A 115,343-nucleotide genomic window follows, 5' to 3' on the forward strand; every position below is an offset into this window, starting at 1 on the left:
CGCTTCAAATGACCGACGTCAAACTGTCGAAGTCCTCAGATCGATCCCCGAACGACCCTATTTCCGCACCCTGTTAACGCTGATTTCCGTCGCACCCAACTGGGCGTCATTCAAATGCCTGTTCCGGTCCTTCGTGCTGCTGTGTCGCCGCCTCGACCGCATCGGGGGGACATACACCAGACCAATGCTTGCTGGAATAAGCGCCTGAGCGACACGCCGCCGGCAATGCTGCCGTTGTGCGGAACATTGGAGCGGTAAGTGCTGTTTTCACGATCAGGAGATGATCATGAAAGTAGACTTTGACACTGCTTGGGGCGGTACGCGCCCCAGCTTCTTTTCGGGCCAGTTACACAGTCACGTCATGAGCGAGACCGACCGCCTGACAGACGTCATCCTCTGCCCCCCACATTATCTGGCGCCAGTCGCCTGTTGCGCTGTCACTCGACACAGCATCAAGCAGGGTTTTGCCACCTGTACAACAGAGGCGCTTGCCCAGCATGAAGCACTTGCCGCCCTGCTCGAGGAGGAAGGCGTTCGTTGTCACATGCTCCGGCCGGCTTCCGACCTACCCGATATGTGCTTCACGCGCGACGTCGGCGTTGCAACACCCTTCGGCTTGTTTGCTCTCAGTCCAGCCCTCGGACACCGCCGCCGCGAGGTCGACGCACTGCTCGCCGCCTGCAGAACGTGGGACATGCCTGTCACCCGGATCGAGCAAGGCACCATAGAGGGGGGTGACATCTGCATAGCACGCGATGGCCTCCTGCTTATCGGAATGTCAGGCGAACGCAGTTCCGCCGCTGGCGCCGAGGAATTTGCCGCCCCCTTCCGCGCGGCAGGCTGGGAGGTAATCCTTTGCCCGTTCCATGCCGACCACCTCCACCTCGACACGATCTTCTGTATGCTTGCTCAAGATGAGGCGATCGGCTGCATCGAGCTTCTTGACCCAGCGTTTTTAGATGCCGTTAGGGCGCACGGTATCAGAATCCTGCCTGCCCCTGCTCAGTCAGCTTTCAAACTCGGCTGCAACATCCTTGCGCTGGGAGATCGCCGGATCATCGCCAGTGCGCAGGATGACATCGTCGCTGAGATATTGCGAGTGGCGGGATATCGGGTGAGAACGGCCGACATTTCGCAGTTCGCGGCATGTGGCGGAGGCGTACATTGCCTAACCCAGCCAGTCAGACGTGTAGCTGCTTAAGCTTACCTGCCGGGTCTCGACTTCGAGCCGATAGCGGCCTTGGCAGGGTCAAAGCCCCGGCACATCCAGCAGTTTCGCCTCGTCCCTGATGCGCGCCGCCTGCGGGGGATTGGCCGCTATGGCGTTCTTTACCGCCGCGCTCGCCTGTGCAGCCTGACCCAGCGTCATGCGGCTGCGGATCAGCATGATCCATCCATCGACATTGGCCGGATTGGCTTTCAGCTTGCCCACAAGGCTGCTGACCATCCCCTCGACCATCTGGTCCTGCTGCCCCTTGGGCAAGGCGGCGGCAGCCTGCATCTGCTCGCGGGTCGGTCCGGGGATAGCAGCCGTGGCGACGGAGGGTAGGGCTGGGTGCGGCGCTGCCGGTTTAATCGCTCCAAGCCGGCCCGCGACATCGACCTTGTGGATACGGCCGACCTGCTCGATGGTTCGGCGCAGGTCCTGCTCCCAGGGCGCACCGCTAGGCGTGTCCTTCAAAAGCGCTAACCAGTCGTCGATAGCGCCCTTGTGATCGCCTTTCAGGTCCCGGCGAACCGCCAGGAAATAGCGAGCGCGGGGTTCCTTTGCGTCGATCGCAATGGCCTTTTCGAATGCGCTGGCGGCATCGGCAGGCATGGGATCGGTCTTGCTGCCCATCACCAGCGCTTCGCCTAGGGAAGACCAGAAAGTCGCATTGCCGGGCACCAGCGCCGTCGCGCGTTTATACGCTCGCGCCGAATCTGCATAGCGGCTGGCTTCGAAATAGGCCCAGCCCAATGTCTGCCATCCTTCGGCATCATTCGGATTCGCCCCGACGCGATTTTGCAGGTCCTGGATCAAGGCGGCCGGGTCTTGAGTGGCGGCAGTAGAGGCCGATGGAAGGGCTGGCGACGGTGCAACGGGAGGCGCTTCGGAATTGTGCGTCACCCCGTACGCGATCGACAGCAACGCTATTGCGGCTGCCCCGATCAGCAACATCCGTCCCGCGCCACCAGGCGTTTTTGCAACTTCGGCCATCTAAATCCCCTCCCGCATGCAACTGTAGTCTAGCGCGACGCGAAGGAAATGGTAGAGTGCCGCCACGGTTCGCACCCGTATGATGCTCAACGGTTGGGGGAAAAGGCCGGGGCATCGGCAGATTCGTTGGGGGTTTAACGGTGAGTGAGCGCGTGCGTATCGCGATTGTCGGTTCGGGACCGGCCGGGCTGAGCGCGGCCGCGCGTGCTGCAGGCCTAGGGCTTTCGCACGTCCTTCTCGAAAAAACCGATCACCTTTCCGATACCATCTACAGATATCAGAAGGGCAAGCATGTGATGGCGACGCCCAGCCAGCTCGTGCTCCGATCCGACTTCGACTTCGACGCGGGCAAGCGCGAGAAGATCCTGGGCACCTGGAACGATCAGGCGGCGGGGCAGGGGATCAACGTCGCCTATAAAAGCGAAGTCAAGGCTATCGAGGGAACCGGGGAGCCCATCCCCGACAGCGTGCAGAAGATTGTCGTGCGCGCCCGCGATGGCAGCAGCGAAACGCGCGAGAAACAGCGCCACGCGCCGCCCTACAAGATCACCCTGACCAACGGGAACGAGATCATCGCCGACGCCGTGATCATGGCGATCGGCACGCAAGGCAATCCCAACCTGATGCGCTGCCCCGGTGGCGATCTGCCGCATGTCCAGTATCAGCTGGACGACCCGGCGGAATATAATGACGAGTATATCTTTGTCATCGGCGGCGGCGACGCTGGGATCGAGAACGCTCTCGGTCTGGCCGCGGACGAGGCGCAGGGCAATATCGTCAGTCTCATCAATCGCGGGGCGGAATTCTCGACGGCGAAGGGCGCGAACGTGCAGGCGCTGATGGCGGCGGGGTCTGCAGGCCGCGTCAACATCCTGACCGAAAGCACCACATCCAAGGTGGAACCCGGCTTCATCACCGTGGACACGCGCGACGGCGAAGTACGCCTGCCCTGCGACCGCATCATCGCCCGGATGGGCTCCGCACCGCCGCGCAGCTTCGTCGAGGAATGCGGGATCGAATTTACAAGCGGAGATCGGCTGGCCTTCCCGAAGCTCTCCCCAGTGTTCGAGACGACAGCGCCCGGCATCTTCGTCATCGGCGCGCTGGCGGGCTATCCGCTGATCAAACATTGCATGAACCAGGGCCATGACGTGGTCGAGTTCATCAATGGCAACACGACCCTGAAGCCCGCCGACGAGCCGATCCTTGCCGCCAAGTTCAAGGAACTGCCCGGCAAGCGCAGCGTGGACGAGTGGCTGGAACTGCTCCGCTCCAATGTCTCCATCCTGGAAGGCATGTCGCCGCTGCAGATGCGCGAATTTATGTTGGACAGCGAAGCGCGCGCTTATCGCAAGGGCGAAGCGATCTTCGAGAAGAACGATCCGGGATCATCGCTGTTCGCAGTTGCAGAAGGGTCTGCGCTGGTGGAGGTAAGTTCTTCGGTCAGCGTGCCCATCGAAACGGGCTCCATCTTCGGCGAAGTCGGGTTGATCTCCGGGCGGCGCAGGGGCGCGACTGTCTGCGCAGGCGAGGACTCGATCATGGTCGAGGTATCGCGCACGGCGGCGCTCAAGTTGATGTCCTCCGTGCCAGCCGCCAAGCGCGCCGTGACGCGCATATCCACCGAGCGGCAATTGCTCCAGATGTTCGGCGCGGGACTGACGCCTGCCGATCTGGTCGAAGTGCTCGACACCGCCGAGATCATGACGGTCAAGGCGGGCGAGTTCATCATCCGCGAGGGTGAGGAAGGCGACGACATCTTCGTGATCCGCGTCGGATCGATGATCGTGGAGAAGGTCGTCGGCGGCAAGCCCGTGTTCCTCTCCTACCTGCCCGCGGGCAGCTATGTGGGCGAGATGGCGCTGATCTCCGGCGGCCCGCGCACCGCCAGCGTCAAGGCGACGGTCAAGTCCGAAGTCATCCGGCTGAAGGGCGAAGCCTTCCGCAAGCTGATGGAGGCCAAGCCCGCGCTGCTGGAACGCGCCCGCCGCGACATGGCTGCACGCCAGGACATCAATGCGTTTGTAGAGAGCCGCAAGGACAGCTTTTCCACGGTGGTCGACATGTATTCGCAGACGGCGAAGTTCCTGGTCGACAACGGCATCGGCGAAGCGACCGACGTGCTGCTGATCGACGAGCATCTGTGCGTAGGCTGCGACAATTGTGAGAAAGCCTGCGCGGACAGCCACGAAGGCCTGTCCAGGCTCGACCGCGAGGCGGGCAAGACCTACGCCCATCTGCATGTGCCAACCAGTTGCCGTCATTGCGAGCATCCGCACTGCATGGCCGACTGTCCACCCAATGCCATCCATCGCGGGCCTGACGGCGAAGTGTTCATCGACGACACCTGCATCGGCTGCGGCAATTGCCAGCGCAATTGCCCCTACGGCGTGATCCGCATGGACAGCGTGCCGCCCAAGAAGCCGGGCCTGCTTAGCTGGATGTTGTTCGGTGCGGGACCCGGACCGGGCGAGCCCTCCAAGAAATGGCGCTACAAAAATGCCGAACCTGGCGTCGAAAAGCCCAAAAAGGCGATCAAGTGTGACATGTGTTCAGGGATCGAGGGCGGCCCCGCCTGCGTCCGCGCCTGCCCGACAGGTGCGGCGATCCGCGTATCTCCGGAGGATTTCCTGAGCGTCGCGCGCCTCGAACGCGTTACGGGGGACGTGCGCTGATATGGCTACCCGCGCCGCTCCTACTCGCCGCATCAAGGGCGACGTTCGCCACGAAGGCTTTCTGAAACATGCCGGTTTCCGCTGGCTGAAGATTGCCACGGTTCTGTGTCTGGTGGTGATCGCCAGCTATCTGATGATCGACATCACGCCGCGCCATAATGGCGGAAGCTGGTATGGTTACACGCTCGGCACTATCGGTGTCCTGCTGATCCTGTGGCTGACGGCGCTCGGCCTGCGCAAGCGGGCGATGACGACCGGACGCTGGTCGCTGAAGGCCTGGACCTCGGCGCACGTCTATCTCGGCCTCAGCCTTATCATCATCGGCACGCTGCACACCGGGTTTCAACTCGGCTGGAACGTCCACACGCTGGCCTGGGCGTTGATGATGCTTGTGATCCTCTCCGGGATGTTCGGGGTCGGCGTCTACGCCGGCATTCCCGCAGCGATGAGCGACAATCGCGACGAGATGACGCAAGTGCAGATGCTCGACGCATTGCGCGCCATCGACCGCCAGCTCCATGACGCCGCCCAGCCGCTGCCGCACGATCAGGCGTCGGCGGTACAGGCGTCGCTGGATCAAGACCCGTTCAGCGGCGGCCTGCTGCGGCGCCTGACCGGCAATTATCCGAACTGCGGCACGGCACGCGCGCAGGCGACACTGCGCCAGTGGACCGGCGCAAAGCCCGACACCGGCGACGACCCGCTGGAGCGCATCGACGCGCTGCTGGAGCGCAAGCAGGCAACGCTCGCCCGCCTGCGCAAGCATTTGCGGCTAAAGGCCATGCTGGAAATCTGGCTCTACGTTCATGTGCCCGCGACCTTTGCGCTGCTGGCTGCGCTGACGGCGCACATCGTCAGCGTCTTCTTCTACTGGTGATCGCATGACATTCCTCATCCGCCAGATCAGCCATACCGCAGATGGCCGCGAAATCGTCCGCCAGTCGACTTTGCCAAAGCCGCACCTGTCGATCGGTCGCGCTGCCGAAAACGACATTCATCTACAGGACCTTTCGGTCGTGCCCGATCATGCCCGGATCGAGCAGATCGACGCCCGCCGCATCACTGTGCGCTCCACTGGCACATTGGGGTTCGACGTCGACGGGCGCACCGTCACTCGCGTCGATATCGACACGGTAGAAGGCGCGGAGCTGCGGTTCGGCGGCCATCGGATCACCGTTTCACATGGCGAGGCGGATGGGATCGTTCTGTCCGTTCAGCGCGTGGACGCCCTGTCCGATGCGCTGGAAGAAAAGGACGAAGCGCGCGTCTTCTCGCTCACCGGATTGCTGCCGGGGCGCAGGGGCATGGCGTGGGCGCTGGTCCTCTCGATCCTCATCGGCTTTCTTGCCGTGCCGATATTCAGCTATGCCACGCGCCCGGCGCAGGACACACGGAACATCTACGCTGTCCGCGGTGAACGGCAGGCGCAGATGAAGCAGGCGAGCCTCACGAAGCAGGATGATGTGACGGGCGATGCCGCCTGGTCGCCGGGTCCGCTCAGCCAGACTCATCACGCGCTGGAAGGCAAATGCGAAAGCTGCCACGTCAAGGCGTTCGTATCGGTGCAGGACAGCGCCTGCCAGACCTGCCACAACCCTGCGCAAGTGCATGAACATGCCCCCGCCGCCCGGATCGCCATGGCGCGCGCAGCACCCGGCATGGGCGGTCGCATCCTCTCCAGTTTTGCCTCGGCATTCGGCAAGCCGGGCGATGGAGCCTGCGTCGACTGTCACACGGAGCATGAGGGCGCGGGACCGATGCAGCAGACGGCCCAGCAATTCTGCACCGATTGCCATGGCAGCATGAACGAGCGGCTCAAGGACACGAAGCTGGGCAATGCCGGTGATTTCGGGACCAGCCATCCCCAGTTCCAGCCCGCTGTCATGACTGTCGCGCCCTCGCTTGGATTGAAACTGCCGCGCTTCGACCGCGTTTCGCTGGACGCAAAGCCTGTGGAGAACAACGGCCTTAAATTCCCGCACGACATCCACTTGAGCCGGGCTGGCGGCGTTGCGCGCATGGCCCGAACGTTGAAGGGGCAGAAGCCCTATGGCGATGCGCTGGCCTGCGCCGATTGTCATCGCCCGACTGCGGACGGCGTGCGCTTCCTGCCCGTCGACATGGAAACCGACTGCCAGTCTTGCCATAGCCTCGGTTTCGAGAGCATCGGTGGAACGGTTCGCACGCTGCGCCATGGCGAACCGGCGCAAGTTATTGCGGACTTGCGCGCCTTCTATCGCTCGACGGGTCCGGCGCGTCCCATTGCGCTCGGCAGCACGGCGCGGCGCTTGCCCGGAGACTATGCGGCCGCAAAGGTGGGCGCGTCCTATCTCCGTGCCGCGGCCGCGCGTCCCGGCAATGCGGAGGCGGCGATCCGCGCTGTCTTCTCTAGGGGCGGGGCCTGCTACGACTGCCACGTCATCGCCCCACCGGGCGCGGGCGGCAAAGCGAACTGGCAGATCACACCAGTGCATCAGCCGATGCGCTATATGGCGAACGGCTGGTTCGATCATGCCGCCCACAAAATCGAAAGCTGCGAAAGCTGCCACGCCGCACCGAAGTCGTCCAAGGCCAGCGATCTTCTGCTGCCCGGTATCTCCAGTTGTCGCGACTGCCATGGTGGCGAGCAGGCGAAGGCGGACGTACCTTCCGGCTGTGCTCTATGTCACAGCTATCATGTGGGCGATGGTGCACCATGGGTGCCGGCCAATGCGATCAGGGACAAGACCGTTGCCAAAGTCATAGCGCTTTCCGGCGCTCGGGTGACGGGTTCAGCGGACGAGACATTGGGCGAAACGAAACGAAACCGATAGCCAAAGGGGGGCGCACGTCCGATGCTGATCGCACAGATCACGGACATTCATCTTGGGTTCGAACCGGATAATCCGGCCGAATTCAACCGGAAGCGCCTGGATCAGGTGCTCCGGCATCTTATCGACGGGCCTAATCGTCCCGACGTGCTGCTGGCTACTGGCGACCTTGTGGATCGCGGTGACGTGGACAGCTATCGGCGCCTTGCCAACGCGCTCAGCGCTTGCCCTTTTCCGGTTTTCCTCTGCCTGGGAAACCATGATGATCGCACTCATTTCACGCAGCAGTTCCCGCATATTCCGGTCGACGATGGCTTCATCCAATATGTCGTGCCGCTCGATGGCTTACGTCTGATCGTCATCGATACGCTGGAGCCGGGACGCCACGGCGGCGCATTCTGTGCTGCGCGGGCGCAGTGGTTAAGTGCCAGGCTGCAAGAGGATCGCGATACGCCGACGATCATCGTCATGCATCATCCCCCGGTCGAGGTCGGCATCGAATGGATGAACACGCATCCGGACGAGCCATGGGTGGCGCGCTTTGCAGAGACTATTGCAGGGCATGGCCAGGTGCAGGCGCTGATCTGCGGCCATTTGCACCGCGCCATCGTTGCGCCGTGGAAAGGCACAACAATCGCGATTTGCCCGTCTACTGCTCCACAGGTGTCCCTGGATCTTTCTCCCATAGATCCCGACAAGCCCGATAATCGCCCGATGATCATTGCTGACCCGCCAGCCTATGCCCTGCATCGCTGGACACGTCACGGCCTCGTCAGTCACTTCGACACCGCCGACGAACATGTCATGCTCGCGAAATTCGACCAGAATTTGCAGCCTTTGGTGCGGGCGCTGGTGAGTGAACGCCCGACCTGAAAAGCAGAGGCAAATGTCCACCCGTTTTCTGCTGCACTTGATCGAGTTTAAAGCGTTACCGTAACAAGCCGCTACAGCGTCCATATTGGAGCGTAATGTATGCGACGGATGAATGAGCGGTTTGTTGAAAGGTTGCCGCTTGCCGGTGTGCATCCGGCGATTGCTTATGGAGCGACTGTCGGCCTCTGTGTGATCGCGTTGGCGCTGCGGCTGCTCGCCGACGGTGCGCTCCCGACGGGCTATCCCTATGTCAGCTTTTTTCCCGCCGTCGTTGTCGCCGCTTTCCTCTTCGGCCGCGGCCCGGCGATACTTGCCGGCTTTATCTGCTGGGGCATGGCCTGGTATTTCTTCATCGGGCCGCAGTCCGACCACAGCCTGACGCCCGCCGTTCTTGTCGCGCTGTTTTTCTACCTGACAGTGGTGAGCATCAACATCGCACTCACCCACTGGATGCAGGTCGCGAATCACAAGCTGGCTGCCGAACGCGCGCGGGGGGCTGCGTTGGCGGAGCATCGCGAGATGCTGTTCCGCGAACTGCAGCACCGAGTATCGAACAACCTGCAGGTTGCGGCCGCCTTAATAGCATTGCAGCGTCGCAACATCGATCATGACGGCGCGCGCAAGGCACTGGACGAGGCCTCGCACAGGCTGGCGCTAATCGGCAAGATCAGCCGCGCGCTGTACGACCCTAGCGGGCAGCGGCTGTCCGTCCAATCTTTCGTGGAGACACTGGCGAAGGATGTTCTGGATGCGAACGGCCGGACGGATGTGCGCGTCGACATCGTCATCGACGATGGGGCGCAGATCGAGCCGGACGCTGCGATTCCTTTCGCGCTCATCATGGCCGAAACGATAGCCAACGCGCTGGAGCATGGCTTTGCCGATCGCGCAGGAGGGTTGATTCGCGTGGTCCTGAAGAGCGAAGGCGGATTGCATCTTGAGATCGTCGACGATGGCTGCGGCCTTCCCGATGGATTTGAATTGCAGCAGAGCGGGAGCCTGGGCCTTCGCATCGCTTCCACACTGGCGAAGCAACTGGGCGGTACGTTCAATCTCATGCCCGGCGACGGCGGCGGGGTCCGGGCATCGCTGAGAGTGCCTGCACTAGCCTGACGTCGGCCACGCATGAAGATCCTGCCGATACCGGCAATCTGCTGCTTGGCGGCGCGTCCCTCCTCGGCTATGACCCGTCGCCTATGCACAAACATTCGATAAAGTTCGCGCTGGCGATTGCCGCTGTTGCCACGCTCGGCGCCTGTTCCACGTCCAAGAACAAGGCCGACACCCAATATGTCGCGCGCGATGTGTCGACGCTGTACAATGCGGGCAAGTACCGGCTGGACCGGGGCCAATTCAAACTCGCGGCCGCATTGTTCGATGAAGTCGAGCGTCAGCATCCTTATTCGCCATGGGCACGCCGCGCGCAGCTGATGGCGGCGTTCAGCTATTACATGAACACCGATTATAATGAGGCGATCCAAGGCGCGCAGCGGTTCCTGTCGATCCATCCGGGCAACAAGGATGCGCCCTACGCCTATTACCTGATCTCGCTCTGCTATTATGAGCAGATCGCCGACGTGACCCGCGACCAGAAGATCACCCAGCAGGCGCTCGACGCGCTGGGCGAACTGGTTCGCCGCTACCCTGGCACGCGTTATGCCGCCGATGCCCGGCTTAAGGTCGATCTGGTCAATGATCACCTCGCGGGTAAGGAAATGGAGATCGGTCGCTTCCATCAGCGGCGGGGCCAATGGCTTGCGGCGACGCTGCGCTTCCGCTCCGTGGTGGACAAGTACCAGACCACGACTCACGCGCCCGAAGCGCTGGAGCGTCTGGTTGAAAGCTATCTCTCGCTGGGCCTCCCGGAAGAAGCGAAGAAGGCTGCGGCAGTGCTCGGCACCAACTATCCGGGCTCGAAATGGTATGAGCGCTCCTACAAGCTCATTCAGGAGCATCCGCCCAAAACGGCGTGATGCGCGTCCTGTTCCCCTTTCGTATCTAAGGGGCTAAAGCCGTTACGTGCTGACCAACCTGTCCATCCGCAATGTCGTGTTGATCGAGGCGCTGGATCTGGCCTTCGGGCCGGGGCTCGGTGTGCTGACCGGCGAAACGGGGGCAGGCAAGTCGATCCTGCTCGATTCGCTGGGGCTGGCGCTGGGCGCGCGTGCCGACAGCGGGCTGGTGCGGCAGGGCGAGGCGCAGGCGAGCGTCACCGCAACCTTCGAGGAGCCGAATGCTCGTCATCCGATCCGCGCGGCTTTGGCGGAAAACGACCTCGACCTAGAACCCGGCGAACCGATCATCATCCGCCGCACGTTGAAGGCGGACGGGGGCAGCCGCGCCTTCATCAACGATCAGCCCTGCTCCGCCGCATTGCTGCGGGAAGTCGGATCGTCGTTGGTCGAGATCCACGGCCAGCATGATGACCGCGGCCTGCTCAATCCGCGTGGACATCGGGCGCTGCTCGATGCCTTCGGGCGCTGCGACACGGCGCTGGTTTCGGCCGCGCATGGCGCATGGCGCGCTGCGGAGGCCGCTTTGGCGCAGGCACGCGCAGAAGTGGAAAGCGCCGCGCGAGATCGCGAATATCTGGAGCATGCCGTCGCGCAACTTGCGGCCTTCGCGCCGGAACCGGGGGAGGAAGCGCTGCTCGCCGAGGACAGGGCGACCATGCAGAAGGGGGCCCGCCTGACCGAGGATCTGGTCGCCGTGGCGGAGTTCCTTGATGGATCCGAGGGCGGCCTGGCGCGGCTTCGCCAAGCGGCGCGGCGGCTCGACCGGATCGCTTCGGAGCATCCTTTGCTGACCGAAGCCCTGGCCGCGCTCGACCGTGCGGTAATCGAGGCAAGCGAAGCGGAGGACAGCCTCACCGCCGCCAATGATGCCCTGAGCTTCGATCCCGCTCGTCTCGACGGCATCGAAACCCGATTGTTCGAGATGCGGGCACTGGCGCGCAAGCATCAGGTGCAGCCTGACGATCTTGCGAATTTGCGGGCCGAAATGGACGCCAAGCTTCAGCGGATCGACGCTGGCGAGGAAGGCTTGGCGGCGCTGCAAGCGGACCTCGCCGCCAAGGCAACCGCCTATCGCCAAGCCGCGCAGAACCTAACTGCACAGCGCATGGCGGCGGCAATGCGGCTGGACGCGGCCGTCGCGGCGGAACTCGCGCCGTTGAAGCTGGATGCAGCCCGCTTTCGCACGTCCGTTGCGCCACTGGACGAGGCGCAATGGGGGCCGCAGGGGGCGGACCGAGTGGAATTCGAAATCTCCACGAACCCCGGAGCGCCGTTCGCGCCGCTGGTGAAGATCGCGTCCGGTGGAGAATTGTCCCGCTTCATCCTCGCCATGAAAGTCGCGCTGGCGCAGGAGGGAGGGGCTGACACGATGATCTTCGACGAGATCGACCGGGGTGTCGGCGGCGCGGTGGCCAGCGCCATCGGCGACCGCCTTGCCCGGCTGGCGCATGGCAGCCAGTTGCTCGTCGTAACGCACTCGCCGCAAGTTGCCGCCCGTGGCGCGATTCATATGCTAATCGCCAAATCGAGCGAAGGCACGGTAACCCGCACCGGCGTCCACGCCCTGACCGAAGCCGAACGCCGCGAGGAAATCGCGCGTATGCTCTCCGGCGCGGAGATCACGCAGGAAGCGCGCGCGCAGGCCGGGCGGCTGCTGGAGCAAGTGTGATGGGCGATTCTTCCATTCTCACCGAAGCCGAAGCCGCCAATCGCCTGATGCGGCTGGCGAAGCTGATCGCCCATCATAATGCGCGCTACCACGGCGAGGATGCGCCGGAGATCAGCGATGCGGATTATGACGCGCTGGTGCGGGAGAATAATGCGCTGGAGGCGGCCTTTCCGCATCTGGTCCGCGCAGACAGTCCCAATGCCCAGGTCGGCGCTTCGGTAGAGGCGTCGCCACTCGCCAAGATCGCGCATGAAAAGCGGATGATGAGCCTCGACAATGCTTTTGCAGATGCGGAAGTGGAGGAGTTCGTTGCACGTGTACGGCGTTATCTGGCGCTTGCATCGGATGCGCCGGTCGCGATGACGGCGGAGGACAAGATCGACGGGCTGTCGCTTTCGATCCGCTATGAGCATCGCGTTCTGAAGCAGGCGGCGACTCGCGGCGACGGGCAGGTGGGCGAAGATGTCACCGCGAACGTGCGCCACATCTCCGACATTCCACAGTCGCTGCCGGATGATGCGCCCGATCTTTTCGAAGTGCGTGGCGAAGTCTACATGGCGAAGGCGGACTTCGTGGCGCTGAACGCCCGCCTGATGGTGGCGGGGCAGGCGACGGCCGAGGGTAGGGGCGAAGTCTTCGACTCTGAAAGCGTGCGGCAGTTCGCCAACCCCCGCAACGCTGCCGCCGGTTCGCTGCGACAGAAGGAGGCCAGCGTCACCGCCAGCCGCCCGCTGCGTTTCCTCGCGCATGGCTGGGGCGCATATAGTGCCTTGCCTGCCAACACGCAGATGGGCGTCATGCAGACGATCGGGCGCTGGGGGTTTCCGCTTTCGGAGCATCTGCGCCAATTCGAGACCGCCACCGAATTACTGGCGCATTATCGCGTGATAGAGACGCTGCGGGCGGACATGCCCTACGATATCGACGGCGTCGTCTATAAGGTCGACCGGCTCGATTGGCAGGAGCGGCTGGGCTTCGTAGCGAAAGCGCCGCGGTGGGCCATCGCGCATAAATTTCCTGCCGAACGGGCGCAGACGGACCTGATCTCCATCGATATCCAGGTCGGACGCACCGGCAAGCTGACGCCCGTCGGACGTCTCACCCCAGTGACCGTCGGCGGCGTGGTCGTATCCAATGTCACGCTGCATAATCGGGACGAGATCGCTCGGCTGGGCGTGCGGCCTGGCGATCGGGTCGTCGTGCAGCGCGCCGGGGACGTAATCCCGCAGGTTGTGGAGAACCTCACGCGTGACGAACCGCGCGCCCCTTTCGCCTTCCCCGATCATTGCCCGGCCTGCGGATCGGAAGCGGTGGCGGAGGAAGGCGAGGTGGATGTGCGCTGTACTGCAGGGCTCATCTGTCCCGCACAGCGCATCGAGCGACTGCGGCATTTCGTTTCGCGCGTGGCTCTGGACATCGACGGGCTGGGCGAAAAGACGATCCGTGAGTTCTTCGATCTGGGCTGGCTGGAAAGCCCCGCCGATATTTTCCGCCTGAAGGCGCATCGGGCAGAATTGTTGGGCCGGGAGGGATGGAAGGAAAAGTCGGTCGACAATCTCCTGGCGGCGATCGAGGCGCGGCGGCAACCCGATGCTGCGCGGCTGCTGTTTGCGCTGGGCATCCGGCACATAGGCGGAGTGACGGCCCGGGACCTGATGAAGGCCTTTGCGTCTCTACCCGTGTTGCGCGATACGGCGGAAAAAGCGCGTGCGGGCGATACGGATGCGCTGGCCGACCTCAACGGCATCGACGGCGTAGGCCCCGCCGTTGTCGAAGCTCTGGGGGATTTCTTCCATGAAGCACATAATCGCGAGGTGTGGGACGACCTGCTCAGCGAAGTCGCGCCGCCGCCCTATGTCGTGGAAACTCGCGAGAGCAGCGTCTCGGGCCAGACCATCGTCTTCACCGGTAAGCTGGAGACGATGAGCCGCGACGAAGCCAAGGCGCAAGCTGAAGCGCTGGGCGCCAAGGCAGCGGGATCGGTGAGCGCAAAGACCGACCTGATCGTAGCGGGACCGGGTGCCGGATCGAAACTCAAGAAAGCGGCGGAATTAGGTATCCGCGTCATCGACGAGGCGGAATGGGCGGAGATCGTCCGGGGCAGGTAAAATGGCCTTAGAACCAGCGCATGACGCTCCAGCTAAGCGGCGTCCAGAGCCCGATCCGTACCCCGATGCCGCGCAGCTTGCCGCCGGTCCATTCATTGCAAGTGCGTAGCGCGCTGTAGCGCCCGCGACCCGGATAGAAGGCATCATCGGCGCCGTAGCCAGGGATAGCCGGACCGGGGGCGAAGTCGGCATCGATTGCTTTCGTCAGTGCGCGATATTGTGCCGGGCTCAGAACGAGGTGCCGCAGGTCCGGGCCGTTCCACACCCGTTGCAGATGATCGACATGCATCAGCGTCGTATTGCTGCCGGCTGCGGCGCGCAGCACGACCAGCGGATCGACTTTGTCCCATGTGGGCGTGTTCAGATAGAAGTTCCGCTCGCCCCAGCCGAACAGCAGCCACGGCGCAGCATGCCTCGGGTCGGCCAGGTCACTGGCCGGAACGCGGCTCCGCCAGTCATGGAGCGGGTGGACCGCGGGCATTACCAGCCCGGTATGGACACCATTAGTATAGACGTAGATCGTCACACCATCGATCGCTGGAGGAAGCCCGGAGTTGGCCGGGATAACCGATCCACCGATGATGCAAAACCCGAACAGCACCGGTAGCATCAGGACCCAGGCAAGGCACCGTGCGGTCTTTCGGCTATGCCAGCGCGACGTCCTCACTCGTCACCAGCTGCCATAGCCAGGGGCTTCCCCGTTGCGATCACCTGCCCAGCGGCGCGGGCGACGCCAACCTATGGTCGGGCGCTTGCGCAGACGCAGAGTGGGCCACTGCCCCGTGTCGATCCGATCGGCAAGGCGCACACCTTGCGCGCGATAGGCGGCAATCACGCGCTCTGCCTGACTGTCCAGCAGTCCCGCGAGGATCAGCGTGCCCCCATCCTCCAGCACAGCCGTCAGCGAGGGCGCGAGTTCGATCAGCGGCCCGGCGAGGATGTTGGCTATCACCAGGTCATAAGGCGCGCGGCGCATGATGCCGGGATGATCGACGCCCGCCGCTGCAAACAGGGTGAGTTCGCCCAGACCCGTCCCCAGTGGCACGCCATTCGTGACGGCATTCTCCGCCGTCACTTCGACCGAAACGGGGTCGATGTCCGATGCCGTCGCATAGGCACGTGGCCAAAGATGCATCGCCGCAAACGCGAGCAATCCCGTACCCGTCCCGATATCGGCGATATTGCCGAAGCGGTGCCCCACGCCCCGAGTTCGGTCCAGCATCGCGAGGCAACCCGATGTTGTCTCATGCTGGCCAGTGCCGAATGCGCGCCCGGCCCCGATTAAATAGTCCTTGTAGCCCGCAGGCACCGTATCCTCGGGCGTATTCCGCACGAAGAAGCGCCCGGCGATAACCGGCTCCAGCCCCTGTTGACTGATCGTGACCCAGTCCTCCGCCTCCAGTTTTTCAAGCGCGGGCTTCTTGCCTCGGGCGCTGGGGATCAGTGTCTGTACCAGTTTCACCAGCGCGGCATTGGGCTTGCCTTCGAAATAGGCGTCGAGTTGCCATTGCTCGGGATCGTCCTCGACTGCCTCGCTCGTCATCAGCACCGGGGGGCTGTCCAGCATGGCAAAGGCGGCCACATCCCCCTCCAGTGCCTCGGCCTCTCCGCGCGTACAGGGCAAGGTCAGCTTCCAGCTATCGGACATAGCTCGCTCCGTTCGCGTCCAGAATGGCACCAGTCATCGACGGCGGCGCGTCCATGACTAGGAACTTGACGACGGCGGCGATCTCTTCGGGCTCGGCGACCTTGCCCAGCGGGATGTCGGCGAGCAGTTCGTCACCACCCCGATTGGAGAGATAGTCTTCCGCCATGCCTGTCATCGTGAAGCCGGGACAGACGGCAAAGGCATAGATGCCCTGCGCCGCGTAGGCGCGCGCGATGGTCTTGGTCATTGCGACCATGCCCGCCTTCGACGCGGCATAGTGCCAGTGCTCCGGGCTGTCGCCGCGATACGCTGCGCGGCTGGCGACATTGACGATCCGGCCTCCCGACTTCCGATCCTGCCAGTGGAGCACGGCCTTGCGGCAGAGCACGGCGGACGCTTCCAGATTGACGGTCATCGTCCGCTGCCAGGCGGAGAGCCACTCGGCGTCAGCGCCGTCCAGCGGAGCCGCGTCGAAAATACCGGCATTGTTGATCAGGATATCGATGCGTCCGCCCAGCGCATCCAGCGCAAGGTCCCACAAGATGCCTGCTCCGTCAGGCGTACCAAGATCGGAATCTCGGCTGCTGGCTGCGAACAGGCGGATGTTGCCGGACTGCAGGGCATCGACGCACGCGGCCCCGATGCCACGGCTTGCGCCCGTGAGGAGGATGTTGAGTGACATTCGTGCCGGTTAGCCCACCGGCACGATTAGGGAAAGCGCGTTACGTCAGGCGGCGCGGCTGCTCATTTCGGCCGATGCTTCGCGAAGCGAGGTCAATTTGCCTTCGACGCTCATGAAGCCGCGTTCCAGTTGATCAATTTCAGATGCCACCACTTCGGTGTCCTGCCGGATTGCGGATATGGTCGCGGACATCGAATCAGCAGCAAGTGCGGTTTCGTCGACGGCGGCGGTGATCATCGTCACCGTCTGGGCCTGCGCGTCCATGGCGCTGCGGATGCGTTCGGCGGACATCTGCACCTCATCCACCGTTTCGCGGATGCGCTGGTTGGTTTCGACGGACTGGCGCGTCGATGCCTGAATGGAGTTGATTTTGTTCGCGATGTCGTCGGTCGCCCGCGCTGTCTGGTTGGCAAGGCTCTTCACTTCCTGCGCGACGACGGCGAAGCCCCGACCGGCGTCACCTGCGCGCGCCGCTTCGATTGTCGCGTTGAGCGCCAGCAGGTTGGTTTGACCGGCAATGTCGCGGATCAGCCCGAGAATGGACTCGATCGACTGCGCGTTTTCGGAAAGTGTCGTGGACATCGTCACTGCGTCGCCCGCTTGCGCATAAGCGCGCTGAGCCACTTCGGCAGCGCCCTCCACTTCGGCGCGCGCATCTTCGATCGCGCGGATCAGACCGGCGGAGGTTTGCGCCGCTTCCCGCATCGCAAGTGCAGACTGTTCGGCGGCGGCAGCAACTTCGGATGCCTTGCCCAGCATACCGCGTGTCGCAGCGGAGGCATCCTTGGCTTGTTCGCGCAGACCTTCGCCCAGTTGCGAGGCGCTGTCGATCTCTCCAGCGATCCGCTGTTCGAATATCGCTGTTGTCTCCTGACGCTCCGCTTCGCGCTTACCGGCGACATCATTTGCAGATACCGTGCAAATCAGCTCAGATTCGATCATCGATATTCGTAGCATGGACAGGTGCAGGTACCTGTCCTTCGCCGGATCTTGAACTGCGGCTTCAATCTGACCATGCACTACTTGATTAGAGACAGAAACCGCCGCCAGAAGCGTTCGCGCAGGAATGCCATGTTTATGCGCTTCCCGAACGCAGGATCGCAACGAATCCGCCCAATGCTCGGAACCGAAGTTTGCCAGCTTCTCGCGCATGTATCTCGAAACCTCGTCACGCAATGCGTGCAGGACATCCGGCGCCAGGCGTGAACCAAGGGATGCCTTGCTTACATAGATATCGAAGAATGTCTGGGCCGCGGCCTCACCCTTATCGGGAAGAAGCGCGAAAATCTCGGCTGCGTGACGGACCAGCGTCCCTTCAGCGTCGAATTCGCGCAGCCGCTCTTGCACGGAAACATCTGCCTCTATCTGCAACGTCATGAACTTATGCCTCTCGCAATCTAATCAGCTTCGCGCCTCTCAGTCCGGCATAGCGACTCTTGGTTAACCATCTCTTATGCGGCCACGATAAAATGGGCGTCTGCGCCCCTGCGACGTTGTTCAATCCGCCCGCCAGAAGTTTTACGATCAAAGCGCTGCTGCATTTGCACAGTGTAGGGGTGCGCGCTAAAGGGGCTGGGAATCACGCTTATCCAGGGGAGCGCAGACCGCATGGCGCAAACGCGAACAAGGCCACTTTCGCCGCATCTGACTATCTGGAAATGGGGTCCGCACATGGCCCTGTCGATCCTGCAGCGCGCCACCGGGGACGGCATGGCGACAGCGGGCGTTCTGGGGGTCGTCTGGTGGCTCATCGCCGCCGCCTCCGGCCCTGCGGCTTATGAGACGTTCATGCACCATGCCACATCCTGGTATGGTTATGTCGTGATGATCGGTCTGACGCTGTTCTTCTTCCAGCACCTGTTTTCCGGCCTGCGCTATTTCGTGCTGGATATCGGCGCGGGTTACGAATTGAAGACCAACAAGAGCTGGGCGATGGTCGTGCCGGTGGCGGCTATCGCCGTGACCGCGGCTATCTGGCTCAGCATATTGGCGGGGAAGCTCTGATGGGTAGTGGAACGGAAATCGGTCGCGTTCGCGGCCTCGGCAGCGCTCGTTCGGGCACGAAGCACTGGATTCATCACCGCATAACTGCGGTCAGCAACCTGTTTCTCGTGCTGTGGATGATCTTCAGCCTGCTGCACCTGCCGGCGCTTGATTATCTCTCGGTCACGACCTGGCTCGCAAAGATCTGGGTAGCGGTGCCGATGATGCTGATGCTCGTCAGCGTCTTCACGCATCTGCGGCTCGGCCTGCAAATCCTCGTCGAGGATTATGTTCATGACGAGGGCCTGAAGTTCGCAACGCTCATGTTCCTCAATTTCTACGCCATTGCTGGCGCGGCGGCAGGCATTTTCGCTGTCGCCAAGATCGCCTTCACCGGAGCTGCATCCTGATGTCGACCGAAGCCTACAAGATCATCGACCACACCTATGACGCCGTTGTCGTGGGTGCGGGTGGCTCCGGTCTGCGCGCGACCATGGGTATCGCGGAAACCGGCCTCAAGACGGCCTGCATCACCAAGGTTTTCCCGACGCGCAGCCACACGGTCGCAGCGCAGGGCGGCATCGCGGCCAGCCTCGGCAACAACACGCCGGATCACTGGACCTGGCACATGTACGATACCGTCAAAGGATCGGACTGGCTCGGCGATCAGGACGCCATCGAATATATGGTGCGCGAAGCACCCGCCGCCGTCTACGAACTGGAGCACGCAGGTGTACCGTTCAGCCGCAATGCGGAAGGCACCATCTATCAGCGCCCCTTCGGCGGTCACATGCAGAACATGGGCGCCGGCCCGCCAGTGCAGCGCACTTGCGCCGCCGCCGACCGCACCGGCCACGCGATGCTGCACGCGCTTTACCAGCAGTCGCTGAAATATGATGCGGACTTCTACGTCGAATATTTCGCCATCGACCTGATCATGGAAAATGGCGCCAATGGTCCTGAGTGCCGCGGTGTCATAGCGATCTGCATGGAAGACGGTTCGATCCATCGCTTCCGCGCGCACAATGTCGTGCTGGCGACCGGCGGATATGGCCGCTGCTACTTCTCCGCGACATCAGCGCATACCTGCACCGGCGACGGCGGCGGCATGGTGCTGCGTGCAGGGCTCCCGTTGCAGGACATGGAGTTCGTGCAGTTCCACCCGACCGGCATCTATGGCGCAGGCGTGCTCATCACCGAGGGCGCGCGCGGCGAAGGCGGATATCTCACGAACGCGTCGGGCGAGCGGTTCATGGAGCGCTATGCGCCCTCGGCCAAGGACCTCGCTTCGCGCGACGTCGTGTCGCGGTCCATGGCCATGGAAATTCGCGAAGGTCGTGGAGTCGGCAAGGAAGCCGACCACATCTTCCTCCACCTCGACCATATCGATCCGAAGATCCTGGCCGAACGCCTGCCCGGTATCACCGAAACCGGCAAGGTCTTCGCCAATGTCGATCTGACGCGCCAGCCGCTGCCGGTTGTGCCGACGGTCCACTATAATATGGGCGGCATCCCCTGTAACTATCATGGCGAAGTCGTGACGCTGAAGGATGGCAATCCCGATGCCGTCGTGCCCGGCCTGTTTGCGGTCGGCGAAGCGGCCTGCGTGTCGGTCCATGGCGCGAACCGCCTTGGCTCCAACTCGCTGATCGATCTTGTCGTGTTCGGCCGCGCGACCGGCCACCGCATCGCGGAAATCACGAAGCCGGGCAGCTCGCACAAGGCGCTTCCCGCCGACAGTGCGGATCTGGCCCTCTCGCGGCTCGACTATTTCCGCAACGCGAAGGGCAGCACGCCCACCGCGAAGATCCGCCTCGAAATGCAGCGCACCATGCAGAAGCATGCCGCCGTGTTCCGCGACGACGCGCTGATGACCGAAGGCGTCGCCAAGCTCCAGAACGTCTACAAGAGCATGGAAGACGTGCAGGTCACTGACCGCTCGCTGATCTGGAACACGGACCTTATCGAGACGCTCGAACTGGACAATCTGATCAGTCAGGCAAGCTGCACCATCGAAGGCGCGCTCAATCGCAAGGAAAGCCGCGGCGCGCACATGCACGAGGATTTCCCGAACCGTGACGACGCCAACTGGATGAAGCACACCATCTCCTGGTTCGATGGCTGGGGCGGCAAGGGCGGGAAGGTCACGCTCGATACGCGGCCCGTGCACGAATATACACTCACCGACGAAGTAGAATATATCAAGCCGAAGGCGCGCGTTTACTAAACGGCGCTGGTGCGAATCGGAGGCGCGAGCGGCTCAGTCGCTCGCGCCTTTTCCGTGCCCGGACTTCAGCTATTCACGATGCGGCAGAGATACTCTTCCAGCCGCTGCACGCCCTCCGGTGCGACCCTTAGCCCCATCTTCGTTCGCCGCCAGAGGATATCCTCCACCGTTCGCGCCCACTCAGCCCGCACCAGATAATGGACCTCCGCCTCACTGAGCCCACAACCGAAATCTTCGCCCAATGAGCCCGCCTGCTGAGCGTCCCCCAACCACTCAAAAGCGCAGGTGCCGTAGGTGGAGAAGATGCGGCTGGCATTATCAGCAGACAAAAACGGATACCGCTCCGCCACCCGACGCGCCAGTGCATCCCGGTCCGCCAAGGGGAAATCACCTCCCGGCAATGCCGCGCCCGCCGTCCAGCTCTCGCCGCGCAGCACCGGCATCAAAGGCGCGAGCTTCTCCATCGCCTCTTCGGCCAGGCGGCGGTAGGTCGTGATCTTGCCGCCGAAGATCGACAGCAGCGGCGGCGCGCCATCCGCTGCATCCAGCTTCAGCACATAATCCCGCGTCGCTTCCTGCGCCGGGCTCGCGCCATCATCAACCAGAGGCCGGACGCCGCTATAGGTCCAGACTACGTCCGCAGGCGTGATCGGCTTGGCAAAATACTCGCTTGCCGCGGCGCAGAGATAGGCAATCTCCTCTTCGCTGGCTTTTGGAGCGACATCGGCGCTGTCATGGTCCCGGTCGGTCGTGCCGATCAGCGTCAGGTCACGCTCATAGGGGATCGCGAAGATGATGCGCCCGTCCGCGTTCTGGAAAATGTAGCTGCGGTCGTGATCGAACAGGCGCTTCGTCACGATATGGCTGCCGCGCACCAGACTGATGTTTGCGAGGCGCGGCGTATGGGTGCGGTCGATCATCTGAACGACCCAGGGGCCGCCTGCATTCACCAGCGCACGCGCCTTGAAGCTGCCCGTGCTGCCGTCGCTCTCGCGCGTCTCGATATGCCAAAGTTCGCCCACCCGCCGAGCGCCGGTCACTTCGCAACGCGTGCGGATTTCCGCGCCCCGCGCCGCCGCATCCCGCGCGTTCAGAACGACGAGCCGCGCGTCGTCCACCCAGCAATCGGAATATTCGAACCCATGGGAATAGCCCGGCTTCAGCGGCCTGCCCGCCGGGTCGCTTCGCAAGTCGATGGTGCGCGTAGCGGGCAGCAACTTCCGCCCGCCAATATGATCGTAGAGGAACAGGCCCAGCCGTAGCAGCCAGCGCGGCCGCAAGCCCGGATGGTGTGGCAGCACGAAACGCATGGGCCAGGCGATATGCGGCGCGATCTTCAGCAGCCGCTCCCGCTCCATCAGCGATTCGCGCACCAGCTTGAACTCATAATGTTCGAGGTAGCGGAGCCCGCCATGGATCAGCTTGGTCGAGGCAGACGATGTCCCGGACGCCAGGTCGTCACGCTCCAGCAGCAGCACGGACGCGCCTCGTCCCGCTGCGTCGCGCGCTATGCCGGTTCCGTTGATGCCCCCGCCAATGACGCACAAATCATGGATCATCGGTGCGGTCACAGGATAAGCGCCGCGCCCAGCGAAAGCGCGAAAGCCACCAATGTCGCGGCGATCACCGGTGCAAAGCTGCGCCAGCCCTGCGTAAGCAAGACAGCCATCTGCGATTTCATAGCCGTCGCCGTTACCGAGACCAGCAGCAGCGCCTTGGACAGTGAGTGCGATGCATCTACCAACTGCGCAGGCAGGGGGAGGGCGGTATTCAGGCCCACCAGCACCAGAAAGCCGAGCACGAACCAAGGCATCTGCATCCGCCGTGCCACCCCGTCCGCTGCCATGCCCTGATTGCGCAGCACCAGCGCGACGATGGCAAGGACCGGAGCCAGCAGCGTGACGCGCGTCAGCTTGACGATGGTGGCGACTTCGCCCGCACCGCGCGAGAAAGAGAAGCCGCCGCCGATCGCCTGCGCGACGTCGTGGATCGACGCGCCGATCAGGAAGCCCGCCTGCCGGTCGGTAAGCCCCAGATATTCGGCGATGGGAGGATAAAAGGACATGGCCAGTGCGCTGGCGACCGAGATGCCGACCAGCACGATGGTGAAACGCGCCTGATCGATGCGTTTCTCGCCGATCAGGCTCCAAAGAGCGAGCGCCGCCGAGGCTCCGCAAATCGCCGTGGCCCCGCCCGCGAGCAGGCCGAACATCACGTCCTGTTTGAAAAGTCGCGCCACTAGGATGCCGGTGAGCAGGACCATTGCCATGATCCCTACCAGCGCTGCGAACGCGGGAATGCCCAGCGAGCCGATCTGCGCGAAGGTGATCTGCATGCCTACCAATACGATGCCGACCCGTAGCAGCGTGTGCGAAGCGAAAGTGAGGCCGGGGACAAGCTTCGGCTCGGCGCTGACGAAGCTTAGCGAAAGGCCGATCAGCAGGCCCATCAACACCAGCGGCGCGCCATAATGATCGCTTAACCATGCAGCAGCGAGAGATGCGACGACAGCCATGGCCATGCCGGGGACACGTTCCTGCCAACGGCGCTGCGGCTGCGGCGTGTCCATCAGCAAGTCGCCGTACAGATCGGCGGCCATCACTGGCTTTCTGTCTTGCGCTGTCATACCCATCGTGCCTATAGTTGCCACTGGCCCTCTGCAACCGAAAAAGCGATGCAGGCAAGCATCGACGCAGGTGCGGCCAGCCAAGGGAGAGGCAATGACGAAGGACGACGCGCTTGCCGACGAAGAGACCGTCTCCAGCGGGCAAGTGGCTACCGGTGCGGCGCTTCGATACGGCCTGATCGCACTCATTTTCTTTGCGACCGCGCTCAATTACGTCGACCGGCAGGTGCTGGCGCTGCTGAAGCCGATGCTGGAAAGCGAATTCGGCTGGTCCGATCAGCAATTCGCGCATCTTGGCTCATCCTTTCAGATTTCTGCTGCCATTGCATTGCTAGGGGTAGGCTGGTTCGTTGACCGCTTCGGCGTGCGTTTCGCTTATGGAGCGGCGGTCGCGATATGGAGCCTCGCTGGCATGGGCCACGCCATCGCCATGACCGTGCAGCAGTTCGTCGCTGCCCGCGTGACGCTTGCCGTAGCGGAGTCCATCAATACGCCCGCGGCCATCAAGGCCGCCGCGACATACCTGCCGATGCGGGAGCGTTCGCTAGGAATCGGACTCATCAACACCGCCCCCAATATCGGCGCGATTCTTACGCCCTTGCTGATCCCGCCGTTTGCGCTGGCATTCGGCTGGCGCGCGGCGTTCCTCGTCACCGGGGGGCTGGGCTTCGTCTGGCTCGCCTTCTGGATCATCGGCACACGCAAGCTGGCGCCGGTCCGCACGTTCCAGTCCGCAAGCGCGATCAAGGGCGTGCGCTGGGGCGAACTTCTTACAGACCGCCGGACCTGGGCGGTCATCGGCGCCAAGGCGTTCACCGACCTTGTCTGGTGGTTCATGCTGTTCTGGATGCCCGACTTCTTCGCCCGCCAGTTCGGCATGTCGCAAGGGGCGTTGGGATATCCGGTTGCTCTGATCTACGTCCTTGCCGCCCTGGGCGCGATCAGCAGCGGCGCATTGTTTCCGATCCTGCTGTCCCGTGGATTTACCGTGAACCGCGCGCGTAAGCTCTCGATGTTCCTCTTCGCCCTGATGATCCTGCCCGCTCCTCTGGCCTTGCAGGCGGGCAGCCCCTGGGTCGCGGCCCTGCTGATCGGCATGGCGCTGTTCGCGCATCAGGGATTCTCGACGAACATCTTCGGCATGACGGCCGATGTGGTGCCGACCAGTCGCGTCGCCAGCGTCATCGCTCTGGGCGCGATAGCCGGGAACCTCAGCGGAACGGCCATGATCGAATTTGCCGGCTGGTCACTCAGTTCCGGGGCCGGATACTGGCCGATGTTTGCAATTTGTGCGGCGGCTTATCTCGTTGCTTTAGGCTGGATTCAGCTGCTCCTGCCACGACTGGTGCCTGCGGCCTCGTAACGCTGCGGGAACAATTCTGCCTGCTCAAGCGTCCTATCCTCCAGCAGCCACCCTTGGCCGCATCTTGGGAGTTGGATCATGGGCATCATCATTCTTATCATTGTCGGCGGAATTATTGGTTGGCTTGCCAGCATGGTCATGCGGACGGACGGTCAGCAGGGCGTGTTCCTGAATATCATCGTCGGCATCGTCGGCGCTGTTCTTGCAGGCTTCCTCGTGTCGCCGCTACTGGGCATCGCACCGATCACCAGCGGCAGCTATGATATCGCGTCGCTGCTGGTATCGTTCGTGGGCGCAGTCATCCTGCTGGCGATCGTGAACCTCGTACGCCGCGGTTCGGTTCGGTAAACACCTGCGCAAATTTATCGGAAAGGGCGGCCATCGTGCCGCCCTTTTTCGTTTAGTGGAGCAGATGGTTGACCGCAACTCCAGTAAGGATCGCGCACGTGCCGGCAGACATGCCGCACAGCACGTAGCCAATGTGACGCAGTACCGGAGGATGGGGCCGCTTCGCTGCGCGATTACGTCCGGCCGAAGACAGGACGAAGCTGGCGAGGACGCCATACGTCAGGGCAGCAAACTCGATCATGGTGACTCCGTGGATTTCCGCTAGCTGTAAACTACACTGAAAACCCTAAAGCAATCTCACCACGAGCGGCAGTTGCGACGAAGCGTTCCAAAATAATGCTGCACTGCGGAACTTTTTTGTAACCCCTTAGCGAGCGCAAAAAAGCTGGCGACCCGTGCAGTGGTCGCCAGCCCTCTCACCGACCCGACAGCATCGCCGGTGAACCGTTTGACTCATTTTTCGCTGCCGAAGTTCACGCGTGCAGTGAGCCCGAAATAGCGGTCCGCTTCGCGCGGAATGATGTAGCGATACGAGCCGCCCGGCCCGCCTGATACGATCGAAGAGGCGAAGCTCTGGTCGAACAGGTTCTTGACCTGCGCGCGCAGGCTCCAGCCATTGTCCGCGGCGACCAGCCCGGCACTCACATCGACGATGCCATAGCCCTTCACGGTGGTAGCAGCACGGGTTGCGGCGATGGGGCTCAGCTCATAAAGCTGGCTCGATTGATAGCTGCCCTGTGCGCCCAGTTCGATGTCGGCAAAGCCCCCAGTCTCGATCTTGTAGGTAGCGCCCAGCGAGCCCTTCCATTTGGGCGCATTGGACAGTCGCGTGCCGTTTGGAACGCGCTGTGTGGCATCGGCGCCGGGCGGCAGGCGAAAGCTATCGATCTTCGCATCGGTGTAAGCGAGACCGCCGTTTAAGCTGAAAGCACGCGAGGGCTGATAGAGCAGGTCGATCTCTACGCCGCGCGTGGACACGCTACCCGCATTCGTCAGCCGGGTTACGCGTTCCCCGGCCACGACGTCGGGGTTGTTGGCCTGATAGTTCTTATACTTCGCGTAGAAGCCGGCGATGTTCAGGATCAGCGTGTTGTCCAGCAACTGGTTCTTCAGGCCGACCTCGTACGCATTCACCGTTTCTGGTGCGATGACCCCGGCGCCCGATGTGCCAAGGTTGAAGAACAGATTATATGCTGGCCCCTTATAGCCGCGCGTGTAGCTGGCATAGCTCATGATCCTGTCGGTGAGGTCGAACTGGACCGCGGCCTTGCCCGACCAGTTGTCGTTCACCGTCTTCAGATTCAGTGGGATGCCGTTCGATACGCCCGGCACGAACCGCCCCGTAACCGGGTCGACAAGTCCGTTATTATATACGCCGGCGTCGAAGCTCGGGTTGATCCCTCCAGCAGCGGCAGCGCCGACATTGGAGCGGCGGATCAGATTGCCCTCAAGCTGATCCGTCGTGTAGCGGATGCCGCCGATAAGGCGCAGCCGATCCGACACATTGAGCGTCACCTGACCGAAGGCGGCCATGTTGGTAAAGATCGAGCCGTAATCCGTGGTGCCGGTTACTGAGCGGGCCGTCGATACTCCGGGCGCGGTCGAACAGGGGATGAGACCCGGCGCCGCCGCAGGAAGAGTAGAGGCTGTGCAGATGATCGAATCCCGCGTGAACTGCCGCTGCGACTCCGCGCGGGAATAATAAAGGCCCGCGACATATTCGAAGAAGCCGCCCGTCGGCGAGGACAAGCGCAATTCCTGGCTGAAGGTCTTGGATGTCTGAGGGCCGATGTCATGGAGCTGGTTGAGCCCGACATAGGGACGGTCGAGGAAATCGCCGTCGCGGATCTCGGTGTTGTCCCACTTGCGATAGGCCGTGATCGACGTGATGGTCTGCCCGCCCAGTTCGGCGTCGAGCTGCATCGAAACGCCCCAGCTTTCCTCCTTCGTCTGGGTGAGGAGGTTCTGGTTCACGCGGCGCGTATCGTCGCCGCGGATGTTGGTGCCCGCCAGTGCTGCGGCCGCCGCATTGGTAGGTATGGTGCCGATGACTTCCGCACAGCAATCGTCGTTCGCCTTGCGCCAGTCGCCGCGCAGGATGAGCGTCACGGCGTCGGACAGATCGGCTTCGATGACGCCGCGCACGCCGTAATGCTTGTAGCCGTTGACCTTGCGGCCCAAGGCGACGTTGCGGAGATTGCCGTCATATTCGCTGTAGAAGCCCGTCACGCGCGACCGGATATTCTCCCCCAGCGGCAGGTTCAAAGTGGCGCGGGCGCGATATTCCTGCGCGCTGTAATAGCTGGCTTCCGCACTGCCGCCGAACGTGTCTTCCGGCAGCTTCGTGACCATGCTGACGACGCCGGCCGACGCGTTCTTGCCGAACAGCGTGCCTTGCGGGCCACGTAGTACTTCGATGCGGTCGATGTCGACCAGATCACCAAAGCCTTCGCCCGCGCGGCTCAGTACGACTCCGTCGATCACGGCCGCGACCGAGGGCTCGGCGGCGATGGAGAAGTTGATGGTGCCGACGCCGCGCAGGAACAGCGCCTGGTTGAGGCTGGTGCCGCCCTTGCGGAAATTCAGGCTCGGCACGAGATATTGCGCGTTTTCAAGGTTCACGCCGCCCTGCGACGCAATCGCCGCGCCGCTCACGACCGATACCGACAGCGGCACGTTCTGGAGATTCTCCTCGCGCTTCTGGGCCGTGACGACAATATCGATGCCGCTGCTTTCCTCTGCAGCAGCAGGGGCGGCGGCACGATCCTGAGCAGATGCGGGGTGGCAATCGCCAGGGCGCTGACGCCTGCCAGCGCTGTCATAAAGCCGGAGCGGGAAAGCGCGTAGCGATTGCAGCAGGTCATGGGATCCTCCCTGAAGTACCGTGATTTATGGCCAACCCTGCCTTAATCCGAGGGTTTGGAATGGTGATAAGGGCCGAAGCGATGAATTGTCAATCTTGAACGGCAGTAATGCTTGTGGCATTGTCCATCGCTGTCATAAATATGTGACAGCCCGCTCCCGGATCGGGATGCGGCACCAGAGAGGACCTATGGCCGCAGCAGCGCCCACACTGAAGGTAACGGAAGACGGCTTCGCGCTCTGGCTGGGCGATCGCCTGCTGGCGACTCACAGCGCCGCCTTCCCGATGGTCGCGGTCGGGCGTGGCAATGCGGATGTGGAGATGTTTCGCGGCAACTTCCGTCTTTTCGATACCGTGGCGGAGCGGATACCGCTTACCCATGCCCGTCTCGTGCAACGATCTGACTCCGGCGATGCCTGGCAGATGGAAATGGCGAAGGGGGAGGGGCTTCCGGCCACCCTTTTGCTGACGGTTTGCCCGGACGGGCTGTTCCTGAAGGCGCACGACAGGACGATCAATCGCTGCTGGCTGACCTTCCATGCCGAACCCGAAGAAAGGATCTACGGGCTGGGCGAGCAGATGTCCTACCTCGATCTGCGCGGCCGTGTTTTCCCGATCTGGACATCGGAGCCGGGTGTCGGCCGCGACAAAAGCACGGCTTTCACGCAGGCCATGGATGCGCAGGGGAATGCCGGCGGCGATTACTGGACTACCAATTACCCGCAGCCCACCATGTTGTCGTCTCGTCGCCACGCCCTGCATGTCGACACGAACGCCTATTGCGCCTTCGATTTCACCGGCGAGGGCAGCTTCACGGTGGAATGCTGGGAAATCCCCGCGCGCGTCGAACTCTTCGAGGCCGCGACCATGGCCGATCTGGTCTCCGCCCTGTCGCTACGTTTTGGCCGCCAGCCGATACTGCCTGAATGGGCGACGAATGGCGCGATCGTCGGGCTGAAGCAGGGACAGGAGAGCTTTGCCAGACTGGAGAGGATGATCGACGCGGGCGTGCCGGTCAGCGGCCTCTGGTGCGAGGATTGGGTGGGGCTGCGCATCACCAGCTTTGGCAAGCGCCTGTTCTGGGACTGGAAATGGAACCGCGAACGCTATCCCGATCTCGACCGTCGCATAGCGCACCTCGCAGAAAAAGGCGTCCGCTTCCTCGGTTATGTGAACCCTTATCTCGCGATCGACGGCGCCCTGTATCAGGAGGCGCTGGCGGCGGGCTATCTTGCGCGGCGACAGGATAGCGACGCACCCTATCACGTGGATTTCGGAGAGTTCGACGCCGCCATCGTCGACTTCACCAATCCAGACGCCTCCGAATGGTTCGCCGACCGCGTCATCGGGCAGGAGATGCTCGACTTCGGGCTCTCCGGCTGGATGGCGGACTTTGGCGAATATCTGCCGACCGATGTGCGGCTGTTCGACGGCAGCGACCCAATGCTCGCCCATAATGCATGGCCGACTCTCTGGGCCAAGGTGAATGCCCGTGCCCTCGAACTCCGAGGCAAGACCGGCGAGGCGGTGTTCTTCATGCGGGCAGGCGGCACGGACGTCGGCAAATATTGCCCATTGCTCTGGGCGGGGGATCAGTCGGTCGATTTCACGCGGCATGACGGCATCGGCACTGTGATTACCGCCGCGTTGTCGGCGGGGTTGGTCGGCAATGCCTACAGCCACAGCGACATCGGCGGCTACACAAGTCTGCTCGGCAATGTCCGCACCACCGAACTGCTGATGCGATGGAGCGAACTCGCCGCTTTCACGCCGGTCATGCGAACGCACGAGGGCAATCGCCCGGACGAAAACCTGCAGGTGGACTCCACAGCCGAACTTCTCGCCCATTTCGCCGCGATGACGCAGCTTCACGCCGACCTCGCGCCCTATACCCGCGCGCTGTGCGTCGAAGCGCGTGACAAGGGCCTCCCCTTGCAACGCCCGCTGTTCCTGCATCATGAGGAGGATATGGACAGCGACATTCTGCAAACCCATTATCTCTATGGCAGCGACCTGCTGGTGGCCCCGGTGGTAGCGGAGGGCGCAACCCGTTGGCGCTGCTATCTGCCATCCGGCGCGACATGGGTACATTTGTGGACAGGTATCCCGAGCGATTGCGGCTATGCGGAAGTCGAAGCGCCCTTCGGTCGGCCGCCCGTCTTCTACCGCGCCGACAGCCGCCACGCGCCTCTCTTCGCAGACATCGCCGCCCGTCATGTCGAGCGCTGCCGGACGCTGCTCGCATGAACGCCCGCGCCACCATCCACGACGTCGCACAAGCCGCGGGCGTATCGGTCAAGACCGTCTCCCGCGTCCTCAACAAGGAGCGCTATGTGAGGGACGACACGCGGCAGAAAGTCGAGGAAGCGGTCCGTGCCCTCCGCTTCAGCCCCAGCATCGCCGCTCGCGCCCTTGCCGGCCGCAAGTCCGGGCAGATCGCGCTCCTCTACGACAATCACAGCCCTTATTACATTCATCAGATCCAGCAGGGCATCTGGGAAGCCTGCCGCGAAGAGGGCGTGCGCCTGCTCGCCCAGCCCGTCGATATCGCCTCGCCCGACGTGGCCCGCGAAGTTGGCGGCCTGATCGACGAAACCCATATCGACGGCATCATCCTCTCTTCGCCGGTGACGGATTGCGCCGCGGTGCTGGAGGAACTGGAACGCCGCGCAATCCCCTTCGTCCGGATTTCACCCGGCACCAACCACGGGGTCACCTCTTCCGTATTCATCGACGACGTGCAGGCGGCGGACGATATGACCACTTACCTGATCAACAACGGCCATCGCCGCATCGGCTTCATCATCGGCCACAGCAATCACATGGCGAGCAACGAGCGGCTGTTCGGGTATCGCCGCGCGCTCGACCGCGCTGGCATAGAATATGAGCCCGCCATCGTCCTGCCGGGCGAGTTCGACTTTGCGAGCGGCGTGAAGGCGGCCGAGATTCTGTTAGGCATGCCGGACCGCCCCACCGCCATCTTCGCGAGCAACGACGACATGGCGGCGGGCGTGCTCGCGCTGGCGCACAAGCAGGGCATTGCAGTGCCCGACCAGCTATCTGTCGCAGGCTTCGACGATACCGTCCTCGCCCAGGTCGTCTACCCGCCACTCACCACCGTGCGCCAGCCGACCCGCACGCTGGGACATACCGGCACGCGGCTCCTCTTTACCATGGGCGCGGGCGCGGAGCATCGCCGCCTGCCGCACGAACTCATCGAGCGTCAATCGACGCGCGCCATCTCCCCAAAGGATGTTTCATGACCACGCAGGCTTTCCTCGCTCCTCCGCCCCGATCCCGCCCCCTCGGCAAGACCGGATTGACGGTCAGCGGCCTCTCCTGGGGCATGTGGCGCTTCAAGGGCAATGACGTCGCCGCCGCCCGCGCGCTGGTGGACGCTGCACTTGAGTCCGGCATCACTTTGTTCGACACGGCCGACATATATGGCCCCGACAATGGCGAGGCCTTCGGCGCATCCGAGGCGCTGCTCGGCAAGGTGTTCGCTGCGGACAGGAGCTTGCGCCGCAAGATGGTGCTCGCGACCAAGGGCGGCATCGTCATCGGCACGCCCTATGACAGCAGCGCCGCCTATCTTTCTTCTGCCATCGACGCGTCGCTTTCCCGCCTCGGCGTCGATCATGTCGACCTGTGGCAGATCCACCGGCCCGACATACTGACGCATCCGCAGGAGATCGCCCGCACGTTGGAAGACGCACATAAATCGGGCAAGATCGGCGCGATCGGCGTCTCCAACTTCACGCCTGCGCAGATCGAAACGCTGGCCCATTTCCTGACCGTTCCGATTGCCAGCACCCAGCCGGAATATTCCGCCCTGACGCTCGGGCCCCTCGTCGCGGGTAAACTGGATCAGGCGATGCGGATGGACATGGCGGTACTGGCCTGGTCGCCGCTGGGCGGCGGGCGCATTGCCGATCCCCGCAGCGAGCGAGAGCGCGCCGTCGCGGCCACCCTCAAGAAGGTCGCCGACCAATATGGCGTCTCCGTCACCGCCGCCGCCTTCAGCTGGATCATGGCGCATCCGTCTCGCCCGATCCCGATCGTCGGATCGCAGACGCCCGCGCGGATCCGCGAATCCGCCGACGCCTATAAGGTCCAGTGGACGCGTGCCGACTGGTACGCCGTGCTGACCGCATCGAGAGAGGAACCCCTTCCATGAGCAAGCCCTGCGAAGTCAGCTGGTTTTCCGCCCTGTGCGACGATGATTACGAGTTCCTCGGCAAACCCGATCCCAAGCTCGCCTCAAGCTGGGAGCACTGCCGCGACATCGTGCTGCAGGCGGAGAGCGGCGGGTTCGACAACATCCTGCTGCCGTCCGGCTATCAGCTCGGCATCGACACCACGATCTTCGCAGGCGCCATCGCGCCGATGCTCAAGACCATCCGCCTGCTGATGGCGGTGCGCATCGGCGAAGACTGGCCGCCGCAACTGGCCCGCCGCATCGCCACGCTGGACCGCATCCTTGGCGGGCGGCTGACCGTCAACATCATCTCCTCCGACTTGCCGGGCGACACGCTGGAGAGCAATCGGCGCTATGCCCGGACGCTTGAAGTCATGCAGATCCTGAAGACGATGCTGAACGGCGAGCATCTCGATCATCAGGGCGAGTTCTACAAGCTGGACCTCGACCCGCCCAAGATAACGACTGTGTCCGGCAAATGCCCGCCACTCTATTTCGGCGGCCTCAGCCCCGCAGCGCGCGATGCCGCTGCGCAGGGGTGCGACGTCTATCTGATGTGGCCCGACACGATGGACAAGGTGCGCGAGATCATCGCCGACATGACGGCCCGCGCCGCCAGCCACGGCCGCACCCTGAAATTCGGCTATCGCGCCCATGTGATCGTCCGCGAGACCGAAGCCGAAGCCCGCACCGCCGCAACGCGCCTGCTCTCGAAGCTGGACGATGAGACTGGTGCCGCCATTCGCGCCAAGTCGCTCGACAGCCAGTCCGTCGGCGTCACCCGTCAGGCCGAACTGCGCGCGGCGGCGGGCGAGGAAGGCTATGTCGAGGATAATCTGTGGACCGGCGTAGGCCGTGCCCGCTCGGGCTGCGGCGCGGCGATAGTCGGCGATCCCGATCAGGTGCTGGCGAAACTGCGCGCCTATCAGGCAGAAGGGATCGAGGCCTTCATCCTCTCGGGCTACCCCCATGCCGCCGAAGCCGACTTGTTCGCGCGTCATGTCTTGCCCAAGCTGGAGCATGGGCCGCTGCTGTTGGGGGAATAAACCCCTCCGGTCGCCCTGAGCGAAGTCGAAGGGCCAAGCTGAACGAAGTGAAGGTGCTTCGCCTACGCTCAGCAGAACCCTTCGACTACGCTCAGGGCGAACGGTAGGGGGTATGTGCAAGACGAGAGGATAGCCAAAAATGACCCAGCCCATCCTCGTCATCGACGAAGGCACCACCTCCACCCGCGCAATGCTGTTCGCGCCGGACGGAGCCTGCCTCGGCACCGCGCAGCGCCCCCTGACTCAGCATTACCCCGCACCGGGCCGTGTCGAGCATGACGCCAACGAGATATGGTCCCTGACCCTCGAATGCGCACGCGAGATGGTGGCGCAGGCTGGCGGAGCGGATCGCATCGCCTGCATCGGCATCACCAACCAGCGTGAGACTGTGGTCTTCTGGGACCGCCGCACCGGCGAAGCCGTCGCCCCCGCCATCGTCTGGCAGGACCGGCGGACCGCGGAGACCTGCCACGAACTGATCGTCGCGGGTCACGAACCAGTGGTGCAGGCGCGTACCGGCCTGCTGCTCGATCCCTATTTTTCGGGCAGCAAGATGGGCTGGGCGCTGGACCAGTGGCCACAGCTGGAGGAACTGGGCGACTACCTCGCGGTCGGCACCGTCGAAAGCTATCTCGTCTATCGCCTGACCGGCGGGCTCCACATCACTGACGCCACCAATGCCTCTCGCACCGCGCTGATGGCGATAGAGCAGGGCGGCTGGGACGCAGACTTGCTCGACCTGTTCGGCGTACCCGCCACGCTGCTGCCCGAAATCACCGATTGCGCAGGCCGGTTCGGCACCACGCAGGCTGACTTGTTCGGAGCGCCGATACCGATCACCGGCCTCGCCGGAGACCAGCAGTCCGCCTCCATCGGCCAGGCCTGTCTGTCCCCCGGCCAGACCAAGGCGACTTACGGCACCGGCGCATTCATCCTGACGCATTGCGGCACGGACATGCCCCGCTCGAAACATCGCCTGCTCGGCACCATCGCGTCGCAGATCGGCGGGCAGCGCTGTTTCGCGCTCGAAGGGTCGGTGTTCGTCGCGGGCAGCGTCGTCAAATGGCTCCGCGACGAACTCGGCATCATCGACAATGCCGAACAGACCGCCGCACTCGCGGCATCGGTACCCGACAATGGTGGCGTCAGCTTCGTGCCTGCGCTCTCTGGCCTTGGCGCGCCCTACTGGCGGCCCGATGCGCGCGGCGCGATCACTGGCCTCAGCTTCTCGACTGGCCGTGCCCACATCGTTCGCGCCGCGCTGGAGGCCGTCACGCATCAGTCGCTCGACCTGAAGGCGACCTTCGCCGCTGACGGTGCGGTGTGGGCCGACTTGCGGATCGACGGCGGCATGGTCAGCAACGATTGGCTGGCGCAGGACCTTGCCGACATGCTCGACCTGTGCGTCGAACGGCCGCATGTCATCGAAACGACCGCTTTGGGCGCGGCAATGCTGGCGGGGGTAGGGGCGGGCCTGTTCCCGGACCTTATGGCCGCCTCTGCCATGCGCCAAGGCGCCAGAGCCTTTCATCCCCGGTCCAATCCCGTCGCCTCTGCGCGCTGCCGCGCCTGGGAAGTCGCGGTGTCTGCTGTGCTGCAAGCCTCGGAAGCGCGTGGGTGATGCCTCATCCACAGCTATTTATTTTCGCTGCGTTCCTATCCCCTTGCCTTTTCAAAAGCCTAGGAAAATCCACGCGTCGCGGCTGCTGGTGAGCAAGTCCAGCGACGAAGCGAATCGCGGCAGCGACGGGCCGAGTTCCTGAATCCGCATTTACCCTCTTGCGTCCACGCAGGACTGTGGCACTATCCCTTGTGTAAGGACAACGGGGGTTGCCCAATAGATTGTGGTTGGCTCGCCGGCATGTTCCGGCGGATAGGAGGATTTTTGCCTCTGTCGGTCGTAAAATCTGGGTTCCGGGGTCCTTCTTTCGAAGCTGGTCATGCTATGAGGGGCACTTGTCCCAATGAAGCCTTGACCGAATCGAACGGAACAGGAACATTCGGAGGCTACGGCAATGGACTTCAGGGAAAGTCAGGAAACAGGTGCAAGCGACGTGGCTACGATAATGGATGAAGTGCTCGATGCCGTGGCGGCCCAGTCGGCGCCCAAAGCGGCGGCTACGGAGAAGCCCGACGCGCTGTCCTCGCACACGGTGCAGGCGCGGCGTTTCGACGTGAAGACAGATAATTCGCGCGATGCCCTGCTGACCGAGTTCGGCAAGGATACCCTGCGCGACCGTTACCTGCTGCCCGGCGAATCCTATCAGGATCTGTTCGCGCGCGTTGCGGCCGCTTATGCCGACGATCAGGATCATGCCCAGCGCGTCTATGACTATATCTCGCGTCTGTGGTTCATGCCCGCAACGCCCGTGCTGTCCAATGGCGGCACCGGTCGCGGCCTGCCGATCTCCTGCTATCTCAATTCGGTGGATGACAGCCTGGAGGGCATCGTCAACACCTGGAACGAGAATGTCTGGCTCGCTTCGCGCGGCGGCGGCATCGGCACCTATTGGGGCAGTGTGCGTGGCATTGGTGAGCCGGTTGGCCTCAATGGCAAGACCAGCGGCATCATTCCCTTCGTCCGCGTCATGGATTCGCTCACGCTCGCAATCAGCCAGGGTTCACTCCGCCGTGGCTCGGCCGCCTGCTATCTCGACGTCTCGCACCCGGAGATCGAGGAGTTCCTCGAAATCCGCAAGGCGTCCGGCGACTTCAACCGCAAGGCGCTGAACCTCCACCACGGCGTGCTGCTGACCGACGAGTTCATGGAAGCCGTGCGCGACGGCACCGAATTCCACTTGCGCAGCCCGAAGGATCAGTCGGTGCGTGCCACCGTCGACGCGCGCTCGCTGTTCCAGAAGCTGGTGGAAACCCGGCTTGCGACCGGCGAACCCTATATCATCTTCGCCGATCAGGTGAACCGCTCGATGCCCAAGCATCACCGCGATCTTGGCCTCAAGGTTTCCACCTCGAACCTCTGCTCCGAAATCACGTTGCCCACGGGTCGCGACCATCTGGGTAATGACCGGACTGCGGTCTGCTGCCTGTCCTCCATGAACCTGGAAACCTGGGATCAGTGGAACGGCGACAAGGCCTTCGTCGAGGACATCATGCGCTTCCTCGACAATGTGCTGCAGGACTATATCGACCGCGCCCCACCCGAAATGGCCCGCGCCAAGTACAGCGCCGGCCGCGAGCGTTCGGTCGGCCTCGGCGTCATGGGCTTCCACAGCTTCCTGCAGGCACGCAACATCCCGTTCGAAGGCGCGATGGCGAAGTCGTGGAATCTGCGCATCTTCAAGCAGATCAAGGGCCAGGTCGACGAAGCGTCGATGCAGCTTGCGATCGAGCGCGGGCCGTGTCCCGATGCCGCCGACATGGGCGTGATGGAGCGCTTCTCCTGCAAGATGGCGATCGCGCCGACGGCCTCGATCAGCATCATCGCGGGCGGCACCTCCGCCTGTATCGAGCCGATCCCGGCGAACATCTACACCCACAAGACGCTCTCGGGCAGCTTCTCGATCAAGAATCCCTATCTGGAAAAGCTGCTTCAGGACAAGAGCAAGGACAGCACGAACGTCTGGAACTCGATCCTGGAGAATGGCGGGTCGATCCAGCATCTCGACTTCCTGAGCCAGGAAGAGAAGGACGTGTTCAAGACCAGCTTCGAAATCGACCAGCGCTGGCTGCTCGAACTCGCCGCCGACCGCACGCCCTATATCGATCAGGCGCAGTCGCTGAACCTGTTCATCCCGGCCGATGTGGACAAGTGGGACCTGCTGATGCTCCACTATCGGGCGTGGGAACTGGGCATCAAGTCGCTCTATTATCTCCGCTCGAAATCGGTGCAGCGCGCCGGTTTCGCGGGCGGGGTAGAGGCCGATAACACGCCCGATCTCAAGAAGATCGAGCTGTCGACCGGCGAAACCACCGATTATGACGAGTGCCTCGCCTGCCAGTAAGGCCGCTGTCGCCACAAACGAAAAGGGGCTGACGCGATGCGCGCCAGCCCCTTTTGCTGTCGGCTTTTCGGCGCGATCAGATGACAAGGAAATCGGCGCTGGTCAGATGCAGCCCCGATGTCAGCGTTGCGATCTGCACCGCAGCGCCGCTGCCCGACCCATCGGCATCATAGCTCAGCACACCCGTAGCGCTGTTGTAGAGCAGATGCTGGCCCACCGTGGTCGCGGCCTTGCCGATGGCGAACGCGGCGGCGCTCAACTGGCCATCTCCACCGAGCGCGGCGAAGAACGCATTGTCGAACACCAGCGTGTCGTCGGCGACGTTGAAGTCCGTGATCTTGTCCTTCTCGCCCGGCGCCGTGTTGAACACGAAATAGTCGTTCCCGCGACCGCCGCTGAGTTGATCGACGCCATTGCCGCCAAACAGCCAGTCGGAACCGTTGCCGCCATCCAGCTTGTCATTGCCGTCCAGACCGAAAATCCGGTCGTTGCCCGCCATGCCCGCCAGCTTGTTGGCCGATGCGTTTCCGCTGAGTTCGTTGTCCAGCTCGTTGCCCGTGCCGCTGCCCGTCGTACCTGCCAGCAGAAGCCGCTCCACATTATCGGCAAGCACATAGCCCGCGCTGCTGATCACCAGGTCGTTTCCTCCGCCCAGCGTCTCGACCACGACATCGGCCGACGTGGAAACGTAGTAGGTGTCGTTGCCCGCGCCGCCAATCATCGTGTCGGTCGAAGCCCCGCCGTCCAATATGTTGTTGCCTGCGTTGCCCGTCAGCACGTTGCCCTTGCTCGTACCCGTCAACTTGATATCAGCCGTGCCCAGCGCCGTCGCATTCTCGACGAAGCTGTCCAGAGCGAAGTCGATCGAAGAGAACACGGTGTCGATGCCGCCCGTGGAGCGCGTTTCGATAACCCGATCGCCGACATTATCGACATAATAGAAGTCATTGCCGTCACCGCCAGTCATCTGATCGGCGCCGGTCCCGCCGTCCAGAACATCGTTGCCGCCAAGCCCGCTCAGCAGGTCGTCGCCGCCCATCCCGTACAGCCAGTTCGCGCCGTCCGTGCCTGTCAGCTCGTTGGCGATACCGTTGCCTGTGCCGCGCGCGGCCGCGTCCGCCAACGTCAGCGTTTCGATGTTGTCGGACAGCGTATAGTCGACATGCGCCACGACGCTATCGACGCCACCATTCGCAGCTTCCACGATGATGTCGGAGCCCAGGAGGATGTCGTACTGGTCGTCACCGCTGGTGCCCTGATGAACTTCGCCAAGAGTGCCAAGGCCACCAAGTCCCTGGCCCTGCGCATGGCCGAAATCGAGGCCGTAAAATGTCGCCTGCCCGAAGCCGGTGCCCTGCGTCTCGTTGACGCCCAGATACACGCCTGCCTTGAAGTAGAGCGAGTCCGGCTGCCAGACGCTGTTGATGGCGGTCGTGCTGCCATAAGCCTTCCCGTCCGCGTAGACCACGACTTCCAACGTGTTGCCAACGGCGTTGATCTTGTAGGAGAAAGTTTCGCCGATCCCGATCGAAGGCAGTTCGTTGTCGGACGATACCAGTTGGAACTTCATTTCCTTGTTATTGGGGCCCGCCAGATCGTTGACGAAGTAGACGCTGCCATTGTCCCAATACAGCCTGACGAGTTCGTCGTTCTTGCCGTGGATCTGGCCAATCACGAACTTGCCGGTCGTGCCGTTGAAATATGTCGGCGCTTCGTCGATCCGGAGCGTGGCGGTCATCGTGCCCCCTTGCTTGAGGTTCCACGCAGCAGAGTTTCCATTGTTCAGTTCCCGCAGTTCCGACCGCGCATATTTGCTCCCGCTCGTGGTCGATCCTTCGACCATTGCCCTGAAGGTGAGCGCGCTGCTCGACGCCTGGAAGAATTCCGAGCCCGCATATTTCGTCAGGTCGTCCACCTGAGCGGCGACCCCGGACGTAGTACCTGCCTTGTCGACGGGAAGGGCGATCCGCCACTTCGCGAAATCAAATCCGCTTGCCTTCATGTTCATTTGATAACCCCCAGTAGCGATATTGCCGATGAGGAACCGAACGTCGGTCCACTGAGATGTAAAATCGCAAACAAATCTGACTAATTCCGCTCAGAGCTGTGCTTAATGGCTGATTAGCCAAACACATTTTCCAGACCCGCTCGGCACCTGTGGGGTGACGCCGGGGCTTGCGGGTAAAATCTCTCCTGATTTCAAACAGGCGGCGCACTATCTCTGATGGATGCTGCTTCGCGCTTCACATCGTGGCGGTCTGAAGCCGTTTGTCTCCGTGGGCGCTTTAACCGTGAACCGTGACTTGAACTCTACATCAAAAAAACATCAGCCGTAAAGTTTCGATGTCGACATGAATATAAAACAATAGGAAACAGTTACTTACGTATTTTAACGGGTTGTTCCTGTGTTGTTCCACTTTGACACGCACGGCTTTTCCACACCCAAAACTGTTCGCAACCGCAAAAAGAAATTTGTTTTTCCGCAATTGCATAAGGTAATGATGGGGATAACACACGGATCTCCTCAGGAATCGCCAACAGGCGCATCTGACCGGGACTGTGCGGTTGCGAAATTCAGCGAACCTATTGGGGGTCCCCATGCGCGTATCAGTCTTTGGAATCGGTTATGTCGGCGCAGTCACTGCCGCCTGTCTTTGCAAGAGCGGCCATGAAGTCATTGCGGTCGACAATAACGCCGCGAAGGTGGACCTGCTCAACGCGGGCAAGGCGCCGATCGTCGAACCCGGCCTGCCTGAGCTGATCTCGAACGCCGTCGCCAACGGCACCTTGCGCGCCACGACCGATGTGGCCGAAGCCATCCAGAACAGCGAACTGTCGATCGTCTGCGTCGGTACGCCCAGCCTGCCCAACGGCAATCTGGATCTCGGCTATGTCGTCACGGTCTGCGAACAGATCGGCTTAGCATTGGCGCAAAAGGGCGACTTCCACTCCATCGTCATGCGCTCCACGATGCTGCCGGGCTCCATGGCGGGCACCGTCATCCCCTCGCTCTCCCGCTCGTCCGGCATGGTCGCGGGCAAGGGCTTCGGCGTCGCCATCTACCCCGAATTCCTGCGCGAAAGCACGGCGATCGCGGACTATCTGGAGCCCGAAGTCATCGTCATCGGCAAGATGGACGACACCACGGTCGATCGCCTGCGCGAACTGAACGAAGGCATCATCGGCGAAGTCCGTGTCGTGGAGATCGGCACTGCCGAAGCCATCAAATATGCCAACAACTGCTGGCACGCGACGAAGATCGTGTTCGCCAACGAAATGGGCAATATCTGCAAGGCCGCGGACGTCGACGGCCATGAAGTCATGGAAGTGCTCTGCGCCGACAAGCGCCTGAACATCTCGCCCGCTTACATGAAGCCGGGCATGGCGTTCGGTGGCTCGTGCCTGCCCAAGGACCTTCGTGCGCTGCGCTACAAGGCCGCGTCAATGGATGTGCGGGTGCCGATGCTCGAAGCCGTGCAGATGTCCAACGAGCTGCAGGTGGACCGCGCATTCGACCTGATCGCCTCGCGCGCCACCAGCCGCCGCATCGGTATGCTCGGCCTCAGCTTCAAGTCGGAAACCGACGATCTGCGCGAAAGCCCGCTCGTCAGCGTTGCCGAAAAACTCTACGGCAAGGGCTACGATCTGAAGATCTTCGACGCCAATGTCAGCTATTCCAAGCTGGTCGGCGCGAACCTGCACTTCATTCGCTCGCACATTCCGCATCTGGCCGAACTGCTGGTGGAAGATGTCGAGGACGTTGTCTCGCACGGCGACACCATCGTGATCGGCAATGGCGACCATCGCTTCCGCGCGCTGCCCGGCAACATTCCGGCTGGCAAGACCGTGGTCGATCTCGTCCGCATCGACCGCAAGCTGCGCTCGAATGAAAGCTACGAAGGGCTGAGCTGGTAACGGCACTCAGCGACTCGCGCCGAGAAACGCGCCATGCGTGGCCTGATCATTTACTTCCTGGTGCTCGCCGCCCTCGCTTATCAACTGGATGAGAGTTGGCTCGACCCGGTCTCGCCTTATTATCTGGCGTTGATCGGCACCATTGGCATCTGGCGATATGGATGGGCGGCCATCCATATCACTCGGGCCATGCTGTACCTGCACATCGTCTTTCCGCGCATGCGCCGGAAGGTCGAGGCGGCTGGCGAATCCGCCATGCCAAGCCATGTCTACCTGATGGTGACAAGCTTCCGGATAGACACGGAAACGACCCGCAAGGTCTATCACTCGGTCTTCAAGGAAGCGGTGGAGTCGGGCCTTCGCTGCACCGTTGTGGCGTCGCTCGTGGAGATGGGCGACCAGCGGCTGGTCAAGCAGCTCAGCTCGATGGCCGGCGAAACTGATCTGGTCGACCTTAAATTCGTCCGGATCGCGGGAACCGGCAAGCGCGACGCTCTGGCCGAAGGATTCCGCCTGATCGCCCGCGCCGCGCCGCCGCCGGATGCGATCGTCTGCGTCATCGACGGTGATTCCATCCTTGAGGATGGCGCCCTCCGCCGAAGCCTGCCCTTTCTCTCGGTCTATCCCAAGGCAGGTGCGTTCACCACGGACGAAGTCTGCAAGGTCGAAGGCCGTGAGATCTTCCGCCAGTGGTACTCGATGCGCTTTGCCCAGCGCCAGATTCTCATGTCATCGCATGGTCTGGCCAAGCGAGTCCTGACGCTGACCGGGCGCATGTCCGCCTTCCGCGCCGATCTCGTCACTGACCCCGAATTCGTGCGCCAGATCGAAGTCGACTGGATCGACCACTGGCGTCTTGGCCGTCTCAAATTCCTGACAGGCGACGACAAGTCGAGCTGGTTCTTCCTGCTCCGCCGCGGCTGGCAGATGCTCTACATTCCGGACGTCAAGATCGTCACGATCGAGCATCCGCCGCACAACAGCTTCCTCATCGGCTCGACGCAGTTGATGGTCCGCTGGTTCGGCAACATGCTGCGCACCAATGGCCGCGCGCTGAAGCTTGGCCCCCGCAACATCAGCTGGTGGACCTGGTGGTCGATCTTCGACCAGCGCATTTCGATGTGGACGTCGCTCACCGGCCTCGTCGCGGCGATCCTGGCCAGCATCTTCATCGAGCCGACGCTGATCCTCGGATATTTCTACTGGGTCGCGTTCACTCGCCTGCTGCAGACGATTGCGCTGCTCACCGTCCGGCAGGACGTCAGCTGGACCTATCCGTTCCTGCTTTACTACAACCAGATCTACGGTTCGATAGTAAAGACCTACATCTTCTTCCGCCTCGACCGCCAGAAATGGACCCGGCAGAAGACCACCAACAGCAGCGCCAACACCAGCTTTTTCAAGCGCTACGTTTCCGTTTCATCTTTCTTCGTTCACTCCTTCGCCATTCTCGTCCTCATCGTTTTCGTCGGAAACTTCATGAGAGCCTTGACTGTCGACAGCGTGAGGAACGTCGATCTGATGTTCAGCGAATAGTGATCAAGGAGGACTTATGAGCACAGCCGCAACGATTAGCCATGAGGCGGCTAGCCAGCGTCAGCACACCCGCATGAAGGTGGCTGCGCAGGCCATCATCGAGGGCAAGGTGTACCAGACGTCCGACTGGTCCGTCGGCGGCGTGTGTATCAAGGATTATGACGGCAAGGTCGCGATCGGCGACATCCTGCTGCCCCAGATGCGGTTCAACTTTGATGGCTTCGACATGACCATCGATGTCGAACTCGCCGTCCGTCACATCAATGAAGAGCAGAACATCATCGGCGGCGCCTTCTCGCAGATGAGCTGGCAGCAACTTTCGCTCCTGCACTTCGTCCGCGACGCCTATCTCAGCGGCGAAATCGTCGATGCCGGCGACATCCTCCACGTCCTTCAGCGCGACAACAGCGCCCGCGTCCGCACCAGTTCTATGCCTGAGGCCGAGATATCGCCGCGCCGCGCCCTGTTCGACGTGCTCCGCCGCAACTTCGGCCTGCTGCTGTTCGTCGTCGCGGCCGTTACCCTGACGGCCTATGTGCTGATGAACCTCTATACGCGCACGTTCGTGGTGGCTGCGGAAGGCGCCGTCACCAGCCCGTTCGGCACCGTATTGCGCGCGCCGACCAGCGCGACCGTCACATCGTTCAGCGTCAAGTCTGGCGACAAGGTGGAGCCTAACCAGATCCTCGCCTCGATGGAGCGCATCGATGGGTCGGTGCTGAACGTCGTCGCCAACTGCCGCTGCATCGTCGGCGAACGGCTGGCCCAGCTTGGCGCACCGCTGTCCCGCGCCGCGCCGATCATCAGCCTCGCGCCCCTTCGCGGCAAGGCCGAAGCCACGCTGGTCGTGCGGCTGAAGGAACTGCGCAAGGTCAGCGTCGGTGATCGCGTCGCGGTCAACTTCTTCAACGACGACAGCGAGGCGATGGGCCGGGTCAAGAGCATCCTGCTGCCGGGCCTGACTGATCCCGAAACGCTGGAACGCACGGGCTTGCGCGTGCCCGATCTGGCGGGATCGGTGGTCGTGGAATTCGATAACCCTGTCGACGCAGGACGCCTGGGCCAGCCCGTATCCGGTCGCGTGCGGACGCTGCGGCTGGGGCTCTGAACCCGGCCTGGGCTGCGAAACTCGGGTGCCAAGGGTAAACGGAATGGACGGACTCATGAAATATTTCACGCATGGCACTTTATCTGCGGCGGCTTTCGGCACGGCGCTTACTCTGTTGGCAGGCGCGGCCGTAGCCCAGGACGCAACTCTCTACGCTCCCCCACCGCCAGCCGACGCGGCCGCAATCCGCGTGATGACAGCGGGCGGGCAGGCCCCCGCAGTGTTGGTCGGATCGACACGGTTCCAGCCCAAGCCCGGCCTGCCCAGCGGCTATCGCCATGTGAAGCAGGGCCAGCTCCCCGTCACGGTCGGCGCGCAGAAGGTTGCCCGCCCGTTCGCCGCGGGTCGCTATTACTCGATCGTCACCGGCAATTTCGGCCGCGAGCAGTTCCGCATCTTCTCGGACCCCAAGCCTTCGCTCAGCAAGGCAACGGTCGTCTTCTACAACCTGTCGTCCATGGATCAGGTGTCGCTGAAGACGGCAGACGGCAAGATCACGCTTCAGCCCAACGTAGCCCATGGCGCTTCCGCAAGCCGTGAAGTAAATCCGCTACGCGTAGGCTTCGCCGTCTACCAGGGCAGCCGAAAGCTCGGCGAAGTTCCCGCCGTACAGCTCCGCCGCGGCGCGACGCTCGGCATCTTCCTGACGCAGGCTGGCCGCCCGCAAGTGTTCAGCGCCCCCGGCGCAGCGATCGGGCGGTAACGCAGACGCATGGTATTCTCCTCGACCATATTCCTGTTCCTGTTCCTGCCGATCTTCCTGGCGGTTTATTATGTGACGCCGACGCGGCTTAAGTCGCTGACCATCGTGGTCGGGTCGTATATTTTCTACGCGTGGTGGCGCGTGGATTATCTGCTGCTGCTGATCGCGATCACGATCTGGGCATACAGCATCGCGCTGCTCATCGACCGATCCGTGCAGGAAGTCTGGCGAAAGCGCTGGACGGTGATCGGCATCACCGTCTCCCTGCTGACGCTCGGCTACTTCAAATATGCCAATTTCGCGCTGGATTCCTTGAATAGCGTGCTCGGCACCACCAACCACCCGATCTTCCATGCCGACCACATCATCCTGCCCATCGGCATCAGCTTCTTCACGTTCCAGGCGATCAGTTACATGGTCGACATCTACCGCAAGGATTCCCGTCCTGCGCGGTCACTGCTCGATCTGGCCGCGTTCAAGGCGCTGTTCCCGCAACTGATCGCCGGTCCCGTCATCCGCTACAAGGATCTGGACGAACAGTTCGCCCACCGCACCCACAGCGTCGAGAAGTTCGGCGAAGGCGTCGTGCGGTTCGCGCAGGGTTTCGCGATGAAGGTGCTCATCGCCGACACCATCGCGCCCATGGTGGAATATTGCTTCGCGCAGCCCAATCCCACCACGCTCGACAGCTGGCTGGGCGCGCTTGCCTACACGGCACAGCTCTATTTCGACTTCGCCGGCTACAGCAGCATGGCCATCGGCCTCGGCCTGATGATCGGCTTCCGCTTCATCGAGAATTTCGACCAGCCCTATGCCAGCCGCTCCATCACCGAGTTCTGGCGGCGCTGGCACATCAGCCTGTCCACCTGGCTGCGCGACTATCTCTATATCCCACTAGGCGGCAATCGCGGCGGCAGTTTCGCGACCTATCGCAATCTGTGGCTGACGATGGTGCTTGGCGGCATCTGGCACGGCGCGGCCTGGACGTTCGTGCTGTGGGGTATCTGGCACGGCAGCATCATGGCGATCGAGCGCGGCTTTGGCAAAGGCAAGGGCGGGCAGTTCTTCCGCTCCGCCGCGGCGTCATGGACATTGACCTTCCTGTTGGTCGTCATCGGCTGGGTCATGTTCCGCGCGCCGTCCGTAGAGACCGCCTTCAACGTCTATCGCGGCATGATCGGCCTGCACGGATGGAGCCTGTCGCCGGAAGTCGCGTGGCAGGTCCGCGGGCTGCAGGTGGCGATGCTGATCGCCGCCTACGGGATCATCTTCCTGGGTGCGCTGCGTGTGTGGAACGTCACCCTCATTCGCGCAAGCTGGCCCCGCTCCCCGGCTCTCGTCGCGGCAAGCTGGGGCGTGTTGCTGGTGTTCTCCGTCGCCAAGCTCTCGGCCGACAGCTTCTCACCTTTCCTGTATTTCCAGTTCTAGGCCCGCAGTCATGACCGCCTCATCCGATCAGCAGACCAACCGCTATTCGGCCTTCATGGGCATTGCCCTGCTGGGGTTTGCCGCGACGCTGGCCGTGCTCAATCCCTCGACCTGGATCGGCAGTCTCGCCGTGCCGTTCACGGACGGCCAGTGGGCAGGGCTGTACGGCAAGAATTTCGACAAGACGCTGGCCCTGACGCAGCCCGCAAAGGACGCCTTCGGCACGCTTTCCTATATCGGCTTCCGGGAAGGCCGGCCCGGAGTGCTCGTCGGGTCGGACGGCTGGCTGTTCACGGACGAGGAAATGGCTCGGCTCGATACGCCGCGTGTGGCGTTCGCGGACAAGATTTCCTTCATCCGCGCCGCCAAGGCCAAGGCAGAAGCCGCCGGAACGCAGGTCATCGTCGCCCTGATCCCCGCCAAGCTGCGCGTCTATGACGACAAGGCGGGGCGCTATGGCTTCATGCCCAAGCTGGCGCCTGTCTACACCGAAACCGTGACGAACCTGCAGGGCAGGGGCGTCCCGGTCGTCGATCTGCTTGGCCCATTTGTCGAGAACAGGTCCAAGACGCAGCTGTTCCTCAGAACCGACACCCACTGGACGCCACAAGGCGCTGAAATCGCTGCCCGTGAAGTAGCGAAATCGGTGATGAAGGCGGGACTGCTGGCGGGCGAACCCGCGTCCGGCGAGTTCGTGTTGAAGGAAGGCAGTCCGAAGGAACATCGCGGGGACCTGCTGGCGTTCCTGCCGCTGCTCGACGTCGCGGGTCCCAAGGCTCCCGCCCCTGATTTCATTCGCACCGGCGAAGCCGTGGAACGCCCCCCTGCAGGTACTGACGCTGGCGACGCCCTGCTCGGCGAAGACACGTTGCCGGTTGCGCTAGTCGGTTCCAGCTACAGCTTCGACCGCCGCTGGCAGTTCGAGGATCAGCTGAAAGTCGCGCTGCGCACTGATATCCTGAACGCAGCGCAGGAAGGGCAGGGGCCTTTCAAGCCCATGGCCGATTATCTGGCCAGCGCCGAGTTCCGCGAAAAGCCGCCCAGGCTGGTGATCTGGGAAATACCTGAGCGCTATCTCTGGGCCGCCGCCAGAATGCCGAGGCTTTGACGTCCATGGATATGCCTACACCCTCCATAGCGACCGATACGCCGAGGACCGCCGCGCTCAAAGCGCGTGCCGTCACCTGGCTTACGGCGCATAAGCGCGCCTCGATCGCAGGCGCCGCTGCCGTGGTCTTGACGGTGATCGTCGGGCTCGTCCTGCTCGTGAAAGACATACCGCACGGGCAATCCTGGTCCATCGGCGCGACACAGGATGTCCCTCAGCTTTCTTCGGTCGACGTCGCCAATCTCGATCGGCGACTACTGGAACTGAACGCCGGTTCGCCGGATTTCTCGGCCAAGGCGGACGCCCATCTCGAACTGCTGTCGACTTTGAAGCTGGTCGACGGGCGCGGCGACATTGCGCTCGATCGGCACCTGCTTCGCTTCATCACAGTGATGCGCGCCAAGATCCAGACGCCTGACGCCAGTGTCGGCTACGAATTTGCCGAACAAGCGTTCAACCTGATGGACGATGTCGGCCTTCGCCAACGCGCTGCCCGGAAACTCGGCGTGCTTACCGTCGCCAGACGCATTCCTCCACCGCAACGTGTGGAACGTCTTTTTCGCATATGGTCCTACATGGATCGTAGTTGCCAGAAATCGGGCAGCAGCTGCGACCGCCTGACGCATGACTTCGCGCTCTATTTCGCCGCCCATGCCAGCGTGAACGCCGACGCCCAGCAGACTGCCTTCCTGCTGGCGCGCCGCATCGCGAACCCGCGCGAGCGCACCACCGCCTATAGCGAGATCGGCACGCTGATGATGCGCCAGTTCAATCTTAACCGGAGCGACGCCGGTCTGGCTGCCTTCATAGACATGGCGCTGAAGACCCGGCAGCCCAAGCTCGCGCTCGGCGCCGCTGCGGCCTTCCCGATGCGCCGCGCCGAAGATCGCGACGTGATGCTGCGTGCCGTGGCCGAGACGCTGCTCGACAAGCGCAACGTCGTGGATGCCCTCGACGCTGGCCTCGCCATCTCCGGCACGGCGTCACGCGATGCTGCTTTGCTGCGCGTCGTCAATGTCGGCGCGAACCGCGGCTATATGCACGAGGCGCAAGTGGCCGAACCCGCCATTACCGGTAGCGAAACCCGTACGATGGCGCGGATGCTGATCGGCGTGTCCTTGGTCAAGGCCGGTTATGCCGCGCAGGGAATGCCTTATCTGACGGACATCGTGCGCTCGATCTCCGCAATGCCGGATGGTCCCGCCCGTCAACTCGCCGCCGCCTATGGTGCGCGCGCAATGGCCGAAACAGGCGATCTAAAGGCGGCGTCCAGCCTGCTCGACCTCTCGACCTCCGCCAGCGAAGCCCGCGACGACGCACTGCTTGCGTTTGCCGACGTCTATGCTCGGACGAAAGATGCCGCTGGCATGGCGGCTCTGGCCGACGAGGCACAGGGACAGTTGGCGGGAGAATTGCAGGGCCGCGCATCGGCGATCGTCGCCCGTGGTGGGGATTTCAGCCGTGCGGACGCGATGGTTTCCGCACTCTCCGACGACAGGGCATGGCTGCAGGCTGCTGCCCGACTGGCCCTCAGCGCCGATATGCCAGCGGCATGGACGGCCACTGCCAAATCGCGCCTTGAGAAGATCTTCACGAAAGAGCCGGCTCTGTGGGATGGCATAGCCTTTGCCGACGCAGCCTTCGCCGCGACATCGGGCGATCTCGAAGTGGCCGCACGCAGATTGCCGCTGGTCGCCGATGCCCGCCTTCGCGCCGATGTCGCAAAGCGCGTCGGCATTGGGCTGGTGCGCAAGGGCAATTACGATGCGGCTCTGGCGCTCTCCGGGCAGTTCTCCGCCAATGACGCTGCCGACCGCGATGCGTTCAAGGCTGCCGTCTCGCTCGAACTCGGGAAAATGGGCGCGATCCGTCTGGCGGCCTATACGGTCAGAGGCATGTCGGATGTCAACTTGCGCGTCCGCACATACCAGACGCTGGCCCGCTCGCAGGCCAACACGCTCGACCGTTTCACCGCGTTGAAGGGAGAGAGCCAGCCGCTCTCGCCCGATATGGACCCGGCTCTGCGCCCCCGGACCGAGATCGAGCGCTATATCTATGCGACCTTCGACGTGAAGCAGCAGAAGCTGGGTGACTTCATTCCCCGCCTGCCCGACAGCGACCGCTTCGATGCCGATTATGTACGCGCAAATGTGCCGCAGAGCGACGACAGCGGTGTCCTCGACATCGTTCCGCTGGTGAACAACGACTATAACAAAAAATTCCTGACCGCCCGATCCGTTCAGGACGACTGGACTCTCGTGGGCGCGACCATCGTCATGGCCGCGCAGGGCACGCGTCACCCCGTATATCTTCATCTGAGTCAAGGCCGCCTCAGTGCGCCCCAACTCTGGGAACAACTGGTGATGCGGGGGCAGGGCAACTTGCTGGCGCGCACCGGACGCACCTACACCCTGCGCGCGCCGCTGTTCGTCAGCGAAGGCGCGACGCTCACCCTGAGCGCCAGCGACGTGGACACGATGCGGCTCTCGACCGAGCGGGCCAGCTTCATCGTCAACGCCGGCAACATGCACATCGCAGACACGACGCTGGTCGGCTGGACGGAGAAGACCGCGGCGCCGACCGAGATGACCTACGAGAGCCGCAATGACTTTCGCCCCTTCTACATCGCCTGGAGCAACTCCACGACACGCGCCGTCGGCACGCAGTTTCTCAACCTTGGCTACGCGTCGGGCAAGGCGTACGGCATGACGCTGACTTACGGCCCGGTAACGCTGCTGCAGCGAAATGTGGAGCAGGTCCGCCCGCCGACGGGCACCTTCGTCGAGAACAGCTTCCAGAACATGCTGTATGGTTTCTACAGCTACGAAGCCAATGACGTGCAGGTCGTCGGCAACGAGTACCGCGACAACATCGTCTACGGCATCGATCCGCATGACCGCTCGCACAAGCTGCTCTTCTCCTTCAACACCGTCTACGGCAGCCACAAGAAGCACGGCATCATCGGATCGCGTAATGTCGAAGATAGCTGGGTCATCGGTAATCTTGCCTTCGACAACCACGGCTCGGGCATCATGATGGATCGCTATGCGGGCCGCAACATCATCTATGCCAACACTGCGTTCGACAATCACGCCAACGGCATTTCGATCTATGAGAGCCCCTGCAACATCATCTCGTCCAATGCCGTCTTCAAGAACGGGCGGTCGGGAGTCACGGTCCGCAACAGCTGGAACGTCGGCATCTTCCACAATGAGATTACGGACAACGGCAACCTCGGCATCGAAGGCTATTCGATCGAGTTCGTGACCAAGCCCGGCGCGCCCGAACGTAACCTGCTGCTAGACCCCTACGAGCGCTTCCTGTCCGCCGCAGCCGCTTCCAACACGCTGAAGAACAACAAGCAGGGCGGGATGGGCATGATCGGCATGGGCGCGATGCTGCTGCAGGACAACACGCTCATCGGCTCGTCCAAGCGCATGTTCCTCAATGACCTGAAGCTGGCAGAGCGCGATATCGGCGCGCGTCAGGCGGATGGCGTGATGGTCGGCGGAGGCTGCCCGAAGCCCAAGCGGCCCTATGCCTGCCCGTTCGTCCAGCAGAACTTCCTGTCGCGTGAATTGCCGCTCGTCCCCGCCGCTGGCCGTCCGTTCCCGTCCTGCTCGGGCCGCACCATCATCAACGCAGCCACCAGGCAGGGGGGCCAGCGCTTCGCCGCAGAGGTCGTCCGCGAAGATGTCGATGCCGATGCCGACGGGCAATCCGTGGGAGGCGGCCTGTGAACAAGTCGGCTTTGATCGCGGGCACCGGGCTACTCTGGCTGCTGGCAATGGGTATCGGCGGCTATGTATACAAGGTCGCGCCGCCACCGCCGCTCGAACAGGCGGATGCCGCCGTCCGTCTTGCCGCAGCGCAGGACGACAAGCTCGCCTTCGACGCCAGCATCAAACAGCTTGAGGCGCTCTCGCCCGGCCTTGCGACGCTGCGCCGTTATGAGAATATCGGGCGGTCGGTCATGCCGCTGACCCCGCAGCAGGCGGCGGAAATGAAGATCGCCGCGCGCAAGCAGACGATGGCCGACCCGATGACGCGGGACGAAGCGACGCGCAAATATGCCTTTGAACTGGCAAGCCAGCCCGCCACGGCCTCGCGCGGTGTCAGCATCCTGCAGGGCATGGCCTCGAACGGTGACACTGCCGCCACCGCCCTGCTTGCCGAGAGCCTGGAAAGCATCAACATCCGGCGGGCCGAAGTCGGGCCGCTCTGGCGCTCGATTGCGCTGAAGCGGTCGCAGGCTGCGTTGAAGACCGCCGAATTCCTGGGATTCCAGCCGCGCCTCACGCTGACCTCCTACGAAGCGCGCGATTATCGGCGCGTTGCCGAACGGCTGATGCGGCGGGAAGCGGCGGACGGCAGCATCACGTCGATGGTGAACCTGGGCGATCTGCTGCGCGAACGCGGCGACGCTACCGACATCGCGCAGGCGCGCGACCTGTACGAGCGCTCTATCGCCCTGGGATCGGTGCGCGGCATGGTGCGCCTGGCCGAACTGCTGTTGAAGCCCGGTTTCAGCAAGGAGGAGTCGGAACGCGCTTTCCGCCTGCTGCGAGGCGCAGTGGCGCGTGGATCGGCTGGCGCATCCTACATCATGGCGGAGAACTATCGCCTTGGTCGCGGCGTCGCCGTGGATAATCGCAAGGCGTATGCCTACTATCGGGCAGCCGCGCGCGGCGGCAGCTCGGGGGCACAAGTGCGGCTTGGCGACTTTGCGGCAGATGGCGTACTCGGGGCGCCCGATCCGAAAGCCTCGTTCGAATGGTATGCGCGCGCTGCGACCGGAGGCAGCGCCTCCGCTTACACCAAGCTGGCGCAAGCCTATCTCCCCGGCGGCCTCATGCCGCAGAACAATGAGCGCGCCGTCGAATATCTGACCGAGGCCGCCAAGCGCGGTAGCGTGCGCGCCATGTCGGAACTGGCCGACATCTATCGCTTGGGCCAGATCGTCGACCGCGACATCGACTTGTCGAACGAATGGGCCTTGCGGGCCGTCAACTCCGGCAGCACGAACAACGGCCTGCGCATCATCGCTGCACAGGCGGTGGTCGTCGGCGGCACGACGCCTGCCGAACTCAACCGCGCGCAGGACCTGCTGAACCAGGCAATCGCCAGCGGCAGCGTCGAGGCGCGCACGAAGCTGGGCGGGTTGTTGCTGTCCATCGGCGATCCTGAAAGCGCGAAACAGGCTACCTCGCTCTTCAAGCAGGCAGCCGCAAGCGGCAACGGCGAAGCGCTGGCCTCCCTCGCCGCGATCTATGCGTCGGGCAACGGCGTGCCGGTCGATCCTGCCCTCAGCTTCCAATATTTCAATCTCGCCGCCAGCCGTGGAACGGCGGCTGGCTTCCGGGGCATGGGCGTCGCCTATGCGTCCGGCTTCGGTGTCGCGAAGGATCTCAACAAGGCCGTCGAATATTACAAGCGCGGCGCGGCGCTCGGCGATATCAAGGCGACCATCCTGCTTGCGGGCTGCTACATCGACGGCTGCGGCAGCGCGCCTCAGCCTGCCAAGGGCAATGCCCTGATCGTCAGCGTCTTCGGCCGCGGCAACAATGACGTCGATTTCCAGACGGCCATACTGATGCTGAAGGGCGAAGCCCCCGGCTCCGAACTGCAGGCCCTGCGCATCCTCAAGGAAGCCGCCCGCCGCGGCTATGGCCCGGCGCGTCAGGTGCTGCGCCAGATGGGGCAGTTCGACCCGCGCGAGCAGCAGAAGGTCAATGAACAACGTCGCGAGACGCTCCTGCTGGCAGGTGAGAAAGAATGACGGAAACTCCTGCAGTGACACCACCGGCGCCTGAAATTCGGCATGGCTATTGGCGCTTCGTCGTCATCGCCTTGCTGCTGTTCGTGTTCGGCAGCATCGCCGCCAACATGGTCGCCACGCGCGCCAGCGACGGAGCGGCGATCCAGAAGGCGTTCAGTGACGGTGCCCTGGAAACGATCACGCCAGTGGACTTGGCTCCCTGGTGGCTTCTCGGCCGCGCGCAGCTCGACTGCCAGCAATTCATGCCGCTCGCCGCCGACCGCTTCGACGTGGCCGCATCGATCGCCCGTCCGAAATTCGTCCTCAGCGACCGCAAGGTGAATGCCTGCACGCTGCTGGCGAGCGTTGCGGAGCGCAAGCGGCTGTCGCCGAACATGCGCGAGCTTCTGCGCGAGGATGGGTTCTTCACGGCAGGCAGCACCGTGCTGCCTGCGCTTGCAGTGATCGGCGTCCATGCGACGCGGTGGATCAACACGGCGCTGCTGCTGGCGGCGGCTGTCGGCGGTCTCTGGTTCGCGTGCACCAGCCACAGCCATGGCGGGCGGCGCGATCGCATAGCCGCCGCATTGTGCATGATGATCGGCAGCGCCTTCCTGCTTGCCGTGCCCGGTTCGCTGACCGCGATGCCGACGATGGCGCTGCTGATCGGGAGTCTTTGCGGCGTGCTCTACATGCTGGAAAAGAACACCGCCGGCCCGGAGCGGATCGCCAAGCTCGCGCCGTTGCTCGCCGCCGCGCTGGTATCGCTCGATCCCACCGGCGGAAGCGTCCCCGTAGGTCTTGGCTGCATCCTGTTCCTGTCGCGCATGCTCGCCCCGACCGATCAGGACCGAAAGGTCGTGCTCCGCAACGGCGGCCTTTACGTGCTGACGGTGGTCCTGTCCTGGCTGGCTTATGCAGTGGCGGCCGGGATGGCGGGTGAGTGGCGGGACGTACCCGAAATCCTCGCTTCGCTGTTCCTCGACGTGCGCGAAGTCAGCTGGATCACTGATCTCGGCGCCGGCGCATTGGGCACCTACCAGTGGCTCAGCGGCGAATCGATGATGGGGCCGCTCGGTGCCTTCGACCTGCTGTTTTCCGTGGCCTGCGGGCTGCTCCTCTACGCCGCCGTCGATCCGCTGGACCAGCAGGGCAGGCACCGCGAGCCAATCGTCACCGCATTGCTCGCCATTGCGCCGGTGCTATTGTGGGTGCTGCTGTATCCCGGACACTGGCGGCGTGCCGAGGACCAGTATGTGCTGCCTCTGATGTGGTTCATGTCCGTCGCGCTCGCGGCGCCTTTCGGGCTGCTGATCGAAGCGGCGCGCCGCATAGCGCGCCGCCGCTCGACCCTTGCGCTCGAAACGCAGGTCAGTCCCGTTGCTTGACCACGGACCCTTCCGAAGCCACGGCCGGGCTGTACAGCTGCGTCAGGTCGCCGCCCAGACGCGTCGACGCCATCGGCCGGTACTTCGTCATCCACTTCAGCACGCGCTCGTCATGGAACCGCGCATAATAGGGCTCCATCCAGGCGAGGTTGGACTCATTGTACAGGTCTTCCTGCTTGTACCCGGCCTTGTCCCCGATGACGTTCAGGTTATCGAGCGCGGCGATGTTGAGGTCGATCAGCTTCTGCAGCCTGTGGCCCTTCTCCGCATACAGCCCAAGGCCATTCACTTCGCCCGCTTCGGCGATCATGATCAGCGGCGCGAGCGCGAACATGTGGTAGCTCGCCGCCCGCTTGCGCCGCTCCATTTCCAGCTCCAGCGAGCCGTCGTCGCGGATCTGGGCCAGTGCGAAGCGATAGCAGTCCACGCCCCAATCGAACAGCTTCCTGTCGCCGGTCGCCAGCCCCGCGGACAAAACGCCCCACGCCGCCCAGTACAGATGGTTGTTGCGGCGGCTCTTCAGCTCGGTGCGCGTGGAGAAGTCCTCCTTTGCTTTATATGCGACATCGCTAATCCACTTCTTGATCCGCGCCTTCTGCGCGGTGTCGGCGGATGCGGATTCGACCTTCAGATAGGTCGTTGCGAAGGTCCCGAGTTCCCACTTGCGCACCGACTGTCCCTGACGGTTGATGTTGCCCAGAAACGCGCCGCCCTTCGCCCATCCATCCAGCCATGTGAGGGCGCAATCGGCCTCTGCATCGGCACTGGAACTGCCCTCGACATAATTGTCGGCGCGCTTGACGATGAACTTGCTGAACGCCTTGATGGGAGCGATGTCGGCCAGATATTCGGACTCCGCCTCTGCATCCACGACCGAGCTGTTGTTCAGCTTTCCGGCGGTTTCGCCATATTTGCTGACAGTCTGGATATCCACCACGGCGGGCGGCGGCGCTTCGCAGCTGAACACCTCCGTGTCCTTGCCGGGCGCCAGCCGGGCAAGCGCCGGATACAGCGCCGCCGGTTGCCACTCCTGAGCGGCGCAGGCGGTGAACGTCGACGACAGCAACAGGTACGAGGCAGTCTTGATAACGAGGCGGTGCATGCTTCCTCCGGGGATTTCAGGAAACCAAAATGAAACTTCCAAAGCCGTCCTATTGCGTCCGGTGCGCCGCTGCTAGCATCTTATCGATTTCGTTTGCATTAACGCAAATATCCGCATCGGCGCAGACCGCTGCGGCGCCCGTTTTGCCAGTCGGCCCCCTGCAGACGTTCGATCCCCGCACCGCGTTCACCAGCGCCAATCCGCAACGCTATCCCTTCTGCCCGGCCGCCCTACAGCCCAACAGCTATGCGGAACCCGACAAGCAGGTGCTGGAAGGCGATGCCGGATGGTTCTTCCTCCAGGGCGAGATCGACTGGGACGCTGCACTGTCGCCCGGCTTCTTCGGTGACGTCCGCCGCATCGCCGACACGCTTGCAAAGCGCGGGACCAAGCTGATCGTGCTGATCCCGCCGCCGCGCTCGGTGCTGGGTTACACGCACCTTCCGCCGCTCGTGAAGCAGACCAGCGCCCGGCAGCAGGACGGGCAGTTGCGCGGCTACCTCGCCTTGCTCGATCGCATCCGGCTGAGCGGCGCCATCGTCCCCGATGTCCTTGGCGAAGCACGCCGCTACAACCTCTCGTTCGACCAGATCGGCAGCCCCGCCGAACCGCACTGGTCCCCGGCTGGCTCCTGGGCCGCAGCCCTCGCAATCACCCGCCAGATCGCGCCCGAGCGGCTGAAGCAGGGCGAGCCCGCCGTCCGCGGCACACGCGTCGCCGAAGTCAGCGGCGCATCCTATACCGACGCCCTCAACAAGATCTGCAAGACAAAGTGGCCCCGTCAGACAATTCCCGCTTTCCTGGTGGCGGAAGATTCTGCGCTGGCAGGCGGTGGCGACCTGCTGGGCGGAGGCGCGGAGACCCACATCGTGCTCGTCGGCACCAGTTTTACCGCGCAGACCGAGCGCTACAGCTTCGCGCCCTTCCTTGAGGCGCTTTCGGGGCGCAGCGTCATGAACCTCGCCATTTCGGGGGGCGGCCCGCTGACCTCCTTCGATCAATATGCCCGCTCCCCGGAATTCAACACGCTGAAACCCAAATATCTCATCTGGGAATTCACGGCCTCCAACTTGCCCGACGACAATTTCGCCGCCGGGCGCTCCGCCCTGCTCCGGAGCAGTTGCAGCGCCAGCTATCGCCCGACCAAGGCGGCGTTCAGGCCCGGCATGAACAGCATTGCGAGCGCGGCGGACATTGCCCGCGTGGCCCCCGACGACGAGGCCGTGCAGCTTCAGCTCAGCAGTGAAAATCCGGCATTCCGGAATTTCGTGATCCAGCTGAACTATGTCGACGGCCACCAGAAGGCCATCAAGATGGACACACGGCGCGCACCCACCGCCAGCACCAGTTACACGATCGTCCTGCCCGACGACCACGCCCTGATCTCCGACATTTCGTTGATCAACGTCGATCCGCTGACGGGCAGTGTCAGCACCCAACTCTGTCCGGCGGGTGGGGAGCCCGGCGGTTCGGCATCAACAACAACAGCATCATCGCAGTCCGGCTGGCTTGGTCGCGTTGCGGCCTGGTTCAAGTCCTTTTGGGGGTAATCCACATGACATTCTTCCGTTTCAGACCCGTTCTCGGACTCTGCCTGGCGACGACCGGGCTGGGCTTGCCCACTATGCTGATGGCGGCCGTGTGCCCGACGCCCAATGACGATCGCGCCGCCGCCCCTGTCCGGGTGGGCAAACCGCCCGTCGAGCCCGCCGCCCGCGTGATGTACGACGCCGACGCCCTGCGCCGCGCAGGCAAGCGCGCCGAAGCCGATGCGATCTATACGCGCATGCTCAACACCCCGGCGGATCGCCGCGAAACCTCGCGCCGTGCCGCCCTGCGCCTGTCGCAGTCGGCCCTGACGCGCGGCGACTTCGCGACAGCCCGCGACTTCGCTGCCCGAGCCACCAAGGGCGCCAGCGCCGAGATCGCTACGCAGGCCGCACAGCTTACGCGCCGCATCGGCTATGCCGAGACCATCGCCGCTCGCGGCGCAGCCTATGACGCCGTCGCAGCTCGCCGTTCCGCAGGCGCTGGCACGGACGAACTGGTCGGTGCGTACAACACGCTGCTCTCCCAGCCGTGCCCCTATCCCGACGATTATCATCCTCGGATTCACTTGCAGCTTGCGGACGTGCTGGCCGAAAAGGGTGACGTAGCCGGTGCCCGCAACGCCCTTGCCGAAGCCAAGCAGGAAACCGCCGCACTTAGCGATGTAGAGCGCGCCGCACGCATCCGGGAGCGCGCAAGCCTCTCCGAGCGCGACATCGACGCGTCGCTGCTGATCCGCCAGGGCGATGCGCTGGCCGATGCCGATCCGGCCGACGCCGCCGGTGCCGAAGCGCAATATCGTCAGGTCCTCGCTATGGCCCCGCCACCCTCGATCAGCCGCCTGATCAGCGCGCATTTCGGCTTGTCGGATGTCGCCACGGAAAGGGGCGACTTCGCCACCGCCCGCGCCGAACTCGACACCGCCAAAGCGATGGCCACGCCCGAGCAGACAGCGCGCGTCGACACCAAATTTGCCCAGCTCGCTCAGCGCGAAATCGACTATAAGGCCCGCGCCCGCATCGACGTAGCCCAATCTGACGCCCGCGCCACGCCGACGCAGAGCCTCGCCATCCTCGACGAGATCATCGCCCAGCAGCCCGCGCCCTCGCCGCAGGTCATCCAGTCCGCGCAACTGACCCAGGCGGACATCCTCCGCCGCGAGCGTTTCTACGTAAAGTCGCGCACCATTGCGCAGGGCGTCGCCACGTCCCCGCAGAACGAGCGCCTCGCCGAACGCGCCCAGAACCTGCTCGCCCGCATCGAAGCCGACACGCCCAGGCAGTCGTTGCACGGCTCCGTCGTTGCGGGCATCAACTACGACACCAACGCCCCGGCTTTGGTCAACTCGCTCCGCAACGAAATCGACGACGACGGCTATCCCAACAATCAGCGCTTCGACGATGGCAGCGCGCTGGCCCGGGTGACGCTCGATTATCGCCTGCGCCTCAACGAGAATGGCGACCAGTGGCGCACGCGCTTCACCGGCACCCAGACCGCGCAATTCTCGCTGGAGCGCATCGACCGCACGATCCTCGACATCGAGACCGGCCCCTATTTCAACATCCCCTCGGCGCGTATGACGGTCGGCGTCGTCGGCCTGTTCTCCACCGAGCGTCGCTCCGGCGACTTCGTGCAGGCCAATTACGGGGCGGGCATCAATGCGGAACGCCGCTTGTCGGGCGACATGGTGCTCGGCGGCGCCTATGAACTGACGCACCGCAATGACCGCCGCGCGGGTCTCGATGGCACCTTCCACTATGGCCGCGTCTATCTCGGCGACACGGTCGGCCTCGGCCAGACCTTGCGTGGCGAGGTTCAGCTCCAGTACCGCAACGTCACTGACCCGACGCTGGACAGCTTCCGCTACGGCGGCAGCCTCAGCTATTCGTACAACTGGGGCGATCGCGAGACGCTCGGCTATGAATTCTCCATCGAGCCCGGCTATCAGTTCATCGACTATCGCAGCTTCGCCGGTTTCCGCCGCAAGGACGAGCGCGTCACCGCACAGGCCGACTTCACCGTCACCATCCGCCGCCAGTGGCAGATCGGCCTGCTCTATCAATTGAACAACCTCGACTCCAATGTCGCAGCCAACGAACGCCTCGCCAACCACCGCTTCGGCATTCGCGCCGGCTGGCTGTTCTAGGGGCCAAAAACCCCACAAAGCCGCCAATTCCGCAAGGGATGGCGGCAGCATGAGAACAAAACACGCCCGCAATCTCTAGTGTTCCGCTCACCCGGCAAACGCTAGCAATTGTGGGCGCAAGCGGTATTTTGCGACCAGCCGCAGAAAATCCGCTGGCACTTTCTTAAGAGTGGAGTAACATTCTCGTCATGCCGGGGGGCGTGACGGGTGATGGGCCAAGCTGCCGAAATCCGTCCGAATTTTTGCTTTTCGGGAAACGGACGGGAAGGGGTGCCATCATGCGTTGTTCTGCCATTGCCATCCACCCGGCCGTGCCCGCTTTCGCCATGCCCCGCGCAAGAAAAAGGGCGCAGCACCCGCCGGCGCCGCGCCCATCCTTCGTGACCAGCGGGGCTTATACCTGCTGGGAGTTCTCTTCTTCCTCGAACGTCACCGCCACGTCGGCGTTCGCGGACAGTCGCACCGTGGACCCGTCGCCCTCGACCGCCGCAATCAGGCCGTTGGAGATATAATGGTGATGGCCCTCATGGCTCCCTTGTCCGCTGTCTTTCTTGGTCAGCTTCAGCCGGTCGCCCTGGACGTGATCGACGGTGCCCACATGGACGCCGTCCGCGCCGATGACTTCGGCATGTTCCTTGATGCTGCTCGTATCGACCATGATTTCGCTCCTGTAACGGGGGTAGTCGCGCTGAAACGCGCCACCGCCGCGTCGGGAGCCATCGCCGCCCAGAATTTCACCCCGTTAATTGCACGTCCGGAGTAATCCCATGTCTCTTCTCCAAGCCTCCAAGCAGTACAAGCCCTTTGAATACCCCTGGGCCTTCGATTTCTGGAAGCGTCAGCAGCAGATCCACTGGATGCCCGAGGAAGTGCCCCTGGGCGAGGATTGCCGCGACTGGGCGCAGAAGCTCTCAGACCATGAGCGCAACCTCCTGACGCAGATCTTCCGCTTCTTCACCCAGGCCGATGTCGAGGTGCAGGATTGCTACCACGACAAATATGGCCGTGTGTTCAAGCCCACCGAAGTCAAGATGATGCTGACCGCGTTCAGCAATATGGAGACCATCCATATCGCCGCCTACAGCCACTTGCTCGACACCATCGGTATGCCCGAGAGCGAATATGGCGCGTTCCTGGAATATCAGGAGATGCGCGACAAGCATGACTACATGCAGCAGTTCGGCGTCGACAGCGATCAGGACATCGCCCGTACTCTCGCCATGTTCGGCGGCTTTACCGAAGGGCTGCAGCTCTTCGCCAGCTTCGCCATGCTGATGAACTTCCCGCGCTTCAACAAGATGAAGGGCATGGGCCAGATCGTCACCTGGTCGATCCGCGACGAGACGCTGCATTGCGAAGGCATCGTCAAGATGTTCCACACCTTCGTCGCAGAGCGTCAGTGCCTGACCAAAGCGGTCAAGGAAGACATCATCGATTGCTGCCAGAAGACCGTGCGGCTGGAGGATGCCTTCATCGACCTGGCGTTCGAAATGGGTCCGGTGCCCGGCATGACCGCCAAGGAGATCAAGCGCTACATCCGCTTCATCGCCGACTGGCGGCTGGGGCAGCTCGGTTTTCAGCCGATCTACATGATCGAGGATCACCCCCTGCCATGGCTCGCCCCGCTGCTGAACGGCGTGGAGCACGCGAACTTCTTCGAAACCCGCGCCACCGAATATTCAAAGGGCGCGACCCGCGGCAACTGGAACGAAGTCTGGGACAGCTTCGACCGCCGCAAGAAGCTCAAGGCCAACGACACCGTCGAGGACGAACCGGGCGACGATATGTTTAAGCAGGCGGGGATCGCGGCGGAGTAAATGCTTAAGACTTGCTTTGTAATTCAACGTTTCGATGGCGGAGCCTACGACCGGCGTTACCGGGAGACTTTCGCGCCCGCAATTGATGCAGCGGGCGCGAAGCCCATTCGCGCTGACGAAGTTCTCGGCACTACGCCAGTGATCGAGAAAATCGAAGCTGGAATTAGGAATTCTACAGTCGCTTTTGCTGATGTTTCAGAAGACAATCCAAATGTATTCCTCGAGCTAGGCTACGCGCTATGCCTAAATGTTCCAACTGTAATCGTATGTGACAAAAGTAAGCGCGTAAAACTTCCTTTTGATATCTCCCATAGACCAATAATCTTTTACAGTACGGACGCTCAATCGGATTTTGAAAATTTAGCGGCTGCAATTACTGAAAATATCAGGGTCGCATTGAGCGAAGCACAGGAGAGAACTTCCCTTGGTGATACCTCTAGCATAGATGGTGAGAACGCGGATTTTGACGATTTGAAGCGGGCCTGCCTATTGGAATTTCTAGATCAAGATTTGCGTTCGCCGGAGGGTACTACCCTTTGGTCTATTCAGCGCAAAATTGTCGATTCTTTCGCCAGCGAGCGAATGGTCGCGTTAGTAACAGCAAGGCTAATAGAAGACGGTTTCGTACAAAAGTTTGATTCTTACGATGAAAATACCCACGAAAGATATATCGGTCTAAGTCTGACCGATACTGGTAGAAATCATCTGCTTCGCTCGTATGCTGCACTGATGAAAAGTGAACGAGACGATATCAGGTCAGGCAAAGTTTTCGAAGAAGAAGATGAAGTGCCGTTCTGAACATTCAGTGCTCAAAAGCGGTGCTGTGTTGGGCGCATCAATATGAGTGAATTTACGGAGCGTGTCGCCGATGTGCATCTGGACGAAGACCGGCTGATAGTCGACCTCATGGACGGCCGCACCATCGCTGTGCCGCTGGCGTGGTATCCCCGCCTGTTCAACGCGACGCCAGAGCAGAGACTGAACTGGGAACGCAGCGGCGGCGGTTATGGCATCCACTGGCCGGACCTTGACGAAGACCTCAGCACCGAAGGCATGCTGCGCGGCGCACCCGCACCGGGTTTACGCGCTGTCTGACACACGGAGCCTGTAAAAGCGGCCACGTTCCGCATTGGCCCAAAAGCGCTCTTCCACCTCCGGAATATCGCTCGTATCGATATCCGAGTCTTCCATTGCGGACAGCGCCGCCAACTGAGCAGCAATTTCGGCATCGGACAGGACTTTATTCGTCATTAAAGTTAGCGGATACCGCCATTGCTCTACCGCAGGATCGTCGTGGACTGCACGCTAGACGGATCACGCCAGCTTCGTCTTCATGACATTGAATATGGGCCACCAGCGCAGGGCTGACAAGCCGCATATCTCCCCTGTCCTACACGCCACGCAATCCGCTAACACCACCGCTCCTTCCAACCGCAAGCATTGGTGGCACCACGCTCCTGACTCGCTGACGAGACCCCACCATCGATCCGGCGCCGCTGCGCTTCTGCCCGTTTGTCAAAGTAGGCCGCTTTGAGAACGGTAATGTGCGCCGCCAGCGGTATCCGCATCGACCGCGCGCTGCCGCTTCGACCTTCGTCCGGCCAGCGCGGCGATGGGCATCTCAGGTCAGCCGGTCTACCCGAGCCAGCGCCCCGGCATCAGGCGGGACGGACAATATACCCGTCCCCGCAGCGGCGGCGCGGACGGCTTGACTTGAAGCACGTAGGGGGGCGCGGCACCGCTTGGCCGGTCCCTCCGGCGGCAGGCTTCAAAAGGCGCGAACTCCAACATCGCCACAACTGCAAGGGGCCACAATGGGGGTGACGTAGTGTCACCTTTGTCACCTTCCGAGCCAGCACGGCTGTTGGAAGGCGGCCGCGGCGCGGGCCTATTCCTCGTTCAGCTCGTCCTCGTCATCGTCGCCGTCGGTCTGGCCCAATATGTCTTCTTCGTCGTCCAGCATCGGCTCGCCCGCGAACGCGCCATTGTCGATGCGGCCGCTATTGACCATCGCGTTCATCGTCTCGACCAGATCGGGCACGTCATCGGGAACGATCTGCGTGCGGTCGGGCGACCCGCCGCGCTCGCTCTCCTCGTTGACGGAGGTGAAGCGCGTCCGCGCGTCCGCCGCGACGTCCTGCGCCTGCCCCTCGTCGCGCTGCTCGTCATTCTCGATGTCGGGCTCGATATTCAGGGCGTCGCGTTCGTCCAGAGGCTCGCGGGGCGTGTCGGTCATGGCGCATGTCCTTATCGTCAGAAGGGGTGGTCGTCAGAAGGGATATGAACGCGACAACGTGCAGTCCACGGATCGCGTTCCGTGCATCGGCGCACAAGCTGAACGCCTGCCTTCGCCGCTGTTATGTTACGTTCATGCAACCACCGCTTCTAACTCACGTTATGCCCTCACAGGTTGATCGAGGAGAGAGACGATGAAGAAGTTATTGCTGGGCATCATGCTCGCCGCCACGACGCTCACCGCAGCGCCCGCGCTTGCCGATCCTCCGGGCCACGCCCCCGCCCATGGCTGGCGCGACAAGCAGGATCGCCGGGATGACCGCCGCGAATGGCGTCAGGACCGGCGCGACGATCGCCGCGAAGCACGCCGCGACGCCCGCGACTGGCGCCAGTATCGCAACTATGACTACAACCGCGCTGAGCGCCGCGGCGAACGCTATTATGCCGACAACTACTATCGCGACGGCCGCTACTACCAGCCGCAGCGCCTGAACCGGAACAGCCGCATCTATCGCGGCAGCAACGGCCGCTACTATTGCCGCCGCAATGACGGCACCACGGGCCTGATCATCGGCGCGGCTGCCGGTGGCCTGCTGGGCAACGCGCTCGACAACGGCAGCTCCAGCCTGCTCGGTACGTTGCTCGGCGCCGGCGGCGGCGCGCTGCTGGGCCGGGAGATCGATCGCGGCGGGGTAAGCTGCCGCTAACCGACGCAGCGGGGCTTCCGGCCATGAAAACCGGGCGCCCCGCCGCACCCCTGGATGAAAACCGCTGCCTGGGCCGTTGTCGGATCAGGCAGATACTAATCTGAAAGGAAGACCTCATGATCCGGACCGCCTTCATCCTGGCCGCCGTCGCCATGACCGCGCCCGCCGTTGCCGCCCATGCCCAGCGCCCCGTCTCGTATGAGGAGGAACGGGCGCGGCAGGAAAACAACCTCATCATGACGCACCCCATAGCCGGTCGCCAGAACAACCTCTGGCACGACTACGAAACGGATGTAGCCGAAGCGCGGCAGGAACTGCGCAAGGACCTTGCCGACGTCACCGACAGCGAAGATCGCCGCGACGCCTGGGAAGAATATCGCAGCGAACTGGTCGACGCCCGCTACGACTATGTGAAGGAAATGAAGGAAAAGGGCTATCGCGTCGGACGCGCGCGCATCGCACCCTGAGCCTTGACGATCGGGCGTGCGAGGGACAATGATCGCCCCCTGATCTTGGAGGGGTGCGCGTGACGGAAAACTGGCTCTACGACGCGCACCCCGCCATGTTCCGCAGCAATCCGCTGCTGTTCATCCTGCTGCTCGTGTCGGTGATCGGCATCGTCGGGCTGGGCATCTGGTGGATCAAGTCGAAGGGCGAACGCCTCGCCGTCAGCGAGAGCGAGATACTGATGGAACGCGGCATCCTCTCCAAACAGCGCACGCAACTCGCGCTCTCCAGCGTCCGGACGGTCCGCATCACCCAGAGCGTGTTCCAGCGCATGATGGGCGTCGGCAATATCGAGATCTTCAGCGCCGGTGACTATGCAGAAATCGCGATCCGCGGCATGCCCGACCCGAACCTCGTCCGCGAACTCGCCGCCCGCCGCACCTGAGGGGAAGACTTGTCCTGCTCGCATTTGCTCCCTAGAGGGGCCGGGACTTTTCCCCGCACCGGCGGGGTCCCCATCTTGAGGATGTGCAAGTGGCCAATGTGACCGTGATCGGTGCCCAGTGGGGCGATGAAGGCAAGGGCAAGATCGTCGACTGGCTTGCCGAGCGCGCCGATGTCGTCGTGCGCTTTCAGGGTGGCCACAACGCCGGGCATACGCTGGTCGTCGGCGACAATGTCTACAAGCTTTCGCTGCTTCCCTCGGGGATCGTGCGCGGCACGCTGTCGGTGATCGGCAATGGCGTGGTGCTGGACCCCTGGCACTTCCGCGATGAAGTGGCGAAGCTGGCCGGGCAGGGCGTCATCATCACGCCCGACAATCTCCAGATCGCCGAAACCTGTCCGCTGATCCTGCCGCTGCACCGCGACCTCGACGGCCTGCGCGAGGACGCAAGCGGCGCGGGCAAGATCGGCACGACCCGGCGCGGCATCGGCCCCGCTTATGAGGACAAGGTCGGCCGCCGCGCCATCCGCGTCTGCGACCTTGCGCACCTCGACGACCTCGGTCCGCAGATCGATCGCCTGACTGCCCATCACGATGCACTGCGCGCCGGGTTCGGCGAAGCGCCTATCGACCGCGAGGCGCTGATGGCGCAGCTACGCGAAGTCGCCGAATTCATCCTGCCCTATGCCAAGCCCGTATGGCTGACGCTCAACACCGCCAAGGCGCAGGGCAAGCGCATCCTGTTCGAAGGCGCGCAGGGCGTGCTGCTCGACGTGGACCACGGCACCTACCCGTTCGTCACGTCCTCGAACACCATCGCGGGCACTGCGGCGGGCGGCTCGGGCCTCGGTCCCTCTGCGGCAGGCTTCGTGCTGGGCATCGTCAAGGCGTACACGACGCGCGTCGGCTCCGGACCGTTCCCGACCGAACTGGAAGACGCCACCGGCCAGCGCCTTGGTGAGCGGGGCCATGAATTCGGTACCGTCACGGGCCGCAAGCGCCGCTGCGGCTGGTTCGACGCGGTGCTGGTGCGCCAGTCGGTCGCCGTCTCCGGCATCACCGGCATTGCGCTCACCAAGCTCGACGTGCTCGACGGCTTCGATACGCTCAACATCTGCACCGGCTACCGGATCGGCGACACGCATTACGACTATCTCCCCGCGCATAGCCAGGATCAGGCGCGCGCGGAGCCAGTCTACGAAACCATCGAAGGCTGGCACGACACCACCGCAGGCGCGCGCAGCTGGGCCGATCTTCCTGCGCAGGCCATCAAATATATCCGCCGTATCGAGGAACTGATCGGCTGCCCGGTCACTCTGGTCTCGACTTCGCCGCAGCGCAACGACACCATATTGGTGCGCGATCCGTTCGCAGATTGACTTTCAAGGAGCCAGAGACATGCCGCTGTCTATCCCGGTCTTCTACGGCTCCTATCGCTCGGACCGGATGGGCATCCGTCTGGCCAACTATATCGTCGCGGGGATCACCGCCCGCGGCGACAAGGCTGAGCTTATCGACGCCAAAGCCATCGACCTGCCCATGCTCGACCGCATGTACAAGGAGCATCCCAAGGGCGAAGCGCCGCCCGCGATGGAGGCGCTGGCGGAGACGATCCGCACCGCCGACGCCTTCATATTCGTCACCGGCGAATACAACTGGGGCATGCAGCCGGGCCTCAAGAACCTGACCGACCATTTTCTGGAGGAATGGTTCTGGCGCCCCGCTGCGATTGCCAGCTACTCCGCGGGCCGGCTAGGCGGCGCGCGCGCGAACAGCATGTGGCACCCGACGCTGAGCGAGATGGGCATGGTCGTCATCTCCAGCACGATCACAGTCGGACCGATCAGCCAAACTCTGGACGAGCAGGGCCAGCCTACCGGCGATGCGGGCAAGGCTCTAGAGCGCTCCTTCCCACGCTTCGCCGACGATCTCTCCTGGTGGGCGGAAGCGGGCAGGGCGCAGCGGGCCGTGAAGGCGCCACCCTACTGAACCAGTGCCGCGACGTTTCCCACACGCCCGAATCATGCTAGGCAAATGCCATGAACGACATGACCCAGACGCCCGAGATGCTCATCGCAACGATGGGAGCACGTGCCCGCAAGGCTGGCGCAGTGCTCGCAAAGGCGAGTGACGAGCAAAAGGCGCAGGCGCTGAAGCTCGCCGCCCAAGCGCTGCGCGATGCTGCGCCTGCTATCGCCGCCGCCAATGCGCGCGACATGGAAAATGCCGCCGCCAACGGTCTGTCTCCGGCGATGCTCGACCGTCTGCGTCTCGACGCCGGGCGGATCGCCGCGACGGCTGACGGCGTGGATGCAGTCGCGACCCTATCCAATCCGCTTGGCGCCATCATCGACACGAGTGAGCGGCCTAACGGTCTCGTCCTCCAGCGCGTGCGGGTGCCGCTCGGCGTCATCGGCATCATCTACGAGAGCCGCCCCAATGTGACGGCCGACGCTGCGGCCCTGTGCCTGCGCGCGGGCAATGCCGTCATCCTGCGCGGCGGCAGCGAAGCGGTGGAAAGCAATCGCGCGATCCACACGGCCCTGCTGTCCGGCATCACCGCGGCTGGCCTTCCCGCGGATGTCGTGCAGATCGTCCCCACCATCGACCGCGCAGCAGTCGGCGCGCTCCTCAAGGCGTCGGAGTTCATCGACCTCATCATCCCGCGCGGCGGAAAGAGCCTCGTCGCGCGCGTGCAGGAAGAGGCGCGCGTGCCCGTTCTCGCGCATCTCGACGGCATCAACCACAGTTACATCCATGCCGCGGCCGATGCCGACATGGCCTGTGCGCTGGTCGTCAACGCCAAGATGCGCCGAACCGGCGTCTGCGGCGCTACCGAAACCGTGCTGATCGACCGGGATTTCCCCTCGGCTGGAAGAGTGATCAAGGCGCTGCTCGACGCCCACTGCGAAGTACGCGGTGATGCCGATGTGCAGGCCCTCGATTCCCATGTCATCCCTGCCTCCGACGAGGATTGGGATACGGAATATCTCGAGGCGATCGTCTCGGCCCGCCTGGTAGATGGGCTGGAGGACGCAGTTGCCCACATCGCTGTCCATGGCAGCCACCACACCGACGCGATCATCACCGAAGATGCCGCCGCTGCCGAGGCATTCTTGAACGCCGTCGACAGCGCCATCGTAATGTGGAACGCCTCCACGCAATTTGCCGATGGCGGCGAGTTCGGCCTGGGCGCGGAGATAGGCATTTCAACCGGGCGGCTGCACGCGCGGGGTCCCGTCGCGCTGGAGGGGCTGACCACCTACAAGTGGCTGGTGCGCGGCACCGGACAAGCTCGCCCCTGAAAGTCTCCGGCTTGGAAAGGATGAGGCGCGTTCCTATCTGACGAGCGCTCTCACTGATCCTCCGGAGGCTTCCCCATGCGCTACAACCGTTTCGGCCGCACTGGCCTGTTCGTGTCCGAGCTCTGCCTTGGCACCATGACGTTCGGCGGCGCCGAAGGCACGACGTGGGGCAATATCGGACAGCTTCAACTGGACGAGGCCAAAGGGTTGCTGAAGGGCGCGGTCGATGCCGGGATCAACTTCATCGACACCGCGAACGTCTACGGCAATGGCGCGTCCGAGGAAATATTGGGGCAGGCTATCCAGTCATTGGGCCTCAGCCGCAACGATCTGGTGATTGCCACCAAGGTGTTCGGCCCCATGGGCGAAGGGCCCAACGCCCGCGGCAACACCCGCTATCACATTATGCAACAGGTGAAGGAAAGCCTGAAGCGCCTCGGCACCGATCATATCGATCTTTACCAGATCCATGGCTGGGACCCGGTTACGCCCATCGAGGAAACCGTGCGCGCGCTGGACGATCTCGTGCGGCAGGGGCATGTCCGCTATGTCGGCGTCAGCAACTGGCCCGCCTGGGCCGTCGCCAAGGCGCTTGGTATCTCCGAACGCCTGAACGTCGCCCGCTTCGAAAGCGTGCAGGCCTATTACAGCATCGCCGGACGCGGCCTTGAGCGCGAGCTTGTGCCGATGATGCAATCCGAACAAGTCGGCCTGATGGTCTGGTCGCCACTGGCCGGTGGTTTCCTTTCCGGCAAATATACTCGTGAAGGCGAGGGCGAAGGCCGCCGCGCCGCATTCGACTTCCCGCCGGTGGACAAGGAAAAGGGCTTTGACGTAATCGACGCCATGCGCGGCATCGCCGATGCCCGTGGGGTATCCGTCGCCCGGATTGCCCTCGCCTGGCTGCTGCATCAGCCGGTCGTCACCAGCGTCATCATCGGGGCGAAGCGGCCTGAGCAACTGACTGACAATATTGGGGCGACGGAAATCGCACTGACCGCCGAGGAACTGGCAAGCCTTGACGCCGTCAGCGCGCTCCCGTCCGAATATCCCGGCTGGATGCTGGAGTTGCAGGGTGAATATCGGGCCGGCCAATTGAATCATCCGCCCCGCTGACACAAACATCCTCTTGATCCCGGGCGCCTGCCGTTGTCGCGTATGCGTGCGGGGCAAGGCGGCCTCCCGCATATTAGCGCCGCTTCAACCGGGGTCCTGTTACGGTGCTGGGTTTAGCCGTGGCTGCAGCGATCGCGTTGCGCTTTCTGCTCCCCTGATTGCGGCGCGCGCGCTACTCTGCCAAAGCAGGCTATGAGCCGGATCGGTATATTGGGAGGGTCCTTCAACCCCGCGCATGGGGCGCATCGGTCGGTTTCGCTGCTCGCGTTGAAGGCGCTGGGTCTCGACGAAGTCTGGTGGCTCGTGTCGCCAGGCAATCCCCTGAAGACGGCGGAGGGGATGGCGCCTCTCCCTGCGCGCTTCGCCTCGGCAGCCAAGCAGGCGCGCCGTTCCCCCATCCGCCCTACCGTGATCGAGCGGGACCTTGGCACCCGCTATACAGTCGACACTCTGCGCAAGCTCGTCCGGCGCTACCCGAAACATGACTTCATCTGGCTGATGGGGGGGGACAATCTGGTGCAGTTCGGCCAGTGGAGGAACTGGCGCGGCATTGCGCGCATCATGCCCATTGCCGTTATCGCTCGGCCCTCCTATAATAGCATTGCTCATGGCTCCGTCGCCATGGTATGGCTGCGGCGCTTCGTCCGGCCCGCGCGCCAGAGCAGACACTGGACGGACTGGAGACCGCCGGCGCTCGTGCTTCTGCGCTTTCGCCCTGATCCACGATCGGCAACCCTGCTGCGGCGGGCGGACCCCCTCTGGCATCGCGAGTTCGACGATACGCCGGTGCGCGATATGCTCACGCGCCAACTGATTATACACCAATAGATTAAATGAAGGAGTAGAATTGCCCAGACCGACCCCCGCCAACGATACGGCGCCGCATGAAGTGATCGAAGATCGCCCATATGCCGACACCGAATCCGTGGCCGCCCTGCACGCCCTGGTCATGCAGTCGCTCGACGACGACCAGGCGCAGGAAACCATCTCCATTCCACTGGAGGGCAAGAGCAGCATCGCCGATTACATGGTGATCGCGAGCGGCCGTTCGTCGCGTCAGGTCGCGACCATGGCCCAGAAGCTCGCCGAGCGGGTGAAGCAGGCCACAGGCCGCAGCGCGCGGATCGAGGGACTGCCGGTCGCGGACTGGGTGCTGATCGACGCGGGCGACATCATCGTCCACCTGTTCCGCCCGGAAGTGCGCAGCTTCTACAATCTGGAACGGATGTGGGGCTTCACCGACGCGCCTGTTGCTGGCACGGCCTGATTTCGTCCGTGCGACTAAGGCGGAGCTGAGTCCCCCACAACCGTTAGTCCTGAGTAGCCATTGAGCGAAGTCGAAATGGCGTATCGAAGGATCGAGCTTGCGGCGGATGCTTCGATATGACCCTTCGATAAACTCAGTCTCTACTCAGCACGAATGGGTCAATCGATGCTCCTGCACATCCTAGCGCGCGGCAAGATCGGTCGGTCGCCGGAAGCGGACCTAGTAGACCGCTACCTCAAGCGCGTAACGCTCCCCACTAAGGTCACGGAACTTCCGGATCGCGGGGGTAAGCTGCCCCCTGCCGCGCCCGGCACCGTTACCGTTATGCTGGACGAGAAAGGCGCACAGCTTTCCTCCATGGCCTTCGCCCAGCGAATCGAGGGCTGGCGCGACGGCGGCAAGCGCGAATGCCGCTTCCTGATCGGCGCGGCCGACGGCTTTGACGATGCCGCTAGGGCAGGCGCGGATCTGCTGATCGCCTTCGGAGCTATGACCTGGCCCCACATGATGGCGCGGGCCATGCTGGCCGAACAACTGTGGCGCGCCACAAGCATGCTTGCCAATCATCCCTATCATCGCGAAGGATAGCCCGATGGGAAGGGGGCGGATTGGTTTGGCAATAGCAGCGATGCTGGTCGTCGCCTCGTTGAGCTATGCCAGCCTGGCGCAGGATGCCGCCGTTCCAACAAGCAGTCTCGCGCAGGAACGCCAGTCCCTCACAACTGCGCGCAGGCAGGCGAGGGAGGCCGCAAGCCGGTCCCGCCAACTCGAGGCGCAAGCCAATCAGGCCACCCAGGATGCCGACCGCGCCAGCCGCCGTGCCGCAGCGCTAGCGGCGCGTATCCAGGAGTCCGAGGCCGAAGTTCAGGCCGCCCAGGCCCGCATCGCAATCATCACGCGCCTGCAACGCACCCAGGCCCAGCGCCTTGCCGAGCGGCAGCAGCCGATCGTGCGGCTCACGGCTGCGCTGCAGCTTCTCGCCCGTCGCCCCGCCGCGTTGGCGGTCGCGCAGCCCGGCTCCATTTCCGACGCCGTGCATGTGCGGCTCGTCCTCAATGCGGTGCTGCCAGTGATTCGCGCCCGCACCGCCGGTTTGCGCGCAGAAATCGCCCGCAGCCGGAACCTGCGCAACGTCGCCGAACAGGCGGCCGAGGCGCTGGAAGGCAGCCGCACCCAGCTTGCCGCGCGGCAGGGCGAACTGCGCAGGCTCGAAACCGCAAAACGCATTGCATCCCGTGACTACCGCTCCAGCGCCAGTCTCGAATCGGATCGCGCCCTCGCGCTTGGCGAGCGGGCCCGCGACATTGTCGATCTGATGGACGAGCTGGAAAATGCGGGCGTCGTGCGCGAGCGGCTCGCCACCTTGCCGGGGCCCGCGCTGCGGCCCGCGCGTCCGGGCGACGTTGCCGCTCCGCGCGCCGATTTTGTGCCGTTTCAAAGCGGTACACTCGCCTATCGCTTGCCGGTCGTAGGCCAGTTAGTGACGGGCTTCGGCGAAGTATCCGAAAGCGGCGTCCGCGCGCGCGGCCTTACTCTCGCTACACAGCCCAATGCGCAGGTCGTTGCACCCGCAGCGGGGCGCATTGCCTTCGCGGGCTATTATCGCGGCTTTGGGCAGATATTGATTATCGACCATGGGCAGGGCTGGACGACGCTGATCACCAACCTGCATCGCCTGTCGGTCGCTGTCGGCAATTCCGTGCGGCAGGGAACGCCGGTCGGCATCGCCGCGCCATCCACGACAACCGTGACTGTAGAGCTGCGGCGCGCTGGCCGTCCCGTAAACATCGTGCCGCTGCTGACTCAGGGATAGCGCGACCTCGATAAACCGTCCTTCGCAGAAGCTATATGACGCTCGTCGCCCACGGCTTTGCGTAGCAACACAAATGCCCTATATCAGGTTCAATCCCTCAGTCAGGACTGAATCATTCAATGAAATCCGCTTTTCTGAAAAGTGCCGTGGCCCTCAGCGCGCTCGCTCTCGTTCCCGCGACCACCGCCGCTTTGGCCGAAGCGGAGGGGAACAGCTACAAGGCGCTCGACGAGTTCATGGACGTGTTCCAGAAAGTGCGCAGCGACTATGTCGAGAAAGTGGACGATGAGAAACTGATCAAGGGCGCCATCGAGGGCATGCTCTCCAGCCTCGATCCGCATAGCAGCTTCCTAGACGCGCGCGATTTCGCCAATCTGCGGACGCAGACGGAGGGCAATTATGGCGGCCTTGGCCTGTCCGTAACGCTGGAAGACGGCGCGGTGAAGGTGATCGCACCGACTGAGGACACGCCAGCGTTCCGCGCCGGGATCAAAGCCGGCGACTATATCACGCATCTGGACGGCCAGCTTATCTATGGCGGCACATTAGATGAAGCGGTCGACAAGATGCGCGGCGCGCCCGGGACGGCAATCAAGCTGACCATCGTGCGCCCTGGCCGCGACAAGCCGATAGACTTGTCGCTCACCCGCGAAATCATCGAGCTGAAGCCGGTGAAGTGGGAAGTGAAAGACAATATCGGCATCATCAACATTGTCAGCTTCTCCGCCAATACGGGTGCCGACGTACGTTCGGCGATCCGCAGCATCGACAAGTCGCTTGGCCGCAAGCCGACCGGCTATGTGCTCGACATGCGCTCTAACCCCGGCGGTCTGCTGGACGAAGCCGTGTCCGTCAGCGACGTGTTCCTTGAGCGCGGCGAGATCGTGTCCCAGCGCGGCCGCGCGAAGGGCGATGTCGAGCGCTATTACGCGAAACCGGGCGACGACGCCAATGGCCTGCCGGTGATCGTGCTGGTGGACAGCGGTTCGGCCTCTGCCTCCGAGATCGTCGCGGGTGCGCTGCAGGACCAGCATCGCGGCCTCGTCATGGGCGAACGCAGCTTCGGCAAAGGCAGCGTCCAGACGCTCCTGCCGCTCAGCACGACGACGGCCCTGCGCCTGACGACCGCACGCTACTACACGCCATCGGGCCGTTCGGTGCAGGAAGGCGGCATCGAGCCCGACATCCGCGTGCCGCAGATTTCCGATCCCGATTACAAGGCGCGTCCCAAGTTCCGCGAAAGCGACCTGCGCCGCCATCTGATCAATGAGATCAAGGTGGACGACAAGACGCTGGAGGAGGATGCGAAGGAAGATCCTCGGTTCAAGATGACGGCGGAAGAGTTGAAGAAGAAGGGCATAGACGACTTTCAGCTCTATTACGCGATGCAGACCATTGGCCGTGTGGACGGTATAAAAACGCCTGTGCTCGCCAGCGCAGCGCCTGCCGCTCGTAAGCCCGTAAAGCGCTGAGCCATGCTACCGTGCGGAGATGATATCAGGTGACGCCACTTTCCAGGGCGCGACTGATCGCCATCCTCGCCCCCGCGCTGCTGCTGGGTGGAGCATTGGCGTCGCAATATGTCTTCGGCCTGCATCCGTGCGAAATGTGCATGTGGCAGCGTTGGGCTCATCTGGCGGCGATCGTATTTGCCCTGCTGGCCATCGCGACACGCGCCAGGCTTTCAACCAGCGCAACTCTGACGGCGCTTGCGGCTCTCGCGATTGCCGTCAGCGGCGGCATCGGCGCTTTCCATGCGGGCGTAGAATATGGCTGGTGGGAAGGGTTGACAGCCTGCTCGACCACCCCGGTCGGCGGCAGCGCGGCGGACATTCTCAATAGCATCATGGCGACGCCGCTGACACGCTGCGATGTCGCGCCATGGTCGCTGTTCGGCATTTCGCTGGCGGGGTATAATGCGATCTTGTCCCTCGCGGCCGCCATCGCCACATTCGCTCTGTTGGCAAAGGTACGGAGACCCGCATGAAAGCCGCCCGCGATTATCCGGTGCCGGGGTGGAAGCCTGACACATCCGCCATGCTCCGCGTCGATCAGGCCGGTGAATATGGCGCGACCCGCATCTACGCGGGGCAGTTGGCGGTGATGGGAGACCGCCACCCGCTTAGCCGCGTGATCGCCGGGATGGCGGCGCAGGAAGAACGCCATCGCCAGACTTTCGACCGCATGATCGTGGAACGCGGCGTTCGCCCGACATTGCTCCAGCCCTTGTGGAATGTCGCAGGCTATGCGCTGGGCGCGGCTACGGCCGCCATGGGCCCCGAAGCGGCGATGGCATGTACAGCCGCCATAGAGACCGAAATCGACCGCCATTACGCCCATCAGCGCGATGAGCTGGGCGATGCCGACGCGGAACTATCCGGGCTCGTTGCGGATTTTCAGGCTGAGGAACTTGAACATCGCGATGCCGCACTGGCGCATGGTGCCGAAAAGGCGCTAGGCTATATGCTGCTTAGCGGCGCAATCCGCCTGGGGTGCCGCGCCGCGATCAAGCTTTCGGCGCGGATTTAAAGGACGAAGACCGATGAAGACCGTGACCTTTGCAGCCCTTGCCCTGATGACGGCAGCCACACCCGCGATGGCGCAGGATAGGTCAGCGGCGCAATCGAGCAATGAAAAGGTCAATCTTGTCATCGTATATGGCGACGATCCCTGCCCGAAGACGGCAGGCGACGAACTGGTCGTGTGTGGCCGGAAGGAAGAGAAGGAGCGCTATCGCATTCCCGAACCCCTGCGCGGCGATCCGAACGCGCCCGCGAACCAAGCCTGGGGCGAGCAGTATAAGTCGCTGGAATATGTCGGACGGTCCGGCATCGACAGCTGCTCACCGTCGGGAATAGGCGGCTTCACTGGCTGCTTCAATCAGTTGGCCCGGATGGCGAAGGCAGAACGGCAACAGGCGAATAACGCAAGCTGGGCTGATCTCGTTGCGGCTGAGCGCGCCAAGCGGCTGTCCACGATCGATGCTGACTCCGAAGCAATCGAAGCCCGTGTGAAGGCGGAGGAAGCCGCGGCGGGCACGTCTGATACCCCGGCCGTCACGCCCCCGAACTAATTCAAGCGAAGGCGTGCTCAGTTTCATACAGCAACCGTTCAGCCGGACGAGCGGAAGCTAGCCATATGAAAAACATTGTTTCGACTGGCCTATATGGCGCCTTCCTGCTGGCAGCTGTTCCAGCAGCCGCGGAACCGCCTGAACGCATCTTTGCTCTGGTCGTCTATGGCAATGACGCGTGCCCTGCAGGAAAAGGGGACGAGATCGTGGTCTGCGCGCGCAAGCCCGAATCGGAGCGTTACCGCATTCCCAAGACATTGCGCGAGAAGCCCGCTGTGTCTGGTGGCCCCGGCTGGGGCAGCCAGGTCGCCACTATGGAAGCAGTCGGCCGGCAGTCGCTGCCAGGCAGTTGTTCTGTCAATGGCAGCTATGGTTTTACCGGCTGTACCGCAGCCATGCTCCAGCAATGGTTTGCCGAACGTCGGATGCAGCAGTCGGCGGGCGTTCCCAAGTAAGCGATTGAGCGGCCACTGAGGGGCGCTTTGTCGCACTAGGCGTTTATTTCTTCGCCCCATTGCAGCGGCTGCCGTTTGTCGTGGCTAGTCCGGACCCATCGCCAGACATTTTTGCGTTCACTCCGGCACCAACCAGCAGCAAAGAGGCGGCAACTGCGCCTCCGATCATGAAGCTACGCTGCGCTTTGGACCAGCGCGAAGCTGGAACGATGCTTTCCTCATATAGGTTTTCAGCGGTCGCCTCGGCTTGGAGATCGATTGGATGTGTCGAGGATTTCAGTCGCTCGGTTTGTTCCCAGGCTGCCTCTGCCCGCGCAAAAGCGACTGCGTGTGCCGGGTCAGCCTCTATCCAGGCCCATATCCGGGACTGCTCTTCGGCGTCCGGTTCAGATTGAAGCCGAACAAGGAACCTGGCGGCTTCCCGCTCGATCTCCTGCCGATTTCCCCCGTCCGACCCCTGCACGTTCCGATTCCATTTCTTCGCGTTGTGACCATGCGCGCATAACCATTGCGATTGCTTTAGCCAAATGTTTCTCAACGGTAGAAACGGACAGGCCCATCTCTTCCGCTATTTCTCCCATGGATTTCTCATGGATGCGTCGAAGAACGAAAACGCGGCGGCACTGGATAGGAAGTGCTTCGACGATGATTTCGACCTGACGCAGCGCGTCGCGGGCGTGGAGTTGTCCTTCGAGCCCGGTGTCCGACTGCAGCAGTTCAAGGTCAGCTATAGTTTCGAAACTGACGATCTTGTTACGGCGGGCGTTATCGATGACGAGGTTGCGGGCGATGGTGAAAAGATAGGCGCGGCCTGCCGTCACCGGTTCCCAGTTCTCGGTAGCGTAGGCTCTTGCCAGGACCTCCGCGACGGTGTCTTCCAACTCCTGGGTAGGAGGAAGAATGCGCCTCAGGCGCCCGCGGAGCGCCGCTTCGTGAGGAAGCAATGTTGTTTTGAACCATTCAAGTTTTGCACGAACCCGATCCACACTAGCCCCCTTGTGTGCTTTTTTATTTTGGCTTTGCGAGCCTCTCCGGGTTTTTCTTATGCTCCATATGAAACACGGATTCGGGGCGCTGTCCATCACGAAGACGCTAATTTCCCTGCGCTATTGGGCGAACGTACCAAGAAAATGCTGGTCCCCGACATATTTCCTGCCGGATTTTCCCTCCTTCTAAATGGATCGTGCAGATATCCCGCACGACGATGCCAGTATTCTCGGTCTGACACTGATAATCGTCGGACCCGGTAAAAATTGAAATGGAATGTGCTTATCTGCCTAAGCACGAGCGTCACTGCTCTGAACGACACAAAACAAACTATTCTGCAGCGAATCGCTGGCGCACCCGGCCCGCTCATCGTCAAGCTCCCGCTCCGCAGGAGCCTGATCGCTTAGCTCAGCATCTTTATCATGGACGAGAAATCCAGGCCGCCCTTGCCGGAATTGGCGAGCGCCTGATACAGAGCTTCGGCGGCATTCCCCATCGGCACGCTTGCGTCGACCGATTGCGCAGCCTGCGTAGCCAGCTTCAGGTCCTTCAACATCAACGCGACTGCAAAGCCACCCTGATAATCATTGTCCGCCGGAGTTGTGGGCCCCACGCCCGGTAGCGGGCAGTAGCTTGTCATCGACCAGCTCTGACCCGATGAGACGCTGGAGATGTCGTAGAATGTCTGCGGATCGAGCCCCAGTTTCTGCGCCATGGCAAAGGCCTCGCAAGTCGCCACCATCGTGGCGCCGAGCAGCATGTTGTTGCAGATCTTCGCGCCCTGGCCGGTCCCTGCGCCGCCGGCATGGATCACAGCCTTGCCCATTGCAGACAAGATCGGCTTGGCCCGGCTGAACGCGGCATCAGTGCCTCCCACCATGAAGGTCAGTGTGCCGCCCGCCGCCGCTGCTATGCCACCTGAAACGGGAGCATCCACCATCTCGAAGCCTTTTGCCGAAGCCGCCTCGCTGACGCGCCGCGCGGTTGCGACATCGATGGTAGAGCAATCGAGCAACAGGGTGCCCGCCTTCGCCGCTTCAAAGACTTCGCCATTATATACGGCCTCGACATGCTTGCCGGCCGGGAGCATCGTGACCACTGCGTCGGCTCCGGCGACCGCCTCCGTCGCGCTTTTCGTCCGTGTGCAACCGGCTGCTTCCGCCTTCGCCAGTGCTTCATCCGACAGGTCGAACGCACGCACGGCATAGCCGTTCTTGGCTAGGTTGGCGGCCATGCCGCCGCCCATATTACCCAATCCGATGATGGCAATATTCTGGGTCATTACAAATACTCTACTGATTTGAGGTGTAAATTGGACTGAGCTTGAACTTAGCGGCCTTTCCAGACGCCAGGCCGCTTTTCGACAAAGGCGGCCATTCCTTCGGCCTTATCTTCGGTGGCCGTCAGGATCTGGAACATGCGGCGTTCCGTCAGCAGGCCCTGATTGAGCCCGGTTTCGAAGGCGATATTCACCATTTCCTTGTTCACGATGGCGGCCATAGGCGGCATGCCCGCAATCGAGCCTGCCGTCTTCAGAGCCTCGTCCAGCAACTCAGCGGCCGGCACCACGCGGGACACCAGGCTTGCGCGCTCGGCTTCCGCTGCGTCCATCATGCGGCCCGTCAGGCACATTTCCATGGCCTTCGCCTTGCCTATGGCCCGTGTCAGCCGTTGCGATCCGCCCATGCCGGGGGCCACGCCAAGCTTGATCTCGGGCTGCCCGAACTTGGCCGTATCGGCTGCGATGATGAAGTCGGCCATCATCGCCAGTTCACAGCCGCCGCCCAGAGCGAACCCCGCAACCGCGGCGATCCAGGGCTTGCGCGTGGCCGTGACCTTGGAAGTCCACTCCGAAAAGAAGTCCTCAAGGAAGAAGTCTGCAGCAGGTTTGTCCGCCATCTCCTTGATGTCCGCACCCGCCGCAAAAGCCTTCTCGCTGCCGGTCAGGACGGCGCAGCGCTGCGAAGGATCGGCATCATAGGCGGCAAATGCTGCGATGAGGTCCTTGAGCACCTGCCCGTTCAACGCATTAAGCGCCTGCGGCCGGTTTAGCGTGATCAGCGTCACGGCGTCACGCTTTTCGACAAGGATGGTTTCGTAGCTCATGAAGATGTTGCTCCCAGTTCAGGCAAGGGGGTCCATTCCTTTTCGGGCGGCAGAGGCGCGAAAAGAGAATCGATAAGCACGTCCGTTACGTCTTCGGTGGTCGCGGGTGACCATTTGGGCGCATTGTCCTTGTCGAAGATCAACGCGCGAACGCCTTCGACGAAGTCGGGCCGACGAATCACGTGATGGCCGATGCGATATTCGTTGCGCATGTTGTCGGCGAAATCCGTGAACTTCGCGCCCTCCGCAAGCTGACGCAGGGCCACCTTGACGGTCTGGGGCGATTTCGTCGCCAGCACGCTTAACTGTTTGCGCGCCCATTCGGAACCATCCGCCTCCAGCGCCGCCAATATTTCCTCATAGCGATCCGAAGCGAACAGGCAGTCGATATCATCGCGCTGCGCATCCAGCTTCGCAGGCGGGCAAGGCGCCTGCGCCGCATTGAGGATCGCGGGCAGGTTCGCCGGATCGGCAATGATCCGCGCCTTCACATCCTCCAGCGCATCACTAAGAACATAGTGCGAGGCCATGCCGACCGACAGCGCATCCGCCCCATCGATTCGCGCCCCTGTCGCCGCCAGCCATGCGCCGACACGTCCCGGCAGTCGTGGCAGGAACCAGCCGCCACCGACATCGGGAAACAGGCCAATGCCCGTCTCAGGCATGGCGAACGTCGTCCGCTCCGTAGCCACGCGGTAGCGGGAGGGTGCGGCGATGCCGACGCCGCCGCCCATCGTGATTCCGTCCATGAAAGTGACGACCGGCTTGTCATAGACGAACAGCAGATGGTTCATCCGATATTCGTGGAAGAAGAACTGCTCCGCTTTCACGCAATCGGTCTTGGCGCTGTTCGCGATCAAAGCGATGTCGCCGCCTGCGCAGAAGCCGCGTCCTTCCGCATGATCGATCATCACAGCAACTACCGCATCATCCTTGCGCCACGCCAGCAGCGCTCGCGTGATAATCTCCACCATAGCGGGCGTCAGAGCGTGGATCGCCTTGGGCCGATTGAGCCGGATGCGGCCGACACCACCCTCTACGGAGGTCAGGACATCGGGAAGCGTCACGTCGCTCATTGCCGCACCAGTTCGCGCCCGATTATCATGCGCATCACCTGATTGGTGCCTTCCAGAATCGAATGGACGCGCAGATCGCGCCAGAAACGTTCGATCGGATAGTCCATCAGGTAGCCATAGCCGCCATGCAGTTGCAGCGCCCGATCGACCACCGATGACCCTGTATCCGTTGCCAGCCGCTTGGCCATGGCGGCAAAGCGCGTCTTGTCCGGCGCATTCTCCGTCACCTTCACGGCCGCCGCATAGAGCAACGTCCGTGCCGCCTGCAACTCCGTCTCCATGTCGGCCAAAGTGAACTGCGTGTTCTGGAAGTCCGAAATGGCCTGCCCGAACTGCTTGCGTTCCTTGGTGTAGCCGATCGCCTCGTCGAGGCAGCGCTGCGCCCCGCCCAGCGAGCAGGCGCCGATATTGAGCCGCCCGCCATCCAGCCCCATCATAGCGATCCGAAAGCCTTCCCCTTCGCCGCCGACCCGGTTCTCGACCGGCACCCGGACGCCATCGAAGTTGATCTGCGCCGTCGGCTGTGAATGCCAGCCGAGTTTCCTTTCCTGGGCGCCGAAGCTCACGCCCTCCATATCCTTTTCGATGACCAGGCAGGATATGCCCTTGGGGCCGTCTTCCCCGGTGCGCACCATGACGACGTAGACTTCATTCTCTCCGCCGCCGGAAATGAATTGCTTGGAGCCGGTCACAACGTAATGATCGCCGTCCAGCACAGCCTTGGTTTTCAGCGCCGCCGCGTCGGAGCCGGACCCGGCCTCAGTCAAGCAGTAGCTTGCCAGCCTGTCCATTGCGATGAGCGAAGGGAGGTATTTGTCCTTCACAGCCTGCGCGCCGAAGCGGTCGACCATCCACGCAGCCATGTTATGGATCGAGATAAACGCACTGGTCGACGGGCAGCCATAGGCCATTGCCTCCATGATCAGGGCCGACTCGAGCCGTCCCAGTCCGATGCCGCCGGATTCTTCGGACACATAGATCGAGCCGAAGCCCAATTCTGCCGCCGCCTTGATCGTCGCGCGAGGGAAGACGTGCTTCTCATCCCATTCGGCCGCGTGCGGCGTGATCGCGTCGGCTGTGAAGCGTCGCGCCAGTTCCTGGATTTCGCGTTGGTCGTCGGTCAGGTCAAATTGCGTCATGGTCAGTCTGCGGCCCTGCAAATAATGGTTTAGTCAGCATTTTTTGTGGCGGAATGTAGCGGCGGGGTCCTTTTCAATCCGCACCAGGGTCGTGCCGCCATTTTCCAGCTTCAAGGTCATGTCCTTGTTCCAGTTCTGCCCTTCACCACTGAAGGCAAAGCTTGCATTCACTTCCATTGGCGACACGGTTTTCATGCTCATCAGCTTGCCAAGGGATTCATAGAATTTAAGGGTGTCGCCACTGACGGTGACCAGACCCTTGGTATCGGACCGGCCGACGTCGCAATCCGCCTCCGTCATCCCCCAACGGCCAAGAAACGCAGTGGGCAGGCCGGCCTCATTAGCTGGAGAGGTATTCGGGGAGGCTGTATTCGCCTGTTCCTCAGACTCCCCACCGTTTGTCAGTGCGGGTGCCGCATTCTCGGTGACATTGCGGATCTCGGCATTTTCAATGGCAGGGGGCTGCTGCGGTCGGTCGCACGCAGACAGCGCGAGCGTGGCGACTACAGTTAGGATCAGTGCGGAAATCAGACGGGTCAACATCGCATCATGCTCCAAAACCAGATGCCGTCGCCCCGGCTCTCCTGTCATCTCACCGTGAGAAAGGCTCTCAGGGGATTATCATCGGCGCTGTCCGTGGGCCAGCATGTCCCGTCTATCGTATCAACTATTTCTATCTGCAGCGGATGGACCAGCGCAAGACCCTCAGTCTATCAGTCGCCCACCTCGGATTCATTGCCGCATCTACTCTGCGATTGCGTATTTGCATTCAAGAGCGCAGATCCGCAGGCTACATCTGCAGTAATGCAGAACGCGCTTTCGATGAGGGGTGGTTTTGCCGATGTTCGATTGGGACGACCTGCGGATATTTCTTGCCGTCGCGCGGTCGCGCCGGATCGCACCGGCGGCGCGTAGTCTGGGGATGGATGCCACGACTATCGGCCGCCGCCTTGCCCGTTTGTCCACCGCGCTGGAGTCCGACCTGTTCGAAATCTCGGGTGGGGAACGCCGCCTTACCGAGCGTGGCGAGGCGCTGTTCCGCCATGCCGAGGCTGCAGAGAGCGCTGCTCTGGCTGCGATGGAGACTGTGACGGGGCAGCAACGCAGTTTATCTGGTCAGGTCAGGCTCTCGGTCGCGGAGGGGTTCGGTACATGGATCCTTGCGCCTGGCCTCGCCGCCTTCCATGCGCGCCACCCCGGCATCCGCCTCGACCTCATCACCGCGTCCGGCTTTCTCAATCCTTCCAAACGCGAAGCCGACATGGCGGTGATGCTGGCCCGGCCGCAGCGGGGGCACCTCTCAGTCAAGCGGCTCGGCGATTATCGCCTGCATCTTTATGCCTCACGCGAATATCTGGAGCGTGTTGGCACGCCTCAGCACCCCGACACGCTGAAGAAGCATACGTTGGTCGGTTACGTGCCCGAGTTCATATTCTCCCCCGAACTTAACTATCTGAGCGAAGTAGAGCCGGGCCTGGAGGCCAGCCTGCGCTCGACCAGTATCAATGTGCAGCATCGGATCGTCGCGGAAGGAGCAGGAATCGGCGTACTTCCCGACTTCATCGGCAGCCGCGATCCCCGCCTTCTGCCCCTGATGGCGGACCGGATCGAGATAATCCGCAGCTTCTGGCTTGTAACCCATGAGGACCTGAGAAGCCTTGCGCGGATCGCGGCAGTGGCGCAATGGCTGCAACAGCGTGTCGTTACGCTTGGCGTTCCCACTCCGTCACGGTAACAGAAGCGCATAACTAGGGTCGCCACGGAGCGTTTGCATCTTGCCAATCCATCCCAAGTTCAAACGCGGCCGGGCCGTGGCTCTGGAAAGCCGCCGGACGGCAGTGGGGGACTATCTCGATTTCCTTGCCGCATGGGTGAAGAAGCCGCGTCAAACTGCGTCCGTCGTTCCAAGCAGTCGCTATCTTGCCCAACTGATGGTGCGCGACCTCGATCCGGCGGACGGTCGCGTGCTGGAACTAGGCGGCGGCACGGGCGTCTTCACGCGCGCGATCCTCGCCACCGGCTTGCCTGCTGAAAAGCTGGAAGTCGTGGAGATTAATCCCGGCTTCGCCCGCAGCCTGCGCCGCCATTTCCCCGGCGCGTCGATCCTCGAAGTCCCCGCGCAAAGCGTCTCCGGCCACGCTGCCGGAGAGCGGGGCAGTTATCAGATCGTCGTGAGTGGCCTGCCGCTGCTGGCGATGGACAAGGCGCTGCATGTCGCCATTCTCTCCGAAGCTTTCGCCATGCTGCAGCCGGGCGGCAGCTTCGTGCAGTTTACATATTCGCTGCGCTCGCCGGTCTCGCAGTCGGTGCTGAACGCGCTGGACCTCGAAGTGTCGCGCGTCGGCCAGACGGTTCGCAACTTCCCGCCAGCGACGGTGTTCCGGTTCACGCGCCGCGGCGAATGAGCGACTATTATGATGTGATCGTGCTCGGCGCGGGCGGCGCCGGGCTGATGTGCGCGGCTGTCGCCGGGCAGCGCGGCAAGCGCGTGCTGGTGATCGACCATGCGGATGCGCCGGGCAAGAAGATCCTGATTTCAGGCGGGGGGCGCTGCAACTTCACCAACATCCACACTGCGCCCGACCGCTTTCTGTCCGCCAACCCGCATTTCGTGAAGTCCGCGCTCGGCCGCTACAAACCCGCCGATTTCATCGCGCTGGTCGAGGCTTATGGCATCGCCTTCCATGAAAAGGCGCTCGGGCAACTCTTCTGCGACGGCTCCGCGCGGCAGATCGTCGCCATGCTGCTGGAGGAATGCGCGAAGGGCAGGGCGGAAATCGCGCTCGGCGAGGCGATCAGCGACATAGCCCACGCCGATGCGCATTATAGCGTCACCTTCGGCGCGCGTGCCGCATCCGCGCCAGCTCTGGTGATCGCGACGGGCGGCCCCTCGATCCCGAAGATGGGCGCGACGGGCTTTGGCTATGACCTCGCGCGCAAGTTCGGCATGAAGGTCGTGGAACCGCGCCCCGCGCTGGTTCCGTTGACACTCGGCGGCGACGAAACCCTGTTTCGCGAGCTTTCCGGCGTTTCGGCGGACGTGATCGCCCGCTGCGGCAAGACGGCCTTTCGCGAAGCCGCTCTCTTCACGCACCGGGGCCTGTCCGGGCCAGCCATCCTGCAAATCTCCTCCTACTGGCGCAACGGTCAGCCGATCGCCATCGACTTCCTGCCATCGAACAGCGCCGATTGGCTGGTTCAGGCCAAGCGACTGAAGCCTAAAGCCAGCCTGCGCTCCATTCTCGCGACAACCTTGCCCGACCGCCTAGCCGAAACGCTGTCCGACCGCATCGCGCTCCCCGGTGATCTCGCCAGCCAGGCCGACAAGGCGCTCACCGCCGTCGCGCAGCGCCTTTCGTCCTGGCAATTCCACCCGAACGGCTCCGAAGGCTTCGCCAAAGCCGAAGTCACGCTGGGCGGCATCAGCACTGCCGACCTGTCTTCCCAGACCATGGAATCCCGAAAGATTTCGGGCCTCTACGCCATTGGCGAGGCTGTCGACGTAACGGGTTGGCTGGGGGGCTATAATTTTCAGTGGGCATGGGCTAGTGGGTGGGCAGCCGGGCAGGCTCTTTAGCGCACGCTGCCCCGGAGTGATTTCAGGCCGGATGAGCAGTTTTCGTTGGGTGGTTAGCATCCGGCGTCTTGAAACTGCTGAAAAACATACGAAAAATGGGGAGCCGGCCGTTCCGGACGTCACATCATATTTACAGCCGTTGCGGCGTGCCAAACTGATTCGAGTATAAAAATGCCCTTCACGACTCTGCCCAAGCTTCTTTCAGAGGCTCTCGCCGCCCGTGGCTATGCCGCCCCCACGCCTGTTCAGGCGGCCGTCCTCGAACCCGAAGCGCTCGGCCGCGATCTCGTCGTCTCCGCCCAGACCGGCTCGGGCAAGACCGTGGCCTTCGGTCTCGCCATGGCCGACGACCTGCTGAACGCCGAAGGCTTTGCGATGCCGACGCAGAAGCCGCTCGCGCTGATCATCGCCCCGACGCGCGAACTCGCGCTGCAGGTCAGCCGCGAACTCATCTGGCTCTACGGCCCGACCGGCGCGCGCATCGCGACCTGCGTCGGCGGCATGGATGCCTCCAAGGAACGCCGCAATCTCTCCCAGGGCGCGCAGATCGTCGTCGGCACGCCTGGCCGCCTGCGCGATCATCTCGAACGTGGCGCGCTGGACCTCGCCGAACTGCGCGCCGCCGTGCTCGACGAAGCCGACGAAATGCTCGACATGGGCTTCCGCGAGGACCTCGAACAGATCCTCGACGCGACGCCCGAAGGCCGCCGCACGCTGCTCTTCTCGGCGACCATGCCCAAGCCCATCGTCGCGTTGGCCAAGCGCTATCAGAAGGACGCGCTGCGCATCTCGACCGTGGGTGAGGATCGCGGCCATGGCGACATCAGCTATCAGGCTGTCACCGTCGCGCCCGCGGATATCGAAAATGCCTGCGTCAACCTGCTGCGTTTCCACGAAGCCGAAACCGCGATGCTGTTCTGTGCCACCCGCGACAATGTCCGCCACCTCCATGCGGGCCTTACCGAGCGGGGCTTCGCAGTCGTCGCCCTGTCCGGCGAGCACAGCCAGAACGAACGCAATGCAGCATTACAGGCGTTGCGCGATCGCCGCGCCCGCATCTGCGTCGCCACCGATGTCGCCGCGCGCGGCATCGACTTGCCCACGCTCAGCCTCGTCGTCCATGTCGAACTGCCGCGCGACGCCGAAACCCTCCAGCACCGCTCGGGCCGCACCGGCCGCGCGGGCAAGAAGGGGACCGCCGTGCTGCTCGTCCCCTATCCCCGTCGCAAGCGTGTGGAATCGATGCTGCGTGGCGCGAAGATCAACGCCGAATGGATCTCCGCCCCGACACCCGAAGACATTCGCCGCAACGACCGAGAACGGCTGATCGCGATGGTGCTCGAACCCGTGGAAGTGGACGATGAAGATCGCGAACTGGCCCAGCGCATCCTCGCCGAACGCAGCGCCGAGGATATCGCCGCTGCTTTGGTCCGCGTCCACCGCGCCCGGATGCCCGCGCCCGAGGAACTGCTGGACGGCGCGCAGGCTCCGCAGCGCAACGATGGTCCGCGTCCCGGCTTCGAGGATACCGTCTGGTTCCGCATGAACATCGGCCGCAAGGACAATGCCGATCCGCGCTGGATCCTGCCGCTGCTCTGCCGTCGCGGCCACATCACGCGCGGCGAGATCGGCGCGATCCGCCTTGCCGCCGATGAGACGCTGTTCGAGATTCCACGTCCCGTCGCAGGCCGATTCATCACCGCCGTCAAGCGGACGGCGGGAGACGATCCGGACGGCGAAGGCGCGGTCATGATCGAGGAAGTGAAAGGCGGTACTCCGCGCGCCGAAGCCAAGCACAATCGCCGCAACGATGGTCCGCCCCCGCGCCGGTATGACGCCAAGCCGACCGATGCCCGCCCGGAGCGCAAGCAACTTGGCGCGCGTCCCGGTGGCGCAGGCGGCCCTGGCGGTGGTGGCGGCAAGCCCTTCGGCGGACGTCCGGGTGGTCCCGGCGCGCCCGGTGGCCGCCCCGGCTTCAAGGGCAAACCTGGCGGCAAGCCCTTCGCGGGGAAGCCGCGCGGAGGTCGGCCGGGGTAAGCCACGCTTTCTCCACTCTGGTCGCACTGAACTGGTCGAAGTGCGAGCCTTAGCGAAGGCGAGTATCCTGCAGCCTATGCAAAACTTCGACCCTAGGTTGATGGATCCCCTCGCAGGAACGGGGCGTTTTGCGCGAATGACGTTGTGTTGAGGCCTGTGACGAGGCGTGAAGAAAGATAACCAATGCCCAGCATCCTCGTCGACGCCGACGCCTGCCCGGTAAAGGATGAAATCTACCGCGTAGCCTTCCGCCACGAAGTCCCGGTGACGATCGTCAGCAACAGCCCGATCCGCGTACCGGCCCATGCACTGATCGACCGGGTGGTGGTCAGCGACGGCTTTGATGCCGCCGACGACTGGATCGCGGAGCGGGCAGGGGCGGACGCCATCGTCATCACGGCTGACATTCTGCTCGCCGATCGCTGTCTGAAGGCTGGCGCAACAGTGATCGGCAGCAACGGAAAACCCTTCACCCTAAGCTCCATCGGCGCGGCCATTGCCACTCGAGCGATCATGGCCGACCTCCGCGCCGATGGCACCGCTATCGGTGGCCCGCCGCCCTTTAGCAAGGCAGACCGATCGCGGTTCTTGCAATCGTTGGACGAGGCATTGGTGCGGATGAAGCGGGGGCGCTAGGTCGGGCAGCGCCTCAGAGCGCCTTTTCGTAGATCTGGTAGCTCTTGTTCGTGAAGGCGTCGATGGCTTTGGTGATCGCGACCATTCCCTGATTGTCTTCCAGGATCCACCCCATTTCGCCCCGTGATGCGGCATATTTGCTCACCGAATCGCGGCGGATCAGTTCGATCATCATGAAGGCGAGCTGGCTTGCCATGCGCGAGGACTGGAGTTTCTGCACCACGCCCATCAGCGGCACACGCATCGTGCGGACCCGGGGCTTGCGCAGCCACAGCAGCAGCTTCGCCCAGCCAAAGGGGAGGAGCGAGCCGTTGAGGGGCTTCAGCACTTCGTTGAGGTCGGGGAGCGTCATCATGAAGGCGACAGGTTCGCCATCGACTTCGGCGATGCGGATCAGGTCTTCATAAACGATGGGTTTCAGCTTCTTGCCGGTATGCGCCACTTCGCTATCGGTGATCGGCACGAAGCCCCAGTTGCGTCCCCACGCATCGTTCAGGATGTGGAGGATGATCGCCGCTTCCTTGTCGAAATTCTTCTTGTCGACACGGCGGACGTTGATGCGCGGGTTCTTTTCGCCGGATTCCACGATGCGCTGGACGAGCGGGGAAAAGCCCTTCTCGATGTTGATCTCATAGCAGTTGAGGCGCTTGGCGGGCTGGTATCCGGCGCCCTCGATCCATGCCTGATAGGCAGGGCTGTTGTGGCCCATCATCACCGTCGGCGGATGATCGTGACCGTGGACCAGCAGCCCCGGCTCCTCCCAGATGGAGAGCGAGATCGGACCCAGCACCCGCGTCATGCCTTTGCCGCGCAGCCAATCCTCCGCAGTTGCGATCAGCGCCGCTGCGGTCTCTGCGTCCATGGCCTCGAACAGGCCGAAATTGCCGGTGCCGGGGCCCATGCCCTGCTCGGGCGACATTTCGAGCGCGAGATGGTCGATATGCGCGGAGACGCGGCCGACGACCTTGCCGCCGCGACGGGCGAGGAAATATTGCGCTTCGCCATGTTCGAACCAGGGGTTCTTGCCGGGCGTGATCAGGCCATAGACTTCGCTCTTCAGGGGCGGAACCCAGGCAGGGTTATTGGCGTAGATCGCCCAGGGGAGATCGACGAAAGCCTTGAGGTCGGCCTTGCCGCTGACGGGTGTGATCACTAGGTCGGTATTGGCCATGATGCAGCTCTGGCTGGAGGATCGTTACGCACTGTGGATGCCCGCGCTTTGTCACGGCGGACAGCGGGGCGCAATGTCGATTATGCCATGTTGCTGCCACGAACTGTGCGCAATTGGCGAGTAGGAAGCCGTGATGACCGTGTATGAGAAGATAGCCACGCCGTCGCGCGCGCCAAGTGCGCAGCAGGCCGCGCCGATCCCCGACGATGCCGCCATGCTGCGCGTCGCGGCGGAGTTGAACCGGGAGTTTGCCGTGGCGAATCCGGCGGTGTACTGGCCCGATTTTCTCGGCTCGACGGCTCTGGGTTATGCAGGGCTGGCGGGCGCGATGCTGTTCGAAAGCGTGCCGCTGGTGCTGCTGTCCGGGCTGGTGGCGATGCTGGCGCTGTATCGCGCGGCGAGCTTTATCCATGAGCTTACGCATGTCCGGAAGGGTGCGCTGCCGGGGTTCCGGTTGGCGTGGAATGTGCTGATCGGGGTACCGCTGATGATCCCTTCCTTCATGTATGAAGGGGTGCATACGTTGCATCATGCGCGGACGCGTTATGGCACGGCGAACGATCCGGAATATCTGCCGCTCGCGCTGATGAAGCCGTGGTCGCTGCCGCTGTTCGTGCTGACGGCGATGCTGGCGCCCTTGGGCGTGATCCTGCGCTTTGGCGTGCTGACGCCGCTATCTTTGCTGAGCCCGTCGCTGCGCCGGGTCGTGGAGGAGCGGTTTTCCGCGCTGTCGATCAATCCATCCTTCCGCCGCCGCGCGCCGGAGGGCGAATTCAGGCGGCAATGGTATGTCCAGGAAGCGGGCGCGTGCCTGTTCGCTTTGGCGCTGGTGGGGAGCGTGTTCCTGTTCGGCTGGCGGCCGCTGCTGACTTGTGTGGCGGTGCATTCGACGATGACCGTCATAAACCAGTTGCGCACGTTGGTCGCGCATCTGTGGGAGAATGAGGGCGACACGATGAGTGTGACGGCGCAATATCTAGATTCCGTGAACGTGCCGCCGCCATCGCCATTTGCGGCGATCTGGGCGCCGGTGGGATTGCGCTATCATGCGCTGCATCACTTGCTGCCAAGTGTGCCCTATCACGCGCTGGGCAAGGCGCATCGCCGGATGAAGGCGGCGCTGGATGTGCAGGATACTTATGGCCGCGCCAACTATGCCGGGATGCTGCCGCTGGTGGGCAAGATCGCGCGCAGTACGATGGGCGCGCGTTAAGCCTTCACTCCTCGGTGCGGACCAGCACCGTCTCGCCGACCAGCAGGAACAGCAGGAAGGGCGCCCACGCGGCCATGATAGGCGGGTAGGCTCCAAGATTGCCCATGGCGAGCGCAAAATTATCCGCCACGAAGTAAGTGAAGCCGAGCGACATGCCGATCACCGCGCGGATGAACAGCTTGCCCGACCGCGCCAGCCCGAACGCGGCCACAGCCCCGAGCAACGGCATCAGCACGGCGGACAGCGGCCCCGAAACCTTATGCCAGAGGCTGCCTTCCAGCGCCGCAGTCGGACGGCCCGCGTCCTTCAGGTCGTGGATCGCGGCCTGCAATGAGTTTAGGGATAGGCCATCGGCATCCACCTTCGCGAGCGTGAACTGATCCGGGCGAATGTCGCGCCCGAACCTGAACGTGCCAATCGACTGGGTCGTCCCTCGTAAAACGTCGAAGGACTTGGCGCCGTGGAGAATCCAGCCGCCATTCTTCGCGTCAAAATGGCCGCGCGGCGCGTGGACGATCGTCGTCAGGCTATTGTTCGTGCGATTGAAGATCTCGACATTGCGCAGGAGCGTCTGATTACCGCGGCCACCGACTATGGCGGCCGTGACGAGATCGTCTCCGTCGCGGACCCAGATGTTGGTCTTGACGCCGCTGTCGCGCGGCAGGGGCCCGTACTCCACTGCCTGCCAGGCATCCAACGTCGCCGACGCGCGCGCCACGATCCGCTCGTTGAAGGTGAAGCTGAAGAGGGCGATACCCAGCGCCACCACGATCAGGGGCGCAAGGATCTGATGCGCGGAAAGTCCCGCCGCCTTCATCGCAATGATCTCGCTGTTCTGGTTCAGCGTGGCCAGCGTCACCAATGTACCTAGCAACACGGAAAACGGCAGGAAGCGGGCGATGATCTGCGGCGCGCGCAGCATGATATACTGCCACAATTGCGCGTCGCCGTTCCCCGGATAGGCGAGTACGTCGCCCGATTCGCCGAGCAGGTCGAGCGTCTGGAGGACGATCACGAGCAAGGCGAGCACGGCGAGCGTGCGGACGAGGAACAGCTTGCCCATGTAGAGAGCGACGCGCTTTGACGGGAAGAATTGCAGCATCATGCGACGGCGCCCTCCGCCTTGGGCTTCCGGCCGAAGCGCAGTTGCCGCCTGATCCAGCCGCCCAGCTTGGCGAAGGCGAACTCGAGCGCGCTGATCGGCTGACCGCCGGGCCGATGCGCGACGACGTGGTACATCCACAGGATCAGCGCCGCGAATCCAAGGAACGGCACCCATAGGGCGATCAGCGGATCGATCTTGCCGAGTGCCCCCACCGCTTCGCCATACTCGTTGACCTTATGATAGGTCACGATGAACACGATCGAGAGGAACACGCCGAGCGCCGATGTCGAGCGCTTGGGCGGAATGGCGAAGGCCAGCGCGGCGAGCGGCAGGAGCATCATCATCGCGACCTCCACCATGCGGAAATGGAAGTTGGCGCGCACCTGATTGCGGAGCGCCTGATCGCTGGTCTGCTTTCCCACGCGCACCAGTTCGGGTAGCGTCAGCTCCTGGTCGGCGTCGCCGCGGCCGCGGAACCGCTCGATCTGCGGCAAGTCGATGGGCAGGTCGTGACTCGAAAAGCTGAGGATGCGAGGCGTCGTATAGCCCGGCGCATTGTTCACCAGCACGCCGTTGCGAAGGCGGAAGATGATGACGTCTGGATCGTCGGTCGCCAGGAATGTCCCGCTGGCGGCGGTGACGGCCAGCGTCTGCTTGTTCTTGCCGATGATCCGCATGAATATGCCATGCAGGTCCGTGCCCTTCTCCCGGCTTTCCTCGATCCGCAGCGTCATGCGTTTGCCGAGCGTGGTGAACTCGCCGACCTTGATCGACGCGCCCAGCGCACCCGATCGCAGCTCGAATCGCAGCCCCTCATAGGCGTAGCGGGCATAGGGCTGAAGGAAGCCGACTATGGCGAGGTTCACCAGCGCCAGCGCAATCGCGTACATATAGGGGACGCGCAGCAGTCGTGTGTAGCTCATGCCGATGGCGCGGAATACGTCCAGCTCGGATGACAGCGCCAGCTGCCGGAACGCCAGCAATATGCCCATCATCAGGCCGATCGGAATGCCGAGCGACAGATATTCCGGGATCATGTTGGCGAGCATGCGCCATACGACGCTGACCGGCCCGCCCTCCGCCGCGACGAAGTCGAACAGCCGCAGCATCTTGTCCAGCACCAGCAGCATCGCGGCGATGACGAGCGTGCTGAGCAGGGGGATGGCGATGAGCCGCGCTATGTAGCGATCAGTGGCGCTTAGCATTTTCAATATGTGGTCGTCCCATCACCATGTTTTGGCCGCAAACCGATCCCATATCATCCGTGGGCGAACAGGGTCTGTGCAGGTCGGGTGCGAGCCAGACAGGCGCTATAGCTGCCAGGAGTTGGTTGGTCATGTCGAAAGTGCTGCCCCCAAAAGGGCGAGGAGTATCAAGAGTCCGGGACGTGGGCGGCTCGCTGGCCGCGTCGCTGATGGTTATTGCGCTCGCCGCTACTCCAGTGACAGCGCAGGCCATCGGACCGCAGGCTGCGGCCTGTGACCGCGGCGATTCGGCCGTGCTCGTGCATGTCGAGGGATTGAAGGCACGCACCGGCAAGCTGCGTGTGCAGCTTTACGAGGCGAACTCGAAGACCTTTCTTGAAAAAGGGAAATACGTCGAGCGTGTGGAACTGCCTGTTCCTGTCGCGGGGCCTTTGAACGTCTGCGTCGCGGTGCCTAAGCCTGGTAACTACGCGCTGTATGTGCGGCATGACGCCAATGGCTCGGGCAAGAGCGATCGGTCCGATGGCGGCGGCTTTTCGGGCAATCCACAGCTCAGCCTCACCGATCTGGCGTTCAAGCGGAAGCCTCCGCTCGGCAAGACGCAGTTTGCGGTCGGGCATTCCACTCGCGAGATTCGCGTCGTCCTCAATTACGTCCAGGGCTTGAGTTTCAAGCCTCTGGGCGCCTGAACGAAAGGTCCCGGCCCCGATGGTCTGCGTCGCGCTGCTGTCCAATCCCCAATCCACGGGGAATCGACAGACGCTTCCGCGCGTGCGCACCTATTGTGCGGGCAACCCGGATATCTTTCATTATGAAGTGGAGCATGTCGACCAGATCGGTCGTGCCCTGCAGACCATCGCGCGGGTGAATCCAGCGGTGATCGTCATCAATGGCGGCGACGGCACGGTGCAGGCGGCGCTGACCGAGCTGTATCAGGGCGAGCATTTCAAGGGCAAGGTGCCGCCGATCGCGGTGCTGCCCAATGGCAAGACCAACCTGATCGCGCTTGACCTTGGCATCCATGGCGATCCCATCAAGGCGCTGGAGCGGATCGTCGAGATCGCCAAGACGGGTCTGTCGGAGCATGTCGTGGTGCGCGAACTGATCGCGCTGTCTGACGGGAAGAACGACGACCGCCCGGTGCTCGGCATGTTCCTGGGCGGGGCGGGGCTGGCCGACTACATCCTTTATTGCCGCAACAAGATCTATCCGCTCGGCCTGCCCAATACGTTGAGCCATATATTGACGGCGATTGCCGTGGTGTTTTCCGTCATCTTCGGAATTCGCGGCAAGTTCATGCCGCCCGTGGCGAGGCCGGTGTCCATTTCCCTCATTCGCGACGGGCAGCTGGCGGGCAAGTTCGCGGTGCTGATCGTCACGACGCTGGAGCGGCTGCTGCTTGGCGCACGGACGAGCGACACTACTCGCGGATCGTTGAAGCTGATGGCAGTGGATCAGAATGGCCCTGCGGTCCTGCGGATGCTGGGCGCGGCGCTGGTCGGGCGATTCGGGACGCAGAAGATGCACGGCATTCATCTGGAGCAGGGCGACACCATTCGTATCGAGGGCCATCGCAGCAGCGTCATTCTGGATGGTGAAATCTTCGAGGCGAACGAGGGCTATCCGATCACGCTGCGTTCGACGGCGCCAGTGCCTTTCCTGCGGCTGGCGGCGTAACGCGCGCGCAAACGATTCGGGATCGCCGATGTGACGGCCTCCATCTCCGCTCTCGTCACGGAAGAACTGGCGCAGCCCGCGGACCCGCGCGCGGTCGCGATGGCGGCTGCGTTGGCGAGCGTCTATCCGGGCGCGGCGCGGGCCGTGCTGTTCTACGGATCGTGTCTGCGGGAAGCCAACCTCGACGGGTTGATGCTGGATTTCTATCTGATCGTTTCGGATTACAGGGTGGCTTATGGAAAAAGCTGGCTGGCGCGGGCCAACCGGCTGATCCCGCCCAATGTGTTTCCGTTCGAGCATGACGGCCTGATCGCCAAATATGCGGTGCTGAGCGAAGCGGATTTCCATAGGCTCTGCGGGCCGGAGGCGGACAATGTTTCCGTGTGGGCACGGTTCGCGCAGCCGACGCGGTTGCTGTGGGTGGCCGACGAGTTGGCGCGTGCCCGTGCAGTCGTGGCGGTCTCGCGCGCCGCGCCGACGCTGTTGGAACTTGCCGCCCCCGCAGCGCAAGTCGACGGGCCGGGCGATGCGTTGCATGTGTGGCGGACGGGCTTTGCGCTGACCTATGGCGCGGAGTTGCGGGCGGAGCGGAATACGCGTTCGGGCTCCATCGTCGACAGCGACCCGGATCGCTATGCGCGCTTCGCCGCTGCCTGTCCGCAGCGTCGCACCGCGCTATTCACGGCCAAGGACATCGCCGCCAACGCCCGCCGCTGGCGCGCGCTCCAGCGGCGCGGCAAATGGCTGACGGTGGCGCGGCTGGCGAAGGCGAGCTTCACATTTGCGGGCGGCATCGATTATCTGGCGTGGAAGATCAACCGGCACGCAGGCACTAAGATCGCAATCAAACCTTGGCAGCGGCGCTGGCCGCTGCTCGGCGCTGTCACTCTGCTGCCTCGGCTGTTTGGGACGGGTGCGATCCGGTAGCGTCGGGGCCGTTCCTGCCAATCGCCTCCGAAATGGATCGGGACAGGACCGCGAGCGTATAGGGCTTGCGCAGCACCTGATGCCCTTCGAACATATCCGCATTCTCGATATCGCCAGCGTAGCCAGTGACGAACAGCACGGGGATCGACCGATAACGCTCCGGCAGGCTGGCGATCATCTCCGGTCCGGTCATTCCAGGCATGAGGACGTCCGTGACGATCAAGCCGATGTCATCGAAGCGTCCCAGCATGGCGGTGGCCTCATCGGCGGAGGGGCAGGCGACTGGCAGATGACCGAGTTCCGCTATTGCTTCCATCGATTGCGCAAGCACACGGGGGTCGTCCTCGACGAGCAGGATGCGCGTGGGCGGCAGATCGGTCGTGTCGGGCTCGGCAGGCGCGCTGCCCATCTTGGCCGCCTGCGCCGCCGTTATGGCCTTGCGGGGCAAGTACAGCTCGACCTGCGTGCCGGCGCCGGGCTCCGACAGGATGCGGATTTCGCCGGAGCACTGGCGCACGAAGCCGAATATCTGGCTGAGGCCGAGGCCCGTACCCTTGCCCGCGGGCTTCGTGGTGAAGAACGGCTCGAACACGCGCTGCAGCACTTCGGGGGTCATGCCGCAGCCGCTGTCCTTGACTGACAGGCGGATATATTCTCCCCCGGGGCATTCCCCGATTTCGGCGGGCGCTAGCGTCGCTTGCGCCGTCGAAATGGTGAGCGTGCCGCGCCCTTCCATCGCATCGCGGGCGTTGACGCACAGATTCAGGATCGCGTTTTCAAGCTGGTGCCGGTCGACGAAGATTGCCCAGCCGGATGCTGCCGGATCAAGTGTGACGACGATCTGGTCGCCGATGGTGCGGTCTATCAGCTCGATCATGTCGCGGATCAGCGTATCGGGGTCGACTGCCGCTGGGAGCAGGGGCTCGGCGCGGGCGAACGCCAGCAAGCGACGCGTCAGGGCGGATGCGCGATTGGCGCCCTCCATGGCGTTGTCCAGATGCCGCTGCGCGACCTGTGGGCTTTCATGCAGTCTGCGGCGCGCCAGCTCCAGGCCGCCGGACACCACTGCAAGCATGTTATTGAAGTCATGCGCGATGCCGCCGGTCAGTTGTCCCACGGCCTCCATCTTCTGCATCTGGCGCAGACTTTCTTCGGCGGCGGCGCGCTCCGTCGCTTCCTGCTTCAGCCGGGCATTGGCATCCTGTAACTGGATCGTGCGGCTGGCGACCGCGGCTTCCAGCCGGTCGGCGCGGATCATTTCGGCGTCGGCAAGCCGCCGGGCATTGCGCCGGTCGGCCCAGGCGGAAACGGCCGCCCATGCTGCGCACAGTGATCCCACCAGGATAACCAGCCCGACGAGTTGATAGGTCTGATTGGCGCGCGCACTTCGGTCTCCCGCAAGGCTGACGGCGGTGCTTCGCTCCGCAAGGCGTGCGTTCTCAGCCTGGATGATGGCGGCGAGGCGTTCGTTGATGTGCTTCAGATTGGCGGCTGAGCCCGCTTTGTGGAACTGCGACAGTGCGCCCATCTTCTGGTCATAGGTCGTGCGCAGTCCAATCTCGCTGAGCGTTTGGCCACGATCGACATAGGCTTCGCGCAACCCACCGACTGCCGCCCGCTGCCAGCTGCTCTTCCGGGTGGCCCGCGCCAGCGCATCGAGCTGCGCACCTGCCTCGCGCCATTGGGACTGGAACAGGCGGCCGATGTCGGGATCGGTGCTGATCACATAGCGGGCGAGCGTGGTTTCCGATTTGGCGATCGTGGCGTCCAGCCGGTTGGCGAGAGTGATGACTTCGAAGCTGTGCCGCTGCTCGGCGAGGGCCGTCTCGCGGTCCTGGCTGGCGACGCTGGTGAAGTAGAGAAGGGCCGCCAGTGCCCCTATCAAAGGTAAGCCGATCAGCAGCGCCAGGATGCGGCGAAGCACCCGCCGCGACTTCGGCAGCTCCTCTCCGCTATCGATGATTGCCCCGACCATCGCATAGTCATAATGCAGAACACGCACAGGGGAAAGGTTTGTTCCATCCCCGTGTAATCGGTAGCATGACTTAAGTAATGGCGCGGGTCGCTTTTCCAGCGGCTTCGAACATGCCCAGGATCTGCGTCACCTGATCGCTGCTGTGTTCGGCGCAGAGCGAACAGCGCAGCAGGAACGTGCCGGCAGGCGTGGCGGGCGGGCGCGCCATGTTGACGTAGAGCCCGAGTTCCAGCAGCGCCTGCCACATCGCGACGGCCTGTGTCTGATCATCAAGGATCACCGCGATGATGGCGGACTGCGGCGTATCGGTGCCGAGCTTGAAGCCCAGCGCCTTGAGGCCCCCATGCAGGCGGCGGCTGTTTTCCCACAGATGCGCGCGTTTGTCCTGCGCGTGCATCAGCTTGCGGATTGAAGTCGCGGCGGTGGCGACGACGCTGGGCGGCAGCGACGCGGTGAAGACATAGGGGCGGCAGACGAGGCGCATGACGTCGAACTTGGGATGGTTCGAAACGCAAAAGCCGCCGACTGTGCCGACCGATTTGGAAAAGGTGCCGACGACGAAATCGACGTCCTTCTCAACACCCTGTTCCTCGTAAACGCCGCGGCCATTGGGCCCGAAAAAGCCCATGCCATGCGCTTCGTCGACCAGGATCATGCAGTTCTGGTGCTTGCGCACGGCCGCGACCATGTCGGGCAACGGGGCGATATCGCCCAGCATCGAATAGACGCCCTCCAGCACCACCAGCTTCTGTGCGTCTGTAGGCAGGCGGCCGAGGCGCTTGTCCAGATCCTCGACGCTGTTGTGGCGAAAGCGGACGATTTCCGCATTGCCTAGGAAGCATCCGTCATAGATCGACGCATGGCTGTCCGCGTCGAGAATGACGTAATCGCCCTTGCCCGCGAGCGTTGAGATGATGCCCAAATTCGCTTGATAGCCCGTCGAGAACACCATGGCGTGATCGGTGCCGTAGAATTCGCGGAGCGCGGTCTCGACTTCCTTGTGCCCCTGATAGGTGCCGTTCAGCACGCGGCTGCCGGTCGTGCCCGCGCCGAACTCGTCCAGTGCCTGCTTGCCCGCCGCGACCACATCGGGGTCGAAGGTCATGCCCATGTAATTGTACGTGCCGAGCAGGATAGTGTCCTTGCCCTTGATGACGGCGAGCGTCGGCGACTTCACTTCGTCCATCACTATGGCGAAGGGGTCGCGCACGCCGGTCGCCATCAGCGCCTCGCGCTCGGCGATCAGCGCGTCGAATTTGGAGAGGAGGTCGCGCGCGCCGGTGATCTCGTCGGGCGTCTGGGCGTCGTTTGCGGTCTGTGCAGAGAGCGTCATGGTCGTTTTCAGCCCTTCAGCTTCGCAACGGCATCGACAAGCTGGCCGACAGTCTCGATCTCCGCCTGCATGTTCATGGTTATGAGGATGTCGAATTCATCCTCCACCGCTGCCACGAAATCCATGACCGTCAGGCTGTCCCACTCCAGATCGCCGGCAAAAGTCGTCGCTTCGGTCAGCGCGACGCCTTTTTTGTTGAACGGGGCGATCTGTTCCGCGACTTGCGCGAAAATGGTCTGGCGATCGGTCATGCTTTCGTCTTTCTGGACTGTATTTAGCTGTGCAAGGCGCGGTTTCTGCGCTGTATCGCTTCCCTTTGGCAAGGGAATAAGGCGGTAATCAGGCGCTATCTTGCCGCAATGTGCATGGGGTGCGATGGTTGTGCTCGATCAAAGGGGATGGCGATGGCTGAAAAAATACAGGATGCAGGCAAGCGCCCGCTGGTGCCCAATGCCATCCATCTGGTGCGCACGTCGCTGGCCGCGAACCTGCAACTGAGCCAGATGGCCGATCAGAAGGCCAATATGCTGATGGGCGCGGCCTTCGTCGTATTCACTTTGGCCGTGGGGCAGTTACGCACCGGGCACATGATCATCCCTATCGCGATATTGGCGACGGGCGCATTTCTGGCGGCGACCTGCGCGATCATCTCTGTGCTGCCGAAGGTTACGCGCGTGGATGGCCCGGTGGGGGAGGACGCCAACATCCTGTTCTTCGGTATCTTCACCAGCCTGTCGGAGCAGGAATTTACCGACCGGATCGTCGCGAAGCTGGATGATGACGAGGCGCTGTATCGCGTGATGCTGCGCGACATCTACCAGAATGGGCAGGTGCTCCAGCACAAGAAGTACAAGTTTCTGGGATATGCCTACCGTATATTTCTGGGCGGGCTGGTGCTGAGCTTCGCGGCCTTTGCGGTCGAGCTTGTGCTGGGAAGGCCGGTTTAGAGCCAGCCCCTCGTGCGATAGCCTGCGACCGTGGCTTTCAGTCCGGCATCGAGCCGGACCGTCGGCGTCCACAAGCTGGTGGGGACGGCCATTTCCGGCCGTGAGACCCAGTCGGTGTGGCAGAAATAGGCGACGCGGTCCTGCGTCAGCTTCGCCTTGCGGCCTCGCACCATCCGGTCGGTGACGGCCGCTACATTCAACAGCCAGCGCGGCGTTGCCAGGGCACGGACCGGGCGGCTTAGCGCCTTGCCGATGGCCTGCCCGAACTCGGCATGGGCCATGCCACCGGGCGTGCCGTCATCGACTTCATAGGTCTGGGCGAGGCTTGCGCCGCGATCCTGCGCCAGCGTCAGCAACAGCCGCGCCAGATCGCTGACTTCGATGACCGACAAGCGACCGCCGGGCGGCAGCATGACGAAGCCCTTCGAGGCCATCTTGAAGACGTCCAGCATTTCCTTGTCGCCGGGGCCGTAGATGGCGGGCGGGCGCACGATGGTCCAGTCCAGCGCGCTCGCCATGACGTGCCGCTCGGCCAGTTCCTTCGACCATCCATAGTCGGAGAGTCGCGGTTCACGCGCGGCGAGCGAGGATACATGCACGATCCGGCGGATCCCGGTGCGGCGCATCGCATCGACCACGTTCATCGTGCCGGTGGCGTTGCCCTCCGCGAAGCCCTTGCGATTGGGCGCGTTCACCACGCCCGCAATGTGCAGCACGGCGTCGGCATCGACGATCAGCCGTTCCAGGCTCTCGCGGTCGTCCAGTGCGCCGGGCGTCCAGGTCACGCCCCGGCGTGGAAAGGTCGGCTTGCGGGTGAGGGCGCTGATCTTGATCCCCGCAGCGATTGCGGAGTCGAGTGTCGCGGCGCCGACGAAGCCCGTCGCGCCGGTTACGGCCAAACGAAATGGGGTCATTGGGCCAGCAGCACCATGTGATCGCGGTGGATGAGGACGGAGCGGGGCACATCGCTCAGGATCGCGGCGATATCCTCGCTCCGCTTGCCTGCGATTTTGACGGCGTCGCCGCTGTCATATTCGGAGAGGCCGCGCGCCAATATGCGCCCGTCTTCGGCCAGAATGTCCACGACATCGCCGCGTGCGAAACTGCCGGAAACGCTGCGCACCCCGATGGGAAGCAGGCTGTTGCCGCTCGCCAGCGCCCGTTCCGCGCCGGCGTCTATGGTCAGGTGGCCGCGCGTGGTCAGCCGCCCCGCAAGCCAGCTCTTGCGCGCCCGACGGCTCTCGGCAGCATGGAAGATCGTGCCGCGCCCGCCATTCGCCCAGCTTTCGAGTGGCGCTTCGACATGGCCCGAAATGATGGCGAGATGCGCGCCCGCGCCCGTGGCGATCTTCGCCGCTTCGATCTTCGAGCGCATGCCGCCCGAGCCCATGCCGGATCCCGATCCGCCATCTGCCATCGCCATGACGCTCGCGTCGATTCTTTCCACATTCTCTACCAGCATAGCGGTCGCATCGACGTGCGGGTTGGCCGTGTAAAGCCCGTCCACGTCAGACAGCAGCACAACTGCGTCAGCCCGAGCGGCCTGACCGATCCGCGCCGCGAGCCGGTCATTGTCGCCGAAGCGGATTTCGGCAGTCGCGACGCTGTCATTCTCGTTCACCACCGGAACCGCGCCAAGCGACAGCAGCCGCTCCAGCGTGGCTGAGGCATTGAGATAGCGGCGGCGGTTTTCCAGATCGTCCAGCGTCACCAGCATCTGCGCGGCGGTGATGCCCTCTTCGCCAAGCAGCATCGCCCATGCCTGTGACAGCGCGATCTGTCCGACGGCGGCGGCGGCCTGTGCATCCTCAAGACTGCCGCGCCCGCCTTTGGACAGGCCCAGGCGTCGCGCACCCAGCGCGATGGCACCGGACGACACGATGATGACCTGCTGCCCCTCGGCGCGGCGCGCGGCGATTTCGCCGACGAGGGTGCGCAACCACGCGGTGCGCGGGTCGCCAGTCGGATCGACGAGAAGCGCAGAGCCGATCTTGATGACGATCCGGCGGCATAGGGCAGGAGGGAAACCGGCGAGAGTCACGGAGGGCATATCTTTGAAGTGTGAGCCTGGAAAAAAATCCGTTCGCCCTGAGCTTGTCGAAGGATTCTACCGAACGAAGTGAAGTGACTTCGCCTGCGCTCAGTAGAAGGCTTCGACAGGCTCAGCCCGAACGGAGTTGGAAGTTGTGCGAACGGGAGGAGGGTGCGCGCCAACCGACAAGCTACAGCGGCGACCACGGTTCCGCTTCCCCCTGTTCCTCCCCCGGATCGACATCCATGCGATAGCTGCTGGCGTTGCGCTGCTCCGGTCCCAGTTCGGGGATCACGCGGTCCAGCAGTTCGGATATGCCCGCGCCCGTGCCGCCGGAGATGATGAAGATCTCTTCCGCACCTGCCTCGCGCATCTGCTCCGCAATGTCTTCCATCAGTTCGGGGCCCAGCAGATCGCCCTTGTTCAGCGCCAGCAATTGCGGCTTGTCTTCGAGGCCGCCGCCATAGGCCACCAGCTCATCCTGCACGATCCGCCATGCCTCCACCGGATCGTCCAGCGTCGCGTCGACCAAATGCAGCAGCACCCGGCATCGCTCGATATGCCCCAGGAAGCGGTCGCCGATCCCTGCGCCCTCCGCCGCGCCTTCGATCAGTCCTGGAATGTCGGCCAGCACGAACTCGCGGCCCTTGTGGCTGACGACGCCCAGTTGCGGCTTGGTGGTCGTGAAGGGATAGTCGCCGACCTTCGCCTTGGCGTTGCTCACCTGATTGATGAAAGTGGACTTGCCCGCATTCGGAAGCCCCACCAGCCCGACGTCAGCCAGCAGCTTCAGTCGTAGCCAGACCCACATTTCCTCGCCCGGCCATCCGGTGCCGTGCTGGCGCGGGGCGCGGTTGGTGCTGGTCTTGTAGGACATGTTGCCGCGGCCACCGTCGCCGCCGCGCAGGAACACGACGCGCTCGCCGGGCACGGTGAAATCGGCCAGCACGGTGCCTTCGCCATCGTCCGCGATGACCTGCGTCCCGATCGGCACCTTGATAATCAAATCTTTGCCGCCTGCGCCATAGCGGTTCTTGCCCATGCCGGGCGTGCCGCGCTGTGCCTTGAAATGCTGGGTGTAGCGGAAGTCGATTAGAGTGTTGAGGCCCTCTATCGCTTCGAAGATGATGTCGCCGCCCTTGCCGCCATTGCCGCCGTCGGGACCGCCATATTCGACATACATCTCCCGGCGAAAGCTGACGGCGCCGGGGCCGCCGCTGCCGGAGCGGAGGTAAATTTTTGCCTGGTCTAGAAAATGCATTGGCGGCCCTTAGCTGCATTCCGTCGCAAATTAAACCTTTGCGCGAAGGGCGAAGCTTAGCCCGCCTTATTCTCGGGCGCGTTTGCCGTCATCCAGTCCGTCAGCGCCGCGCCGACTTCCGGCGATTCCGCCAGCGCCATCGAGGCGAACAGCGTCCGCGTCGCCAGATCGCGGGCCATGGTGCGCGGCAGCCCGAGCGCCTTCGCCATTGGCGCGCCCATCATCGAATCGCCCAGCGCACTCAGCACCAGCGCCAGTGTGTGTTCGGCGATCTGCGGGCGTGTGGGTTCGCTCGCGGAGAGTTCGTCCACCAGCCGGTGGATCGCCTCAACCACCGGGTCCAGCGCATCCTCATTGCCCGATGCCATCATCCACGACGCCAGCGCGCCTGCGCCTTCCTTGTCGAAGGCGTCGAACGTCAGGTCCACTATGGTGCGCGGGGCCACTTCGCCACGCCGCGCCTTCTTCACGGCGTCCCCGATGGTGGCGGTGATCATGTCCGCGAGATAGCCCGCCAGCGCCTTCTGCAAGCCGGAGGCCGATCCGAAATGATGCAGCAGATTGGCATGGGTTCGCCCCACGCGCGCCGAAACCGCCTTCAGCGTCACGGCCTGCGGCCCTGCCTCCAGCAGCAGCGCGCGTGCGGCTTCCAGTGCGGCGGTTCGGCTTTCGAGCGGGCTCAGACGGCGGCGCGTTATTGACACTAGTGTAAGTAACCTCTATTTGCAGCAATGTCAGTTAGACAGCAAAAGTGGAAAACACCATGGCTACCGAGATTTCATCTCTCGCCCCCGCCGACTTGTCGATCACGCCCCGCGACCGCCGATTTGGCCGCGCACAAAGCGGCGAGGCGGTACAGGCCCGCTGGTGGCTGGGCGGAGACCCGATCGGCACGGCGTTCTACAACGCGCTGTCGGTGACGTTCCCGCGCGGCGAGGCGTTCTTCGTCGACAGCGTTCGCGCGTTCCGCGATGGCACGCCGCCGCGGCTACAGGCGGAAATCAATGCCTTCATCAAGCAGGAAGTTATCCACAGCCGCGAGCATGTCGCATTCAACCGCCGCGTCACCGATGCGGGCTATGACGTGTCGCTGCTGGAGAAGGACGTGGCGGACTCACTGGATGAGATCAAGGGCCGGCCCAAGATCGTGGACCTCGCCGCGACCATGGCGCTGGAGCATTTCACGGCGATCCTGGCGCATCAGTTGCTGGCCGACTCTCATCATCTGGAGAATGCGGATGCCGAATCGCGGGAGCTGTGGCGCTGGCATGCGCTTGAGGAAGTCGAGCACAAGGGCGTCGCCTACGACACCTGGCTGCATGCGACGCGGGACTGGAGCCGGTTCAAGCGTTGGAAAGTGAAGTCGATGCTGATGCTCCTTGTCACCCAGCGGTTCTTCCACCACCGTACGCGCGGTATCCTCGAACTGCTGCGGCAGGACGGCCTGAGCGGCCCCCGCGTCTGGGCGCGGATGGCGTGGTTCGCGTTCGGGCGTCCCGGCATGGTGCGCAAGATCCTGGGCGCGTGGATCGGCTATTTCCTGCCCGGCTTCCATCCCTGGAACCATGACGACCGCGCGCTGATTGCGCTGGCGTCGAGCGATTATGCCGACGCGCTGCTGCCGGGAGCGGTAGCGGCCTAAAGCGGGGACGCCTGAGCCTCTCCCTGTCAACGGGAGAGGCTCAGCATTCATGCGGCCAGCGGTTGCACCTCGTCGCCATAGACTTCGAGCGCCGGGTCAGTTCGCGGCATAGCCACTTCGTCAGTCATCTCATACATTTCGCAAGGGGCCGTTTCCCCACGGGCCGGGCTGAACAGCGGCTTGACGATGCCGGTGCGGCGGAAGCCGATCTTGCGCAGGACGTTGCCGGAGGCGGCATTGTCCATGAAATGGCTGGCAGCTATGCCGTCGAGGCTTGTGGAGCGGGCGATCTGCATGACGGCGCGCGCCGCTTCCGTGGCGAAGCCAAGACCCCAATAAGGCCGCGCGATCCAATAGCCGAGCTCCAGCGCACCCTCATCCGAACGCGCGATCCCGCAGCCGCCGATCAACCGCGGCGCGCCGCGCGTGCGTGCAAAGATCAGGAAATCGGGCAAGTGCGGCTCACGTTCCGCGCTCAAATAGGCTTCGGCATCCGCAACGCGATATGGCCAGGGCGCACGTGCAAGATTGCGCACGATGCTCTCCTCGCCAATGGCGTGAGCCAGCGCCGACGCGTCTTCTTCCCAGCCGGGCCGCAGCAGCAGGCGGCTTGTGCGTGCAAACATGAGTAGTCCTCTCTTATTCTCGTCGTCAGCCCCGCAATGCCAGGCGCATTGCCTGCTTTGCGTTACGGCTTCGCGACAGCCTCTTTCTTGGGAAGGCCACTCGTGTGACGCACGAGACAGGCCGTTGTTCCAAGAAAACCATGAGGGAAAAGAAAAGGTTACGCCATAATCTGCGTTACACGCGGAAACGGGGCGCTACCCTTTCGGAGCGCCCCGTTTCCCTCGTCCGATGATTTGCTTTCCTGTGGAGGAAAGGCCCTCATCCGGGGCGCCCATTGGACGACCCGAAATGGATGTCGTCCGTTATTCTGCGGCTTCCGCCATCATGTCGACCGACACATATTTGCGGCCGAGCTTGCCATCGTGAAATACCACGCGGCCTTCGGTGAGCGCGAACAACGTATGGTCCTTGCCGATACCGACGTTACGGCCCGGATATACGCGCGTGCCGCGCTGCCGAATAATAATGTTGCCGCCGATCACTTCCTGGCCACCGAACTTCTTCACGCCAAGGCGACGGCCAGCAGAGTCGCGACCATTGCGCGAAGAACCGCCTGCTTTCTTATGTGCCATTGTCTAAACTCCTCAGATCTCTAATCGCGCTCAGGCTTCTGCAGCCGCTGCGTCTTCGGTCTTGGCTGCGGCCTTCTTCGGCGCTGCCTTCTTCTCTTCGCCGCCGATGGCAATGATCTTCAGGATCGTATGGCGCTGGCGGTGGCCGTTCTTGCGGCGATAGTTGTGACGGCGGCGCTTCTTGAAGACGATAACCTTCTCGCCCTTCGCCTGCGCGATGATTTCTGCCGCGACCGTCAGGCCCGCGGTGTCCTTCAGGTCGCTGCCTTCGCCGGCCAGTAGGACATCGTCCAGCGTGATCTGGTCACCAGCTTCGCCGGCGATCTTCTCGATCACGATCTTGTCTCCTGCGGCAACGCGATACTGCTTGCCGCCCGTGCGCACGACTGCGAACATGGCTTTTCTCTTCTAATCCAAACTGCGTGACGCGGAAACAAGGAGCATCAGCCCCGGAAGACCCCGCGCGGGAAAGTGGCCCGTTATTGGATTGAGTCCCGCCTGTCAACCGGATTGCCATTTAACCAGCCCATTTTCAGGCTTCAAAGCACCTTCGCCGCTTAGGGTTGCAGGAGCGCCAACACCGCTGCGATCGTCATTACCGATGCCAGGGTCGTCACGATGATGGTGCCCGACGTGACGCGGGCGTCCCGAACATAAAGTTCCGCGATCATGAAAGGCCCGGTGCCGGTGGGCAGCGCGGCGATCGCTATGGCTATTATCGCCACATCGGAGGGCAAGGCGAAGACGCGCCACGCCAGCCAGGCAGTGACCACCGGATGCACGACCAGCTTTATCAAGGCCAGGGCGTGGATGGCCGGTTTCCGCACGGTCTGGAGAATAGGTCGTTGCGCCAGGAACAGCCCGACAGCCACCAGCGCGACCGGGCTGGAGACGCCACCCAGCATCGTCATGAACTGATGAAGGGGCGCGGGTAGATGCCACCCGGTGAGCCAGAAGATCAGGCCTGCAAGGGGAGACACGATCACGGGGTTGCGCGCCATGCCACCGAGCATTCCGAGCAGGGTCCGCCAGCCGCCTTTCCGCGATCCGGGCGCTCGACTGCTCCCGAACTCGATCAGGGCGACTCCCGCCATGAACAACGTGGTGAGTGTCAGTGTGCCAGCCACCACGAGATAAGGGCGCGACGCACTTCCCAGCGTCAGCGTCAGCAGCGGCAAGCCGATGTAGACGACATTGCTGTAGCTGGCGTTCATCCCCTCCACGCCCATGTCGGCAATAGAAAGGCCGCGTAGCCGCCCGATCATCAGGCCCATTGCGAAAGCTATAAGGCTGCCGATCAGCGACACTGCCACGAAGCCGGGGTGCCAGAGCCGAGCCCAGTCGGTCGTCGCCACCACATCGAACAACAGGCAAGGGAGCGGAATCCAGACCACGAAGCGATTGAGGAAGGTCGCTGCGCCATCGCCCAAAAAGCCGATTTTTCCTGCGCCGAAGCCGACGAGCAGGATCAGGAACACCGGAAGAATGGCGATGACGTTGCTTAGCATGCGCATGCCGGTAGGGGCTTTTGCCCGGCCTGCCAATCCGGTGCGCATCTGCAACCATTGCAAGGGCCACGCTTGCACCCTAGATGCGGGAGCCATGATCTTCCGTCCGCTTCTTTCCTCACTGGCATTGCTGCTGACTGGCTGTGCCGCAGGCGTGGCGGACAACAGCGCCTATCCCTCGCTGGCGCGTCGTCCGGTAGAGACGCGTGATTATGAAACGCCTGCAGTCGCACCTGCGCCTGCCGCGCCGGCTGCGTCCGATGCCGATCTATCGCGCTATGCAGCGCAGGCGGCTTCAGGAGTTGCCTCTTTCGACAAAGGCTATCCCGCGGCGGAGCGGCTGGCCCGGGCCGCGTCCGGCGCAGCGGTGTCGAGTGAGGCCTGGGTTGCTGCGCAGGCTGCGATCAGCGGACTGGAATCAGCCCGCAATGACAGCGTCTCTGCCCTGGCGGCGCTGGATACGCTGTATACCGAACGCGTTAACGCCATTGCCGATGGCAAGCTTACCGGATCGGTCGATGCCATCGATGCGGCGCGCGCTCAGGCGCTGGCGGCTGTCGATTCGCAGAATGACCGGCTGGACGCCTTGAAAGCGATGCTCTCGCAGCCCTGAGCTTCGTTCCGGAAGACTCGTTATTCGTCCAGCGCTGCTCGCACCGCGCCCTTATGTGCGTGGGCGTGATGGACATAATGTTCGACGCCGCTGCGCATGCCGATCACCGCCTCGTCGGTCAGCTCGCGCATGAATTTCGCCGGGCGGCCGCTCCAAAGTTGGCGAGACGGTAGGCGCTTTCCCGGCGTCAGCATGGCGCCCGCCGCGAGCATCGCGTCACCCTCCACGACGCAGCCGTCCATCACGATCGAGCCGAGCCCCACAAACGCCCGATCCTCCAGCGTGCAGCCGTGCAGCATCACGATATGCCCGACCAGCACGTCCGCGCCGATGATCGTCGGAAAGCCGCCGCTTCCGTCCTTGTCCGAATCGCAATGGATGATCGTGCCGTCCTGAATATTCGTGCGCGCGCCGATGACCACGCGATTGACGTCACCCCGGATCACGCAATTATACCAGACGCTCGCCTCCGGCCCGATCTCGACGTCGCCGATGATCCGGCATCCCGGCGCGATGAAGGCGCTCTCATGGATGCGCGGCGCGACGCCGTTCAGGGCAATGATGCTCGCGCCGGGGTGGAGTTCCTGCTTCATGCGCCCAGCAACCGGGCTGCCAAGGGGGCGTGATAGGTCAGCACGCCGGTGCAGCCCGCCCGCTTGAAGCTCATTAACGTTTCCAGCACCAGTGCCTCCCGATCTCCCGCACCAGCGGCGACCGCCGCCTCGATCATCGCATATTCGCCAGACACTTGATAAGCGAACACCGGCACGCCGAACGCATCCTTCACCCGCGCCACGATATCGAGATAGGGCAGCCCTGGCTTCACCATCACGCTGTCGGCACCTTCGGCCAAGTCGAGCGCCACTTCACGTAGCGCTTCCTCACCATTGGCGGGGTCCATCTGATAGCTTTTCTTGTCGCCCTTCAGCAGCCCGCTCGATCCCACGGCATCTCGGAACGGACCATAGAAGGCGCTCGCATATTTGGCGGCATAGGCCATGATCTGCACATTGGCATGGCCTTCGCTCTCCAGCGCCTCGCGGATGACGCCGACGCGTCCGTCCATCATGTCGCTGGGCGCGATGATGTCTGCGCCCGCCGCCGCCTGATTGAGCGATTGGCCGACCAGCACTTCGATCGTGGCGTCGTTCAGCACATAGCCGCGATCGTCCAGGAGCCCGTCCTGCCCATGGGCGGTGTAGGGATCGAGCGCCACGTCTGTCAGTATGCCAACCTCGGGCACGGCGTCCTTGATCGCGCGGATCGCACGGCACATCAGATTGTCGGGATTGAGTGCTTCGGCCCCGTCATCGCTGCGCCGTTCCGCTTGCGTATTAGGGAACAAGGCGAGGCAAGGGATGCGGAGGTCGCGCGCCAGCTTCGCCTGAGTGACAATGCCGTCAACCGACCAGCGCGACACGCCGGGCAGGCTGCCAATGGGCTCCTCGACGCCGCTGCCTTCGGTGACGAACAGCGGCCAGATCAGGTCGGCAGCGGCGATCCGATGCTCGGCATGCATGGCACGGGACCAGGCGGAGGCACGGGTGCGGCGCAGGCGTAGCGCGGGATAGGGGGCATGGGACATGCGGTGCGTTTAAGCCCCCCTCGAAAGGGGATCAACAGTATTACGCCATAACACCACCGCTCAATGCGGCCTGTATTTCAGCAACTCCGCCGCCGCTTCCAGTTCACGTGCACCCATTTCGATAAGCTGGTTCTTTCCGCCCATACTTACCGGCTGATCGAATTCCGCGAAAGCGAGGAACCGCTCGTCAGGCGACATACCAGCAAATAACGCAAGGCACCCTTTGAACGTACAACGAAAACCCGGCTCGCCGTTTCCACGAAAAAATCGAACAGACGTATCCCACGAAAGATTCATGACAGCCCCCACTCGTTGAGGAGCCGTATCGTGTCACAAAATAGCAGGAAATCAAGGGGCGGGTCTAAACTTGTCGAACCGTGAGACTGTTCGTTCAGGACGGGCCGGGGCCATCTTCCTCTCTCCGGCCATGGAGCTTATTCCACAGCTCGGACGTGCCCGCCTCTTGCGCTCTCGTGAGATATTGCGCCGCGATCAGCCAGCCCTTGATCGGCCGCAGTGGCAGCACGGTAGTCAGCAACAGCACCGGGACGCCGACGAGCAAATGCACCCAGAGTGGCGGCCTTGCCATGATTTCCAGCATGACGATGAAGATGACGCCCGGTACACAGGCGAACAGCTGCACGAACACGGCGGGGCCGTCAGCCGGATCGGCGAAGGAATAGTCGAGCCCGCACACCTCGCAATGGTCGCGCACCGTCAGGAAGCCCTGAAAGATGTGCCCTTTTCCACAGCGCGGACACAGCCCGCGCACGCCAGTCTCGATGGCCGAGAGACGCCTGGCCCCAAGGTTTTGCGTGCTGTCATTTGCCTCGTTCATCCGAGCCTCCGGTATCGATAGAGGCCCCTTACGCTTCTGCGCCCCGGCAAACTACCCCTCATCCTCCAGGCTGAGCAAACTTGCGTTACCGCCCGCCGAGGTGGTGTCCGTCGATGTCACGCGTTCGGCACAGAAGCGATGGAGATAATGCGGACCGCCTGCCTTGGGGCCAGTGCCCGACAGCCCTTCGCCGCCGAAGGGCTGCGACCCAACGACTGCGCCGATCATCGATCGGTTGACGTATAGATTGCCGACTTCCGCCAGCGCTTCGACCGATCCGGCGGTGCGCGCAATGCGGCTGTGCAGGCCCATGGTGAGGCCAAATCGCTTGGCATTCACACGCCGGATGACCTGCTCCAGTTCGCCCGCACGCCATGTCGCCACATGCACGATAGGGCCGAAGACTTCGCGATCGAGCTGGTCCAGATTGTCCAGCCGGATCACTGTCGGCGGTACGAACAGCCCTTCCTTCGGCACGGCGACCGAATGGACGATCCGGGCGGCGCTGGCCTCGCGATGCGCCATCAGCCGGTCATAGGCCGGTCTGTCGATGACTGGGCCGACATCGGTGCGGCTATCGGTCGGATCGCCGACGACCAGCGCGTCCATCGCGCCCTTCAGCATGTGGAGCGTCCGGTCCAGCACTTCCTCCTGCACCAGCAGCAGCCGGAGTGCCGAACAGCGTTGTCCCGCCGACTGGAAGCCGGAAACGATGATATCGCGCACGACCTGTTCGGGCAGCGCCGTCGAATCGACGATCATCGCGTTGATGCCGCCGGTCTCCGCGATCAGCGGCACGATGGGGCGGTCCTCCGGGCCTTCCAGCAGGGCGCGCGCAATGGCCTTCGCCGCCGGGACCGACCCAGTGAAAGCTACGCCCGCGATGCGCGGATCGGCGGTCAGTGCCTTGCCCATCTCCGCCCCGCCCGGCGCCAGCACGAGCGCATCGACGGGCACGCCCGCTTCATGCGCCAGAGCCACGGCAGCGGCGGCGATGAGCGGCGTCTGCGGCGCGGGCTTGGCGACGACCGTGTTGCCCGTTACGAGCGCGGCGGCGACTTGCCCGATGAAGATCGCCAGCGGGAAGTTCCACGGCGCGATGCAGATCCACACGCCGCGCCCCTCCATCCGCAGCACATTGCGCTCGCCCGTGGGTCCGGGGAGGGTGATGGGCGCTAGGCCCTGACGCGCCTGCGCGGCATAATATCGGCAGAAGTCGACGGCCTCCCGCACTTCGCCCAGGGCATCCGGGATCGTCTTGAACGCTTCCTGGCAGGCGATGGCCATCAACTGCGGACGGCGCTCCTCCATCAAGTCCGCCAGCCGGTCGAGGCACTCGGCGCGCGCGGCGAGCGGCGTTGCTGCCCATGCCGGGAAGGCGGCGTGGGTACGGTCGAAGGCAGACTTCGCGATATTCTCGACATCAACGTCCGTTCGTCCTGCGCTTGTCGAAGGATGAAGCTGAGCCGCAGGCAAAGTCTCTTCACTTCGTTCAGGTGCAGGCTTCGACGGGCTCAGCCCGAACGGGGCTTCAATGTCTGCCCGCACCTCAGTCATGACCTGCGCGAGAATATCCCGATCCTCCAGATCCACGCCCGCGCTATTCGCCCGCTCCGGCGCGAACAGGTCGCGCGGCAGGGGAATTGCCGGATGAGGCGCACCGCCGACTCGCGCGATCTTCTCCACCGGATCGGCAAGCAGTTCGTCCTCGGATGTTCCCGCATCCGCCAACTGATGCACGAAGCTGGAATTCGCGCCATTCTCCAGCAGTCGCCGCACTAGATAGGCCAGCAGATCCTGATGCCCGCCGACGGGCGCATAGATGCGGCAATGATGCCCCTCGTCGCGCACTAGCCGCTCGTACAATCCTTCGCCCATGCCGTGCAGCCGCTGAAACTCGAAGTCCCGCCGCTTGCCTGCCCATTGCAGGATCGTCGCCACCGTCAGCGCATTGTGGCTGGCGAAGGCGGGGTACAGGTGCGTCGCGTCCAGCATGTCCCGCGCGCTGGCCAGATAGGACACGTCCGTCGCCGCCTTGCGCGTGAACAGCGGATAGCCCGACAGTCCGCGCTCCTGCGTAAACTTGATTTCGCTGTCCCAATAAGCGCCCTTGACCAGCCGCACCGCCATCCGCGTGCCCCGGTCGCGCGCCACGGCATCGGCCCAGCCGACCACGGCCCGCGCGCGCTTGCTGTACGCCTGGATCGCCATGCCAAGCCCGTCCCAGCCACGAAGCTCAGGATGCCGCGCCACAGTTTCGATGATGTCGAGCGACATCACCAGCCGCTGCGATTCCTCCGCGTCGACCGTCAGCGCGACATTGCTGGCCGCCGCCTGCTTCGCCAGCGACAGCAGCATCTCAGTGAGTTCGGGTATGCAGCGCCAGGACTGGCTTGCCTCGTACCGCGGGTGCAGCGCCGACAGCTTCACCGATATGCTGTGACCCTTCTCCCCCTGAGCGGCGATTTCCCGGATCGCATTGCCGTAACTGTCGAAATAGCGCGCCGCGTCGTCATAGGTGCGCGCGCCTTCGCCGAGCATGTCGAAGCTCGCGGTAAAGCCGCGATGCTGCTTCTTGTCCATGCGGCGGATCGCTTCCTCGATGGTGCGGCCCATCACGAAGACTTCGCCCATCAACCGCATCGCCGCGCCGACGGCCGTCCGCACGAATGGCTCGCCCGCGCGCCCGATCAGCTTGCGCAGGACGCCGGCGCGATCGTCCTCACGCACCATGACGCGGCCCAGCACCAGGCCCCATGTCGCCCCGTTGACAAGGCCGCTATGCGACTTGCCGCTATGCGCACGCCAGTCACCTTCGCCGATCTTGTCTGCAATGAGTTGGTCTGCAGTGTCGGGATCGGGCACCCGCAGAAATGCTTCGGCCAGACTGAGCAGCGCAATGCCCTCGGCCGTGTTCATCCGATATTCCTGGAGGAACTGATTCACCCAGCCATAGGTCTGCGCCGCGCGGAGGTCCTTCAGCAGCGCCTTTGCCCGCTTGACCGTCGCCGCCCGATCCTGGTCGCCAAGCCGCGCGCGCTCGATCAGCGGACGCAGCACCTCGGGTTCGGCACGGCGATGATCATAGGGAAGGCGCTGGCGGAAGGCAGCGGAATCGGCGTTGAGCGCCGGAAAGGGCAGGGGCAGGGCGGACATCGGGAACGCTCCAGAACGCAGTCGCTAGCATTGATCTAATGTTGCTGCGTTCCGAAACAATATTACGAGTCCGACAAAAAGGCCAGCCCCTCTCGGGGCCAGCCTCTTCGTTCGATTCTATGGTTCGCTGCCCGGTACTAGCAGCGGCGGCCATTGTTCTTGTCGATCGCGCGGCCTGCCAGAGCGCCGACGCCAGCACCCAATATGGTGCCGGTGGTGCGGTCGCCACGGCCTGCGACTTCGTTGCCGAGCAGGCCACCGGCAATCGCGCCGATGATGGTGCCGCCCGTGCCATTGTCACGGCAGCGGTAGGAATAACGGTCGCCGCCACGATAGTAGTTCTGGCTGCGGTAGCCATCGTTGCGATAGCCGTTGTTCCGGTAGTAGCGATCACCGCGATACTGGCGACGGTCGCCGCCGCGATAATAGTCGCCCCGGTCGTAACCGCGCTCATAGCCGCGATAATTATCGCGGGCCATGGCAGGGGCCGAGGTAGCGACGAAAGATGCAACGCCCATTGCCAGCGCAGCACCCATGTTGAGGAAAGCGGACTTCTTCATGGCGTTACTCCTTATCAAACTCTGTCCGGGAGGGCGACTTTCGAATCACTGTCCCTCTCGATGACCCCCTTATGGATGATTCGCCTTGATGGCAGGCTGAACGCGGGTGACAGCGATTGTTCAGTTATCCTGCGTTCACATTGCGTGAGTTTTGCCGTGTGCTCGGTCCACAAATCTCCTATCGACGGTGCAGATGTCGCGGATCGCCCTCATCCTTCTCCTGGCTATATTGCTGCTTTCGCCGCCCATGCCGAACAAGAGCGCCCCGCGCCGGTCGGGCTCGCTGCTGGTGACGGTGCATCCGCTGGCGCTCGACAGTGACGATCCCGGTCGCGATCATGTCGGGCCTTTCCGGTTCCTTGGCGGCTGGCAACTTACCAGCACCCATCCCGCTTTCGGCGGCATCTCGTCGATGCAGGTGAAGCCGGACGGCAGCATTTTGGCGTTGAGCGATTCGGGCACGTTGTTCGGCTTTTCGCTGGACGGGAAGACCGGGCGGCAGTTCGTTGCGCCGCTTCCGGTGCGTCGTCTGGAAAAGGGCCTGCCCAGCTATAGTTGGGATTCCGAAGCGCAGACCTATGACCCGGCGACCGGCAAGCATTGGGTGTCGTTCGAACTGATCCAGCGCATCTGCCGCTACTCGGCCGGGTTCGCGCGGCTGGACGCCTGCATGGAATGGCCGGCGGTGAAGCGCTGGCCGGAGACGGGGAGCGGTGAAGCAATGGTGCGGCTGCCCGATGGCCGCTTCCTGCTGTTTTCGGAATATGGCTATGGCAAGGACGGCAGCAACGACCTGCTGCTGTTCCAGCAGGACCCTGCCTTGTCGAAGAGCGTACCGCCGCTGCGCCTCAGCTATCGGGCGCCGCAGGGCTATCGTCCGACCGATGTGGTGGCGCTGGATGATTCGCATTTGCTGGTGCTCAATCGCCGTGTCACGCTCCACGAAGGGTTCACGGCCGTCATCGCATTGGTAAAGCTCCCCCCGCTCCGGGCGGGGGCGGTGCTGGTCGCGCAGGACCTTGCCCGATTCGCGCCGCCGCTACTTGCCGATAATTTCGAGGCGCTGGCCCTGTCGGAGGAACGCGGCCGCAGGATTTTGTGGATGGCGTCCGACGACAATCACCAGTTCTTTCAGCGCAGCCTGCTCCTGAAGTTCGAAATCCCGGCCAGCCTGACGCAGTGAAATAGACTTGAAGCAATAAAAAAGGCGACCCGGAGGCCGCCTCTCTTAAGTCGCAGGAAGCGAGTCGCGGCTATTTAGGCAGCGACCTTCTGCTTCTTCACGATTTCGCGCTTCAGGCGCTGCGCCTTGAGCGACAGCTTCTCGTCATTGGTCTTCAGCAGCCAGTTGTCGAGACCACCGACATGCTCGACCGAGCGCAGGCCCTTGGTCGATACGCGCAGCTTGACGCCCTTTTCCAGCGATTCGGAAAGCAGCGTGACGTTCTGCAAGTTCGGCAGAAACACCCGCTTGGTCTTGTTGTTGGCATGAGACACGTTGTGGCCCACTTGGCGGGTCGTGCCGGTCAGCTCGCAAATGCGCGACATATCAATCAGCCCTGTACTCAGAAGGTTTAGAAGGTTCGGGTTGCCCGGAAAGCGGCGCGGATAGCCGGAACTCGGCAATCCGTCAACCCTTGAGGTTCGTTACACATGGCAACCTTAAAGGCTGATCTGCGTTAGGATGCTATAGTTCGAGGAGGACGCAATGATAAGATTTTTGTTGGGCTTGGTGTTGCTGGCCGTGTTGTTGGTCGGCGGGGCCATGGCGTTCGGCCTCCTGAAGGTCGAGCAAACGCGCGATGCGACATTGCCTGCCGTTGCGGTCAAGGAAGGCACGCTGCCTGCATACAAGGCGGACGTGGTGAAGGTTGAGGTCGGTACACGTAACGAGACGGTCGCGGTCCCCACCGTCAACGTCCAGAAGCCGGAATAACGGCGGGGCTTGCTCACGCGCGCACGCGGGCGGTAGAGGGCTCCGATGTCCCTGCCTTTCCCGCCGTCCGAATATATGAGCCGTGCGCTGGAACTGGCGCGCGCGGCGGCGGAAGCGGGCGAAGTGCCGATAGGGGCAGTCATCGTGCGGCGGGGCGTCGTGATAGCTGAGGGCGAAAATCGCAAT

General features: G+C 63.1%; 107 protein-coding genes (1 of these 107 running past the window's edge). 65 read left to right on the plus strand and 42 right to left on the minus strand.

Annotation, left to right across the window (positions count from 1 at the left end; genetic code table 11):
* The first annotated feature begins 286 nt into the window (after positions 1–286).
* The gene (locus tag QHC67_RS04360; protein ID WP_319291495.1) at positions 287–1,201 is read left to right on the plus strand and encodes a dimethylarginine dimethylaminohydrolase family protein; all 915 of its coding nucleotides are present in this window, start codon (positions 287–289) and stop codon (positions 1,199–1,201) included.
* A gap of 48 nt (positions 1,202–1,249) precedes the next feature.
* Here QHC67_RS04360 and QHC67_RS04365 read toward each other — a convergent pair whose 3' ends face one another.
* Positions 1,250–2,200: a tetratricopeptide repeat protein gene (locus tag QHC67_RS04365; RefSeq protein WP_319291498.1), complete on the minus strand. Its 951-nt coding sequence runs from the start codon at positions 2,198–2,200 to the stop codon at positions 1,250–1,252.
* A 140-nt stretch (positions 2,201–2,340) separates the two neighbouring features.
* Here QHC67_RS04365 and QHC67_RS04370 point away from each other — a divergent pair, with 140 nt between their 5' ends.
* The 8 genes from QHC67_RS04370 to ligA all read left to right on the plus strand — a co-directional run bounded on the left by QHC67_RS04370 (position 2,341) and on the right by ligA (position 14,350).
* Complete coding sequence (locus QHC67_RS04370) at positions 2,341–4,875, plus strand: cyclic nucleotide-binding domain-containing protein (protein ID WP_319291501.1); 2,535 nt, start codon at positions 2,341–2,343, stop codon at positions 4,873–4,875.
* A 1-nt stretch (position 4,876) separates the two neighbouring features.
* The gene (locus tag QHC67_RS04375; RefSeq protein WP_319291504.1) at positions 4,877–5,752 is read left to right on the plus strand and encodes a hypothetical protein; all 876 of its coding nucleotides are present in this window, start codon (positions 4,877–4,879) and stop codon (positions 5,750–5,752) included.
* A 4-nt stretch (positions 5,753–5,756) separates the two neighbouring features.
* Entirely contained in the window at positions 5,757–7,688 is a 1,932-nt protein-coding gene (locus tag QHC67_RS04380) for an FHA domain-containing protein (protein WP_319291507.1), read from the plus strand.
* A gap of 21 nt (positions 7,689–7,709) precedes the next feature.
* Entirely contained in the window at positions 7,710–8,558 is an 849-nt protein-coding gene (locus QHC67_RS04385) for a phosphodiesterase (RefSeq protein ID WP_319291510.1), read from the plus strand.
* Between the two features lie 99 nt (positions 8,559–8,657).
* Complete coding sequence (locus tag QHC67_RS04390; protein ID WP_319291513.1) at positions 8,658–9,671, plus strand: sensor histidine kinase; 1,014 nt, start codon at positions 8,658–8,660, stop codon at positions 9,669–9,671.
* Positions 9,672–9,754: 83 nt separating this feature from the next.
* Positions 9,755–10,531 carry an outer membrane protein assembly factor BamD gene (locus QHC67_RS04395; protein ID WP_319291516.1) on the plus strand — a complete coding sequence of 259 codons (777 nt, stop codon included), beginning with the start codon at positions 9,755–9,757 and terminating at the stop codon, positions 10,529–10,531.
* Between the two features lie 46 nt (positions 10,532–10,577).
* Positions 10,578–12,242 carry a DNA repair protein RecN gene (gene recN / locus QHC67_RS04400; protein WP_319291519.1) on the plus strand — a complete coding sequence of 555 codons (1,665 nt, stop codon included), beginning with the start codon at positions 10,578–10,580 and terminating at the stop codon, positions 12,240–12,242.
* Positions 12,242–14,350, plus strand: coding sequence for an NAD-dependent DNA ligase LigA (gene ligA, locus QHC67_RS04405; protein ID WP_319291522.1), 2,109 nt, complete (start codon positions 12,242–12,244; stop codon positions 14,348–14,350). Before recN ends, ligA begins: the two co-directional genes overlap by 1 nt.
* A 7-nt stretch (positions 14,351–14,357) precedes the next feature.
* Here the strand turns inward: ligA and QHC67_RS04410 are convergent, their stop codons facing one another.
* The 4 genes from QHC67_RS04410 to QHC67_RS04425 form a co-directional block, all read right to left on the minus strand.
* On the minus strand, positions 14,358–14,951 hold the full coding sequence (locus tag QHC67_RS04410) for a TIGR02117 family protein (RefSeq protein WP_319291525.1): 594 nt from the start codon (positions 14,949–14,951) through the stop codon (positions 14,358–14,360).
* 69 nt (positions 14,952–15,020) lie between these two features.
* On the minus strand, positions 15,021–15,998 hold the full coding sequence (locus QHC67_RS04415) for a 50S ribosomal protein L11 methyltransferase (RefSeq protein ID WP_319291527.1): 978 nt from the start codon (positions 15,996–15,998) through the stop codon (positions 15,021–15,023).
* A complete protein-coding gene (locus tag QHC67_RS04420; RefSeq protein ID WP_319291530.1) occupies positions 15,988–16,680 on the minus strand; it encodes an SDR family oxidoreductase in 693 nt (230 codons plus the stop codon). The genes QHC67_RS04415 and QHC67_RS04420 overlap by 11 nt, the downstream gene beginning before the upstream one ends.
* A gap of 45 nt (positions 16,681–16,725) precedes the next feature.
* A complete protein-coding gene (locus QHC67_RS04425; protein ID WP_319291533.1) occupies positions 16,726–18,057 on the minus strand; it encodes a methyl-accepting chemotaxis protein in 1,332 nt (443 codons plus the stop codon).
* Positions 18,058–18,288: 231 nt separating this feature from the next.
* On the opposite strand from QHC67_RS04425, the gene sdhC reads away from it, so the two are divergent.
* The 3 genes from sdhC to sdhA are packed head-to-tail and all read left to right on the plus strand — an operon-like array spanning position 18,289 to position 20,890.
* Positions 18,289–18,684 (plus strand): succinate dehydrogenase, cytochrome b556 subunit, encoded by a 396-nt coding sequence (gene sdhC, locus QHC67_RS04430; RefSeq protein WP_319291537.1) that lies wholly within the window; start codon positions 18,289–18,291, stop codon positions 18,682–18,684.
* On the plus strand, positions 18,684–19,073 hold the full coding sequence (gene sdhD, locus QHC67_RS04435) for a succinate dehydrogenase, hydrophobic membrane anchor protein (RefSeq protein ID WP_319291540.1): 390 nt from the start codon (positions 18,684–18,686) through the stop codon (positions 19,071–19,073). The genes sdhC and sdhD overlap by 1 nt, the downstream gene beginning before the upstream one ends.
* Entirely contained in the window at positions 19,073–20,890 is a 1,818-nt protein-coding gene (sdhA, locus tag QHC67_RS04440; RefSeq protein ID WP_319291543.1) for a succinate dehydrogenase flavoprotein subunit, read from the plus strand. The genes sdhD and sdhA overlap by 1 nt, the downstream gene beginning before the upstream one ends.
* Before the next feature lie 65 nt (positions 20,891–20,955).
* On the opposite strand, the gene glpD is transcribed toward sdhA, so the two are convergent.
* Complete coding sequence (gene glpD / locus QHC67_RS04445; RefSeq protein WP_319291874.1) at positions 20,956–22,449, minus strand: glycerol-3-phosphate dehydrogenase; 1,494 nt, start codon at positions 22,447–22,449, stop codon at positions 20,956–20,958.
* 8 nt (positions 22,450–22,457) lie between these two features.
* Complete coding sequence (locus QHC67_RS04450; RefSeq protein WP_319291546.1) at positions 22,458–23,489, minus strand: YeiH family protein; 1,032 nt, start codon at positions 23,487–23,489, stop codon at positions 22,458–22,460.
* A 121-nt stretch (positions 23,490–23,610) separates the two neighbouring features.
* Here QHC67_RS04450 and QHC67_RS04455 point away from each other — a divergent pair, with 121 nt between their 5' ends.
* The gene (locus QHC67_RS04455) at positions 23,611–24,879 is read left to right on the plus strand and encodes an MFS transporter (protein WP_319291549.1); all 1,269 of its coding nucleotides are present in this window, start codon (positions 23,611–23,613) and stop codon (positions 24,877–24,879) included.
* Positions 24,880–24,957: 78 nt separating this feature from the next.
* A complete protein-coding gene (locus QHC67_RS04460; RefSeq protein ID WP_319291552.1) occupies positions 24,958–25,227 on the plus strand; it encodes a GlsB/YeaQ/YmgE family stress response membrane protein in 270 nt (89 codons plus the stop codon).
* A 52-nt stretch (positions 25,228–25,279) separates the two neighbouring features.
* On the opposite strand, the gene QHC67_RS04465 is transcribed toward QHC67_RS04460, so the two are convergent.
* Positions 25,280–25,468, minus strand: a complete 189-nt coding sequence (locus tag QHC67_RS04465) for a hypothetical protein (protein ID WP_319291554.1) — start codon at positions 25,466–25,468, stop codon at positions 25,280–25,282.
* Positions 25,469–25,680: 212 nt separating this feature from the next.
* Positions 25,681–27,903: a TonB-dependent receptor gene (locus QHC67_RS04470; RefSeq protein ID WP_319291557.1), complete on the minus strand. Its 2,223-nt coding sequence runs from the start codon at positions 27,901–27,903 to the stop codon at positions 25,681–25,683.
* A 376-nt stretch (positions 27,904–28,279) separates the two neighbouring features.
* Here QHC67_RS04470 and QHC67_RS04475 point away from each other — a divergent pair, with 376 nt between their 5' ends.
* The 6 genes from QHC67_RS04475 (at position 28,280) to QHC67_RS04500 (ending at position 37,296) form a co-directional block, all read left to right on the plus strand.
* Positions 28,280–30,337: an alpha-glucosidase gene (locus tag QHC67_RS04475; RefSeq protein WP_319291559.1), complete on the plus strand. Its 2,058-nt coding sequence runs from the start codon at positions 28,280–28,282 to the stop codon at positions 30,335–30,337.
* Positions 30,334–31,353, plus strand: coding sequence for a LacI family DNA-binding transcriptional regulator (locus QHC67_RS04480; RefSeq protein ID WP_319291562.1), 1,020 nt, complete (start codon positions 30,334–30,336; stop codon positions 31,351–31,353). Before QHC67_RS04475 ends, QHC67_RS04480 begins: the two co-directional genes overlap by 4 nt.
* Entirely contained in the window at positions 31,350–32,267 is a 918-nt protein-coding gene (locus QHC67_RS04485; RefSeq protein WP_319291565.1) for an aldo/keto reductase, read from the plus strand. The genes QHC67_RS04480 and QHC67_RS04485 overlap by 4 nt, the downstream gene beginning before the upstream one ends.
* Positions 32,264–33,334 carry an LLM class flavin-dependent oxidoreductase gene (locus tag QHC67_RS04490; RefSeq protein ID WP_319291567.1) on the plus strand — a complete coding sequence of 357 codons (1,071 nt, stop codon included), beginning with the start codon at positions 32,264–32,266 and terminating at the stop codon, positions 33,332–33,334. Before QHC67_RS04485 ends, QHC67_RS04490 begins: the two co-directional genes overlap by 4 nt.
* Before the next feature lie 139 nt (positions 33,335–33,473).
* Positions 33,474–34,955, plus strand: coding sequence for a glycerol kinase (locus QHC67_RS04495; protein WP_319291570.1), 1,482 nt, complete (start codon positions 33,474–33,476; stop codon positions 34,953–34,955).
* 394 nt (positions 34,956–35,349) lie between these two features.
* On the plus strand, positions 35,350–37,296 hold the full coding sequence (locus QHC67_RS04500; RefSeq protein WP_319291573.1) for a ribonucleoside-diphosphate reductase subunit alpha: 1,947 nt from the start codon (positions 35,350–35,352) through the stop codon (positions 37,294–37,296).
* A gap of 76 nt (positions 37,297–37,372) precedes the next feature.
* On the opposite strand, the gene QHC67_RS04505 is transcribed toward QHC67_RS04500, so the two are convergent.
* Positions 37,373–39,304 (minus strand): polysaccharide lyase family 7 protein, encoded by a 1,932-nt coding sequence (locus QHC67_RS04505; RefSeq protein ID WP_319291575.1) that lies wholly within the window; start codon positions 39,302–39,304, stop codon positions 37,373–37,375.
* 590 nt (positions 39,305–39,894) lie between these two features.
* Here QHC67_RS04505 and QHC67_RS04510 point away from each other — a divergent pair.
* The 9 genes from QHC67_RS04510 to QHC67_RS04550 are packed head-to-tail and all read left to right on the plus strand — an operon-like array spanning position 39,895 to position 54,240.
* Positions 39,895–41,211, plus strand: coding sequence for a UDP-glucose/GDP-mannose dehydrogenase family protein (locus tag QHC67_RS04510; protein WP_319291578.1), 1,317 nt, complete (start codon positions 39,895–39,897; stop codon positions 41,209–41,211).
* Between the two features lie 33 nt (positions 41,212–41,244).
* Entirely contained in the window at positions 41,245–42,747 is a 1,503-nt protein-coding gene (locus tag QHC67_RS04515) for a glycosyltransferase (protein WP_319291581.1), read from the plus strand.
* A gap of 16 nt (positions 42,748–42,763) precedes the next feature.
* On the plus strand, positions 42,764–43,855 hold the full coding sequence (locus QHC67_RS04520; protein ID WP_319291584.1) for a hypothetical protein: 1,092 nt from the start codon (positions 42,764–42,766) through the stop codon (positions 43,853–43,855).
* Between the two features lie 43 nt (positions 43,856–43,898).
* The gene (locus tag QHC67_RS04525; protein ID WP_319291587.1) at positions 43,899–44,558 is read left to right on the plus strand and encodes an alginate O-acetyltransferase AlgF; all 660 of its coding nucleotides are present in this window, start codon (positions 43,899–43,901) and stop codon (positions 44,556–44,558) included.
* A gap of 9 nt (positions 44,559–44,567) precedes the next feature.
* Entirely contained in the window at positions 44,568–45,986 is a 1,419-nt protein-coding gene (locus QHC67_RS04530) for an MBOAT family protein (protein ID WP_319291590.1), read from the plus strand.
* Between the two features lie 10 nt (positions 45,987–45,996).
* On the plus strand, positions 45,997–47,094 hold the full coding sequence (locus QHC67_RS04535) for an alginate O-acetyltransferase AlgX-related protein (protein WP_319291593.1): 1,098 nt from the start codon (positions 45,997–45,999) through the stop codon (positions 47,092–47,094).
* 5 nt (positions 47,095–47,099) lie between these two features.
* A complete protein-coding gene (locus QHC67_RS04540; RefSeq protein ID WP_319291597.1) occupies positions 47,100–50,834 on the plus strand; it encodes a right-handed parallel beta-helix repeat-containing protein in 3,735 nt (1,244 codons plus the stop codon).
* The gene (locus QHC67_RS04545; RefSeq protein ID WP_319291600.1) at positions 50,831–52,873 is read left to right on the plus strand and encodes a tetratricopeptide repeat protein; all 2,043 of its coding nucleotides are present in this window, start codon (positions 50,831–50,833) and stop codon (positions 52,871–52,873) included. The genes QHC67_RS04540 and QHC67_RS04545 overlap by 4 nt, the downstream gene beginning before the upstream one ends.
* Positions 52,870–54,240, plus strand: a complete 1,371-nt coding sequence (locus QHC67_RS04550) for a hypothetical protein (RefSeq protein WP_319291602.1) — start codon at positions 52,870–52,872, stop codon at positions 54,238–54,240. Before QHC67_RS04545 ends, QHC67_RS04550 begins: the two co-directional genes overlap by 4 nt.
* On the opposite strand, the gene QHC67_RS04555 is transcribed toward QHC67_RS04550, so the two are convergent.
* A complete protein-coding gene (locus QHC67_RS04555; protein WP_319291605.1) occupies positions 54,224–55,342 on the minus strand; it encodes an alginate lyase family protein in 1,119 nt (372 codons plus the stop codon). The genes QHC67_RS04550 and QHC67_RS04555 overlap by 17 nt on opposite strands.
* Positions 55,343–55,485: 143 nt before the next feature.
* Between QHC67_RS04555 and QHC67_RS04560 the strand changes: the two genes are divergently transcribed.
* Both QHC67_RS04560 and QHC67_RS04565 read left to right on the plus strand, forming a co-directional pair.
* Positions 55,486–56,892, plus strand: coding sequence for an alginate O-acetyltransferase AlgX-related protein (locus QHC67_RS04560; RefSeq protein WP_319291608.1), 1,407 nt, complete (start codon positions 55,486–55,488; stop codon positions 56,890–56,892).
* Positions 56,893–56,897: 5 nt separating this feature from the next.
* A complete protein-coding gene (locus QHC67_RS04565) occupies positions 56,898–59,036 on the plus strand; it encodes a hypothetical protein (RefSeq protein WP_319291610.1) in 2,139 nt (712 codons plus the stop codon).
* 394 nt (positions 59,037–59,430) lie between these two features.
* Here QHC67_RS04565 and QHC67_RS04570 read toward each other — a convergent pair whose 3' ends face one another.
* Entirely contained in the window at positions 59,431–59,694 is a 264-nt protein-coding gene (locus tag QHC67_RS04570; protein ID WP_319291613.1) for a DUF2171 domain-containing protein, read from the minus strand.
* 109 nt (positions 59,695–59,803) lie between these two features.
* Between QHC67_RS04570 and QHC67_RS04575 the strand changes: the two genes are divergently transcribed.
* The 3 genes from QHC67_RS04575 to QHC67_RS04585 are packed head-to-tail and all read left to right on the plus strand — an operon-like array spanning position 59,804 to position 61,948.
* Positions 59,804–60,853, plus strand: coding sequence for a ribonucleotide-diphosphate reductase subunit beta (locus tag QHC67_RS04575; RefSeq protein ID WP_319291616.1), 1,050 nt, complete (start codon positions 59,804–59,806; stop codon positions 60,851–60,853).
* The gene (locus tag QHC67_RS04580; RefSeq protein ID WP_319291619.1) at positions 60,854–61,651 is read left to right on the plus strand and encodes a hypothetical protein; all 798 of its coding nucleotides are present in this window, start codon (positions 60,854–60,856) and stop codon (positions 61,649–61,651) included.
* Positions 61,652–61,693: 42 nt separating this feature from the next.
* Positions 61,694–61,948, plus strand: coding sequence for a DUF2442 domain-containing protein (locus QHC67_RS04585; RefSeq protein ID WP_319291621.1), 255 nt, complete (start codon positions 61,694–61,696; stop codon positions 61,946–61,948).
* On the opposite strand, the gene QHC67_RS04590 is transcribed toward QHC67_RS04585, so the two are convergent.
* Both QHC67_RS04590 and QHC67_RS04595 read right to left on the minus strand, forming a co-directional pair.
* The gene (locus QHC67_RS04590) at positions 61,934–62,104 is read right to left on the minus strand and encodes a hypothetical protein (protein WP_319291624.1); all 171 of its coding nucleotides are present in this window, start codon (positions 62,102–62,104) and stop codon (positions 61,934–61,936) included. The genes QHC67_RS04585 and QHC67_RS04590 overlap by 15 nt on opposite strands.
* A gap of 637 nt (positions 62,105–62,741) precedes the next feature.
* The gene (locus QHC67_RS04595) at positions 62,742–63,089 is read right to left on the minus strand and encodes a hypothetical protein (protein ID WP_319291627.1); all 348 of its coding nucleotides are present in this window, start codon (positions 63,087–63,089) and stop codon (positions 62,742–62,744) included.
* 193 nt (positions 63,090–63,282) lie between these two features.
* Here QHC67_RS04595 and QHC67_RS04600 point away from each other — a divergent pair, with 193 nt between their 5' ends.
* From QHC67_RS04600 to QHC67_RS04675, 16 genes are all read left to right on the plus strand, one after another.
* Positions 63,283–63,795 (plus strand): glycine zipper 2TM domain-containing protein, encoded by a 513-nt coding sequence (locus QHC67_RS04600; protein ID WP_319291630.1) that lies wholly within the window; start codon positions 63,283–63,285, stop codon positions 63,793–63,795.
* 116 nt (positions 63,796–63,911) lie between these two features.
* Positions 63,912–64,262: a hypothetical protein gene (locus QHC67_RS04605; protein WP_319291634.1), complete on the plus strand. Its 351-nt coding sequence runs from the start codon at positions 63,912–63,914 to the stop codon at positions 64,260–64,262.
* Between the two features lie 59 nt (positions 64,263–64,321).
* Positions 64,322–64,687: a PH domain-containing protein gene (locus QHC67_RS04610; RefSeq protein ID WP_319291637.1), complete on the plus strand. Its 366-nt coding sequence runs from the start codon at positions 64,322–64,324 to the stop codon at positions 64,685–64,687.
* Between the two features lie 89 nt (positions 64,688–64,776).
* Complete coding sequence (locus tag QHC67_RS04615) at positions 64,777–66,066, plus strand: adenylosuccinate synthase (RefSeq protein ID WP_319291639.1); 1,290 nt, start codon at positions 64,777–64,779, stop codon at positions 66,064–66,066.
* 19 nt (positions 66,067–66,085) lie between these two features.
* Entirely contained in the window at positions 66,086–66,676 is a 591-nt protein-coding gene (locus tag QHC67_RS04620) for an NADPH-dependent FMN reductase (protein WP_319291642.1), read from the plus strand.
* A 50-nt stretch (positions 66,677–66,726) separates the two neighbouring features.
* Positions 66,727–67,992, plus strand: coding sequence for a glutamate-5-semialdehyde dehydrogenase (locus QHC67_RS04625; RefSeq protein ID WP_319291645.1), 1,266 nt, complete (start codon positions 66,727–66,729; stop codon positions 67,990–67,992).
* A gap of 75 nt (positions 67,993–68,067) precedes the next feature.
* A complete protein-coding gene (locus QHC67_RS04630; protein ID WP_319291648.1) occupies positions 68,068–69,108 on the plus strand; it encodes an aldo/keto reductase in 1,041 nt (346 codons plus the stop codon).
* 192 nt (positions 69,109–69,300) lie between these two features.
* Positions 69,301–69,936 (plus strand): nicotinate-nucleotide adenylyltransferase, encoded by a 636-nt coding sequence (locus tag QHC67_RS04635; protein ID WP_319291651.1) that lies wholly within the window; start codon positions 69,301–69,303, stop codon positions 69,934–69,936.
* A gap of 19 nt (positions 69,937–69,955) precedes the next feature.
* On the plus strand, positions 69,956–70,375 hold the full coding sequence (gene rsfS / locus QHC67_RS04640; RefSeq protein ID WP_413818490.1) for a ribosome silencing factor: 420 nt from the start codon (positions 69,956–69,958) through the stop codon (positions 70,373–70,375).
* A 165-nt stretch (positions 70,376–70,540) separates the two neighbouring features.
* Positions 70,541–70,963: a 23S rRNA (pseudouridine(1915)-N(3))-methyltransferase RlmH gene (locus QHC67_RS04645; protein WP_319291654.1), complete on the plus strand. Its 423-nt coding sequence runs from the start codon at positions 70,541–70,543 to the stop codon at positions 70,961–70,963.
* A gap of 4 nt (positions 70,964–70,967) precedes the next feature.
* Positions 70,968–72,188, plus strand: a complete 1,221-nt coding sequence (locus QHC67_RS04650) for a murein hydrolase activator EnvC family protein (protein ID WP_319291656.1) — start codon at positions 70,968–70,970, stop codon at positions 72,186–72,188.
* A gap of 119 nt (positions 72,189–72,307) precedes the next feature.
* A complete protein-coding gene (locus QHC67_RS04655; RefSeq protein WP_319291659.1) occupies positions 72,308–73,660 on the plus strand; it encodes a S41 family peptidase in 1,353 nt (450 codons plus the stop codon).
* A gap of 29 nt (positions 73,661–73,689) precedes the next feature.
* Positions 73,690–74,175 carry a disulfide bond formation protein B gene (locus QHC67_RS04660; RefSeq protein WP_319291662.1) on the plus strand — a complete coding sequence of 162 codons (486 nt, stop codon included), beginning with the start codon at positions 73,690–73,692 and terminating at the stop codon, positions 74,173–74,175.
* A complete protein-coding gene (locus QHC67_RS04665) occupies positions 74,172–74,717 on the plus strand; it encodes a demethoxyubiquinone hydroxylase family protein (protein ID WP_319291664.1) in 546 nt (181 codons plus the stop codon). Before QHC67_RS04660 ends, QHC67_RS04665 begins: the two co-directional genes overlap by 4 nt.
* Before the next feature lie 13 nt (positions 74,718–74,730).
* On the plus strand, positions 74,731–75,261 hold the full coding sequence (locus tag QHC67_RS04670; protein WP_319291667.1) for a hypothetical protein: 531 nt from the start codon (positions 74,731–74,733) through the stop codon (positions 75,259–75,261).
* A gap of 65 nt (positions 75,262–75,326) precedes the next feature.
* The gene (locus tag QHC67_RS04675; protein ID WP_319291670.1) at positions 75,327–75,716 is read left to right on the plus strand and encodes a hypothetical protein; all 390 of its coding nucleotides are present in this window, start codon (positions 75,327–75,329) and stop codon (positions 75,714–75,716) included.
* 43 nt (positions 75,717–75,759) lie between these two features.
* On the opposite strand, the gene QHC67_RS04680 is transcribed toward QHC67_RS04675, so the two are convergent.
* From QHC67_RS04680 to QHC67_RS04710, 7 genes are all read right to left on the minus strand, one after another.
* Positions 75,760–76,179: a FecR/PupR family sigma factor regulator gene (locus tag QHC67_RS04680; RefSeq protein ID WP_319291673.1), complete on the minus strand. Its 420-nt coding sequence runs from the start codon at positions 76,177–76,179 to the stop codon at positions 75,760–75,762.
* Complete coding sequence (locus QHC67_RS04685) at positions 76,103–76,702, minus strand: sigma-70 family RNA polymerase sigma factor (protein ID WP_319291676.1); 600 nt, start codon at positions 76,700–76,702, stop codon at positions 76,103–76,105. The genes QHC67_RS04680 and QHC67_RS04685 overlap by 77 nt, the downstream gene beginning before the upstream one ends.
* A gap of 404 nt (positions 76,703–77,106) precedes the next feature.
* Complete coding sequence (gene mmsB / locus QHC67_RS04690; RefSeq protein ID WP_319291680.1) at positions 77,107–77,985, minus strand: 3-hydroxyisobutyrate dehydrogenase; 879 nt, start codon at positions 77,983–77,985, stop codon at positions 77,107–77,109.
* A 47-nt stretch (positions 77,986–78,032) separates the two neighbouring features.
* On the minus strand, positions 78,033–78,809 hold the full coding sequence (locus QHC67_RS04695; RefSeq protein ID WP_319291683.1) for an enoyl-CoA hydratase-related protein: 777 nt from the start codon (positions 78,807–78,809) through the stop codon (positions 78,033–78,035).
* Entirely contained in the window at positions 78,806–79,885 is a 1,080-nt protein-coding gene (locus tag QHC67_RS04700; RefSeq protein ID WP_319291686.1) for an enoyl-CoA hydratase/isomerase family protein, read from the minus strand. Before QHC67_RS04700 ends, QHC67_RS04695 begins: the two co-directional genes overlap by 4 nt.
* Positions 79,882–81,024 (minus strand): acyl-CoA dehydrogenase family protein, encoded by a 1,143-nt coding sequence (locus tag QHC67_RS04705; protein ID WP_319291689.1) that lies wholly within the window; start codon positions 81,022–81,024, stop codon positions 79,882–79,884. The genes QHC67_RS04700 and QHC67_RS04705 overlap by 4 nt, the downstream gene beginning before the upstream one ends.
* A gap of 33 nt (positions 81,025–81,057) precedes the next feature.
* Positions 81,058–81,567, minus strand: a complete 510-nt coding sequence (locus QHC67_RS04710; RefSeq protein ID WP_319291692.1) for a hypothetical protein — start codon at positions 81,565–81,567, stop codon at positions 81,058–81,060.
* Between the two features lie 298 nt (positions 81,568–81,865).
* On the opposite strand from QHC67_RS04710, the gene QHC67_RS04715 reads away from it, so the two are divergent.
* The 5 genes from QHC67_RS04715 to QHC67_RS04735 all read left to right on the plus strand — a co-directional run bounded on the left by QHC67_RS04715 (position 81,866) and on the right by QHC67_RS04735 (position 87,274).
* Positions 81,866–82,759, plus strand: coding sequence for a LysR family transcriptional regulator (locus tag QHC67_RS04715; RefSeq protein ID WP_319291695.1), 894 nt, complete (start codon positions 81,866–81,868; stop codon positions 82,757–82,759).
* A gap of 46 nt (positions 82,760–82,805) precedes the next feature.
* Positions 82,806–83,429, plus strand: coding sequence for a class I SAM-dependent methyltransferase (locus QHC67_RS04720; protein WP_413818493.1), 624 nt, complete (start codon positions 82,806–82,808; stop codon positions 83,427–83,429).
* Complete coding sequence (locus tag QHC67_RS04725) at positions 83,426–84,601, plus strand: NAD(P)/FAD-dependent oxidoreductase (protein WP_319291697.1); 1,176 nt, start codon at positions 83,426–83,428, stop codon at positions 84,599–84,601. Before QHC67_RS04720 ends, QHC67_RS04725 begins: the two co-directional genes overlap by 4 nt.
* 171 nt (positions 84,602–84,772) lie before the next feature.
* A complete protein-coding gene (locus tag QHC67_RS04730) occupies positions 84,773–86,638 on the plus strand; it encodes a DEAD/DEAH box helicase (protein WP_319291700.1) in 1,866 nt (621 codons plus the stop codon).
* 183 nt (positions 86,639–86,821) lie between these two features.
* On the plus strand, positions 86,822–87,274 hold the full coding sequence (locus QHC67_RS04735) for a YaiI/YqxD family protein (protein WP_319291703.1): 453 nt from the start codon (positions 86,822–86,824) through the stop codon (positions 87,272–87,274).
* A 13-nt stretch (positions 87,275–87,287) separates the two neighbouring features.
* On the opposite strand, the gene QHC67_RS04740 is transcribed toward QHC67_RS04735, so the two are convergent.
* Positions 87,288–88,445: an N-acetyltransferase gene (locus QHC67_RS04740; RefSeq protein WP_319291706.1), complete on the minus strand. Its 1,158-nt coding sequence runs from the start codon at positions 88,443–88,445 to the stop codon at positions 87,288–87,290.
* A gap of 133 nt (positions 88,446–88,578) precedes the next feature.
* Between QHC67_RS04740 and QHC67_RS04745 the strand changes: the two genes are divergently transcribed.
* Entirely contained in the window at positions 88,579–89,658 is a 1,080-nt protein-coding gene (locus QHC67_RS04745) for a fatty acid desaturase (RefSeq protein ID WP_319291708.1), read from the plus strand.
* Positions 89,659–89,662: 4 nt separating this feature from the next.
* Here QHC67_RS04745 and lptG read toward each other — a convergent pair whose 3' ends face one another.
* Positions 89,663–90,763 carry an LPS export ABC transporter permease LptG gene (gene lptG / locus QHC67_RS04750; protein WP_319291711.1) on the minus strand — a complete coding sequence of 367 codons (1,101 nt, stop codon included), beginning with the start codon at positions 90,761–90,763 and terminating at the stop codon, positions 89,663–89,665.
* The gene (gene lptF, locus QHC67_RS04755) at positions 90,760–91,968 is read right to left on the minus strand and encodes an LPS export ABC transporter permease LptF (protein WP_319291882.1); all 1,209 of its coding nucleotides are present in this window, start codon (positions 91,966–91,968) and stop codon (positions 90,760–90,762) included. Before lptF ends, lptG begins: the two co-directional genes overlap by 4 nt.
* Positions 91,969–92,150: 182 nt before the next feature.
* On the opposite strand from lptF, the gene QHC67_RS04760 reads away from it, so the two are divergent.
* Genes QHC67_RS04760 through QHC67_RS04770 form a run of 3 tightly spaced genes read left to right on the plus strand, consistent with a single transcriptional unit; the run spans position 92,151 to position 94,572 of the window.
* Positions 92,151–92,657: a DUF2141 domain-containing protein gene (locus QHC67_RS04760; RefSeq protein ID WP_319291714.1), complete on the plus strand. Its 507-nt coding sequence runs from the start codon at positions 92,151–92,153 to the stop codon at positions 92,655–92,657.
* A 19-nt stretch (positions 92,658–92,676) separates the two neighbouring features.
* Positions 92,677–93,645 (plus strand): diacylglycerol/lipid kinase family protein, encoded by a 969-nt coding sequence (locus QHC67_RS04765; protein WP_319291716.1) that lies wholly within the window; start codon positions 92,677–92,679, stop codon positions 93,643–93,645.
* 30 nt (positions 93,646–93,675) lie between these two features.
* Complete coding sequence (locus QHC67_RS04770) at positions 93,676–94,572, plus strand: hypothetical protein (protein ID WP_319291720.1); 897 nt, start codon at positions 93,676–93,678, stop codon at positions 94,570–94,572.
* On the opposite strand, the gene QHC67_RS04775 is transcribed toward QHC67_RS04770, so the two are convergent.
* The 3 genes from QHC67_RS04775 to QHC67_RS04785 form a co-directional block, all read right to left on the minus strand.
* A complete protein-coding gene (locus QHC67_RS04775) occupies positions 94,529–96,547 on the minus strand; it encodes an ATP-binding protein (RefSeq protein WP_319291885.1) in 2,019 nt (672 codons plus the stop codon). The two genes, QHC67_RS04770 and QHC67_RS04775, sit on opposite strands and share 44 nt — an antisense overlap.
* Positions 96,548–96,617: 70 nt before the next feature.
* On the minus strand, positions 96,618–97,880 hold the full coding sequence (gene spt / locus QHC67_RS04780; RefSeq protein ID WP_319291722.1) for a serine palmitoyltransferase: 1,263 nt from the start codon (positions 97,878–97,880) through the stop codon (positions 96,618–96,620).
* Positions 97,881–97,888: 8 nt separating this feature from the next.
* Positions 97,889–98,131 (minus strand): acyl carrier protein, encoded by a 243-nt coding sequence (locus QHC67_RS04785; RefSeq protein ID WP_319291724.1) that lies wholly within the window; start codon positions 98,129–98,131, stop codon positions 97,889–97,891.
* A 153-nt stretch (positions 98,132–98,284) separates the two neighbouring features.
* On the opposite strand from QHC67_RS04785, the gene QHC67_RS04790 reads away from it, so the two are divergent.
* Entirely contained in the window at positions 98,285–98,827 is a 543-nt protein-coding gene (locus QHC67_RS04790; protein ID WP_319291727.1) for a Pycsar system effector family protein, read from the plus strand.
* On the opposite strand, the gene QHC67_RS04795 is transcribed toward QHC67_RS04790, so the two are convergent.
* From QHC67_RS04795 to QHC67_RS04810, 4 genes are all read right to left on the minus strand, one after another.
* Positions 98,824–99,741 carry an NAD-dependent epimerase/dehydratase family protein gene (locus QHC67_RS04795; RefSeq protein ID WP_319291730.1) on the minus strand — a complete coding sequence of 306 codons (918 nt, stop codon included), beginning with the start codon at positions 99,739–99,741 and terminating at the stop codon, positions 98,824–98,826. The genes QHC67_RS04790 and QHC67_RS04795 overlap by 4 nt on opposite strands.
* Positions 99,738–100,877, minus strand: coding sequence for a glutamate 5-kinase (gene proB / locus QHC67_RS04800; protein ID WP_319291732.1), 1,140 nt, complete (start codon positions 100,875–100,877; stop codon positions 99,738–99,740). Before proB ends, QHC67_RS04795 begins: the two co-directional genes overlap by 4 nt.
* A gap of 172 nt (positions 100,878–101,049) precedes the next feature.
* Positions 101,050–102,120: a GTPase ObgE gene (gene obgE, locus QHC67_RS04805; RefSeq protein WP_319291735.1), complete on the minus strand. Its 1,071-nt coding sequence runs from the start codon at positions 102,118–102,120 to the stop codon at positions 101,050–101,052.
* 56 nt (positions 102,121–102,176) lie between these two features.
* Entirely contained in the window at positions 102,177–102,824 is a 648-nt protein-coding gene (locus tag QHC67_RS04810) for a TetR/AcrR family transcriptional regulator (RefSeq protein WP_319291738.1), read from the minus strand.
* A gap of 59 nt (positions 102,825–102,883) precedes the next feature.
* Between QHC67_RS04810 and QHC67_RS04815 the strand changes: the two genes are divergently transcribed.
* Positions 102,884–103,762, plus strand: a complete 879-nt coding sequence (locus tag QHC67_RS04815; protein ID WP_319291741.1) for a metal-dependent hydrolase — start codon at positions 102,884–102,886, stop codon at positions 103,760–103,762.
* Positions 103,763–103,809: 47 nt separating this feature from the next.
* On the opposite strand, the gene QHC67_RS04820 is transcribed toward QHC67_RS04815, so the two are convergent.
* From QHC67_RS04820 to QHC67_RS04835, 4 genes are all read right to left on the minus strand, one after another.
* Positions 103,810–104,388, minus strand: a complete 579-nt coding sequence (locus QHC67_RS04820; protein WP_319291744.1) for a GNAT family N-acetyltransferase — start codon at positions 104,386–104,388, stop codon at positions 103,810–103,812.
* A gap of 303 nt (positions 104,389–104,691) precedes the next feature.
* Positions 104,692–104,961 carry a 50S ribosomal protein L27 gene (gene rpmA, locus QHC67_RS04825; protein WP_127690325.1) on the minus strand — a complete coding sequence of 90 codons (270 nt, stop codon included), beginning with the start codon at positions 104,959–104,961 and terminating at the stop codon, positions 104,692–104,694.
* Positions 104,962–104,991: 30 nt separating this feature from the next.
* On the minus strand, positions 104,992–105,357 hold the full coding sequence (rplU, locus tag QHC67_RS04830; protein WP_104952133.1) for a 50S ribosomal protein L21: 366 nt from the start codon (positions 105,355–105,357) through the stop codon (positions 104,992–104,994).
* Positions 105,358–105,518: 161 nt separating this feature from the next.
* A complete protein-coding gene (locus tag QHC67_RS04835; RefSeq protein WP_319291754.1) occupies positions 105,519–106,469 on the minus strand; it encodes an AEC family transporter in 951 nt (316 codons plus the stop codon).
* 94 nt (positions 106,470–106,563) lie between these two features.
* Between QHC67_RS04835 and QHC67_RS04840 the strand changes: the two genes are divergently transcribed.
* On the plus strand, positions 106,564–107,082 hold the full coding sequence (locus QHC67_RS04840; RefSeq protein ID WP_319291888.1) for a hypothetical protein: 519 nt from the start codon (positions 106,564–106,566) through the stop codon (positions 107,080–107,082).
* 20 nt (positions 107,083–107,102) lie between these two features.
* On the opposite strand, the gene QHC67_RS04845 is transcribed toward QHC67_RS04840, so the two are convergent.
* From QHC67_RS04845 to QHC67_RS04870, 6 genes are all read right to left on the minus strand, one after another.
* Positions 107,103–107,675: a gamma carbonic anhydrase family protein gene (locus tag QHC67_RS04845; protein ID WP_319291757.1), complete on the minus strand. Its 573-nt coding sequence runs from the start codon at positions 107,673–107,675 to the stop codon at positions 107,103–107,105.
* Complete coding sequence (hemB, locus tag QHC67_RS04850; protein WP_319291760.1) at positions 107,672–108,667, minus strand: porphobilinogen synthase; 996 nt, start codon at positions 108,665–108,667, stop codon at positions 107,672–107,674. The genes QHC67_RS04845 and hemB overlap by 4 nt, the downstream gene beginning before the upstream one ends.
* A 60-nt stretch (positions 108,668–108,727) precedes the next feature.
* Positions 108,728–108,964, minus strand: coding sequence for a hypothetical protein (locus QHC67_RS04855; protein ID WP_319291763.1), 237 nt, complete (start codon positions 108,962–108,964; stop codon positions 108,728–108,730).
* A gap of 94 nt (positions 108,965–109,058) precedes the next feature.
* Entirely contained in the window at positions 109,059–109,505 is a 447-nt protein-coding gene (locus tag QHC67_RS04860) for a DUF983 domain-containing protein (RefSeq protein WP_319291766.1), read from the minus strand.
* Between the two features lie 51 nt (positions 109,506–109,556).
* Positions 109,557–112,661, minus strand: a complete 3,105-nt coding sequence (gene putA / locus QHC67_RS04865; RefSeq protein WP_319291769.1) for a bifunctional proline dehydrogenase/L-glutamate gamma-semialdehyde dehydrogenase PutA — start codon at positions 112,659–112,661, stop codon at positions 109,557–109,559.
* 137 nt (positions 112,662–112,798) lie between these two features.
* Entirely contained in the window at positions 112,799–113,221 is a 423-nt protein-coding gene (locus QHC67_RS04870; RefSeq protein WP_319291771.1) for a glycine zipper 2TM domain-containing protein, read from the minus strand.
* Positions 113,222–113,414: 193 nt separating this feature from the next.
* On the opposite strand from QHC67_RS04870, the gene QHC67_RS04875 reads away from it, so the two are divergent.
* Positions 113,415–114,404 carry an esterase-like activity of phytase family protein gene (locus QHC67_RS04875; protein ID WP_319291774.1) on the plus strand — a complete coding sequence of 330 codons (990 nt, stop codon included), beginning with the start codon at positions 113,415–113,417 and terminating at the stop codon, positions 114,402–114,404.
* Positions 114,405–114,478: 74 nt separating this feature from the next.
* On the opposite strand, the gene rpmB is transcribed toward QHC67_RS04875, so the two are convergent.
* The gene (rpmB, locus tag QHC67_RS04880) at positions 114,479–114,769 is read right to left on the minus strand and encodes a 50S ribosomal protein L28 (protein WP_319291777.1); all 291 of its coding nucleotides are present in this window, start codon (positions 114,767–114,769) and stop codon (positions 114,479–114,481) included.
* 160 nt (positions 114,770–114,929) lie between these two features.
* Here rpmB and QHC67_RS04885 point away from each other — a divergent pair, with 160 nt between their 5' ends.
* A complete protein-coding gene (locus QHC67_RS04885) occupies positions 114,930–115,157 on the plus strand; it encodes a hypothetical protein (protein WP_319291780.1) in 228 nt (75 codons plus the stop codon).
* Positions 115,158–115,202: 45 nt separating this feature from the next.
* Positions 115,203–115,343: the 5' end (the start) of a nucleoside deaminase gene (locus QHC67_RS04890; RefSeq protein WP_319291782.1), read on the plus strand. 318 nt of this gene lie beyond the right edge of the window; the window shows 141 of its 459 coding nt (coding positions 1–141); its start codon is at positions 115,203–115,205; the stop codon falls past the right edge of the window.

It is taken from the genome of Sphingobium sp., from assembly GCF_033795625.1.
Taxonomy (GTDB): Bacteria; Pseudomonadota; Alphaproteobacteria; order Sphingomonadales; family Sphingomonadaceae; genus Sphingobium.

Coding starts and splice junctions, on each gene's coding strand:
- QHC67_RS04465 (WP_319291554.1), bottom strand. CDS start 25,468: ATGATCGAGTTTGCTGCCCTGACGTATGGCGTCCTCGCCAGCTTCGTC.
- QHC67_RS04475 (WP_319291559.1), top strand. CDS start 28,280: ATGGCCGCAGCAGCGCCCACACTGAAGGTAACGGAAGACGGCTTCGCG.
- QHC67_RS04495 (WP_319291570.1), top strand. CDS start 33,474: ATGACCCAGCCCATCCTCGTCATCGACGAAGGCACCACCTCCACCCGC.
- QHC67_RS04705 (WP_319291689.1), bottom strand. CDS start 81,024: ATGACGCAATTTGACCTGACCGACGACCAACGCGAAATCCAGGAACTG.
- QHC67_RS04860 (WP_319291766.1), bottom strand. CDS start 109,505: ATGAACGAGGCAAATGACAGCACGCAAAACCTTGGGGCCAGGCGTCTC.
- QHC67_RS04575 (WP_319291616.1), top strand. CDS start 59,804: ATGTCTCTTCTCCAAGCCTCCAAGCAGTACAAGCCCTTTGAATACCCC.
- putA (WP_319291769.1), bottom strand. CDS start 112,661: ATGTCCGCCCTGCCCCTGCCCTTTCCGGCGCTCAACGCCGATTCCGCT.
- sdhD (WP_319291540.1), top strand. CDS start 18,684: ATGGGTAGTGGAACGGAAATCGGTCGCGTTCGCGGCCTCGGCAGCGCT.
- QHC67_RS04840 (WP_319291888.1), top strand. CDS start 106,564: ATGATCTTCCGTCCGCTTCTTTCCTCACTGGCATTGCTGCTGACTGGC.
- proB (WP_319291732.1), bottom strand. CDS start 100,877: ATGCCCTCCGTGACTCTCGCCGGTTTCCCTCCTGCCCTATGCCGCCGG.
- QHC67_RS04480 (WP_319291562.1), top strand. CDS start 30,334: ATGAACGCCCGCGCCACCATCCACGACGTCGCACAAGCCGCGGGCGTA.
- ligA (WP_319291522.1), top strand. CDS start 12,242: ATGGGCGATTCTTCCATTCTCACCGAAGCCGAAGCCGCCAATCGCCTG.
- QHC67_RS04650 (WP_319291656.1), top strand. CDS start 70,968: ATGGGAAGGGGGCGGATTGGTTTGGCAATAGCAGCGATGCTGGTCGTC.
- rplU (WP_104952133.1), bottom strand. CDS start 105,357: ATGTTCGCAGTCGTGCGCACGGGCGGCAAGCAGTATCGCGTTGCCGCA.
- QHC67_RS04555 (WP_319291605.1), bottom strand. CDS start 55,342: ATGCACCGCCTCGTTATCAAGACTGCCTCGTACCTGTTGCTGTCGTCG.
- QHC67_RS04565 (WP_319291610.1), top strand. CDS start 56,898: ATGACATTCTTCCGTTTCAGACCCGTTCTCGGACTCTGCCTGGCGACG.
- QHC67_RS04425 (WP_319291533.1), bottom strand. CDS start 18,057: ATGACGTTGCAGATAGAGGCAGATGTTTCCGTGCAAGAGCGGCTGCGC.
- QHC67_RS04745 (WP_319291708.1), top strand. CDS start 88,579: ATGACCGTGTATGAGAAGATAGCCACGCCGTCGCGCGCGCCAAGTGCG.
- QHC67_RS04875 (WP_319291774.1), top strand. CDS start 113,415: ATGTCGCGGATCGCCCTCATCCTTCTCCTGGCTATATTGCTGCTTTCG.
- QHC67_RS04505 (WP_319291575.1), bottom strand. CDS start 39,304: ATGAACATGAAGGCAAGCGGATTTGATTTCGCGAAGTGGCGGATCGCC.
- QHC67_RS04655 (WP_319291659.1), top strand. CDS start 72,308: ATGAAATCCGCTTTTCTGAAAAGTGCCGTGGCCCTCAGCGCGCTCGCT.
- QHC67_RS04630 (WP_319291648.1), top strand. CDS start 68,068: ATGCGCTACAACCGTTTCGGCCGCACTGGCCTGTTCGTGTCCGAGCTC.
- QHC67_RS04375 (WP_319291504.1), top strand. CDS start 4,877: ATGGCTACCCGCGCCGCTCCTACTCGCCGCATCAAGGGCGACGTTCGC.
- QHC67_RS04395 (WP_319291516.1), top strand. CDS start 9,755: ATGCACAAACATTCGATAAAGTTCGCGCTGGCGATTGCCGCTGTTGCC.
- QHC67_RS04700 (WP_319291686.1), bottom strand. CDS start 79,885: ATGAGCGACGTGACGCTTCCCGATGTCCTGACCTCCGTAGAGGGTGGT.
- QHC67_RS04765 (WP_319291716.1), top strand. CDS start 92,677: ATGGTCTGCGTCGCGCTGCTGTCCAATCCCCAATCCACGGGGAATCGA.
- QHC67_RS04455 (WP_319291549.1), top strand. CDS start 23,611: ATGACGAAGGACGACGCGCTTGCCGACGAAGAGACCGTCTCCAGCGGG.
- QHC67_RS04715 (WP_319291695.1), top strand. CDS start 81,866: ATGTTCGATTGGGACGACCTGCGGATATTTCTTGCCGTCGCGCGGTCG.
- lptG (WP_319291711.1), bottom strand. CDS start 90,763: ATGATGCTGCAATTCTTCCCGTCAAAGCGCGTCGCTCTCTACATGGGC.
- QHC67_RS04845 (WP_319291757.1), bottom strand. CDS start 107,675: ATGAAGCAGGAACTCCACCCCGGCGCGAGCATCATTGCCCTGAACGGC.
- QHC67_RS04675 (WP_319291670.1), top strand. CDS start 75,327: ATGAAAAACATTGTTTCGACTGGCCTATATGGCGCCTTCCTGCTGGCA.
- QHC67_RS04590 (WP_319291624.1), bottom strand. CDS start 62,104: ATGACGAATAAAGTCCTGTCCGATGCCGAAATTGCTGCTCAGTTGGCG.
- QHC67_RS04515 (WP_319291581.1), top strand. CDS start 41,245: ATGCGTGGCCTGATCATTTACTTCCTGGTGCTCGCCGCCCTCGCTTAT.
- QHC67_RS04535 (WP_319291593.1), top strand. CDS start 45,997: ATGACCGCCTCATCCGATCAGCAGACCAACCGCTATTCGGCCTTCATG.
- QHC67_RS04835 (WP_319291754.1), bottom strand. CDS start 106,469: ATGCTAAGCAACGTCATCGCCATTCTTCCGGTGTTCCTGATCCTGCTC.
- QHC67_RS04645 (WP_319291654.1), top strand. CDS start 70,541: ATGCTCCTGCACATCCTAGCGCGCGGCAAGATCGGTCGGTCGCCGGAA.
- QHC67_RS04795 (WP_319291730.1), bottom strand. CDS start 99,741: ATGACCCCATTTCGTTTGGCCGTAACCGGCGCGACGGGCTTCGTCGGC.
- QHC67_RS04580 (WP_319291619.1), top strand. CDS start 60,854: ATGCTTAAGACTTGCTTTGTAATTCAACGTTTCGATGGCGGAGCCTAC.
- QHC67_RS04385 (WP_319291510.1), top strand. CDS start 7,710: ATGCTGATCGCACAGATCACGGACATTCATCTTGGGTTCGAACCGGAT.
- QHC67_RS04570 (WP_319291613.1), bottom strand. CDS start 59,694: ATGGTCGATACGAGCAGCATCAAGGAACATGCCGAAGTCATCGGCGCG.
- QHC67_RS04820 (WP_319291744.1), bottom strand. CDS start 104,388: ATGTTTGCACGCACAAGCCGCCTGCTGCTGCGGCCCGGCTGGGAAGAA.
- QHC67_RS04670 (WP_319291667.1), top strand. CDS start 74,731: ATGAAGACCGTGACCTTTGCAGCCCTTGCCCTGATGACGGCAGCCACA.
- QHC67_RS04815 (WP_319291741.1), top strand. CDS start 102,884: ATGGCTACCGAGATTTCATCTCTCGCCCCCGCCGACTTGTCGATCACG.
- QHC67_RS04525 (WP_319291587.1), top strand. CDS start 43,899: ATGGACGGACTCATGAAATATTTCACGCATGGCACTTTATCTGCGGCG.
- QHC67_RS04785 (WP_319291724.1), bottom strand. CDS start 98,131: ATGACCGATCGCCAGACCATTTTCGCGCAAGTCGCGGAACAGATCGCC.
- QHC67_RS04460 (WP_319291552.1), top strand. CDS start 24,958: ATGGGCATCATCATTCTTATCATTGTCGGCGGAATTATTGGTTGGCTT.
- QHC67_RS04585 (WP_319291621.1), top strand. CDS start 61,694: ATGAGTGAATTTACGGAGCGTGTCGCCGATGTGCATCTGGACGAAGAC.
- QHC67_RS04725 (WP_319291697.1), top strand. CDS start 83,426: ATGAGCGACTATTATGATGTGATCGTGCTCGGCGCGGGCGGCGCCGGG.
- sdhC (WP_319291537.1), top strand. CDS start 18,289: ATGGCGCAAACGCGAACAAGGCCACTTTCGCCGCATCTGACTATCTGG.
- mmsB (WP_319291680.1), bottom strand. CDS start 77,985: ATGACCCAGAATATTGCCATCATCGGATTGGGTAATATGGGCGGCGGC.
- QHC67_RS04790 (WP_319291727.1), top strand. CDS start 98,285: ATGGCTGAAAAAATACAGGATGCAGGCAAGCGCCCGCTGGTGCCCAAT.
- QHC67_RS04365 (WP_319291498.1), bottom strand. CDS start 2,200: ATGGCCGAAGTTGCAAAAACGCCTGGTGGCGCGGGACGGATGTTGCTG.
- QHC67_RS04730 (WP_319291700.1), top strand. CDS start 84,773: ATGCCCTTCACGACTCTGCCCAAGCTTCTTTCAGAGGCTCTCGCCGCC.
- spt (WP_319291722.1), bottom strand. CDS start 97,880: ATGACGCTCTCTGCACAGACCGCAAACGACGCCCAGACGCCCGACGAG.
- QHC67_RS04775 (WP_319291885.1), bottom strand. CDS start 96,547: ATGGTCGGGGCAATCATCGATAGCGGAGAGGAGCTGCCGAAGTCGCGG.
- obgE (WP_319291735.1), bottom strand. CDS start 102,120: ATGCATTTTCTAGACCAGGCAAAAATTTACCTCCGCTCCGGCAGCGGC.
- QHC67_RS04635 (WP_319291651.1), top strand. CDS start 69,301: ATGAGCCGGATCGGTATATTGGGAGGGTCCTTCAACCCCGCGCATGGG.
- QHC67_RS04510 (WP_319291578.1), top strand. CDS start 39,895: ATGCGCGTATCAGTCTTTGGAATCGGTTATGTCGGCGCAGTCACTGCC.
- QHC67_RS04485 (WP_319291565.1), top strand. CDS start 31,350: ATGACCACGCAGGCTTTCCTCGCTCCTCCGCCCCGATCCCGCCCCCTC.
- QHC67_RS04390 (WP_319291513.1), top strand. CDS start 8,658: ATGCGACGGATGAATGAGCGGTTTGTTGAAAGGTTGCCGCTTGCCGGT.
- QHC67_RS04885 (WP_319291780.1), top strand. CDS start 114,930: ATGATAAGATTTTTGTTGGGCTTGGTGTTGCTGGCCGTGTTGTTGGTC.
- rpmB (WP_319291777.1), bottom strand. CDS start 114,769: ATGTCGCGCATTTGCGAGCTGACCGGCACGACCCGCCAAGTGGGCCAC.
- sdhA (WP_319291543.1), top strand. CDS start 19,073: ATGTCGACCGAAGCCTACAAGATCATCGACCACACCTATGACGCCGTT.
- QHC67_RS04500 (WP_319291573.1), top strand. CDS start 35,350: ATGGACTTCAGGGAAAGTCAGGAAACAGGTGCAAGCGACGTGGCTACG.
- QHC67_RS04735 (WP_319291703.1), top strand. CDS start 86,822: ATGCCCAGCATCCTCGTCGACGCCGACGCCTGCCCGGTAAAGGATGAA.
- QHC67_RS04665 (WP_319291664.1), top strand. CDS start 74,172: ATGAAAGCCGCCCGCGATTATCCGGTGCCGGGGTGGAAGCCTGACACA.
- rpmA (WP_127690325.1), bottom strand. CDS start 104,961: ATGGCACATAAGAAAGCAGGCGGTTCTTCGCGCAATGGTCGCGACTCT.
- lptF (WP_319291882.1), bottom strand. CDS start 91,968: ATGCTAAGCGCCACTGATCGCTACATAGCGCGGCTCATCGCCATCCCC.
- QHC67_RS04710 (WP_319291692.1), bottom strand. CDS start 81,567: ATGTTGACCCGTCTGATTTCCGCACTGATCCTAACTGTAGTCGCCACG.
- QHC67_RS04695 (WP_319291683.1), bottom strand. CDS start 78,809: ATGAGCTACGAAACCATCCTTGTCGAAAAGCGTGACGCCGTGACGCTG.
- QHC67_RS04380 (WP_319291507.1), top strand. CDS start 5,757: ATGACATTCCTCATCCGCCAGATCAGCCATACCGCAGATGGCCGCGAA.
- QHC67_RS04530 (WP_319291590.1), top strand. CDS start 44,568: ATGGTATTCTCCTCGACCATATTCCTGTTCCTGTTCCTGCCGATCTTC.
- QHC67_RS04595 (WP_319291627.1), bottom strand. CDS start 63,089: ATGACCGACACGCCCCGCGAGCCTCTGGACGAACGCGACGCCCTGAAT.
- QHC67_RS04420 (WP_319291530.1), bottom strand. CDS start 16,680: ATGTCACTCAACATCCTCCTCACGGGCGCAAGCCGTGGCATCGGGGCC.
- QHC67_RS04520 (WP_319291584.1), top strand. CDS start 42,764: ATGAGCACAGCCGCAACGATTAGCCATGAGGCGGCTAGCCAGCGTCAG.
- QHC67_RS04415 (WP_319291527.1), bottom strand. CDS start 15,998: ATGTCCGATAGCTGGAAGCTGACCTTGCCCTGTACGCGCGGAGAGGCC.
- QHC67_RS04360 (WP_319291495.1), top strand. CDS start 287: ATGAAAGTAGACTTTGACACTGCTTGGGGCGGTACGCGCCCCAGCTTC.
- QHC67_RS04450 (WP_319291546.1), bottom strand. CDS start 23,489: ATGGCCGCCGATCTGTACGGCGACTTGCTGATGGACACGCCGCAGCCG.
- hemB (WP_319291760.1), bottom strand. CDS start 108,667: ATGTCCCATGCCCCCTATCCCGCGCTACGCCTGCGCCGCACCCGTGCC.
- QHC67_RS04605 (WP_319291634.1), top strand. CDS start 63,912: ATGATCCGGACCGCCTTCATCCTGGCCGCCGTCGCCATGACCGCGCCC.
- QHC67_RS04540 (WP_319291597.1), top strand. CDS start 47,100: ATGGATATGCCTACACCCTCCATAGCGACCGATACGCCGAGGACCGCC.
- QHC67_RS04490 (WP_319291567.1), top strand. CDS start 32,264: ATGAGCAAGCCCTGCGAAGTCAGCTGGTTTTCCGCCCTGTGCGACGAT.
- QHC67_RS04550 (WP_319291602.1), top strand. CDS start 52,870: ATGACGGAAACTCCTGCAGTGACACCACCGGCGCCTGAAATTCGGCAT.
- QHC67_RS04740 (WP_319291706.1), bottom strand. CDS start 88,445: ATGGCCAATACCGACCTAGTGATCACACCCGTCAGCGGCAAGGCCGAC.
- QHC67_RS04620 (WP_319291642.1), top strand. CDS start 66,086: ATGCCGCTGTCTATCCCGGTCTTCTACGGCTCCTATCGCTCGGACCGG.
- glpD (WP_319291874.1), bottom strand. CDS start 22,449: ATGATCCATGATTTGTGCGTCATTGGCGGGGGCATCAACGGAACCGGC.
- QHC67_RS04855 (WP_319291763.1), bottom strand. CDS start 108,964: ATGAATCTTTCGTGGGATACGTCTGTTCGATTTTTTCGTGGAAACGGC.
- QHC67_RS04625 (WP_319291645.1), top strand. CDS start 66,727: ATGAACGACATGACCCAGACGCCCGAGATGCTCATCGCAACGATGGGA.
- QHC67_RS04600 (WP_319291630.1), top strand. CDS start 63,283: ATGAAGAAGTTATTGCTGGGCATCATGCTCGCCGCCACGACGCTCACC.
- QHC67_RS04870 (WP_319291771.1), bottom strand. CDS start 113,221: ATGAAGAAGTCCGCTTTCCTCAACATGGGTGCTGCGCTGGCAATGGGC.